79 protein-coding genes (1 of these 79 only partly in view) are annotated in these 83,441 nt (G+C 70.1%); 37 read left to right on the forward strand and 42 right to left on the reverse strand.

Annotation, left to right across the window (positions count from 1 at the left end):
• The 4 genes in view from G398_RS0102370 to G398_RS0102385 are tightly spaced (at most 16 nt apart) and all read left to right on the forward strand, a layout consistent with a single transcriptional unit that may run on beyond the window.
• Positions 1-141: the end of a rubrerythrin family protein gene (locus tag G398_RS0102370; protein WP_026852404.1), read on the forward strand. Its footprint begins 279 nt before the window's first position; only the last 141 of its 420 coding nucleotides appear in the window; the start codon falls outside the window, past its left edge; it ends in the stop codon at positions 139-141.
• 16 nt (positions 142-157) lie between these two features.
• The gene (locus G398_RS0102375) at positions 158-1,555 is read left to right on the forward strand and encodes a heterodisulfide reductase-related iron-sulfur binding cluster (protein ID WP_052571203.1); all 1,398 of its coding nucleotides are present in this window, start codon (positions 158-160) and stop codon (positions 1,553-1,555) included.
• Positions 1,555-2,124: a DUF3501 family protein gene (locus G398_RS0102380; protein WP_026852406.1), complete on the forward strand. Its 570-nt coding sequence runs from the start codon at positions 1,555-1,557 to the stop codon at positions 2,122-2,124. The genes G398_RS0102375 and G398_RS0102380 overlap by 1 nt, the downstream gene beginning before the upstream one ends.
• Before the next feature lie 7 nt (positions 2,125-2,131).
• Complete coding sequence (locus G398_RS0102385) at positions 2,132-2,764, forward strand: YceH family protein (protein WP_026852407.1); 633 nt, start codon at positions 2,132-2,134, stop codon at positions 2,762-2,764.
• A gap of 11 nt (positions 2,765-2,775) precedes the next feature.
• Here the strand turns inward: G398_RS0102385 and G398_RS15640 are convergent, their stop codons facing one another.
• The 3 genes from G398_RS15640 to G398_RS0102400 are packed head-to-tail and all read right to left on the reverse strand — an operon-like array spanning position 2,776 to position 4,983.
• Positions 2,776-3,231 carry a barstar family protein gene (locus tag G398_RS15640; protein WP_043483143.1) on the reverse strand — a complete coding sequence of 152 codons (456 nt, stop codon included), beginning with the start codon at positions 3,229-3,231 and terminating at the stop codon, positions 2,776-2,778.
• Positions 3,231-3,653, reverse strand: coding sequence for a guanyl-specific ribonuclease (locus tag G398_RS0102395; RefSeq protein WP_026852408.1), 423 nt, complete (start codon positions 3,651-3,653; stop codon positions 3,231-3,233). The genes G398_RS15640 and G398_RS0102395 overlap by 1 nt, the downstream gene beginning before the upstream one ends.
• Before the next feature lie 34 nt (positions 3,654-3,687).
• Complete coding sequence (locus G398_RS0102400) at positions 3,688-4,983, reverse strand: MFS transporter (RefSeq protein ID WP_026852409.1); 1,296 nt, start codon at positions 4,981-4,983, stop codon at positions 3,688-3,690.
• A gap of 189 nt (positions 4,984-5,172) precedes the next feature.
• Between G398_RS0102400 and G398_RS15645 the strand changes: the two genes are divergently transcribed.
• Together G398_RS15645 and G398_RS0102410 are read left to right on the forward strand one after the other, a co-directional pair.
• The gene (locus tag G398_RS15645; protein ID WP_052571204.1) at positions 5,173-6,837 is read left to right on the forward strand and encodes a M4 family metallopeptidase; all 1,665 of its coding nucleotides are present in this window, start codon (positions 5,173-5,175) and stop codon (positions 6,835-6,837) included.
• Positions 6,838-6,947: 110 nt separating this feature from the next.
• A complete protein-coding gene (locus G398_RS0102410) occupies positions 6,948-7,667 on the forward strand; it encodes a hypothetical protein (protein ID WP_157492253.1) in 720 nt (239 codons plus the stop codon).
• A 3-nt stretch (positions 7,668-7,670) separates the two neighbouring features.
• Here the strand turns inward: G398_RS0102410 and G398_RS0102415 are convergent, their stop codons facing one another.
• Genes G398_RS0102415 through G398_RS0102425 form a run of 3 tightly spaced genes read right to left on the reverse strand, consistent with a single transcriptional unit; the run spans position 7,671 to position 11,940 of the window.
• Entirely contained in the window at positions 7,671-9,602 is a 1,932-nt protein-coding gene (locus tag G398_RS0102415) for an APC family permease (RefSeq protein ID WP_026852411.1), read from the reverse strand.
• A gap of 21 nt (positions 9,603-9,623) precedes the next feature.
• A complete protein-coding gene (locus G398_RS0102420; RefSeq protein WP_026852412.1) occupies positions 9,624-11,513 on the reverse strand; it encodes an APC family permease in 1,890 nt (629 codons plus the stop codon).
• Between the two features lie 16 nt (positions 11,514-11,529).
• Positions 11,530-11,940, reverse strand: a complete 411-nt coding sequence (locus G398_RS0102425; RefSeq protein ID WP_026852413.1) for an EamA family transporter — start codon at positions 11,938-11,940, stop codon at positions 11,530-11,532.
• Between the two features lie 181 nt (positions 11,941-12,121).
• Here G398_RS0102425 and lipA point away from each other — a divergent pair, with 181 nt between their 5' ends.
• The gene (gene lipA, locus G398_RS0102430; RefSeq protein ID WP_084511864.1) at positions 12,122-13,048 is read left to right on the forward strand and encodes a lipoyl synthase; all 927 of its coding nucleotides are present in this window, start codon (positions 12,122-12,124) and stop codon (positions 13,046-13,048) included.
• On the opposite strand, the gene G398_RS15650 is transcribed toward lipA, so the two are convergent.
• Genes G398_RS15650 through purB form a run of 3 tightly spaced genes read right to left on the reverse strand, consistent with a single transcriptional unit; the run spans position 13,049 to position 16,011 of the window.
• Positions 13,049-13,699 (reverse strand): 4Fe-4S dicluster domain-containing protein, encoded by a 651-nt coding sequence (locus tag G398_RS15650; protein WP_052571209.1) that lies wholly within the window; start codon positions 13,697-13,699, stop codon positions 13,049-13,051.
• 7 nt (positions 13,700-13,706) lie between these two features.
• Positions 13,707-14,537 (reverse strand): hypothetical protein, encoded by an 831-nt coding sequence (locus tag G398_RS0102440; protein WP_026852415.1) that lies wholly within the window; start codon positions 14,535-14,537, stop codon positions 13,707-13,709.
• 22 nt (positions 14,538-14,559) lie between these two features.
• Positions 14,560-16,011, reverse strand: a complete 1,452-nt coding sequence (gene purB / locus G398_RS0102445; RefSeq protein WP_052571211.1) for an adenylosuccinate lyase — start codon at positions 16,009-16,011, stop codon at positions 14,560-14,562.
• 117 nt (positions 16,012-16,128) lie between these two features.
• On the opposite strand from purB, the gene G398_RS0102450 reads away from it, so the two are divergent.
• Together G398_RS0102450 and G398_RS0102455 are read left to right on the forward strand one after the other, a co-directional pair.
• Positions 16,129-17,367, forward strand: coding sequence for a serine hydroxymethyltransferase (locus G398_RS0102450; protein WP_026852417.1), 1,239 nt, complete (start codon positions 16,129-16,131; stop codon positions 17,365-17,367).
• 67 nt (positions 17,368-17,434) lie between these two features.
• Complete coding sequence (locus G398_RS0102455; RefSeq protein WP_026852418.1) at positions 17,435-17,866, forward strand: gamma-glutamylcyclotransferase family protein; 432 nt, start codon at positions 17,435-17,437, stop codon at positions 17,864-17,866.
• Between the two features lie 48 nt (positions 17,867-17,914).
• On the opposite strand, the gene gyrA is transcribed toward G398_RS0102455, so the two are convergent.
• The 4 genes from gyrA to dnaA form a co-directional block, all read right to left on the reverse strand.
• A complete protein-coding gene (gyrA, locus tag G398_RS0102460) occupies positions 17,915-20,521 on the reverse strand; it encodes a DNA gyrase subunit A (protein ID WP_026852419.1) in 2,607 nt (868 codons plus the stop codon).
• Positions 20,522-20,671: 150 nt separating this feature from the next.
• Positions 20,672-23,227: a DNA topoisomerase (ATP-hydrolyzing) subunit B gene (gyrB, locus tag G398_RS0102465; RefSeq protein WP_026852420.1), complete on the reverse strand. Its 2,556-nt coding sequence runs from the start codon at positions 23,225-23,227 to the stop codon at positions 20,672-20,674.
• 50 nt (positions 23,228-23,277) lie between these two features.
• The gene (gene dnaN / locus G398_RS0102470) at positions 23,278-24,411 is read right to left on the reverse strand and encodes a DNA polymerase III subunit beta (protein WP_084511867.1); all 1,134 of its coding nucleotides are present in this window, start codon (positions 24,409-24,411) and stop codon (positions 23,278-23,280) included.
• Between the two features lie 214 nt (positions 24,412-24,625).
• A complete protein-coding gene (dnaA, locus tag G398_RS15655) occupies positions 24,626-26,002 on the reverse strand; it encodes a chromosomal replication initiator protein DnaA (RefSeq protein ID WP_052571213.1) in 1,377 nt (458 codons plus the stop codon).
• 229 nt (positions 26,003-26,231) lie between these two features.
• Between dnaA and rpmH the strand changes: the two genes are divergently transcribed.
• From rpmH to thiS, 9 genes are all read left to right on the forward strand, one after another.
• Positions 26,232-26,366 carry a 50S ribosomal protein L34 gene (gene rpmH, locus G398_RS0102480; RefSeq protein WP_026852422.1) on the forward strand — a complete coding sequence of 45 codons (135 nt, stop codon included), beginning with the start codon at positions 26,232-26,234 and terminating at the stop codon, positions 26,364-26,366.
• A 10-nt stretch (positions 26,367-26,376) separates the two neighbouring features.
• A complete protein-coding gene (locus tag G398_RS0102485) occupies positions 26,377-26,757 on the forward strand; it encodes a ribonuclease P protein component (protein ID WP_026852423.1) in 381 nt (126 codons plus the stop codon).
• Positions 26,754-28,316 carry a membrane protein insertase YidC gene (gene yidC, locus G398_RS19160; protein WP_052571215.1) on the forward strand — a complete coding sequence of 521 codons (1,563 nt, stop codon included), beginning with the start codon at positions 26,754-26,756 and terminating at the stop codon, positions 28,314-28,316. Before G398_RS0102485 ends, yidC begins: the two co-directional genes overlap by 4 nt.
• 10 nt (positions 28,317-28,326) lie before the next feature.
• Complete coding sequence (locus tag G398_RS0102495) at positions 28,327-28,791, forward strand: R3H domain-containing nucleic acid-binding protein (protein ID WP_026852424.1); 465 nt, start codon at positions 28,327-28,329, stop codon at positions 28,789-28,791.
• A 46-nt stretch (positions 28,792-28,837) separates the two neighbouring features.
• Positions 28,838-30,145, forward strand: a complete 1,308-nt coding sequence (locus G398_RS15665) for a tRNA modification GTPase (protein ID WP_084511868.1) — start codon at positions 28,838-28,840, stop codon at positions 30,143-30,145.
• Positions 30,146-30,177: 32 nt separating this feature from the next.
• Entirely contained in the window at positions 30,178-31,638 is a 1,461-nt protein-coding gene (gatB, locus tag G398_RS0102505) for an Asp-tRNA(Asn)/Glu-tRNA(Gln) amidotransferase subunit GatB (protein ID WP_026852425.1), read from the forward strand.
• Positions 31,639-31,658: 20 nt separating this feature from the next.
• Entirely contained in the window at positions 31,659-31,946 is a 288-nt protein-coding gene (locus G398_RS0102510) for a hypothetical protein (RefSeq protein WP_026852426.1), read from the forward strand.
• A 64-nt stretch (positions 31,947-32,010) separates the two neighbouring features.
• A complete protein-coding gene (locus G398_RS15670) occupies positions 32,011-33,210 on the forward strand; it encodes a trans-sulfuration enzyme family protein (protein ID WP_043483149.1) in 1,200 nt (399 codons plus the stop codon).
• On the forward strand, positions 33,207-33,407 hold the full coding sequence (gene thiS, locus G398_RS0102520) for a sulfur carrier protein ThiS (RefSeq protein ID WP_026852427.1): 201 nt from the start codon (positions 33,207-33,209) through the stop codon (positions 33,405-33,407). Before G398_RS15670 ends, thiS begins: the two co-directional genes overlap by 4 nt.
• Positions 33,408-33,419: 12 nt before the next feature.
• Here the strand turns inward: thiS and G398_RS0102525 are convergent, their stop codons facing one another.
• The 8 genes from G398_RS0102525 to G398_RS21840 all read right to left on the reverse strand — a co-directional run bounded on the left by G398_RS0102525 (position 33,420) and on the right by G398_RS21840 (position 42,167).
• Entirely contained in the window at positions 33,420-35,105 is a 1,686-nt protein-coding gene (locus G398_RS0102525) for a hypothetical protein (protein WP_026852428.1), read from the reverse strand.
• A gap of 68 nt (positions 35,106-35,173) precedes the next feature.
• A complete protein-coding gene (gene ribD, locus G398_RS15675) occupies positions 35,174-36,301 on the reverse strand; it encodes a bifunctional diaminohydroxyphosphoribosylaminopyrimidine deaminase/5-amino-6-(5-phosphoribosylamino)uracil reductase RibD (RefSeq protein ID WP_052571218.1) in 1,128 nt (375 codons plus the stop codon).
• Positions 36,294-37,217, reverse strand: coding sequence for a signal recognition particle-docking protein FtsY (ftsY, locus tag G398_RS0102535; protein ID WP_026852429.1), 924 nt, complete (start codon positions 37,215-37,217; stop codon positions 36,294-36,296). The genes ribD and ftsY overlap by 8 nt, the downstream gene beginning before the upstream one ends.
• A 79-nt stretch (positions 37,218-37,296) precedes the next feature.
• Positions 37,297-37,677, reverse strand: a complete 381-nt coding sequence (locus tag G398_RS21835) for a hypothetical protein (protein WP_026852430.1) — start codon at positions 37,675-37,677, stop codon at positions 37,297-37,299.
• A gap of 54 nt (positions 37,678-37,731) precedes the next feature.
• Positions 37,732-38,589: a tetratricopeptide repeat protein gene (locus G398_RS0102545; protein ID WP_026852431.1), complete on the reverse strand. Its 858-nt coding sequence runs from the start codon at positions 38,587-38,589 to the stop codon at positions 37,732-37,734.
• 7 nt (positions 38,590-38,596) lie between these two features.
• Positions 38,597-41,056 carry an endopeptidase La gene (gene lon / locus G398_RS0102550; RefSeq protein WP_084511871.1) on the reverse strand — a complete coding sequence of 820 codons (2,460 nt, stop codon included), beginning with the start codon at positions 41,054-41,056 and terminating at the stop codon, positions 38,597-38,599.
• Positions 41,057-41,097: 41 nt separating this feature from the next.
• The gene (nrdR, locus tag G398_RS15680; RefSeq protein ID WP_084511873.1) at positions 41,098-41,700 is read right to left on the reverse strand and encodes a transcriptional regulator NrdR; all 603 of its coding nucleotides are present in this window, start codon (positions 41,698-41,700) and stop codon (positions 41,098-41,100) included.
• 20 nt (positions 41,701-41,720) lie between these two features.
• Complete coding sequence (locus tag G398_RS21840) at positions 41,721-42,167, reverse strand: OsmC family protein (RefSeq protein WP_026852433.1); 447 nt, start codon at positions 42,165-42,167, stop codon at positions 41,721-41,723.
• A gap of 76 nt (positions 42,168-42,243) precedes the next feature.
• Between G398_RS21840 and G398_RS20970 the strand changes: the two genes are divergently transcribed.
• Positions 42,244-43,419 (forward strand): CsgG/HfaB family protein, encoded by a 1,176-nt coding sequence (locus tag G398_RS20970; RefSeq protein WP_026852434.1) that lies wholly within the window; start codon positions 42,244-42,246, stop codon positions 43,417-43,419.
• Here the strand turns inward: G398_RS20970 and G398_RS0102570 are convergent.
• Entirely contained in the window at positions 43,416-44,204 is a 789-nt protein-coding gene (locus G398_RS0102570; protein WP_026852435.1) for an alpha/beta fold hydrolase, read from the reverse strand. The genes G398_RS20970 and G398_RS0102570 overlap by 4 nt on opposite strands.
• Positions 44,205-44,359: 155 nt before the next feature.
• On the opposite strand from G398_RS0102570, the gene G398_RS15685 reads away from it, so the two are divergent.
• Complete coding sequence (locus G398_RS15685; RefSeq protein WP_052571220.1) at positions 44,360-45,667, forward strand: transcription antitermination factor NusB; 1,308 nt, start codon at positions 44,360-44,362, stop codon at positions 45,665-45,667.
• Positions 45,668-45,673: 6 nt separating this feature from the next.
• Here G398_RS15685 and G398_RS0102580 read toward each other — a convergent pair whose 3' ends face one another.
• The 6 genes from G398_RS0102580 to G398_RS15690 all read right to left on the reverse strand — a co-directional run bounded on the left by G398_RS0102580 (position 45,674) and on the right by G398_RS15690 (position 50,880).
• Entirely contained in the window at positions 45,674-45,901 is a 228-nt protein-coding gene (locus tag G398_RS0102580; RefSeq protein WP_026852436.1) for a hypothetical protein, read from the reverse strand.
• A 51-nt stretch (positions 45,902-45,952) separates the two neighbouring features.
• Complete coding sequence (locus G398_RS0102585; RefSeq protein WP_026852437.1) at positions 45,953-47,014, reverse strand: medium chain dehydrogenase/reductase family protein; 1,062 nt, start codon at positions 47,012-47,014, stop codon at positions 45,953-45,955.
• A gap of 222 nt (positions 47,015-47,236) precedes the next feature.
• The gene (locus tag G398_RS0102590; protein ID WP_026852438.1) at positions 47,237-47,482 is read right to left on the reverse strand and encodes a hypothetical protein; all 246 of its coding nucleotides are present in this window, start codon (positions 47,480-47,482) and stop codon (positions 47,237-47,239) included.
• Positions 47,483-47,966: 484 nt separating this feature from the next.
• On the reverse strand, positions 47,967-48,341 hold the full coding sequence (locus tag G398_RS0102595; protein WP_026852439.1) for a hypothetical protein: 375 nt from the start codon (positions 48,339-48,341) through the stop codon (positions 47,967-47,969).
• A 159-nt stretch (positions 48,342-48,500) separates the two neighbouring features.
• Entirely contained in the window at positions 48,501-50,090 is a 1,590-nt protein-coding gene (locus G398_RS0102600) for a M28 family peptidase (RefSeq protein ID WP_026852440.1), read from the reverse strand.
• A gap of 25 nt (positions 50,091-50,115) precedes the next feature.
• The gene (locus G398_RS15690; protein WP_052571223.1) at positions 50,116-50,880 is read right to left on the reverse strand and encodes an RsmE family RNA methyltransferase; all 765 of its coding nucleotides are present in this window, start codon (positions 50,878-50,880) and stop codon (positions 50,116-50,118) included.
• Positions 50,881-50,963: 83 nt separating this feature from the next.
• Here G398_RS15690 and G398_RS0102610 point away from each other — a divergent pair, with 83 nt between their 5' ends.
• Together G398_RS0102610 and G398_RS0102615 are read left to right on the forward strand one after the other, a co-directional pair.
• Positions 50,964-51,908 (forward strand): TerC family protein, encoded by a 945-nt coding sequence (locus G398_RS0102610; protein ID WP_084511882.1) that lies wholly within the window; start codon positions 50,964-50,966, stop codon positions 51,906-51,908.
• Positions 51,908-52,855: a bifunctional riboflavin kinase/FAD synthetase gene (locus tag G398_RS0102615; RefSeq protein ID WP_043483154.1), complete on the forward strand. Its 948-nt coding sequence runs from the start codon at positions 51,908-51,910 to the stop codon at positions 52,853-52,855. Before G398_RS0102610 ends, G398_RS0102615 begins: the two co-directional genes overlap by 1 nt.
• A 9-nt stretch (positions 52,856-52,864) precedes the next feature.
• On the opposite strand, the gene G398_RS0102620 is transcribed toward G398_RS0102615, so the two are convergent.
• The 3 genes from G398_RS0102620 to G398_RS0102630 form a co-directional block, all read right to left on the reverse strand.
• The gene (locus tag G398_RS0102620; RefSeq protein WP_026852443.1) at positions 52,865-53,065 is read right to left on the reverse strand and encodes a hypothetical protein; all 201 of its coding nucleotides are present in this window, start codon (positions 53,063-53,065) and stop codon (positions 52,865-52,867) included.
• A gap of 144 nt (positions 53,066-53,209) precedes the next feature.
• Positions 53,210-53,563, reverse strand: coding sequence for a hypothetical protein (locus G398_RS0102625; RefSeq protein WP_026852444.1), 354 nt, complete (start codon positions 53,561-53,563; stop codon positions 53,210-53,212).
• Positions 53,564-53,729: 166 nt separating this feature from the next.
• Entirely contained in the window at positions 53,730-54,344 is a 615-nt protein-coding gene (locus G398_RS0102630) for an acyltransferase (protein ID WP_026852445.1), read from the reverse strand.
• 28 nt (positions 54,345-54,372) lie between these two features.
• On the opposite strand from G398_RS0102630, the gene G398_RS0102635 reads away from it, so the two are divergent.
• On the forward strand, positions 54,373-55,059 hold the full coding sequence (locus G398_RS0102635) for a MarC family protein (protein ID WP_026852446.1): 687 nt from the start codon (positions 54,373-54,375) through the stop codon (positions 55,057-55,059).
• Between the two features lie 101 nt (positions 55,060-55,160).
• Here G398_RS0102635 and G398_RS0102640 read toward each other — a convergent pair whose 3' ends face one another.
• A complete protein-coding gene (locus G398_RS0102640; RefSeq protein WP_211229031.1) occupies positions 55,161-55,691 on the reverse strand; it encodes a glutathione peroxidase in 531 nt (176 codons plus the stop codon).
• Between the two features lie 125 nt (positions 55,692-55,816).
• Between G398_RS0102640 and G398_RS15695 the strand changes: the two genes are divergently transcribed.
• Positions 55,817-57,250, forward strand: a complete 1,434-nt coding sequence (locus tag G398_RS15695) for a two-component system sensor histidine kinase NtrB (protein ID WP_052571225.1) — start codon at positions 55,817-55,819, stop codon at positions 57,248-57,250.
• Here the strand turns inward: G398_RS15695 and G398_RS0102650 are convergent.
• The 5 genes from G398_RS0102650 to uppS all read right to left on the reverse strand — a co-directional run bounded on the left by G398_RS0102650 (position 57,204) and on the right by uppS (position 61,559).
• Complete coding sequence (locus G398_RS0102650) at positions 57,204-58,340, reverse strand: M50 family metallopeptidase (RefSeq protein ID WP_169720603.1); 1,137 nt, start codon at positions 58,338-58,340, stop codon at positions 57,204-57,206. The two genes, G398_RS15695 and G398_RS0102650, sit on opposite strands and share 47 nt — an antisense overlap.
• A gap of 14 nt (positions 58,341-58,354) precedes the next feature.
• Positions 58,355-59,509, reverse strand: coding sequence for a 1-deoxy-D-xylulose-5-phosphate reductoisomerase (dxr, locus tag G398_RS0102655; protein WP_026852449.1), 1,155 nt, complete (start codon positions 59,507-59,509; stop codon positions 58,355-58,357).
• 68 nt (positions 59,510-59,577) lie between these two features.
• On the reverse strand, positions 59,578-59,961 hold the full coding sequence (locus G398_RS0102660) for a GxxExxY protein (RefSeq protein WP_026852450.1): 384 nt from the start codon (positions 59,959-59,961) through the stop codon (positions 59,578-59,580).
• A gap of 27 nt (positions 59,962-59,988) precedes the next feature.
• Positions 59,989-60,873, reverse strand: coding sequence for a phosphatidate cytidylyltransferase (locus tag G398_RS15700; RefSeq protein ID WP_052571227.1), 885 nt, complete (start codon positions 60,871-60,873; stop codon positions 59,989-59,991).
• Positions 60,873-61,559 carry a polyprenyl diphosphate synthase gene (uppS, locus tag G398_RS0102670; protein ID WP_043483156.1) on the reverse strand — a complete coding sequence of 229 codons (687 nt, stop codon included), beginning with the start codon at positions 61,557-61,559 and terminating at the stop codon, positions 60,873-60,875. Before uppS ends, G398_RS15700 begins: the two co-directional genes overlap by 1 nt.
• Before the next feature lie 234 nt (positions 61,560-61,793).
• Between uppS and G398_RS20120 the strand changes: the two genes are divergently transcribed.
• Together G398_RS20120 and G398_RS21145 are read left to right on the forward strand one after the other, a co-directional pair.
• Positions 61,794-64,202, forward strand: coding sequence for a response regulator (locus tag G398_RS20120; RefSeq protein WP_084511884.1), 2,409 nt, complete (start codon positions 61,794-61,796; stop codon positions 64,200-64,202).
• A gap of 57 nt (positions 64,203-64,259) precedes the next feature.
• Positions 64,260-65,429 (forward strand): hypothetical protein, encoded by a 1,170-nt coding sequence (locus tag G398_RS21145; RefSeq protein ID WP_043483158.1) that lies wholly within the window; start codon positions 64,260-64,262, stop codon positions 65,427-65,429.
• Between the two features lie 49 nt (positions 65,430-65,478).
• Here G398_RS21145 and G398_RS0102685 read toward each other — a convergent pair whose 3' ends face one another.
• Positions 65,479-66,198: a response regulator transcription factor gene (locus tag G398_RS0102685; protein WP_026852452.1), complete on the reverse strand. Its 720-nt coding sequence runs from the start codon at positions 66,196-66,198 to the stop codon at positions 65,479-65,481.
• A gap of 51 nt (positions 66,199-66,249) precedes the next feature.
• Between G398_RS0102685 and G398_RS0102690 the strand changes: the two genes are divergently transcribed.
• Positions 66,250-67,200, forward strand: a complete 951-nt coding sequence (locus G398_RS0102690) for a glycosyltransferase (protein ID WP_026852453.1) — start codon at positions 66,250-66,252, stop codon at positions 67,198-67,200.
• A gap of 4 nt (positions 67,201-67,204) precedes the next feature.
• Here the strand turns inward: G398_RS0102690 and G398_RS0102695 are convergent, their stop codons facing one another.
• From G398_RS0102695 to G398_RS0102705, 3 genes are read right to left on the reverse strand one after another with little or no spacing between them, the layout of a single operon-like run.
• Complete coding sequence (locus G398_RS0102695; protein WP_043483160.1) at positions 67,205-68,608, reverse strand: sensor histidine kinase; 1,404 nt, start codon at positions 68,606-68,608, stop codon at positions 67,205-67,207.
• Complete coding sequence (locus tag G398_RS0102700) at positions 68,598-69,272, reverse strand: response regulator (RefSeq protein WP_026852455.1); 675 nt, start codon at positions 69,270-69,272, stop codon at positions 68,598-68,600. The genes G398_RS0102695 and G398_RS0102700 overlap by 11 nt, the downstream gene beginning before the upstream one ends.
• A gap of 19 nt (positions 69,273-69,291) precedes the next feature.
• Entirely contained in the window at positions 69,292-70,290 is a 999-nt protein-coding gene (locus G398_RS0102705) for an ABC transporter substrate-binding protein (RefSeq protein ID WP_026852456.1), read from the reverse strand.
• A 221-nt stretch (positions 70,291-70,511) separates the two neighbouring features.
• On the opposite strand from G398_RS0102705, the gene G398_RS15715 reads away from it, so the two are divergent.
• The 4 genes from G398_RS15715 (at position 70,512) to G398_RS0102725 (ending at position 74,852) form a co-directional block, all read left to right on the forward strand.
• Positions 70,512-71,768: a porin gene (locus G398_RS15715; RefSeq protein ID WP_052571229.1), complete on the forward strand. Its 1,257-nt coding sequence runs from the start codon at positions 70,512-70,514 to the stop codon at positions 71,766-71,768.
• A gap of 399 nt (positions 71,769-72,167) precedes the next feature.
• Positions 72,168-73,619, forward strand: coding sequence for an anion permease (locus tag G398_RS0102715; RefSeq protein ID WP_052571242.1), 1,452 nt, complete (start codon positions 72,168-72,170; stop codon positions 73,617-73,619).
• Between the two features lie 67 nt (positions 73,620-73,686).
• Positions 73,687-74,268 carry a chromate transporter gene (locus tag G398_RS0102720; protein ID WP_026852458.1) on the forward strand — a complete coding sequence of 194 codons (582 nt, stop codon included), beginning with the start codon at positions 73,687-73,689 and terminating at the stop codon, positions 74,266-74,268.
• Positions 74,268-74,852 (forward strand): chromate transporter, encoded by a 585-nt coding sequence (locus G398_RS0102725; RefSeq protein ID WP_043483164.1) that lies wholly within the window; start codon positions 74,268-74,270, stop codon positions 74,850-74,852. Before G398_RS0102720 ends, G398_RS0102725 begins: the two co-directional genes overlap by 1 nt.
• Here G398_RS0102725 and G398_RS0102730 read toward each other — a convergent pair.
• Positions 74,849-75,034, reverse strand: coding sequence for a DNA gyrase inhibitor YacG (locus tag G398_RS0102730; protein ID WP_026852460.1), 186 nt, complete (start codon positions 75,032-75,034; stop codon positions 74,849-74,851). The genes G398_RS0102725 and G398_RS0102730 overlap by 4 nt on opposite strands.
• Positions 75,035-75,199: 165 nt before the next feature.
• On the opposite strand from G398_RS0102730, the gene dnaK reads away from it, so the two are divergent.
• From dnaK to G398_RS21845, 6 genes are all read left to right on the forward strand, one after another.
• Positions 75,200-77,095 carry a molecular chaperone DnaK gene (gene dnaK / locus G398_RS0102735; RefSeq protein ID WP_026852461.1) on the forward strand — a complete coding sequence of 632 codons (1,896 nt, stop codon included), beginning with the start codon at positions 75,200-75,202 and terminating at the stop codon, positions 77,093-77,095.
• A 78-nt stretch (positions 77,096-77,173) separates the two neighbouring features.
• The gene (dnaJ, locus tag G398_RS0102740; RefSeq protein ID WP_026852462.1) at positions 77,174-78,253 is read left to right on the forward strand and encodes a molecular chaperone DnaJ; all 1,080 of its coding nucleotides are present in this window, start codon (positions 77,174-77,176) and stop codon (positions 78,251-78,253) included.
• Between the two features lie 261 nt (positions 78,254-78,514).
• On the forward strand, positions 78,515-78,892 hold the full coding sequence (locus tag G398_RS15720; RefSeq protein ID WP_084511888.1) for a MerR family transcriptional regulator: 378 nt from the start codon (positions 78,515-78,517) through the stop codon (positions 78,890-78,892).
• Between the two features lie 66 nt (positions 78,893-78,958).
• Positions 78,959-79,825 (forward strand): sigma-70 family RNA polymerase sigma factor, encoded by an 867-nt coding sequence (locus G398_RS0102750; RefSeq protein WP_026852463.1) that lies wholly within the window; start codon positions 78,959-78,961, stop codon positions 79,823-79,825.
• A gap of 13 nt (positions 79,826-79,838) precedes the next feature.
• Positions 79,839-80,729 (forward strand): P-loop NTPase family protein, encoded by an 891-nt coding sequence (locus tag G398_RS0102755; RefSeq protein ID WP_026852464.1) that lies wholly within the window; start codon positions 79,839-79,841, stop codon positions 80,727-80,729.
• 3 nt (positions 80,730-80,732) lie between these two features.
• A complete protein-coding gene (locus tag G398_RS21845) occupies positions 80,733-83,294 on the forward strand; it encodes an MMPL family transporter (RefSeq protein ID WP_026852465.1) in 2,562 nt (853 codons plus the stop codon).
• The last annotated feature ends 147 nt before the right edge of the window (positions 83,295-83,441 follow it).

Genomic DNA, 83,441 nt, shown 5'->3' on the forward strand with positions numbered 1-83,441 from the left:
TACACCGACATGTACCCGGGCATGGCCAAGACCGCCCGCGAGGAGGGCTTCGCGGAGATCGCCGACTGGTTCGAGACCCTCGCCAAGGCCGAGAAGAGCCACGCCGGCCGCTTCCAGAAGATGCTCGAGTCCATCAGCTGAACCCCGGGGGCGCGCCATGGCCGAGCACTACCAGGTGGGCGACCATGCGCGCCCCCACACCACGCCGGGCGAGCGCATCAGCTATCTGGCGGGTCCTGGCACCGTCTACGACCCAGCGGATTCCCGCTATTGGGACGAGGCCCTGCTGAAGGAGGAGGTGGAGCGGGCCTTCGAGATCTGCCACGGCTGCCGCATGTGCTTCAAGTACTGCGATACCTTCCCGGGCCTCTTCGACCTGCTGGACCAGAAGTACCAGGGCGATGTCCGCGCCCTCACGAAGGCAGAGCGCGACGGCGTCATGGAGGACTGCTTCCAGTGCAAGCTCTGCGAGGTGCAGTGCCCCTACACGCCCAGGGAGGGCCACGCCTTCGCCCTGGACTTCCCCAGGCTCGTGCACCGCTACCAGGCCCAGCGCCGGAGGCGGGAGGGCGGCACGCTGCGGGACAAGCTCCTGGGCGACCCGGATCTCTCCGCCAAGCTGGCCCGGGCCTCCTTCGGCCTGGCCAACACCATGAACCGGGTGACGATCCACCGCTGGTTCATGGAGAAGGCCCTGGGCATCCACCGGGAGGCCCAACTGCCGGACTTCGCCTCCGCGACATTCGAAGCCTGGGCCGAGAAGAGCGGCCGCATCCAGGAGAAGCCCGGCGCCGAGGCCGTGCTCTTCCAGACCTGCATCGTGCAGAACAACGAGCCCCAGCTCGGCAAGGACACGCTGGAGGTGCTGGAGAAGAACGGCTGCCGGGCCGGCTGCGTGAAGGGGCTCCAGTGCTGCGGCATGCCCGCCTGGGAGCACGGCGATTTGGAGAGCCTCCGGAGGCAGGCCCACGCCAACCTCGACGCGCTCCTGCCCCACGTGGAGGCGGGATCGCTGGTGCTGGCCATCAACCCCACCTGCGCCATGATGCTGCGCCAGGAGTACCCGGAGCTGCTGGAGGGGGAGGACCGGGAGCGGGCGAAGAAGCTCGCCGCCGCCGTGCGCGACCCGGCGGAGTTCCTCTGGTCCATCCGGAACGAGCCTCGAGCCAACTGGACCTTCGAGTCCAGCCCCGGCCCCATCGCGTACCACGCGCCCTGCCACCTCCGGGCCCAGCGCATCGGCTTCAAGGGCCGCGACCTGCTCAAGAAGATCCCCGGCGTCTCCATCGTCTCGGTCATGGAGTGCTGCGGCCACGACGGCACCTACGCCATGCGCGCCGAGACCTACGAGGCCAGCCGGCGCGTGGGCCAGAAGGCCTTCACGGGCATGCAGGGCACCGAAGCGGCAGAGGTCTGGGCCACGGAGTGCCCCCTGGCGGGCATGCAGTTCGAGCACCACGCGGGCCGGCGGGCCCTGCATCCCATGACCATCCTGGCCCGCGCCTACCGGAAGGACGGGTTCCCGAAGGCCGTGGAGCCAAAGGCGGAGGGATGATGGTGCGGGTCGAACGGTCCGAGATCCTGGACTTCCTCACCTACGCCGACCGCCGCGACGCCATCCGGGCCTCCGCCATGGCCGCCAAGGACCTGCGGCGCGTCCACCTGGGCGAGCACCTCACCCTGCTCTTCGAGAACCGGGAGACGATCCGCTACCAGATCCAGGAGATGGTGCGCGCCGAGCAGATGGTGCGGGAGTCCGACATCCAGCACGAGCTGGACACCTACAACGCCGTGCTAGGCGGAGACGGGGAGCTGGGCTGCACCCTGCTCATCGAGATCACCGACGCCGCGCTCCGGCCCGTGCTCCTGCGTCGCTGGCGGGGCCTGCCGGGCCACCTGCGCCTGACCTTCACGGACGGCAGCCGGGCGACGGCCCGGTTCGACGACACCCAGATGGACGGGGAGCGCCTCTCCTCCGTGCAGTTCCTCCGCTTCCCCGTGGGCGACCGCGTCCCCGCGGGCCTGGTGGTGGACCTGCCGGAGCTCGCCGCCAGCACCCCGCTCAGCCCCGCCACCCGGCGAGCCCTGCTGGAGGACCTGGGCCGGCCCCCGGCGGAGGCATAATGCCCCCATGCCCGACCTCGACCTCGCCCCCCTGGAGTGCCGCGTCCTCGGCTGCCTGCTGGAGAAGCAGCTCAGCACGCCGGACGTCTATCCCCTCTCGCTGAACGCCCTGGTGAACGCCTGCAACCAGTCCAGCAACCGGGAGCCCGTGCTGGCGGTGACGGAGGCGGAGGCCCAGGCGGCCGTGAACGCGCTCATCGCCCGGGGCCTGGCGGAGACCTGGCCGGGCCGCGTGCTGAAGATCGCCCACACGGCCAAGCCCACCTGGAACCTCTCGGTGCAGGAGGGGGCCCTGCTGGCGGAGCTGCTGCTGCGCGGTCCCCAGACGCCCGGTGAGCTGCGCACGAACACGAAGCGCATGTACGCCTTCCCCGACCTGGCGGAGCTCGAGGCCTGCCTGGCGGCCCTGATGGACGCAGAGCCCCCCCTGGCTGTGCGCCTGGCGCGGGCCCCGGGCGCCCGGGAGGCGCGCGTGGCGCACCTGCTGGCGGGCCCCGTGGCAGCCGAGGCGGCGCCTGTCCGCACCAGCCCGTCTGCGGCCCCGGGCCGGGTGGAGCAGTTGGAGGCCGAGGTCGCTTCGCTGCGCGAGGAGCTTGGGGCCCTGCGCCAGGCCTTCGAGGCCTTCAGGGCCCAGTTCTAGAGGTCACCGTCCTAAAGGTCGCCGTAGGCCACGTTCAGGGCCCGGAGGCCGGCCACCAGATCGCCCCGGCGGGCGGGGTCCACCTGGAGCACCAGGTGGAAGGGCTGGGGGGCCAGGTCCTCGGCCGCATCCGCCAGCACCGCCATGAGCGTGGTCCCGTCCTCCGGCGGCGCGTCCTGCAGCAGCTGGTCCGCCTCCAGGATCAGGAAGGTGCCCCCCTCGGGCAGGTCCGAGAGACAGTCCCGCAGGCTGTCCCAGGTGCCGCCGAAGTGGGGCGGGAACTGGGCCGCGGCGGCCCACTCATCCAGGAGCCCCGCCCGGGTGCGCATGCGGTCGCCCCGCAGCCAGCGGAGCAGGCGGCCCGGCGCCACAGGCGCGGCGTCCACCAGGGCCGAGGCCGAGCCGGACCACACGTGCACCCGTGGCCGCCGGGTCGAGGCCAGGAAGGACCAGTCCACGCTGCCCATCACTTCACCTCGGCGAAGGTACGGTAGTGGTCCGCGGTGTACCAGGCGCGTCCGTCGCTGCCCGTCACCAGCCGCTCAGCGCCGCGGTTGCGGCCCTCAGCCTTGGGATACACATCCCACTCTCGGTACTCGATGCGCTTGCGGCGGGCGTCGTAGCGCGGCAGTTCGCCTTCGTAGTTGCCGAAGACGCGGCCGCCCACGTAGCCCGGAGGGGCATAGCCGTGCTGGCGGATGTAGGCGAGGGTCTCGCGGGCCGCCGGAGGCACCGGATCGCTGGGCGCGGCCCGCCGCACCTGGGCCGCCGGAGTCTGGGCCTGGGGCGGGGGCGGCGCCTCGGGACCGCAGGCCGTCGGCATCAGCAGGGCGGCCAGGGCCACCAGGCCACAGGCCAGGTGCGCGAGGATCCTCCGCCAGCGGGTCATGGGGTCTCCTGGGAAGCGGGGAACCAGTGTACTGCTACCCGGGCTGGTTCGCCGTGGTGATGGTCTCCAGGCCGTGGGCCTTGGGCCCAGTCTCCGCGCGGCGCAGCAGGTAGGCGAAGAGGAAGCCGAAGAAGCCCAGGCTGCTGAAGATCCACATGCCCAGCCGGTAGCCCGCGGGGTTGGCGGCGCCGGCGGCGGCGTGGTCGTTGGCCCAGCCGATGAGGAAGTTGAAGCCCGCCAGGCCCACGTTCTGGATCAGCGTCATGAGGCCGTAGGCCGTGCCCAGCTTCTCCTCGGGCACCAGGTAGGCCACGGAGGGCCACATCACTGCCGGGATGAGGCTGAAGGCGATGCCCATCATAGCCATGGGCACGAAGAGGCTCACGCGGGTGTAGGCCATGAGCAGGTAGACAGGGATGAGCAGCAGGCTCCCCACCATCATGAACAGGGCCCGCTTGCCCACGCGGTCCACCATCAGGCCGAAGAGGGGCGTGCCGATCATGGCGAAGAGGGTGAGCATGGAGGAGAGGAAGCCGCCGGTCTCGCGGCTCACGCCGTGGGCGTCCTGGAAGAACTTCACGGCGAAGGTCTGGAAGGGGAAGATGCCGCTGTAGAAGGTGATGCACAGGGCCACCACGAACCAGTAGGTGGGGCTGAACTTCAGGAGGTCGCCCCAGACCACCTTGTCCGTGCCGCCCTGGCCACCCAGGGCGTACTTCCGGGCCGCGCCGTTCTCCATGAGCCAGTAGATGCCCGCGGCGATCACGCACACGGCGCCGAAGACCGCGGCGATGAGCAGTGGCGTGCGCCAGGAGCCAAAGGCCCAGCGGGCCCAGGTGGGACTGTTGAGGGCCGCGAAGGAGCCCAGCCGCGCGATGAGCAGGTTGATGCCGAAGGCGAAGCTCAGCTCCTTGCCCCGGAACCACTGGGCGATGGCCGCGGTGACGGCCACGATGAGGCTCTCCGCCCCGAGGCCGAAGACCAGGCGGCCCGAGGCCATGACCCACAGCTTCGGGCTGAGGGCCGTGAGCAGGGCCCCCAGGAAGCAGAGGATCCCGAAGAGGAAGGTGGCCTTCTTCACCCCGATTCGGTCGATGAGGATGCCGCCGATGAGGACCATCACGATGTTGGGCACGCTGTAGATGCCCTGGAGCAGGCCGATGTTTGCGTCGGAGAAGCCCAGCTGCTTCTGGAGCACGTCCGCCAGGGGGCTGATGGCGTCGTAGACGTAGTAGTTGCCGAACATGGCCAAGCTGATCACCACCAGCACCAGCCAGCGGAAGGCTGCGGGCGGGGGCGGAAGGGTGCGGAGGGTGGATTCGGAGGTCATGCGGCTCCCGGGGCGTTTCCCCGATGGTGACAGGGGCCCGTGGGAACCTGTAAATAGAACTGATTCTCAAAAAAATTCATATCTCTTAACAGGCTGACTTTGCCTTCTGCCGCCTAGGATTCATCCACGCACCTCAGTCCTTGTCATCCCCATCCACCCATCTGGAGCTCAGGCTCCCTGGAGGTCACCATGCCGTCCCGCCTCTCCCTTCGCCTCGCCGCCGCCGCGCTCCTGGTGGTGCCGGCCTTCGCCGCCCGCCCCGCGGACTCCCCCCTCGCCGACGAGGCCCGCCGCCATCTGGACGCCCGCGTCTTCCAGCTGGGCCTGGACCGGAACGCCGGCTTCGCCACCAAGAACGTCTTCGAGGAGGCCACCGGCGAGGCCCATGTCCGCATGAACCAGTTCTACAAGGGTGTGCGCGTGTTCGAAGGCGAGGCCATCGTGCACATGAAGGGCAGCGCCGTCACCGGCCGCACGGACGCGCTGGTCCGCGGCCTCAACCTGAACGTGACCCCCACCCTGGGCGGCGCCGAGGCCCTGGCCGTGGCCCACCAGTCCCTGGCCCCCAAGGGCGCCTACGCCCACACCCCCACCTCCGAGCTCGTCGTGGTGAACGTGGGCCACCCCACCCTGGCCTACCACATCCACACGGAGCTGGAGAACGGCGCCGATGAGACCCGCCACACCGACTTCCTCGTGGACGCCCACAGCGGCGCCATCCTGGAGCAGTGGAGCACCCTCCACACCGTGAGCGGCACCGGCAACTCCCAGTATTCCGGCACCGTCACCATCAACACCACGGCCAACGGCGCCACCTACGACCTGCGCGACACGGTCCGCGGCATGAACTTCGCGACCTACAACCTCAACCACGCCACCACCGGCACCGGCACCCTCTACAACGACGCCGACAACACCTGGGGCGACGGCGCCAACTACATCGCCGGCGGCAGCACCATCAACGCCAACGGCCAGACCGCGGCCGTGGACGCCCACTATGGCGTGGGCCTCACCTACGACTTCTACAAGAACATCTTCGGTCGCAACGGCATCGACGGGATCGGCACCGCCACCTACAGCCGCGTGCACTACAGCAGCGCCTACGACAACGCCTTCTGGTCCGACAGCTGCTTCTGCATGACCTACGGTGACGGCTCCTCCTTCAAGTCCCTCGAGTCCATCGACGTGGCCGGCCACGAGATGAGCCACGGCGTCTGCGCCCGCACCGCCAACCTGACCTACCGCGGCGAGTCCGGCGGCCTGAACGAGGCCAACTCGGACATCTTCGGCACCATGGTCGAGTTCATGGCCCACGGCGGCGGCACCACCACCGTCCCCAACTACACCAACATCGCCTCCACCATCAACGTCTACTGGACGGGCACCACCACCCCCACGCCCTCCACGAACAAGTCCATCCCCGCCGCCAACTACTACATCGGCGAGCAGCTGGCCACCGCCAGCTACTACCGGCCCCTGCGCTTCATGCACAAGCCCAGCCTGGACGGCAAGAGCCCCGATGCCTGGTCCAAGACTCTCGGCCGCCTCGACGTCCACTACAGCTCCGGCGTGGCCAACCACTTCTTCTTCCTCCTCTCCCACGGCAGCCAGATCGACAGCTTCTCCGACGGCATCCAGTCCCCCATGGCCAACGGCGTCACCAGCATCGCCGGCCTGGGTAACGACAAGGCCGCCCGCATCTGGTATCGCGCGCTGACGGTCTACATGACCAGCAGCACCAACTACGCCGCCGCCCGCACCGCCACCCTGAGCGCCGCCGCGGACCTCTACGGCGCCGGCTCCGTGGAGTACAACACCGTCAACACCGCCTGGAAGGCCGTGAACGTCCTCTAGGACCTTCTCCCCGCCCACAGCGCCCCGGCCCCGCCGGGGCGCTGTCCGTTCAGGGGACTTCCCCTCAGGCCGCTTCCCCGGGGAAGCCCCCTGCCCGATAGTGGTGCATGATGACCGCCTCCACCCGGCGCACCTGCCCCAGCTGCCAGACCCGCCTCTCCCCCCTCGCGGCGGAGTGCCCGGAGTGCGGCCTGGCCCTGGCCCCGCCGCGGCAGGGGCGGCCCATGCTCTTCCAGGCCTCGGCCCTGGCCCATGTCGCCATGGAAGCGCCTCCCCGGGCCCTGACGGCCCCGGCCCTGGGGCGGGTGGCGGCGGTGGCCGTGGACGTGGCCCCGGAGGAGCTGGCGCGCCCCGGCGCCCTCCCCCCACCTCCGCCTGAACCCGCCCCTTCCCCCGTCGCCCTCGGGTTCCAGGGACCGGTCTCCAGCTTCTGGCCCCTGGTGAAGGTGGAGGCCTCGGAAGCCCTCCTCCTCGTGCTTGTGCAGACCCTGGCGCTGTCCCTGCCCGCCTGGGCCCTGGGCGTGTCTCCCGTCCGCCTCCTGACGGGCGCCTGGCTCCTGGTGGTGCCCTACCTCCTGGCCGTGTCCTGGGTCCTCTTCATGGCCCCCATGGTGCTCACGGGCCAGTCCCCCCTCATGGCCTCCTTCGGCGTGACCCTGCCGGAGAACAGCCCGGAGCGCCGGATCACCTTCTCCCTCGTCCACATGCTGTCCGTGCTCTGCTTCCCCCTCAGCTTCCTCTGCATGGTGCTGGACCCCCGGCACCGGACCCTGGGGGAGCTGCTCAGCGGGCTGGAGCTGCTGGCCCGGCCCACGGGCCGGATGCGCTGAGCCCTATTCGGGCAGGTGCATGGGCACGGAGGTGACGATCACGTCCTCCTTCAGCAGCAGGGCCGCCTTGATGCGCAGGGCGCTCTGGTTGTGCAGGAACTGCTGCCACCACTTGTGGGTGATGAACTCCGGCAGGATGACCGTGATGGCCAGCTCCGGCTCGGCGCGGTGGAGCCGTTCCACCTCCTCGATGATGGGTTCCACGATCTTGCGGTAGGGACTGGGCAGGCAGCGCAGGGGGATGCCCATGCCGTAGATGGTCCAGTCGGCGCGCAGCTTCTCGATGGCGGGGCTCTCCCGGGCGCCGTCGGAGCCCAGGTCCACGGTCAAGGCCTCCACCCGGTCCCCCGCGATGAGACGCCCATAGAGCAGGGCCTGCACCACCCCCCGGTGGATCCCGTTCACCAGCACCAGGGCGTGGTGCTTCGTGGGGAGGAAGGCGTCCGTGCGGCTCGCCGCCAGCTTGCCCTTCACACCCACGTAGTGGCGCCGGATGCTGAAGTGGACCACCACCAGCAGGGGCACCAGCAGGATCACGATCCAGGCCCCGTGGATGAATTTGGTGATGGCGATGTCCAGCAGCACCACGCAGGCGGTGACGGCCCCCAGGCCGTTGATCGCCGCCTTCAAGTGCCAGTGCGGCCCCCGGACCTTCCGCCAGTGCATCACCATGCCCGTCTGGCTGATGGTGAAGCCCATGAACACGCCAGCGGCGTAGAGGGGCAGCAGCACGTCCGTGTTGGCGTGGAAGGTCCAGACCAGGAGCCCCGAGAAGAAGAAGAGGATGAGGATGCCGTTGGAGAACACCAGGCGGTCCCCCTGGCTGGCGAACTGGCGGGGGAGGAAGCCGTCCCGGGCCTGGAGGGCCGCCAGCCGGGGGAAGTCCGCGAAGGCGGTGTTCGCCGCCACCACCAGGATGGCGAAGGTGAAGCCCTGGGCCACGTAGTAGATCAGCTTGGGCAGGCCATGGCTGACGTCGCCGAGGATGGCCTTGTTCAGCTTGGAGAGCAGCGTCTCCGCCACCACGGAGGGATCCGCGCTGTGCTGGTAGGTCACGCCGAGGCGGTGGGCCAGGAGGGTGATGCCCAGGAACATGACCGCCAGGAGCCCCACCATCCAGAGCATGGTCTTGGCGGCGTTGGGTCCGGCGGGATCGCGGAAGGCCGTGGTGCCGTTGCTGATGGCCTCCACGCCCGTCAGGGCCGTGCAGCCGGCGCTGTAGGCCCGCATGAACACCCACACCATGGTGAGGCCCGCCAGGTGCGAACCCTGCTGGGCGGCCTGCTGCACCTGTGCCGGCGAGGGCCCGCCCTGGAGGAGGAGCCGCAGCGTCCCATAGGCCAGCAGCAGGAGGATGCTGAGGACGAACCCGTAGGTGGGGATGGCGAACAGCGCGCCGCTCTCCTTGACGCCCCGCAGGTTCATGAGGGCGATGAAGCCGATGGCCAGCAGGGTCAGGAGGACGTTGTGGCCCTGGAGGGCCGGCAGGGCCGCCGTAATGGCCGCCACGCCCGACGAGACGGACACCGCCACCGTCAGGATGTAGTCGAGCAGCAGGGAGGCCCCCGCGGTCAGGGCGGCGAGATCTCCGAGGTTCTCCATGGCCACGATGTAGGCGCCCCCGCCGCCCGGGTAGGCGAGGATGGTCTGCCGGTAGCTCACGGCCAGGATGGCCAGCAGGGCCACGATGCCCAGGGCCACGGGGATGGACCAGCCGAACATGGCGTAGCCCGCCACGCCGGCCAGGGCCCCGGCGCCGAGGGCCTGGCCCATGGTACTGGACAGAGAGGCCATGATCTCCTGGGTGGCGTAGGCCACGGAGGAGAGCGCGTCGGAGCTGAAGACAGCCAGGGCGACGGGGTTGCTGATCTTGGTGTGCTGGGTCTCTTCGCTGGACAGCCGGCGCCCCAGCAGGATCCGCCTCAAGCTCTGCATCCGTGTCTCCCGGACAGCACGCTACTCCAGTATGGGCTCCAGGTGGTAGGGGATCGAGATCACCACGGTCTTGGGCTTCATGAGCAGCGTGCCCTTGATGCGCCAGGCGGTCTGGTTGTGCAGCAGGTTGGCCCACCAGTGGCCCGTCACGAACTCCGGCAGGATCACCGTGATGGTGTACTCCGGTTCCACGCGGCGCATGCGGTCCAGCTCCTCCACGATCGGCTCGACGATCTTGCGGTAGGGGCTGCGGATGGAGCGCAGGGGGATGCCCTCGCAGTAGCGCGGCCAGTCGGAGCGGAGCTTCTCCAGGGCCGCGCTGTCCCGCCCGTGCTCGTCGGGGAAGTCCACGGTGAGGGCCTCCACCTCGCCGTGGTCCGCGATCACCTTGGCGTAGTTCAGCGACTGCACCACGCCGGAGTGGATGCCGGAGACCAGCACCACCACGCGGTTCTTGCGGGGGGTGATGAAGTCGGCGCGGCTGCCGGCCAGGATGGACTTCACGCGGATGTAGTGCCGGTGGATGTTGTAGAAGGTCATCACCATCAGCGGCAGGACCAGCACCACCACCCAGGCCCCGTGGGTGAACTTCGTCATCGTGATCACCGCCATCACCACCAGGGTGGTGATGGCGCCCGCGCCGTTGATGAGCGACTTGAAGGCCCAGCGGCGGCCCCGGAGCTTCAGCCAGTGCCGCACCATGCCCATCTGGGAGAGGGTGAAGCCCAGGAACACGCCCACGGCGTAGAGCGGCAGCAGGTGGTGCTCACGGGCGTTGAAGATCCACAGGAGGACGCCCGACAGGAAGGACAGGATGAAGATGCCGTTGGAGAACACCAGGCGGTCGCCCTGGCTGGCGAACTGGCGGGGCAGGAAGCCGTCCCGGGCCATCATGGCCGCCAGGCGCGGGAAGTCCGCATAGGCCGTGTTGGCCGCCAGGCAGAGGATCAGCATGGTGAAGGCCTGCATGATGAGGTAGATCGCGTGCGGGAAGCCGGCGCCGTCGCCCAGGATCCGCCGCTCCAGCATGGAGAGGAGCGACTCCCCGTCCCCCAGGTAGACGATTCCGAAGTGGTTCGCCAGCCAGGTGATGCCCAGGAACATGGCGCCCAGCATGAGCACCATGGCGATCATGGTCTTGCCCGCGTTGCGGGAGGTGGGCTCCCGGAAGGCGGACACGCCGTTGGAGATGGCCTCCACGCCTGTGAGCGCCGTGCACCCGGCGGCGTAGGCCTTCATGAACACCCAGATGGCGATCCAGCCCGGCAGGGGGGGGGCCACCGCGGCGTGGTGCTCGCCGACCGCCACGCCCCCGGCGAAATAGCGCCAGAAGCCGAGGCCGATGATGGCGAACATGGAGATGACGAACCCGTAGGTGGGCACGGCGAACACGGCGCCGCTCTCCTTGACCCCGCGCAGGTTCATGAGCCCGATGAAGGCCACCACCGCGAGGGCGAGGGCCACCCGGTGGGCGTCCGCCCCCGGGAAGGCGCTGGTGATGGCGGTGACGCCCGCGGAGACGCTCACGGCCACCGTCAGGACGTAGTCCACCAGGAGGGAGGCGCCCGCCACCTGGGCCGGCAGCTCGCCCAGGTTCTCCTTGGCCACGATGTAGGCCCCGCCGCCGCTGGGGTAGGCGAAGATCGTCTGGCGGTAGCTGATGGTCAGGATGGTGAGAAGCAGCACGATGCCCACGGCCACGGGCCAGGACCAGGACAGCACCGCCGGACCGAAGGCGGCCATGGCCATGTAGGGGCCCAGGACGGCCATGATCTCGCCCGTGGCGTAGGCCACGGAGGAGAGCGCGTCGGAGCTGAACACCGCCAGGGCGACGGGGTTGCTGATGCGGGCTTCGTGGGTCTCCTCGCTGGCGAGGCGGCGACCCAGCAGGAGGCGTCGGACATTGGCCATCTCGGAGGCTCCAGGATCAGCGGGCCATCAGCCAGAGGCCGGACAGCGTGGCGGCGAGCCCCACCAGCTTGGAGGGCTGGAGCTGCTCGCGGAAGAGGAGGAAGGCCACCAGGGCCACGAGGACGAAGTTCGCATTCATGATGCCCACAGCCACCGCAGCCTTGGCGCCGCGGAAAAAGCTTTCATTCACGGCGACCAGGGCCGCGGCCGTGGCGATCCCCGCCACCAGCGCCCAGACCATTCCGCCGGCGGAACCCCCGGGGCGTCCGCGCCACAGCCAGTAGGCCAGCGCCAGGGGCGCCTCGCCCACCACCACCCAGAGCAGGACCGCAGCGGGCTGGAGCCCGTGCTGGACCGCCGCCTTCATCCCCAGGTTGCCCAGGCCCATGAGGACCATCGCCGCCAGCGCCCAACCGAACCACGCCATACCCTGTCTGCTCCGAAGGAAGGACCCATGATGACCCGGGGGAACCCATTATGGCGGCAGGCGCCGCCTGTGGGGACAAGGGTTGACGGACGCCACAGGGCCCCGGCAGCCGGGAAGCCGCCAGGGAGCGGTTGGCGAACCGGCCCGCCTACGGGAAACTGGAGCTTCGCAAGGAGGGCGGATGCCCCGATTCTCGAAGCGCGCGGGCCGCGAAGTGCTGGAAGGGCATCCCCGCCTCCCGGACTGGATCACCAAGGAGCGGGTGAAGCTGGGCGACCTCCACGGCATGAAGGCCGGCCTCCGGGACTCGCGCCTGCACACGGTCTGCGAGGAGGCCCGCTGCCCCAACCGTACCCACTGCTTCACGCACGGGACCGCCACCTTCCTCCTCATGGGCGAGGTCTGCACCCGCGCCTGCGGCTTCTGCAGCATCCAGAGCGGCAGGCCCCGCCTCCTGGACCCCCACGAGCCCGCGGAGACCGCCGCGCGGGTGGCGGCCCTGGGCCTGCGCTTCGCGGTGCTCACCTCGGTGAACCGGGACGACCTTCCGGACGGGGGAGCCGCCCACTTCGCGGAGACCGTGCTGGCCATCAAGCGCCGCAACCCGGGCGTGGGCGTGGAGGTGCTGGTACCCGACTTCCTGGGCGACCTCGACGCCGTGGCCCGCGTGGTGGCCGCCGGCCCCGCCGTCTTCAACCACAACACCGAGACCGTACCCAGCCTCTACCCCGAGGTCCGGCCCGCCGGGAGGTTCGAGCGATCGCTTCGCGTGCTGGCGCACGCGAAGGAAATGGGAAAAGCGCTGTATGGGGAGGCCTTCCGCACCAAGAGCGGCCTCATGCTCGGGCTCGGTGAAGCCGAGACCGAGCTTTTGACGACCTTCGAGGCCCTCGCAGCCCACGGCGTGGACATCCTCACCCTGGGCCAGTACCTGCGCCCCACGCGCCACCAGCTGCCCGTGAAGCGCTATGTCCATCCCGACGAGTTCGCCGAGCTGGGCCGCAAGGCCAAGGCCTTCGGCTTCCAGGCCGTCTACGCCGGGCCCCTCGTGCGCTCCAGCTTCAACGCCCACGAAGTGGCGGAGATGGAAGGCATCAGCATCGCCTGATCAGTCCCGCCGCGGCTCCACCACGATGGCCGCGGGCTCCGCGGGGCAGGCGAACACGCAGAGGCCGCAGCCCGTGCAGACCTCGGCCTCCACCACGGGATGGCCCACGGCTTCGCCCTCGCCGGGCGGGGCGATGCGGATGGCCTCCTCGGGGTAGGGGCAGCGGTCCACGCAGACGCGGCAGGCGCGGGGCTCCCGCTCCAGGTCGCCCCAGGTGACGCAGAGGGCCGGCTTCACGCGGGCCGTGCCCATGCGCACGGCCTTCGGCCCCTCGATCACCGTGCCGTCCCGGAGGGTCCGCGTGGGCCAGACCAGGGCCTCGTCGTCGCACTCGGCCACACAGGGCAGCGTGGTGCAGAGGAAGCAGGGGATGCTCCGGGGGTCCAGGTAGGGGGTCTTCAGGCCCAGGCCGGCGCTGGGCCCGGCCTTGAGGATGGCGTTCTCGGGGCAGGCCCGCACGCACTTGTCGCAGCGGGTGCACTTGGTGAGGAACTCCAGCTCGTCCAGGGCGCCGGGGGGGCGCAGGAGCTTGGGCCCCAGGTTGGTCACCGCCTCCTCGACCCGGTTGGCCACGAAGCCCGCGAAGAGGGTCCCCAGGGACTTGAAGAAGTCGCCGCGTTCCTGGGGTTCATCGAGCTTCTTGTTGGCCACGGGATCCTCAGTCCATGAGTCCCAGCACCCTCAGGGTGGGCCGCAGGGTGCCCCAGAGCACGGGGTCGAAGCCCAGGGTGAGCACCCCGGCCTTCCCGTCGGAGGCCAGATCCAGGTGGGCCAGCAGGTCGTGGCTGATGGCCACGTCCCGGGAGCTGGGGGCGGCCTCCACCCAGGCCACGCCGGCCGGGGCCGCCTTCCTGGCCAGGGCGCGCCCTTCCGAAGCCCGGATCTGGAGGATGAGCAGGTCACCGTGGAAGGAGGGCACCCGGATTTCCATGAGGCGGCCCTTGCCGGCGGCGGGCGTCACGGGCACCACCTCGAAGGCCTGCCGGTAGCCCAGCTTCTCCAGGTCTGGATCCTCACCGTTGAGGATGGCCAGCGTCTGCTCCACGAGGCCATCCAGGCCCCGATCCCCCAGCCAGGCCACGGAGCGCAGGTGGGTGCCCCCCACCTCGCCCAGCCCATCCATGAGGGAGGGCAGGAGGGCCAGCACCTGCTCCAGGGCCGGACGGCCCCGGAGGGCCTTCACGCCCTTGGGCCAGGTCCCCGCCAGGGGCAGGGGATCCACCCGGGGCTCGGGCTCCGCCCGCAGGTCCAGGATGCGGCCAGGGAAGGCCGCCAGCAGCTCGGGGTCGGGCGAGTCCGCGAGGATCACCGCCTCGAGGCCCTCCAGCAGGGCCGGGGTGGGCGCGAAGACCACCAGGTCGCCCTCCTCCTCCTCGAGGGTGAGGGGGCCCGTGGACAGGGGCACCACCGAGGCCTCCCGGGCCTCCAGGGCATTCACGAGTTCACGTCCCAGGAGCGTCTGGGCGCCGATGACGGCGAGCTTCAGCATGTCGAACCTTTCGGGGTCAGTGTCAGACGCGGACGGCGGCTTCATCCGCCGGGGCGTGGTCCTTCAGGGCGGCGGCCACGGGCCCCGCCAGGAACCGGCGCACCTGGTCACCGGCCCGGCCCGTGAAGCGGCCGGCATCCAGCAGGGCGGCCAGCTCCGCCTCGCCCATGGCCCAGGCGGGATCCGCCGCCAGGAGCTTCAGCAACTCGTTGGGACGGCCCTCGGCCTTGATGCGGCGACCGGCCTCCAGGGCGGCCACGCGGAAGCGCTCGTGCAGGTCCTGGCGGTCGCCCCCCCGCTTCACGGCCTCCATGAGCAGCACCTCGGCGGCCATGAAGGGCAGCTCCTGGGCCAGGCGGGCCTGGATCATCTTCGGGTAGACCACCAGGCCCGAGGCCACGTTGCGGAGGAGCACCAGGATGGCGTCCGCGGCCAGCAGACCCTGGCTGATGGTGAGGCGACGATGGGCGCTGTCATCCAGGGTGCGCTCCATCCATTGGGTGGCGCTGGTCTGGTAGCTGGAGGGCATGAGGCCCAGCACGAAGCGGGCGAGGCTGTTGATGCGCTCGCTTCTCATTGGGTTGCGCTTGTAGGGCATGGCGCTCGAACCGATCTGCTTGGACTCGAAGGGCTCCTCGACTTCCTTCAGGTGCTGGAGCAACCGCAGGTCGCAGGCGAACTTCGAGCTCGAGGCCGCGATGCCACAGAGCACCTGGCCGATGCGGTCCTCCAGCTTGCGGGTGGCCGTCTGGCCGCTGACGGGGATGGCGGGAAAGCCCACCTTGGCGCAGAAGCGCGCCTCCAGGGCCTCCACCTGGTCGCCGTCGCCTTCGAAGAGCTCCAGGAAGCTGGCCTGGGTGCCCGTGGTGCCCTTCACGCCGCGGACGGGTGTGGTGCGGATGAGGTGGTCCAGGTCCTCCAGGTCCAGGAGCAGGTCCTGGATCCACAGGCTGGCACGCTTGCCCACGGTGGTGGGCTGGGCGGGCTGGAAGTGCGTGAAGCCCAGTGTCGGCTGGTCCTTCCACTGGTCCGCGAAGGCCGCCAGGGCCGCGATCACGTCCTGGAGGCGGCGGCGCAGCAGGGCCAAGGCCTCCTGCACGATGAGCAGGTCCCCGTTGTCCGTGACGAAGCAGCTGGTGGCGCCCAGATGGATGATGGGCCGGGCCCCCGGAGCCTGCTCGCCCCAGGCGTGGATGGCCGCCATGACATCGTGGCGCAGGGCGGATTCGTGCTTCGCGATGGCATCCAGGTCCACCTGGTCCTGGGTGGCCTTCAGTTCGGCGATCTGGGCCTTCGTCACGGGCAGGCCCAGCTCTGATTCCGCCTCCGCCAGGGCGATCCAGAGGCGGCGCCACACGCGCTGGCGGTAGAGGGGCGAGAGCAGACGCACCATGGCCCGGCTGGCATAGCGGCTGGCCAGGGGATGCTCGAATCGCTCCAGCTCGGAGCCGTCGTGGGGCGGGAGGAAGGACATGGGAACTCCGGCCCTCCAGTGTCTCACAGCCTCCGACCTGTGATTCCGCTCACGAACAGGCTTCCATGCTCGCCGCGAAGCGCGGCTAGGATAGGGCATCACCCTGGAGCCTCCGCCATGTACGAAGTGATCCGAACCTCCGATCCCGCTGTGTTCCAGGCCCTGGATCTGGAGGTCCAGCGCCAGCGGCAGCACCTGGAGCTCATCGCGTCGGAGAACTACGCCTCCCGCGCCGTCATGCAGGCCATGGGCTCGCACTTCACCAACAAGTATGCGGAGGGCTACCCCGGCAAGCGCTACTACGGCGGCTGCAGCCAGGTGGACATCGTGGAGAACCTGGCCCGGGACCGCGCCAAGCAGATCTTCGGGGCCGAGCACGCCAACGTGCAGCCCCACAGCGGCGCCCAGGCCAACATGGCGGTCTACCTCGCCGCCCTCAAGCCCGGTGATACGGTCATGGGCCTGGACCTGGCCCACGGCGGCCATCTCACCCACGGCCACCCCCTGAACAGCTCTGGCATCCTCTACAAGTTCGTGCCCTACCACGTGCGCAAGGAGGACGAGCGCGTGGACATGGACGAGGTGCGCGACCTGGCCCGCCAGCACCGTCCGAAGATGATCGTCGTCGGCGCCTCCGCCTACAGCCGCACCTGGGACTTCAAGCGCTTCCGGGAGATCTGCGACGAGGTGGACGCCCTGCTCATGGTGGACATGGCTCACATCGCGGGACTGGTGGCCACGGGCCACCACCCGAGCCCCGTGCCCCACGCGGATTATGTCACCACCACCACCCACAAGACCCTGCGGGGCCCCCGGGGCGGCCTGATCCTCTGCAAGTCCCACTACGCCAAGGATCTGGATCGAGCGGTCTTCCCGGGCGTCCAGGGCGGCCCCCTCATGCACGTCATCGCCGCCAAGGCCGTGGCCCTCCACGAGATCATGCAGCCCGAGTTCAAGGCCTACAGCGGCCAGGTGATCCGCAACGCCCACGCCCTGGCCAAGGGCCTCCAGGAGCGCGGCTGGCGCATCGTCAGCGGCGGCACGGACAACCACCTCTTCCTGGTGGACCTGCGCGACCACGACCTCCTGGGCCACGAGGCCGAGACCTGCCTCCACCGGGCGGGCATGACCACCAACAAGAACGGCATCCCCTTCGACCCCAACCCGCCCCTCAAGCCCTCCGGCGTGCGCCTGGGCAGCCCCGCCCTCACGACCCGCGGCATGAAGGAGGAGGAGATGGATCAGATCGCCCGTTTCTTCGATGTCACCCTCCGCCACCGGGCCGATGAGTGCACCTTCGCCCGGGTCCGGCAGGAGGTCTTCCACCTGACGGATCAGTTCCCCATCCCCGAGTAATCCACTCCGCTCTGGCTACCCCCAAAACGCCCTGCGTTTTGGGGGTATGTTTTTGCAGGGGGGCGGCGTGATCGGGGTGGATGGGCTGTTCGTGTACGGGTCGCTGCGGGAGGGCGGGTCGAACCACGCCTGGCTGTTGAGGACCCACCCGGAGGGGATCACCAGGGCCTGGGTGGCGGGGCGCCTGTTCCACCTGCCCTTCGGGGAGCCGGCCCTGGTCCCCCGCCCCGAGCCCCAGGATCCCCCGCCGGGACCCGGCTGGACCCTGGGGGAGTTCGTGGGCTACGAGGACGATGCGGACCTGGAGGCGGCCCTGGCGGACCTGGACGGCCTGCTGGGTGTGGAGGAGGATCGCTGCGCCCGCGAGCTCCTGCCCGTGGTGCTCGAAGGCGGCCACCGGTACCACGCCTGGGTCCACGTGTTCCATGTGGAACGCCTGCCCCGCCTGGAGAAGGAGGCCGTGGAGCTGCTGGACGGTGACTGGGGGCCCTACCTCTAACACAGAACGGCGCGGGCAAGCCCGCGCCGTTCTGTGCATGGGAAAGAACTACAAACCGAGCTTCGGCTGCTCGCCGGTCTCGTCGGGCCCGGGATGGCCGGCCTCGCTCTCGAGGAGGTCCTCCTCCTCGTCCAGGGCCATGGCGCTGGCGTCGATCTTGGCCAGGCCCACCACGCGGTCCTCGGCGCTGGCCAGCTTGAGGAGGCTGACGCCCTGGGCGTTGCGGCCAGTCTTGCGGACCTCGTCGATGAGGAAGCGGATGACCATGCCCTCCTGGCTGATGAGGAGGCACCCTTCCCCGGGCTTGACCAGCTTGAAGCCCACCACCTGGCCATTGCGGACCCCGGCGCGGATATTGATGACGCCCGTGCCGCCCCGGCCCTGGAGCCGGTAGTCCTGGAGGAGGCTGCGCTTGCCGTAGCCCTTTTCGCAGACGGTGAGCAGCATGCCGTGGTCCTCGGTGCTCTCGTCGGGCTCCACGCCTTCCGGCAGATCCGGCAGGGGGTCCGCCACCTCCATGTCCACGATGTGGTCCTTGGCCGCCAGCTTCATGCCACGGACACCCGTGGTGGCGCGGCCCGTGGCCCGGACATCCTCCTCGGGGAAGCGGATGGCCTTGCCCTGGGCGGTGGCCAGGACGATCTGCTGGCCCCCCGTGGACCGCCGCACGGCCACCAGGCTGTTGCCGTTCTCGATGTTGAGGGCGATGAGGCCGTTGGCGCGGATGTTGGCGTAGGCCGCCAGGCTGGACTTCTTGATGGTGCCGTCCGCGGTGGCGAAGACCAGGTTCTCGCCCTCGGGGAAGTCCCGCAGGGCCATGAGGGTCACCACGTTCTCCCCGTCCTTCAGGGAGATGAGGTTCTTGATGTGCTTGCCCCGAGTGGAGGCGGCGGCCTCTGGCAGATCGTAGACCTTCAGGGCATAGACGATGCCCTTGTCTGTGAAGGCCATGAGGGTGTCATGGGCCTTGGTCATGAAGAGCTGCTCGACGAAATCCTCGTCCTTGGTCTTCATGCCCACCTTGCCCTTCCCGCCCCGGCGCTGGCGGCGGTAGGCGGTGAGGTCCGTGCGCTTGATGTAGCCGGCCTTGGACATGGTGACGACCATGGGGTCGTCGGGCACCACATCCTCCATGCGGATCTCGCCGGAGTAGCCCACGATCTCCGTGCAGCGGGCATTGCCGAACTGCTCGGCCACCTGCTGCAGCTCCTCCTTGATGACCTTCAGGAGCAGCTTCTCGTCGGCCAGGATGGCCTTGAGCTTGGCAATGACCTTCTCGAGCTCGGCCAGCTCATCGAGGATCTTCTCCCGCTCCAGGCCCGTGAGGCGCTGGAGGCGCATGTCCAGGATGGCCTGGGCCTGCACGGCGGAGAGCCGGAGGCTGGGATCCTTCTTGACGGCGGCGGCGCTGGCGAAGGCGCCCGCCATGAGGCCGGCCTTGGCCTCCTCGGGGGTCTTGGCGCCGCGGATGAGCTTGATGACGGCATCCAGGTGGTCCAGGGCGATCTTGAGCCCCATCAGGACGTGGTGGCGCTCCTCGGCCTTCCGCAGCTGGAACAGGGTCCGGCGGGTGACCACCTCCCGGCGGAAGCCGATAAACTCCTGGAGCACCTCGCGGAGGGTGCAGACCCGGGGCTGGCCGTTCACGATGGCCAGCATGGTGATGGGGAAGCTGTTCTGGAGCTGGGTGAGCTGGTAGAGCTGGTTCAGCACGATGTCGCTGGGCTCGTTCTTCTTCAGCTCCACCACCAGGCGGATGCCCTCGCGGTCAGACTCGTCCCGCAGGTCGCTGATGCTGTCGATCTTCTTCTCGCGCACCAGCTCGGCGATCTTCTCGATGAGGGTGGCCTTGTTCACCTGGTAAGGCAGCTCGGTGAAGACGATCTGCTCGCGGTCGCCCGCCCGGCGGATCTGCTCCACGTGGGACTTGGCGCGGACCACGCAGCGGCCCCGGCCCGTGCGGTAGGCGTCCACCACCCCCTCGGTGCCCAGCATGAGGCCGCCGCCCGGGAAGTCGGGACCCTTGATGTGGGCCATGAGCCCTTCCAGGCTGAGCCCGGGGTTGTCGATGAGGTCCACCAGGGCGCGGCAGCACTCCCGCAGGTTGTGGGGAGGGATGCTGGTGGCCATGCCCACGGCGATGCCCTGGGAGCCGTTCACCAGCAGGTTGGGGAAGCGGGTCGGCAGGACGAAGGGCTCCTCCAGGCTGCCGTCGTAGTTGGGACCGAAATCCACCGTGTCCTGGTCGATGTCGCCCATCATCTCGTTGGCGAGCCGCGACAGCCGGGCCTCGGTGTAGCGCATGGCCGCAGCGGAATCACCGTCGATGGAGCCGAAGTTGCCCTGGCCGTCCACCAGCACGTGGCGCATGGAGAAGGGCTGGGCCAGGCGCACCAGGGTGTCGTAGATGGCCGAGTCGCCGTGGGGATGGTACTTACCCATCACGTCGCCCACGGTGCGGGCGGACTTCTTGTAGGCCCGGTTCCAGTCGTTCCCGGCCTCCTTCATGGCGTAGAGCACCCGCCGGTGCACGGGCTTGAGGCCGTCGCGGACGTCGGGCAGGGCCCGGCCCACGATGACGCTCATGGCGTAGTCCAGGTAGGACTTGCGCATTTCCCGTTCGATTTCCAGTGGCTCGATGCGATTCGGATTCATGGGGTCCTACGGCTCGGGAACCGGCCGCTGGCCGTTTCCCAAGTAATGGAAAGATGTGGAAAAGAGGTGGGTCATCAGGAGGGTTCCACGTGGAACAGGTGTTTCTTCCCCCCACTCCAAATTCGGCCTGTGGCCGAATTTGGAGTGGGTCTAAACATCAATGTTTTCAGCCAACAACGCGTTGGTCTCGATGAAGCGGCGCCGGGGTTCCACGGCATCTCCCATGAGGACCGTGAAGATCTCGTCGGCCTCCACCGCGTCGTCGACGCGGACTTGCAGCAGGGTGCGGCGCTCGGGGTCCATGGTGGTCTCCCAGAGCTGCTCGGGGTTCATCTCTCCCAGCCCCTTGTAGCGCTGGATGCCGAGGCCCCGCTTGCCCTCCTCGAGCACCACGGCGAGCATCTCCTCGGGGTCCGTGAAGACCTGCTCCTTGCCCAGCTTCGTCGCGCCCTCGTCGCCGTCCTCGTCCTTGTCCTTGGCCGCCTCCTTGACGTCCTTCAGGCGGCGGAGCCGGAGCTCGCCCCCGCGGAAGCCCGCCAGCTCCACCTGGAGGGTGGCCAGGCGACGGAACTCGCCCCAGTGGGCCACCTGGGTGTCGATCCAGAGGGTGATGGGGCGGCTCATGTGCATGCGCACCAGCCGGAGGCGGTGGCTGGCGGGGATGACGACGGCGGGCTCGTCACCCTCGGCGGGCCGCTCCACGGCCTCGACGGTCTCGATCTCGCAGGTGCCCAGCTTCTGCTTCTCGATGGCGGCGGCCAGGGCCTCCAGGGCCTCCCGGCTCTGGAAGCGGTCCGGGTCCAGCAGGCCCTCGGCCAGGAGGGCCCGCACCAGGGGACGTGCGTAACCCCGGCGGTCCAGCCGGCTGAAGATGTGCTGCACCTCGCCCCACTTCTTCATCTCGCGCACCAGGGTGGGGCCCTTGTGCTCGGTGCCATCCGGCAGGCTCAGGCTCCAGCCGTCCAGGGCCTTCTGGAAGAGGAACTCCTCCAGGGCCCGCTCGTCCTTGATGTAGCGCTCGGTCTTGCCCTTCTTCACCTTGTAGAGGGGGGGTTGGGCGATGTACAGATGCCCCCGGGCCACCAGCTCCGGCATCTGCCGGTAGAAGAAGGTGAGCAGCAGGGTCCGGATGTGGGACCCGTCCACGTCGGCGTCGGTCATGAGCACGATCTTGTGGTAGCGGAGGTTCTCGGCCTTGAACTCCTCCTGGCCGATGCCCGTGCCCAGGGCCTGGATGAGGACCCGCAGCTCGTTGTGGCCCAGGATCTTGTCGAAGCGGGCCTTCTCCACGTTCAGGACCTTGCCCTTGAGGGGCAGGATGGCCTGGGTGGCCCGGTGGCGGCCCTGCTTGGCGCTGCCGCCGGCGGAATCGCCCTCCACCAGGAAGATCTCGCTGAGGGCCGGGTCCTTCTCCTGGCAGTCCGCCAGCTTGCCCGGCAGGCCGCCCCCATCCAGGGCGCCCTTGCGCCGGGTCAGCTCGCGGGCCTTGCGGGCGGCCTCCCGGGCGCGGGCGGCCTCGATGGCCTTCTCCAGGATGGCCTTGGCCTCCCGGGGGTTCTCCTCGAAGAAGCTGGTGAGCTTGTCGTAGACGATGGTCTGGACGATGCCCTTGACCTCGCTGGACACCAGCTTGTCCTTGGTTTGGCTGGAAAACTTGGGATCAGGGACCTTGGCGCTGATGACCGCCGTGAGGCCCTCGCGGACGTCCTCGCCGGAGAGGCTCACCTTGGCGCTCTTGAGCAGGTTGTTCTTCTCGGCGTAGGTGTTGATGACCCGCGTCATGGCGGCCCGGAAGCCCTCCAGGTGCGCGCCGCCGTCCCGGTTGCGGATGTTGTTCGTGAAGCAGTAGAGCGTCTCCTGGTAGGAGTCGTTCCACTGGAGGGCCACCTCCACGGTGGTGTCCTGCTTCTCGTCCTTGATGAGGATCGGGGGCTTGTGGAGCACGGCCTTGTTGCGGTTCAGGTGCTCCACGAAGGCGCTGATGCCGCCGGCGTTCATGAAGTCGTGGACGTCGCCGGTGCGCTCGTCCGTGATGCGGATGTGGACGCCCTGGTTCAGGTAGCTCAGCTCGCGCAGGCGCTGGCTGAGGGTCTCGAAGCTGAAGTCCAGGATGTTGTTGAAGACTTCCGGATCGGGCTGGAAGCGCACCCGCGTGCCGCGCCGGGCCGTGGGGCCCACCACCTTCAGGGGGGCATCCGCCTTGCCCTGGGAGAAGGTCATGGCGTGCTCCTGGCCCTCCTTCCAGACGGTGAGCCAGAGCTTGGAGGACAGGGCGTTCACGCAGGACACGCCGACGCCGTGGAGGCCGCCGGAGACCTTGTAGGCGTTCTTGCCCTCGGTGCTGGTGTTGTCGAACTTCCCGCCGGCGTGGAGCACCGTCATGATCACTTCCGCGGCGCTGCGGCCCTCCTCCTTGTGGATGTCCACGGGGATGCCGCGGCCGTTGTCCTCCACGCTGCAGCTGCCGTCGTTGTGGAGGATGACGTCCACGCGGGTGCAGAAGCCCGCCAGGGCCTCGTCGATGGCGTTGTCCACCACCTCGTAGACCATGTGGTGCAGGCCACTGCCGTCATCGGTGTCGCCGATGTACATCCCGGGCCGCTTGCGGACGGCCTCGAGGTCTCTCAGGACCGTGATGTTGTCGGCGGTGTAGCTGTCGGATTCCTGGGGAGTGTGGACACGGGCGCGGGAGACTTCTTCAGACATCAAGACTCACTTGGTTGGGTACGGTGGAATGCGGTGGTGCGGGCGCCAGATCAGGCGGTGGCGCTGGTGGCGAAGCGGACGGGCATGAGGACGTAGCGGAAGCTGAAGTCCTCGAGGCTGGGGCTCATGAAGACGCCCTGGCCCACCTCGTCCTTGAACTGGTAGACCACCTCCTCGCCGGGGAGCCGCTCCAGCAGCTCTGTGAGGTAGTCGATATTGAAGGCCAGCTCGAAGGACTGCTCCTCCCCCGTGAAGGGCAGCGTGGCCTGGTTCACGCCCTCGTCCGGGTGCTGGAAGACGGTGCGGAGGTTGGGGAACTCGTAGAACAGGCGCACGTTCTTGTTGTAGTCGTCCTTCTTGAGGCCCACGAAGCGCAGGGTGCGGAGGAAGACCTCGCGGTCCATGATCACGCGCTTGGGCAGCTCGGCGGGCAGCACCTTCTCGTAGGCCGGGTAGTTGCCCGTGACGAGGCGGGTGCTGAACTTCAGGCCGGGCTGGTCCAGGAAGAGCGTGGTGCCGTCCCAGCAGAGCTCCACCTCGCCCTCGTCGCCCAGCAGGGTGGGAATGAGGTCCAGGGCCCGCTTGGGCACGATGAGGCGCACCTCGTCCTTGAGCTTGGTGTCGCAGGGCACCTCGGCCACCGCCAGGCGGAAGCCGTCCGTGGAGACCACGCGCACATGGTGCTTGGAGAGGTGCACCAGCACAGCCGAGAGCGTGGGCTTGGTGGCGTCCTTGCTCACGGCGATGGAGCCCAGCTGAATGGCCCGCTTGAAGCGCAGCACGGGGATCTTCACCACGGGCAGCTGGTTGCCGGGGCCCGGAAGCTCCGGAAAGCCCTCGCCGGGCTGGATGTTGTGCTCGGAGTTCATCCCTTTGGCCCGCAGCCAGAGACGGCCGCCCGCATCCGGGCACTCCAGGCTCAGGATGCCCTCGGGGAACACCCGCACGGTCTCGATGAACTTCTTGCCGGGTACGGCCATGGTCCACTCACCCTGGCCTTCGCCGGGCACCGTGGCCTCGAAGGCCAGCTCCATGTCCGTGGCCTTCAGCACCACCTCCTTGGGGCGCACGTCCACGAGGATGTGCTGGAGGATGGGCAACGTGACCCGGCGGTCCAAGGCGTGCTTCAGGATCCCCAGGGTGCGATCCAGACGATCCTTGGAAACCTGTAACTGAAGACTCATGAATCACCCTTGATGATGCTGAAGCCCAGGACAACCTGTGGAAAGACGTCTCAAAGCCCTATTCTACCGGAGTTTCCCTGCCCGGGACAGGCTGTGGAGAGGTCCTCCAGACCTGCGGAACCGGCCCCTTCGGGAGGTTTCCGGAGCGGTTCGGGAGGGGGCTGTGGATTCCCGGGGCCACCGCGTTGTGGATTTCAAGGTAACACCAGTTCAATCAATGAATGCTATTCAGGAGGGCCTGGACCATCCTGTGGAATTCGGAATCCCGCTTCATGCGCTCCCGCACGGAATCAATGGCGTTCATGACCGTGGAATGGTGCATGGAGAACGAGCGCCCGATGTCGGTGAAGGGCGCGGAGGCGATCTCCCGGGCCAAGTACATGGCCACCTGGCGGGGCACCAGGATGGCCTGCTGGCGTGAGCGCTTCTTCATCAGGTCCGTGAAGGGGACATTGAAGGTCTCCGCCGTCATCCGGTAGATGCGCTCCGGGGGGATGGCCGCTGTGGGCTCCTCCCCGCTCTGGCCCTGGAAGGCCGCGTGGGCCACCTCCAGGCTGGGCGGCACACCGATGAGGCTGGCCTGGAAGATGACGCGGGTGAGGAAGCCCTCCAGGTCGCGCACGCTGCCCTTGGCCTTGTGGGCGATGAAGGTCAGCACGTCCTCGGGGATGGGCGGCACGCCCTTGAAATCGGCGTCCTCCAGCTTCTTCTTCAGGATGGCGATGCGGGTCTCGAAGTCCGGGGGCTGGATGTCGGCGGTGAGGCCCCACTTGAAGCGCGTGATGAGCCGCTCGTGGCAGCCCTCCAGGCGCTGGGGCGGCTTGTCCGAGGTGAGGACGATCTGCTTTCCGTGCTGGAGCAGGTATTCCAGGATGTAGAAGATCTCCTCCTGGGTGCGCTCCATCTTCCCCAGCGTCTGCACGTCGTCCAGCAGCAGCACGTCGTTCTGCTGGTACTTCTTGCGCATGGGCTCGGTGTTCTTGACCTTGATGGCCGCCGTGAGCTCGTTGAAGAAGTGGTCCACCTTGAGGTAGGCCACCCGGAGCCCGGGATTGCGCGCCAGCAGGCCCTTCCCGATGCCCACCATGAGGTGCGTCTTCCCCAGGCCCGCCCCGCCGTAGATGAACAGGGGGTTCATGCTGAGGGGCGTGGCGGCCTTGCCGTAGCTGTCCACCACGGCCTTGGCCGCGGCGAAGGCCAGCTGGCTGCCGGGGCCCACCACGAAGCGGTCGAGGGTGTAGCGGTTGAACAGGTAGGGGAAGGAGACGGAGGCCTCCGCGGCGGGATGGCCCCCGGATTCGCGCTTGTGGGGCGCGGGCCGGGGCTCCGCCGCGGGGGTGCCGTCCACCTGGAACACCAGGTGGAGGTCGCCGAGGCCGCCCTGGGCCAGGGCATCGCTGAACTCCTCCGGCAGCTGCTGCTCGATCCAGAGCTTGGCGGCGGCGCTGGGGACCTGGATCCACAGGGTCCCGTCCTCCACCTTCAGGGGCGCGCAGGGCGCGATCCACTCCTTGAAGCTGGCTTCAGGAAGCTGTTTGGACAGGCCCAGTCGGATGGTGTCCCAGAGGGCTAGGGGATCGGCGGAGCGCATGATTCACCGGGGCGGTGGTGGAGCGGCGGACGTGGCGGGGGGCGCGGGCACGCGACTTCGGGGGCGGGCTTCGCGCGCCATCGACCACGGGGGACTCGCGGGGAGGACCCCAAATCTAGCACCCCCGGGAGCGGTTGGGACGACGGAAATGGCCTTGAGCGCGGCAGGTCCCGCTGATACCCTCGAAGGTTCGTCCTCCTCCCCGGGAGGGGACCCCCGAGGTGGAATCATGAAGCGCACGTTTCAGCCCAACAACCGCCGCCGCGCGAAGACCCACGGCTTCCTCAGCCGCATGAAGACCAAGAACGGCCGCCTGGTGCTCAAGCGCCGCCGCGCGAAGGGCCGCCACGTCCTGGCGGTCTGACGCCGGTCCCGTGATCTTCAAGGGCCGCTTCCGCACGGTCCGCCAGCGGGACCACGCGGTGCCCACGCCCCTGCCCCGGCCCCTGCTGGGGCATGAGTCGTATCTGGACATCCGCGCCTGGCGCCGCGCCGGCGGGGCCCAGGCCGATTCCGGGCCCCTGCTGCTCGTGACCTCCCCCCGGAAGACCGGCCCGGCCGTGCGCCGCAACCGCTTCCGGCGCCAGGTCCGCATGGCCTTCCTGTCGCTTTCCGGGCGCCTCGCCGGCCAGCCCTGGGTCGTCTGGGTGCGCCCCGCACGCAGCGCCCCGCCCCTCGACCGGCTCACCTTCCGGGACATCGAGGACCAGCTCGGGCTGGCCCTGCGCCGTCTCCCCCCCACGGACACGCCATGAAAAACCGCAATGTCCTCTACTTCGTCATCGGCAGCGTGATCCTGCTGGCCGCCCAGTTCTGGCTCAGCTCCCGCTACGCCAAGCCGGTGCCGGCCCAGGCCTCGATGCCGGCCCAGGCCGCCCCCGCCGAGGCCCCCAAGCCCGCGGCGCCCGCGCCAGCCGCGCCGGCGGCCGCCCAGGCCCCCGCCCAGGCCTCGGCTCAGGGGGGCGTGAAGGCCGCGGATCCCGCCGCCACCCATACCCTGATGACGGCGGACTTCCGGCTGACCTGGCAGGTGGCCACGGGCGCCCTGAAGCAGGCCGTCTGGCGCCAGGACGACACCGCCTTCTTCCCCGAGGCCTTCGCCGGCCTCGGCGCCCTCCAGGGCCCGGGCTTCGAGACCGTGCGCGAGGAGAAGGATCCCGCGGGCACCGCCGTCATCTTCGAGAATGCCGCCGGGGATCGCCTCCGCTACCTGGTGCCCCAGAAGGGCCTGGAGCTCCGGGTGGAGGGCCTCTCCCCCCGGAACGCCGCCCTCCAGCTGGTGGCCAACCCCACCAGCGACAAGCCCGTGGAGCACCTGGGCCGCGTGTTCACCCTGTCCGAGAAGTCCATCGACGCCGTGACCTGGGCCGAGATGCTGCACGACCCGTTCTTCAGCTTCCTGGGCGCCAAGCGCAAGGAGCTGCCGCCCTCCGCCGCCCGCCTGGGCCTGGACGCCGGTCTGGAGAAGGACGCCAAGAGCCAGCGCAACCACTACTTCGCCGCCTTGTGGAAGCTGCCCCGCCCCGCGGGCCGGGACGCCTCCGGCTACCAGCTGCTGCCCGAGGCCGGGCGCGTCGAGGCCTCCCTCTACCTGGGCCCCAAGCAGGCCGAGCCGCTGCTGGCCTTCGAGAAGCCCTTCACCAAGGTGATCGACTACGGCTTCTTCGGCGCCGTGGCCCACCTGCTCTTCTGGATCCTGAAGAAGGTCCACGCCCTGGTGGGCAACTGGGGCTGGGCCATCGTGCTCTTCACGCTGATCATCCGCCTGGCCACCTGGCACCTGAACACCAAGCAGACCATCTCCATGCTCCGCATGAAGGACTTCGAGCCGCACCAGAAGGCCATCCAGGCCAAGTACGAGAAGTTCGGCAGCGACATGACCAAGAAGGCCGAGATGCAGAAGGAGCTCATGGAGCTCTACAAGAAGAACGGCCACAACCCCATGGGCGGCTGCCTGCCCATGCTGCTCCAGATGCCCATCTTCCTGGCCCTCTGGTCCATGCTGAACGCCGTCTTCGAGCTGCGCCACGCGCCCTTCTTCGGCTGGATCACGGACCTCTCGGCCAAGGACCCCTACTACATCTTCCCCGTGCTCATGGGCGCCTCCATGTTCGCCCAGCAGGCCATGACGCCCGCCGTGGGCGATCCCGCCCAGCGCAAGATGATGCTGGTCCTCATGCCCGCCATGATGACCTTCTTCTTCGCGCAGAGCCCCGCCGGGCTTACGATCTACTACTTCGTGTTCAACATGATCGGCCTCGCCCAGACCTGGTGGATCATGCGGTCCTACCAGCCCCAGCCCATCAAGGTGTAGGAGTCCCGCCATGCGGAAGAGCGGCGCCAGCCTGGAATCCGTGCCCGAGCTCATCGCCCGCTGGACGGCCCACCTGGGCCTGTCCGTGGAGGCCAAGCCCGCGCCCTCGGGCGACGAGGAGGCCTTCCCCAACCGCCTGGCCCTGGCCGGCCCCGATGCGGGCTGGCTGGCGGCCCACCGCGGGGCCGCCCTGGATGCCCTCCAGTTCCTGGTCCACGAGGCCCAGGGCGAGCGCGACGACCACAAGCTGGCCTACCTGGACGTGAAGGGGGCCCGCCTCTTTCGCATGCAGGAGGTCATGGCCATGGGCCAGTACGCCGCGGAGAAGGCCCGGGAGCTGGGCAGCCACACCCTGGGCGCCCTCAGCCCCCGGGAGCGCCGCTGGGTGCACCTGGTGGTGAGCCGCGAGGAGGGCCTGGGCACCGAGAGTGAGGGCACCGGCACCTTCAAGCCTGTGAAGGTGTTCCGGAAGTAGGCCCTCCGCGGGCCTCCGGGCTGCGCCCGGAGGTAGAAAGGAGAGCATGCCTTTGCCCCAGCCCCCCATCTGCGCGCCAGGCACGCCGCTCTTGCCCTCGGCCCTGGCGGTGGTGCGCGTTTCGGGGCCAGACCTCTCCGCCGTCCTGGCGCCCCTGCTGGCCCTGCCGGAGCCCCGCGTGGCCTCGCTGCGCACGCTGCGGTGGGACGGCTTCGCGGAGCGGGCGCTGGTGCTGTTCTTCCCGGCCCCGGCCAGCTACACCGGGGAGGACCTGGTGGAGCTGCAGGTGCACGGCAACCCGCTGCTGGTGCGGCGCCTGGTGGACCACCTGGGGACCCTGGGCGTCCGGTTGGCGGAACCCGGCGAGTTCACCCGGCGGGCCCTCCTGAACGGCAAGCAGGGGCTCCTGGAGGCTGAGGCCCTGCGCGACCTGGTGGCGGCGGAAACCGACACCCAGCTCCGGCTGGCCCAGGCCCGGGCCGGGGCCCTGCCCCCCTGGATCCTGGAGGCCCGGGAGGCCCTGGTGCCCTGGATGGCCCGGGCGGAGGCGGCCCTGGACTACGGGGAGGAGGAAGGCATCTCGCTGGATCTGCTCGGGTTGGGCCTGGCCCTGGCGCCGCTCCGGGCGCGGTTCCACGTGGAACAGACCCGGGCCCGGGCCGCCCAGCACCTCCAGGCGGGGATCCGGATCGCCCTGGTGGGCCGGCCGAACGCCGGCAAGAGCACCCTCTTCAATGCCCTGGCCGGCGAGGACCGGGCCATCGTCACCGAGATCCCCGGCACCACCCGGGACGTGCTGGAGGTGCGCTGCGAGTGGCGGGGCCTCCCCTTGCGTCTGTACGACACGGCCGGCGTGCGCGACACGGAGGATCCCGTGGAGCGCCTGGGCGTGGCCCGGGTGCGGCCGGTCCTGGAAGGGGCGGACCTGATCCTCCACCTCTGGCCCGCCCCGGATCCCGCGCCCGATGACCTGCTCCAGCGGGTCCTGGCCCCCTTCGCCGGCAAGGTCCTGGAGGTCCGGACCTTCGCGGATCTGACCGGGGTCCCGGGCGTGGCCGTGGCCGCCCTCCGGAACGACCTGGACGCCCTGGAGGCCGCCCTCCGGGAGCGCGTTCTGGGGGGCCTGGCCCCGGAGGCCTGCCTGGGGGCCCTGGCCACGGCCCGTCAGGGCGAGCTGCTGGACGACCTGGCCCGGCAGCTGGACCTCCTGGCGGAGCTGACCCCGGGCTGCCCGCCGGAGCTGCCGGCCTCCCTGCTCCAGGGCGCCTGGGGCCTCCTGGCGCGGCTCACGGGGGAGGACCGGGCCGAGTCGGCCCTGGACGAACTCTTCCGCGGCTTCTGCCTCGGGAAGTAGGGCCGCCGAAGTAGACTGGCCCGGGAGGGCGCGTGAAGCCTGGGTTGGAAGCCATCATCGGTCTCGAGGTCCACGTCCAGCTGCGGACCCGGTCCAAGCTCTTCTGCGCCTGCCGCAACGCCTACGGCGCCGCCCCCAACACCCAGACCTGCCCCGTCTGCCTGGGCCTGCCCGGGGCCCTGCCCGTCCTCAACGCCGAGGCCGTGCGCCTGGGCCTCCGCCTGGGCCTGGCCCTGGGAGCCCGCATCCAGGCGCGCAGCACCTTCTACCGGAAGCAGTACTTCTACCCGGACCTCCCCAAGGGCTACCAGATCACCCAGGGGCCCGTGGCCCTGGTGGAGGAGGGCCGTCTGGAGATCCCCGGCGATCCGGCCGTGCGCGGCTCCGAAGGGCCCGTCCAGATCCGCATCGAGCGGGCCCACCTGGAGGAGGATGCGGGCAAGAGCCTGCACGACCAGCGGCCCGACGCCACCCTGGTGGATCTCAACCGGGCCGGGGTCCCGTTGTTGGAAATCGTGGGATCACCAGACTTGAGAAGCCCGCAGGAGGCTTCGGACTACCTCAAGGCCCTGCACCGCCTGGTGGTCTTCCTGGGGGTGGGCGAAGGCAACCTGGAGGAGGGGGGCTTCCGCTGCGACGCCAACGTGAGCCTGCGGCCCCGGGACCAGGAGGCCTTCGGCACCCGGGTGGAGGTGAAGAACCTCAACTCCTTCCGCTTCGTGAAGCAGGCCCTGGCCTTCGAGATCGGGCGCCAGGCGGCCCTCCTGGAGGCGGGGGGTGCCGTGGCCCAGGAGACCCGCGGCTGGGACGCGGAGGTCGGCGAGACCCGGTCCCAGCGCACCAAGGAGGCGGCCATGGACTACCGCTATTTCCCGGAGCCGGACCTCCCGGCCCTGGTGGTGGCGGAGGCCGAGATCGCCGCCGCGCGGGCCGACCTCCCAGAGCTGCCCGAGGCCCGGGCCCGCCGCTGGCGCGCCGCCTACGGGCTGGGCGAGGACGAGGCCGCCACCCTCCTTCAGGATCCGGCCTTCGCCGCCTACTTCGAGGCCCTGGCCGCCGCCTGTGGAAGCGGCAAGGCCGCGGCCACCTGGATGCTGGGCGAGGTGAGCCGCACCCTGAATGAACGGGGGACAGGCATCGACGCCTATCCCCTGGCGCCGGAGGCCCTGGCGGAGCTGATCCGCCTGGTGGAGGCCCGCCACCTCAGCTTCGGGACGGCCAAGGACCGGGTCTATCCCGCCCTCCTGGCCGGCGAGGGGCGGGCGGAGGCGCTCGTGGCGGCGAAGGGGCTGGCCCAGGTCAGCGACCGGGGCGCCATCGAGGCCCTGGTGGCCCAGGTGCTGGCGGCGAACCCCGGGCCCGTGGCCCAGTTCCGGGCCGGGAAGACCAGCCTCCAGGGCTTCCTGGTGGGCCAGGTGCTGAAAGCTGGCGGGGGGCGCCTGGATCCCAAGGTGGTGAACGAAGTGCTGGAGGAGGGGCTGGCCCGGGGCTGAATCCCACCGCATGCTGGGCCATGAGCAACGAGATCCCCCCCTCCCTCTCCGCCTACCTCCCCGGTGTGGGGCATGTGTGCCAGGGCTGCGGGCGTGTGATCGTGGATGCCGTGGAGATTCCCGGTGAGCCCTTCCGCTGCCCGGACTGCCGGCCCACGGAGCCGGCCCCGGAAGACGAGCTGACCCGCACGGCCCTGGCGGATCAGGAGCCCACGGCGCCGCCCAAGGGCCAGCCCACGGTGTGGCGGCTGGTGGCGGTCCTCGCCTTCACCGTGGTGGCCCTGGCCCTCGTCTTCTGGAAGTGGTAGGCGCCAGCGGGCGCGCCCGCCTATGCTGGGAGGCAGGGGCCACGGGGCTCCTGCAGAGGCGCCCATGCCCACGTCCTGGGGACCCACCACCACCGCCATCCACGCCGGCCGGCGCCATAATCCCACCCGGGCGGTGACGACGCCCATCTTCCAGACCTCGGTGTTCCAGCTCATGGAGAACCGCGAGGGCGCGGAGTTCGCCGCGGCCGTGGAGCCCCCAGCCTTCTACACCCGCTGGGGCAACCCCAATGCCAGCGAGGTGGAGGCCGTGCTGGCGGAGCTGGAGGGCGCCGAGCGGGCCCTGGTGGCGGCTTCGGGCATGGCGGCCTTCGCCCTCGTCTTCGAAGCCTTCCTGAAAAACGGCGACCACCTGGTGGCCCCGGCGGCCATCTACCTGGGCACGGAGCAGCTCATCCGCCGCTGGGAGTCCGAGCGCGGCCTCCAGGTCACCTGGGTGCAGAACACCCTGGACCTCACCGAGTGGGAGGCGGCCCTCCGGCCCGAGACCCGCATGATCTGGGTGGAGACCCCCTCCAACCCCACCCTGGCCCTCACGGACCTGGCGGGCGTGGCGGCCCTGGGGAAGAAGCACGGCATCCGCACCGTGGCGGACAACACCTTCCCCAGCCCCATCCACACCAAGCCCCTGCGCCTGGGCATCGACCTCAGCGTGGCCTCGGCCACCAAGTACCTGGCTGGCCACTCGGACGTGGTGGCGGGCGTCATCGCCGGGCGGGACGCCGACGTGGTGGCCTGCTGGCACCTCACCAAGGTCATGGGCCCCACCCTGGATCCCATGGCCGCCTGGCTGCTGCACCGGGGTCTCAAGACCCTCGCCCTGAGGGTCAAGCGCGCCTCGGACAATGCCCAGGCCCTGGCCCAGTGGCTGCTCTGGCAGCCCCACGTGGCGCGGGTGGACTTCCCGGGCCTGCCCACCCATCCGGGCCACGAGATCGCCCTGCGGCAGATGGAGACGGGCTTCGGCGCCATGATCAGCTTCGAGCTGAGGGCGGGCCTGGAGGCGGGCCGCCGCTTCTGCGAGGCCCTGGAGATCATCACCCGGGGCGTGAGCCTCGGCGGCGTGGAGAGCCTCATCCAGCACCCCGCCAGCATGAGCCACCTGAAGACCGCGCCGGAGGTGAAGGCCCGCCTGGGCATCACGGACGGCCTGCTGCGCTTCTCCGTGGGCATTGAGGATCAGGCCGACCTGGTGGCGGACCTGGAGCAGGGCTTCCAGGCCGCCGCCAAGGGGGCCGCCCGGTGAAGCTCCGGATCAACGGCGAGAGCCGCGATACGCCCCCCTTGGGCACCGTGGCGGACCTGGCCGCCTGGCTGGACCTGCCCGCCTTCGGCAGCGCCGTGGAACTCAACGGCGAAGTCATCCGCCGCGCCGACCACCCGGCCACCCCCCTGAAGGAGGGCGACCGGCTGGAGGTGGTGCGGCTGGTGGGCGGGGGCTGAGTAGGCTAAGCCTCAGTTGATGCTGAGGGTGTAGCCGTAGGTCCCCGTGGCTGTGGTGGCGCCGGCGCGGACCCGGGCCACGTAGGTGCCCACAGGCAGGCTGGTGAGGTTCAGGGTCCGGATGGAGCCGGGGTTGCTGTAGCTGCCCGCCACCCAGCCGCCGGGACCGATGAGCTCCAGGTAGAAGTCCTGACCACCGGTGGGCGTCATGGTGAGGGTGCGGGCGCCGCCCGGGTGGACGAAACGCCAGGCCTGGCTCTGGTTCCGGTCGTAGTAGAGGTTGGTGCCGGGGTCATAGGTCTGGAGGGAGCCGCTGGCGTTCAGCAGCGGAAGGGAGACGGTCTGCCAGAGGGCCGGGCCCGCAAAGTAGGAGGCGTCGGGGTTCGGGACGGACTCCAGGGCCAGCTCGGCGAGGGCGGCGTTCCAGGTGGTGGCGGTCACCCGCGAGGCCACGCCCTGGAGGTAGGTCGGGTAGCAGCCCAGGGTGGCCTGCTCGTACTCCCCCGTGCCGTTCGCGTAGGGTGTGGTCGAGCGCACGGCGGCCCAGAGGGTGTTCAGGCCCGAGGGGCTGCCCCCCAGCACGTTCTTCCAGAGGCCCCAGAGGCTCACGGCGATGGAGCCCCGGGCGAACTCGCCCTTGGCGGCGGCGGGCACGTAGGTGTGGTCCGCGAGGTCGAAGGCGTCCACCCGGGTCAGGCCCCCCCCGTCCACGTAGCTGTCGAGGAGCTGGCTGTTGTTCCGGACCGCGGCGGAGAGGAAGTCCGAGAAGCCGGCCACGAACGCAGCGGTGGATTCGCTCTGCACGGCCCGGTCCACCCAGACATTGTCGTTGTCGCGGCGCAGCAGGGAGAGGCTGGTGCTGCCGTCGGGCTTGAAGCTGTAGTCCGCGAAGAGCAGGCGGGCGAAGGTCTCCTGGAGCACGCCGTCATCCCACTCGTCCGTCTCCGTGTTGGCGGCGCCGCTGCCCTGGCCGTAGACCTGGTGGCCGAAGAGGGCCCGGCCGCTGTCGGAGACGAGGATGGAGGAGCTGGACCCGGAGAGCACCGCCGGATAGGTGCGCTGCTGGTCCGCCGCGCTGAGGCTGGTGGTCCAGAAGGTGTGGAGGTTGGGCAGGCGCAGGGTGGCGGAGCCGTCCATGTCGCGCACGGCGGCCCCGAAGGCCACGGCCTGGTCGGCGATGTTGAAAGCCCCGGCGATGCGGTTGGAGGCCAGGGCCGTCACGGAGAGCGTGCCGTCCCGGTCCGCCAGGAAGGTGTTGCTGGTGACGCTCCAGGTGGGGATGGCCGTGAAGGCGCTGAGGCTCATGGCCCCGCCGGGCTCGGGCGCGTTCTTCACGCTGCCCCGCATGAAGAAGCTCGCGGGATCGGCGCTGGGCACCTGGTACTGGGCGAAGACCTGCACGTAGACCTGGAGGCCCCGGGGCACGGTGGTCGTCCCCGTGCCATCGCTGCCCAGGTAACCCGAGGACAGCAGGGCGCCGGAGCCCGCGTCCCGCACCTCGGCCCAGCAGTAGCGGGCGGGACGCAGGGTGGTGGCGCCGAAGCCCGCGGCGGTGAGGGGCCGCTTCTCGAACTGGGCCTGGAGGGTGATCCGGGCGTCGGAGCTGTAGAAGCCGCCGGAATCGCTTCCACCCCCGCAGGCGGCGAAGGACAGCAGGAGCAGGAGGCCGAGGAGGAGGCGCCAGGATCGGGGGGACATGGGAGCTCCTGAGGTGGGGGATCGAACCGGCTTTTCAAGGGTCGTGCCAGGGGACCCGGGGCACCAGTCTAGCGCCAGACCTCCCAGCGGCCACCGGGCCAGCGCCCCCCGGCCCGGGGGGCCCAGGCGGCGGGAAGGGGCAGGTCCACGGCCGTTCCGCCCGCGGGAGCCTCGCTCTGGAAGCGGTGGAACTCGTCCACCAGGTCCTGCTCGAGGAAGGCCCGGGCCAGGGTCCCCCCGCCCTCCACCAGCACCCGGCCCACACCCCGGGCGGCGAGTTCGTGCAACAGGTGGCGCAAACTGCATCCCCGGGGGCCCGGCGGCAGGCGCAGGTCCTCCACGCCCCGCAGGGGCTCGGGATCGCCGGTGACGGCCCTCAGGGCCGGCTGGCCCGCCGCGGGCAGCCAGACCCGGGCCCCGGCGGGCACCTGGCCCCCGTTGTCCATGACCACCCGGTGGAAGACCCGGTGGGGGGCCGTGGGGGCGGGCCAGCGGTCCGTGAGCTGGGGGTCGTCCACCTCGGCGGTGTGGCGCCCCACCACGATGGCCTCCGCCGCCCGGCGCAGCGCATGGCCCAGGCGCTGGACCTCCGGCGGGGTGATGGGGGTCGTGCGTCCCGCGGGGCCCATGGCGCCGTCCGAGCCCAGGGCCAGCTTGAGGCTCACCCAGGGCAGGCCCGTGCGGATGAGCTTGAAGAAGGGGGCGTGGAAGCGGGCGCAGGCCTCGCCCAGTACGCCCTCCTCCACGGCCACACCCTGGGCCCGCAGGATGGCCAGGCCGCCCCCGTCCACCCGGGGGTTGGGATCACGCACGCCCACCACCACCCGGGCCACCCCGGCCTGGATCAGGGCCAGGGTGCAGGGGCCCGTGCGCCCCTGGTGGCAGCAGGGCTCCAGGGTGACGTAGGCCGTGGCGCCATGGACATCCTCGTCCCGGGCCTCCGCGTCCCGCAGGGCCATGATCTCCCCGTGGGGATCCCCGGCCCGGGTGTGGACCCCGGCGCCGATGACCCGGTCCTCCCTCACCAGCACGCAGCCCACCGGCGGGTTGGGGCTGGAGAGCCCCACGCCCTTCAACCCCTCCCGCAGGGCCAGGGCCATGAACCGGGCGTCGCCGGACAGGGCCTCCGGATCCGGCCAGGGGCCGCCGGTGGCCAGGGCCCAGGCCAGCTCGGGGGTAAGGAGGGGCTCAGGCATCCAGCAGCCCGTCCACGAAGGCCTCGGCGTCGAAAGGGATGAGGTCGTCCACGCCCTCGCCCACGCCCACGAAGGCGATGGGGAGCCTCAGGCGGTCCAGGATGGGCACCACCACGCCCCCCTTGGCGCTGCCGTCCAGCTTGGTGAGCACCAGGTCCGTGACCCCGGCGGTGCGGGCGAAGACCTCGGCCTGCTGGAGCCCGTTCTGGCCCGTGGTGGCGTCCAGCACCAGGAGCACCCGATGGGGCGCCGCGGGGATCACCTTCTGGAGGCTGCGGCGGATCTTGTCCAGCTCCTTCATGAGGTGGTCCTTGGTGTGGAGGCGGCCCGCCGTGTCGATGAGCACCCAGGGCGTGCCCTTGGCCAGGGCGCTGGTGGCCCCGTCGAAGGCGATGGCGGCCGGGTCGCCCCCCATCTGGTTGCGGATCACCGGCACGCCGGCCCGTTCACCCCAGCGCTCCAGCTGGTCGATGGCCGCGGCCCGGAAGGTGTCCCCCGCCACCACGAGCACCCCCTCGCCCCGGGCCTTGAGGTGGGCCGCCAGCTTGCCCAGGGTGGTGGTCTTGCCCACGCCGTTGACGCCCACCAGGAGCACCACCTGGGTGGCCGGCCCCGAGGAAGGGGCGACGAAAGGGGCCGCCGGACGCTGGCGCAGCAGCTTCAGCAGTTCGTCCTTGAGGATGGCCTTGGGATCCACCTCGGCGCCCCCCTTCAGCTCGGCCCGCAGCCGGAGCATGAGCTGGTCCACGGCCTTCACGCCCAGGTCCGCCTGGAGCAGCAGGTCCTCCAGCTCCTGGAGCTCGGCCTCGTCCAGGCGCCGCAGGCCCAGGAGGCGACCCATGGGCGCCAGCACCAGGTCCTGGGTGCGCTTCAGCCCCTGCTTGAACTTGTCGAACAGACCACCCAGAAGACCCACGCCCACCTCGCCGGTCCAGTCTACCGAAGGGGGCGGGTTTCCCCATGCCCGGAAGCCGGTTCCACGTGGAACAACCGGTCTAGAGTCCAGCCTTTGGCCAGGTTCCGGGGGGCGCGTAGGGCGGCGCAAGGGGGGCCGCCAGGACCGGGCTCCACCCCGCGGGAGGGCGGAAGTCCACGGTCCCGCCGGTGCTGGAGGCCCAGCCGGCCAGGGCGAGCAGGAGGAGGGCGTCCGCGAGGGGGTTCAGCAGGTGGTCGGGCCTGCCCGGGCGCAGGCTGCGGGGATCCACGGCCAGCCGGGCGGTCCACAGGGGACGGGGCGCCGGCGGGGACCAGGGGCGCCCCAGCTCACCCACCGGGCAGGTCAGCTCCCGGGGCGGCTGGTAGGCACGGGGCGGGGCCTCCGCGCTGAAGGCCAGGGGCGGAAGCTGGAGGACGAGGGTGAACGCTTCGGCGAGCATGGGACCCCCCCGAAAAGATCCGCCCCGGCGCCGGTGGGCACAAGGGCGGAGGCTTCAGGGCTGGTCCGGGTAGGCCGCGGCCATCTTCTCCGCCTGGCGCAGGTTCTCCTGGAGCACCGGGTCGCCGGGCCGCAGAGCCAGGGCGGCCTTGAAGTCGTCCCGGCTGGCGGCGTAGCGCTTCAGGTTGAACTGGGCGATGCCGCGGTTGAAGAGGGCCTCCATCTGGCCGGGCTCCAGCTTCAGGGCCCGATCGAAGGCCTCCTTGGCGTCGGCCCAGGCCTTCCGCTGCAGGGCCGCGCGGCCCAGGTTGTTCCAGGCCTGGGCGTCCTTCGGATTGGCCTGGACCACGGTCTGGAGCGTGGCGGCCGAGGCCTCGAAGCGGCCCAGGCGGGCCTGGGCCTCGCCCTTCCAGCCCAGGGCCTCGGCATCCTTCGGCTTGCGGGCCAGGATGGCCTCGGAGTAGGCCAGCAGGGCCTTCCAGTCCCCGGCCAGGCGGGCCTCGGCACAGGCGTTGGCATAGCCCTCGGCTTGACCCAGGCGGCCGTTCTCGGCGTGGGCGGCCATGGCCTCCCGGTGGCGTCCCAGCTGGCTGAGGGCCTGGGCCCGGTAGAGCCGGAACGTGCCCAGGCGGGGCTTGCCCCTCCCCTCGAGCTGCGGCGTGAGGGCCTTGCAGGCGTCCGCCAGGCGGGCCCAGCGCTGGCTGCGGTTCAGGGCCTGGAGCCAGTACTCGTAGTGCTGGCGGCGCAGCTGGGGGGAGGCCTTCTCGAACCAGTCCGCCAGTCCCGGCCAGTCGTCGGCCTGGAGGAGGGCCTCCGCCGCGGGAGGCAGCGACTGGGCGGCGCCCACGTCGACGACGCGGGCCCGGGCAGCCGGGGGCTTGGGCGGGACGACCGCGGGGAACGGCATCAGCATGGAAACCTCAGCGCCTGGATCTGGTCGTGGGGTTGGTCTTGGGCTTGGGCTTGCCCTTGGATTTGGCCCCGGATTTGGTTTTGGAGACCGCGGCATCGGGGCAGCTCCAGCCCACCAGGGCCCGCTCGAAGACCTCCTCCACGTGCCGCACCGGGTGGAAGCGCAGCTGCTGGCGCAGCTCGGGGTCGATCTCCTCCAGGTCCTTCTGGTTGGCATGGGGGATGACGATGTCCTTGATGCCCAGACGCAGGGCGGCCAGGGACTTCTCCTTGAGGCCGCCGATGGCCAGGGCCTCGCCCCGCAGGTCGATCTCGCCGGTCATGGCCAGGGTGTTCCGCACGGGGATGTCCTTCAGGACGGAGAGCAGCACGGTGGCGATGGCCAGGCCCGCGCTGGGGCCGTCCTTGGGGATGGCGCCCTCGGGGAAGTGCACGTGGATGTCCTGCTTCTGGAAGGCCTCGGGATCGATGTGGAAGGCCTCGCTGCGGCTGCGGATGTAGCTCAGGGCGGCCTGGGCGCTCTCCTTCATGACGTCGCCCAGCTGGCCCGTGAGGACCAGGAGGCCCTTGCCCGGCATCTTCAGGGCCTCCACGAAGAGCACGTCGCCCCCCACGGAGGTCCAGGCCAGGCCCGTCACCACGCCCACGCGCGGCGCCTTGAGCCGCTCGTCCTGGAGGAGCTTCACGGGGCCCAGCAGCTCGTGGATGGTCCCGTCCGTGAGCACGAGCTTCTTCTTCAGCGCGCCCTCGGCCACGCGGCGGGCCACCTTACGGCAGACGGCGCCGATCTCCCGCTCCAGCTGGCGCAGGCCCGCCTCGCGGGTGTAGCCCTGGATGAGGGTCCTCAGGGCCTTCTTGGGGATGGACAGCTGCTGCCGCGTGACGCCGTGCTTCTCCAGCTGCTTGGGAACGAGGTGCTGCTCCGCGATGCCCAGCTTCTCCTCCAGCGTGTAGCTGTTGAGGGTGATGATCTCCATGCGGTCGCGGAAGGCCGGGTGGATGGGCTCCAGCTCGTTGGCGTTGGCCAGGAAGAGCACCTGGCTCAGGTCCAGGGGCACGTTCAGGTAGTGGTCCCGGAAGGTGTGGTTCTGCTCCGGGTCCAGCACCTCCAGCAGGGCGGCGCTGGGGTCGCCGCGCATGTCGCGGCCGATCTTGTCCACCTCGTCCAGCATGATCACGGGGTTCATGCTCTTCACCTGGTGGAGGGCCTGCACGATGCGGCCGGGCATGGCGCCCACGTAGGTGCGGCGGTGGCCCCGGATCTCGCTCTCGTCGTGCACGCCGCCCAGGGAGATGCGGGCGTACTTGCGGCCCAGGGCCCGGGCGATGGACTTGCCCAGGCTCGTCTTGCCCACGCCCGGAGGGCCCACGAAGCAGAGGATGGTGCCGCGCAGGTCCGGCTTGAGCTTGCGCACGGCCAGGAACTCCAGGAGGCGGTCCTTGATCTTGGCGAGGCCGTAGTGGTCCTCGTCCAGCACGGTCTTGGCCTGGGCCAGGTCCAGGTTGTCCTCGGTGAAGGTGCCCCAGGGCAGCTCGGTCATCCACTCCAGGTAGGTCCGCGTGACGGCGGTCTCGCTGGAGTCCGGGTGCATGCGCTCCAGCTTCTTGAGGTTGCGCTCGATCTCCACCAGCGGATCCTCGGGCACCGTGAGCTTGGCCAGCTTGTCGCGGAAGCCCTGGATCTCCTCGGCCAGCTCGGAGCCTTCGCCCAGCTCCTGCTGGATGGCCTTGAGCTGCTGGCGGAGGTAGTACTCCCGCTGGCTCTTGTCCATCTCGCCGCGGGCCTCCATGGTGATCTTCTGCTGGACCTCCAGCAGCTGGATCTCCCGCTGGAGCAGCTCGTTCACGCGCTTGAGGCGCAGGCCGGGGTCCGCGATCTCGAGGACCTCCTGGGTCTGCTGGAGCTTGAGGTCCAGGTTGGAGGCCACCAGGTCCGCCAGGCGGCCGGGGTTGTCCAGGTTGCCCGCGATGACCAGCACCTCCTGGGGCAGCGTCTTGCCCAGGGCCACGGCCTTCTCCAGCGTCTGCTTCACGCTGCGCAGCAGGGCGTCCTGCTCCAGGTCCGGGGACTTGGCCTCGGGCTCGGCCAGGGGCTCCACCCGGGCCTTGAAGAGGTTGTCCGTCTCGGTGAAGTACTCCACGCGCACCCGCTGCAGACCCTGCACCAGGGCCCGGATGCGGCCGTCCGGCAGCTTGAGCACGCGCATGATGAGGGCCGCCGTGCCCACCTGGTAGAGGTCCTCGGGCCGCGGATTGTCCATCTCCACCTGCTTCTGGGAGAGCAGGAGGATCATGCGGTTCTCCACCAGGGCCGTATCCACGGCGCGGATGGACTTCTCCCGGCTGACGCTGAGGGGCAGGATCACGTAGGGGTAGACCACCACGTCCCGCAGGGGCAGGACCGGGAGCTCTTCCGGCAGCTTGGGCTGCTCGTCGGTGGGGGTGGGCAGGAGGACGTCATCGGCCACGGAAAACCTCGGTCGTCCAGGATACCCCTAGTCCGGCGCGCTCACTTCTTGCGCGTCCTCAGGACCGGCGCCTCCGCCTCGGCGGGGAAGAGGGCCTGGGGCTGGGGCTTGGCGAGGGCGGCCCGGCCCTGCCCTGATTCCGGGCCCGATCCCGGGCCTGATCCCGATCCCTGGGGCGCCTCCTTCTGGGCCTCCTTGTGCATGAGACCCTCCAGGGCCTTCACGAAGTCCGGCAGGTCCTTGAAGTCGCGGTACACGCTGGCGAAGCGCACGTAGGCCACCTGGTCCAGGGCCTTCAGCTCGTCCATGATCAGCTCGCCCAGCTCGCGGCTGCGGATCTCCCGGTCCGGCCGCTCCATGAGCCGCGCCTGCACGTCCGCCACCAGCTCCTCGATGCGGGCCAGAGACACAGGCCGCTTCTGGCAGGCCAGCAGCAGGCCCTTCATGAGCTTCTGGCGGTCGAAGGGCTCGCGCCGCCCGTCCTTCTTGAGGATCACCAGCGGCACCTCCTCCACCCGCTCGTAGCTGGTGAAGCGCCGGGCGCAGGAGAGGCACTCCCGCCGCCGGCGGATGGAGTCCCCCTCGCGGGACTCGCGCGAGTCCACCACCTTGTCCTCGAGGTGCCCGCAGAAGGGACAGCGCATGGTTGCTCCCGGATTGGCCCCTAGACCTCCACCACGCGGGGCTCCATGACCACCTCGCAGGTGACGGAGTTGGCCACGAAGCAGTACTTGTGGGCCTTCTCGAAGAGCTCCACCACCTTGGCCATGCTGGTGCCACGGGGCACTCGGATGGCCGGGCGCAGGTGCACCTGGGTGATGCGCGTGACTTTGTCCACCGTGTCCAGCACGGCCTCGGCGTGGTCCTCGTAGCCCACCACCTCCACCTTGGCCTTGGCGCAGAGGGCCAGGAAAGTGAGCATGTGGCAGGTGGCCAGGGCCGAGCCCAGCAGGTCCTCGGGGTTCCAGCGGCCGCCGTCCCCGGCGTACTCCGCCGCGCTGCTGACGGCCAGGGGGTGCTTGCCGGTCGCGGTGACCGTGGCGTTGCGGGAGTAGCCGGCGTCGTGGGTGCTGCCCGTCCAGGAGAGGGTGAGGGGATAGCGGTGGGCCATGGGGTCCTCCTCGGAAAGCCTGCGCCCAGGATGCCACACCCCCCCTGCTAACCTGGACCGACGTTCCGGAGCCCCCATGCGCCTGCTGATCCCCGCGACCCTGGCCGCGCTGTCGCTGCCCGTCCAGGCCCAGTTCTGGAGCGAGCTGGCCAATCCCAAGGTGGAGGTCACCCTCATCCATCCGCCGGGCCTGGGCCTCAAGGTGGAGCGCCTGGCCTTCGCCCCCTCCCGCGACCTCAACTCCCGGGAGCTGGCGGACGCCCTCACCGCCGACCTGGTGCAGAGCCGCCAGGTGGAGGTGGTGGACCGCGCCCACCTCGACGCCGTGCTGAAGGAGCAGGAGCTGGGTGCCAGCGGCTACGTGGAGCCCGCCACCATCGCCAAGCTGGGCAAGCTGCTGGGGCCCAGCGTGCTGGTGATCGTGAACGTGAACCGCTCGGACCTCAGCCGCACCCAGGCCGCCAAGGAGGAGCGCAGCACGGACTACAAGACGAAGCAGGAGATCGTCCGCCTCAAGCGCACCGCCACCACCAGCCTGGACTTCAGCGCCACCGTGCAGGTGGTGGACCTCAGCACAGGCCGGGTCTTCGGCGCCCAGCGGCTGGAGGACGCGCCGAGCCTGAGCAACAGCTCCTACGATGGCTTCCCGGCTCACCCCAGGGATTCGGACGTGCGCCGCCTGGCCTTCGAGACCGCCAAGGTGAAGGTGCTGCGCCTGCTGCTGGCCTGGAGCGAGGTGCGCAAGCTCACCTTCTTCGACGATGAGGTCTTCGGCATGGGCCGGGCCCACGAGCGCCTCAGGGCCCGCGACACCCGCGGCGCCCTGGACCTCGCTCTCGACGGCCTGGACCAGTCCCGCCGCGACCGGGGCCAGAAGCCCAAGTACTACCCCCGCGCCGAGTACAACGTGGGGATCATCCGCTTCATCCAGGGCCAGTACGAGGAGGCCCTGCCCCACCTCCGCGCGGCCCTGGACCTGCAGCCCGACGCCAGCATCTTCCAGACCGCCCTGCGGGAATGCCAGGAGGCCATCCAGCTCCAGGAGGCCCTGCGCCAGGCGGAGCGCCGCGGCGAGCCGGCCGCGCGCCCGGAGCCCGGGCCCCCGGTCCGCCCCGAGCCCGCGGAACCCGCCGAGCGCGTCAAGGCCGGCCCGGAGGCGCGCCTCCAGAAGCTCCAGGACCTCTACAAGAAGGGCCTCCTGGACAAGCGGGAGTACGAGGCCAAGAAGGCGGAGATCCTCAAGGAGCTTTAATCCGCCGGCAGTCGGCGGAGCCAGGCCGCCAGGCGGTCGTTGAAGGCCTCGGCCTGCTCGAAGGCCACCAGGTGGCCTGCGCGGGGGATGACCTCCAGGTCCGCTCCAGGGATGGACCGGGCGAGCACCTCGGATTCGCTGGGGGGGATGACGGTGTCCTCGGCGCCGGTGATCACGAGGGTGGGCACCCCGATCCGGCCCAGGCGGGGCGTGGCGTCCGGGCGCTCCGCCATGCCCAGGAGGGCGCCCGCGACTCCCGCGGGGCTCGCGGACTGCATCATGGCCCGCACCTGGCCGAGCTGGTCCTGGCCGCCGGCCGTGAGCATCTTGGGGGCCATGTCGTCAACGACGGAGGAGGTCCCTTCGCGCCGCACCCGCTCCGCCGTGGCCCGGCGCTTCGCCGCGGCTTCGGGGGCATCGGCTCCGGCGCGGGTGCCCACGAGGACCAGGCCGCGGAGCAGCCCGGGATGGCGGTCCTGGAAGGCCAGGGCCACGTAGCCGCCCATGGAATGGCCCACGAGCACCACGGGGCCCGTGCCCAGCTGCCGGAGGAGGCGTTCCAGGTCGTCGGCGAACCGGGCCATGGACGTGGGGCCTTCGGAGGCCTCGCTCTCCCCCAGCCCCCGCGGGTCCGGGGCCACCACCCGGTGGGTGGAGCCGAAGGCCTCGATCTGGCGCTGCCAGGCGCCCCGCGAGAGGGGGAAGCCATGGACGAAGAGCAGGGGCGGAAGACCGTGTCCCTGGTCCGTGTAGGCGATCCTGAGGCCGTCGATGGGCGCATGCATGGAGGCTCCCGGGGTTGGGTCCGTCATGGCACCCCGTCACTATGGGGCCTCCGGGGTCCGGGTGCCGGAAAGACTGACCGGCGGGACGGTGGGCCTTCCCCCGGCAGGGGGCCGCGCCCATGGGCCATAATCGAGGTTCCGCCTTCCGGAGCCCCATGCCCACGCCCGCCCGCCTCCACGTCGCCCACGCCCTGCACGAGGTCTTCGGGGAGAGGGCCCGGGTGCCGGACATCTGGGATCGCGATCTGGGCGAGGACGCCCACCTGGCCCAGGCCCTCCTGGGCCTCTGCCTGCGCCGCTGGGGCCGCCTCCAGGCCTGGGTGAAGCCCCGCCTGAAGGACCCCGACCGGGGCGTGCCCCTGGGCACCCAGGTGGCCCTGGCCATGGGCCTGGCCCAGCTGGCCTGGCTGCCGGGCGTCGGCGACCACGCCGCCGTCCACGAGGCCGTGGAGCTGGCCGCCACCCGCGACCTGGGCTTCGCCCCCCACAAGGGCCTGGTGAATGCGATCCTGCGGCGGGCCGCCAAGGACCGTCCGGCCCTGGCTGCCGAGCTGGAGGCCCTGCCCGCAGCCCTGGACCGCCCCCCCGCCGCCCGGCGGGCCCTGGAGGCCGCCCTGGCGCCCCACGGGGCCGGCCACGGGGCCAGCCTCGGGGTTGGCGACGAGCTGGAGGCCCTCTGGACCCGGCTCCAGCAGCCCCCCCGCCCCGCCTTCCGCAGCCTGCGGGGGGAGGCGCCCGATGGCCTGGCACCGGATCCGGACCTGCCGGGCTGCCTGCGCTTGGAGGAGGGGGCCCCCTTCCCCCGCCCCTGGCTGGAGTCCGGGGCCGGCATGGTGCAGGATCGCAGCTCCCAGGCGCTCCTGGCCTACGCCTGGGACCGCCCCGTGGCGCGCATCCTCGATGCCTGTGCCGCCCCCGGCGGCAAGACCACCACCCTGGCCCTGCGCCATCCCGGAGCCGCCCTCACGGCCCTGGAGGTGCACCCCCGGCGTGCGGCCCGGCTGCGGCAGACCCTCCAGCAGCGGGGCGTGGCCGCCGAGGTGATCCAGGCCGATGCGGCGGAGTGGCTCGAGACCACGGAGGCGGCCTTCGACCTCATCCTGCTGGATGCCCCCTGCTCCGGCAGCGGCACCCTCCAGAAGCATCCCGAGTGGCCCTGGCTGGCCCATGACGACCTGCCCCGCCTCACGGGCCTCCAGCGCCGGCTCCTGGCCGCCGCGGCGGAGCGCCTGGCCCCTGGTGGGCTGCTCATCTACGCCGTCTGCTCCTGGCTGCCCGAGGAGGGCTCGGCCCACCGCGAGTGGCTGGCCGAGGCCCGCCCCGACCTGCGCCCCGCCGAGGTCTGGCCCGCCTCCCTGGACGCGCCCGCCCCCGGCGGCGCCCTCAGGGCCGGGTTCCGCCCCCACCCCCTGCGCTGGGAGGGTGAGGGCTTCCAGGGCTTCGCCGTGGCGAGGCCCCGCTAGGGCCGCTCATTCAGGGGGCCGCCCGGCGAAGGTGGCCCGCAGTGTCCGCAGGACCCAGCCCAGGTAGGCCAGCAGCCCTCCCCGGCGCCGGTCCCGCACCCGCTGGTCCAGGGCCTGGATGGGGAACTCCTGCCGCCGCCGGTTGTCCCTGCGGCGCTCCTCCCGGCGGATGGCGGTGAGGGCGACCGCGAAGAAGAGGACCACGATGAGCGCGGTGAGGAGCAGGGCCTTCACGACGGCCTCCGGGGGCGATGGCGCGGGAATCGGCGTGCGGGGGAACGAGGTTCATTTAACCACCCCCGGGGAGGGCCCGCACACGAGCACGATCTTCCCCACCACGCCCCCCTGCTCCAGCAGCTCCTGCGCCCGGCGGGCCTCGGCGAGGGGCAGCCGGTGGGCGATGAGGGGCCTGATCCGCCCCTGGGCGAGGAGGTTCAGGAGGGCCGCCAGGTCCTCCCGGAACCAGTCGGGCTTCAGCCGCTTGAGCGTCTGGATGCTGTAGGGGACCACCCGCCGCCGGCCCGGGAGCAGCCAGCCGCCGAGGATGTAGAGCCCGAACGCGGCGGTGCCGCGGAAGCGCTGGCGGCGGCCGGGGCGGCTCGACGTCAGCCCCTCCCCCCGCAGGGAGGTGGCCAGGCCGTACCCCACGACCTTCCCGCCGGGACGGAGGGCCCCGCGGGAGGCCCAGAGGTGGGATCCTCCGATGGGATCGAAGACGGCGTCCACGCCCCCGCCCGACAGCCGGAGGACTTCGGCCACGGCATCCTGGCGCCGGTAGTCGATGGGCGTGGCGCCCAGCCCGGAGACCGCCGGGGCCCCCCGCTCGGAGCAGGTGCCGTACAGCTCCAGCCCCGCGAGCCGGCCGAGCTGCAGGAGGGCCGTCCCCACCCCGCCCGCCGCGCCGTGGACCAGGGCCCGCTGGCCCGGCTGGACCTTCGCGGACCGGTGCAGCATCTGGTAGGCCGTGATGTAGTTGAGCACCAGGCTCACGGCTTCGGCGGCGTCCAGGCCCGGCGGAACTGGCACCAGCTCCCCCTGCGGCAGGCAGACGAACTCCGCGTAGGCGCCGCTGATGGGCATCGCCGCCACCACCTGGCCGCGCTCGAATCCGGAGACGCCGGGCCCGAGCCGGTCCACCTCCCCCACCAGGTCCCAACCGGGCGTGAAGGGCGGCACGGGCGTCTCGGGGTGGATGCCCTGGCGCGCCAGCACGTCCGGCAGGGAGACCCCCGCGGCGTGCACCTTGACCCGCACCTGCCCCAGGCCCGGCTCGGGGCAGGCTTCTTCGAGCACCCTGAGCACCTCCGGCCCGCCGTACCGGGTGACGACGATCCGCGTGTGTCTCATCGGCCACCTCCTCCCGGGATCGAGGCCCGCAGCCCGACGGAAGAGTCCTGAGGCCCACCACCAGGTTCAGGCCGACGATGGCGCCTTATCGGACAACCCGACCCGGAGGTTGAGGGGGCCGAGGGCCTGAGCCCGCGCCACCGGCCCCAGACGGGGAGCCGAGCGGATCAGGTCCGGGCGGAGCGCCGGGCTGGGCGCCAGGTCGGGTTGAGACCCCCTGCCTCAGCCCCTGAGCAGCCCTCGGCCCAGAAACAGCAGAAGAAGCGCAGCAAGAGCGCCCATCACGGCGTAGGCGATCATTCGGCCCCAATGACGGTTCTGGGGCGGCAGCGAGGCCTGGACCTCCGGTGAAGACTGGAGGGTCGAAGCCCCGAGCCCATAATCGACCCGCTGCCACGACTCGCCGATGTGGCCCGGGATGAAGGCCGGTTCTTCGCCGCGCGTTTCAAACAGCTCTGGTTTGCTCACGAATCACCTCGGAGGCATTCGAAGCCTGACGAAGGATGCCATCCGGCCCCGCCTGCGCTGAGTGGTTGAGCGAAGTCGAGGAAGCAGGAAGTTGAGAGAGCGGGAGGCCATGCAGGCGGGGTCCGAGTTGAGCGCGAGGTTAGGCCGAGCCGTGGAGCAGTTCTGAAACGAGGAAGATTAAGCTTACTGCGCCAATAATCAGTGAGATGAGAGCGTGAAGAGTAAGGAATTCAGTGTAGCTGTTTCCATTGATCGGGTTGGTGACAGCCCAAATAAGTTTGTCTTTACGAAAAAAGCAGAGGTAGGAGTAGCCCAAGCAAATGACTGATACGAGAAAAAAGACCAGCAATTTGGACATGTGGTGAGGCCTAACGAATGAAGCTAACCGGCCCCGCCTGCACCGAGGCGTTGAGCGGAGCCGAGGAAGCGAGAGGTTGAGAGAGAGCAGAAAGCAATGCAGGCGGGGTCCGAGTTGAGCTAAGGGTTAGGTGGCGCCGGCACACAAGGAGAGGATGCCAATGAGAAGAAAAATGGGCCAAGCAAGATGCTTCGCCCTTGAGCCAATAAGAACGATAACCCCAGTTGCTAGGAAGGTAATGCCAATGGCCTTGGCTACAACCAGGCGCGAAGACGAACCATGGCTAAGGTGAATCAGGATGGCAGCGAAGCCCCACCATGCAATGGATGTAATGTGCCAGGCGAAACGGAGGGTTCTGGTCGTGAACTGAGTGCTACCGAAGAGTTTCGGTAAGTCCTCTCGACGAAAAAGCCGGATAAGGATGTAACGCTCGCCGAGGTAGGAGTGGGCCACTCCCACAACGAGAAGCAGAATCGCAGCGATTAAGAGGGCGATGGACATAGCCACCTAACTAGGATTAGACGACAGGAGTCGAGAAGAAACCTGTCGGCTAAGAGGATGATCGGATAGATACAGTCACCCTTATAGCACGAGATTTATTCGACTATGCTGTTTAACCAAACCTGAATTCTGGCGGACGGGTACTGGGACCCAGCCGTGTCAGCGGGCGGATTTGAAGGTGGGTTTGGCGGGGGCGTTGGCGACAGCCTGGCCGAGGTCGAAGGTGAACTGGGCCTGCTGGAGCATGCCGCGGAGGTCCCAGGCGGGGTCGTACTCGTCGGTGACCTGGTGGTAGCGGCGGCCGTAGGCGGCGGCCTTGGCCTTCAGGGCGACGGGGTCGTCGCCCAGGTAGTCCCGGCCCCCGCCCACGGACAGGGCGGGCACGCCGGCCTGCACGAAGCTGTAGTGGTCCGAGCGGAAGTAGCCCCCGCCGGTGTCGGCGCGGGTGGGGGCCACGCGCAGGCCCGAGGCCTGGGCCACGGCGGCACCCAGCGCGCCGAGGGTGCTGCGGTCCCCGAAGGGCAGGCCGATGTCGCGGGCGGGGGCCACGAAGTTGAGGCTGTCCAGGTTGAGGTCGGCGGCGGTGCGGGCCAGGGGCCAGAGGGGGGCCGCGGCGTAGGCCCGGGAACCCAGGAGCCCCTGCTCCTCGCCGCAGACGAAGAGGAACATCTGGCTGCGCTTGGCGGGGGTGTGGACCGCGGTCTGGGCCATGGCCAGCAGGGCCGCGCAGCCCGAGGCGTTGTCCACAGCGCCGTTGTAGATGTCGTCACCATGGGCATCCGGGGCCGGGGCGGCGCCCTTCCCCAGGTGGTCCCAGTGGGCGGAGTAGACCACCACCTCGGCCTTCAGGGCCGGGTCTGTGCCCGGCACCACGCCGGCCACGTTGAACTGTTCGAGGGTGCGGACGGCGCTGGCGAGGGTGCCCTTCAGGGTGAGGTCCAGGGGCACGGGCCGGAAGTCCCGGTCCTGGGCCCGAGCGCGGAGCGCATCGAGATCCTGGCCGCCCCGCTTCACCAGGGCCCGGGCCGTCTCCTCGGTCACCCAGCCCTGGAGGGCCGTTTCCGCGGGGCCCTGGGCCAGCTGGAAGCGCTCGGCGTCCCAGCCGTTGCGCACCACGGGCCAGCCGTAGCTGGCGGAAGGCGTGGTGTGGACGAGCAGGATGCCGGCGGCGCCCTGGCGGGCGGCCTCCTCGAACTTGTAGGTCCAGCGGCCGAAGTAGCTGAGGTCAGGCCCCTCGAAGAGGCCCGGCTCGACGGCCGTGGGGGCGGGCTCGTTCACGAGGACCAGGAGCACCTTGCCTTTGAGGTCCATGCCCTTGAAGTCGTCCCAGCGGTCGATGGGCGAGTGGATGCCGAAGCCCGCGAAGACCACGGGGGCGTCGAAGGTCTGCTCCGCCCGGGCCAGGCCGGCGCCGTAGACGATCTCCGTGCCGAAGGCGGGCGTGACGCAGGCGCCGCCCCCCATGAAGCTGAGGGTGCTGCGCGCCGTGAGCGTGCGCAGGCCCAGGAGGGCCACGGGCTGGCGGTAGGAGGCGCCGCGGGCGGGCGCCAGGCCCAGGCTCTGGAGCTGGGTCTCCAGGTAGCGCACCGTGAGCTCCGCCCCGCGCTGGCCCGTGCCCCGTCCCTCCAGGAGGTCGTCCGCCAGGAAGGCCAGGTGGGCCCGCAGGGGGGCCTCCTGCACGGCCATCCGGGGAGGCGGCGCCTGGGCGAGGAGGGGGATCGCGGCCAGGAGGGTCGGCAGGACACGCATGGAGGCTCCGGGGGAGGCCCCCAGTCTACCTCGCAAGACGGGGTGTGTCCCGGGTGGACGTCTTCCCCAGTTCGTACTGCACGGCGCCCAGCAGGGCCACGGGGGCGGTGACGGCCCGGAGGATGCTGCGGCCCAGGCTCACGGGCCGCCAGCCCGCGGCGGCCAGAGCGGCGTACTCGGCGTCCGCGATGCCGCCCTCGGGGCCGCAGGTGAAGGCCAGGGCCTCCCGGCGCAGGCCGGGGTTGGCCTCCCCCGTGGCCAGCTCGTAGGCCACCCACTTCTGGGGGGCCTCCCAGGCGGGCAGGGCGGCGAAGGGGATGGGGGCGCGCAGCTCCGGGCGGCGGCTGCGGTGGCTCTGCTCGCAGGCGGACTGGATGATCCGCGTCCAGCGCTCCATGCGGGCGGCGGTCTTGGCGGGATCGAACTCGCTGCGGGCGTAGGCCACGGGCTGGATGAGGGTGGCGCCCAGCTCCACCAGGGGCGGCAGCCACTCGTCGAAGAGGCTGAGCTGGGCCGGTAGCGGAAGGCAGGCCTGCAGGGGGATGGGCGGCTCCCGGTCCTCCCGGAGGGGCGCCACCAGGCGGGCCAGGGCCCGGTCCCGGCCCAGCTCCGCCAGATCCGCGGTCCAGGTCTGGTCCCCCAGCACCAGCTCCAGGGCGTCGCCGGGCCGCAGGCGCAGGGCGCGCAGGTGCCGGGCGGCCTCGGCGCCCAGGGGCAGGGCCAGGTTCTCGGCGGGGCCGGTCGGGAGATCGAAGGGGGCGGCGTCGAGGAAGAGGCGGGGGAGGCTCACGGAGGGATCATCCCATGGGGCGGACCGCGGGCCCAGAATCGGGGGCTTCCGGCTTTCGCTAAGCTGGATGTCTGGAGGATCCTTTGGTCGATGCCCTGCTGCAAGCCGCTCCCTGGTGGGCCTGGGGGGGCTTCCACGCCTTCGTGTTCCTGATGCTCACCCTCGACCTGGGCGTGTTCAACCGGAAGATCCATGCGCCGAGCATGCGGGAGGCCGGCCTCTGGAGCGCCGTCTGGATCACGCTGGCGCTCATCTTCAACGCGCTGATCTTCCAGGCGGAGGGCTCCCAGAAGGGGCTGGAGTGGTTCACGGGCTACGTGCTGGAGAAGTCCCTCAGCGTGGACAACCTCTTCGTGTTCGTGCTGGTGTTCCAGAGCTTCCAGGTGGACCTGCGGCACCAGCACCGGGTGCTGTTCTGGGGCGTGTTCGGGGCCCTGATCATGCGCGCCGTGATGATCCTCGCCGGCACGGCCCTGCTCAACCGCTTCGAGTGGATGATGTACGTTTTCGGCGGCTTCCTCATCTACACCGGCCTGAAGATGCTGGTGGTGAAGGGCGAGGATCCGGACCCCACACAGAATCCCCTGGTGCGGGCCTTCCGGCGCTTCGTGCCCTATGACGAGAAGGGCGGCCACGAGCACTTCTGGTCCCATAAGGACGGCCGTCGCTTCGCCACCCCCATGCTGCTGGTGCTCATCACCATCGAGGTGACGGACCTGGTCTTCGCCGTGGATTCCATCCCGGCCGTGCTGGCTGTGAGCCGGGATCCCTTCGTGGTCTACACCTCGAACATCTTCGCCATCCTGGGCCTGCGGAGCCTCTACTTCCTGCTGGCCAAGATGATGGACCGCTTCCACCACCTGAAGACCGGCCTGGCCGTGGTGCTGGCCTTCGTGGGCGTGAAGATGTGCATCGCGGACTGGGTGCACATCCCCGTGCAGTACAGCCTCCTGGTCATCGCCGCCGTGCTGGGCGGGAGCGTGGTGGCCAGCCTGGCCTGGCCCACGGAGCAGGACGGGGCCGAGTGATGGAGGTGTGGCGCCACACCCTGGAGACGGCCCCGGCGGCGGGGCCCGCCTCGGCCCCCTTCATCGTCACCCTGGGCAACTTCGATGGCGTCCACGCCGGCCACCGGGAGCTGCTGCGCCTCGCCGCGGGGCGCGCCCGGGCCGCGGGCCTGCGCGCGGCGGTGGTCACCTTCGATCCGCACCCCACGGTGGTGGTGGCGCCCCAGCGCAAGCCCAAGCTGCTGATGACCCTGGAGCAGCGCCTGGAGGCCTTCGGGGCCGAAGGCATGGACCTGGCCTGGGTGATCCCCTTCAGCCGCGCCTTCTCGGAGCTGAGCCCCGCGGCGTTCCTCGAGGGGGTCCGGCGGGCGCTCTCGCCCGTGGAGCTGCACGTGGGCCGCGCCTTCGCCTTCGGCCGCGACCGGACGGGCACCGTGGAGACCCTGGAGGCCTGGGGCGCGGCCCACGGATGCGCCGTGCACACGCTTGCCCTGCGCGCCCCGGATGGGGGCCGCCTCTCCAGCACCCGCATCCGGGAGGCCCTGGATCACGGCGAGGTGGCGGCGGCGGCGGAGCTGCTGGGCCACCCCTACACCCTCACGGGCGTGGTGGTGGAGGGCGACCGCCGGGGCCGCCACCTGGGCTTCCCCACGGCGAACCTGGCTTGGGAGCAGGAGCAGCTGCCGGCCTATGGCGTCTACGTCACCGAGGCCTTCCTCCCCCACCACGGCGGGGTCCGCCTCGGGCTCACGAACGTGGGCGAGAAGCCGACCTTCGAGGGCCGGCGCCTCACGGTGGAGACCCACCTGCCAGACTTCGAGGGGGACCTCTACGGCGCCCGCCTGCACCTGCGCTTCCTCCACCGGATCCGCGGCGAGGTGCGCTTCGCCTCCGTGGACGAACTCCGGGTGCAGATCGCGCGGGACGTGGCCGAGGGCAAGGCCTGGTGGGCGGCCCACCGGGGCTGAGGGGAGCTTCTAGCTGGCCGCGGCCACCCGCCAGCGGGTGAGGGGCCGCTCGGCCAGGTCCCAGACCTGGAGGCCCAGGGGGAGGCGGGTCACGCCCAGACGCTGGCGGATCTGGGCCTTGGCGGCCTCCAGGCTCTCGGCCTCCAGGGGGCCGTACTCCATGAAGTAGCCGCTGAACTTGTAGCCGAAACTGCGAAAAGGGGTCCGCATGGGGGCTCCGTCTGTCCCGTTCATACGATATTCGTCTTTTTTTCGTTCAAGTCAAGGGCGAGGCGAAAAAAAGTCTGAACCAATTTCGAGGGAGCCCCTTCAGCTTCGTGCAAGGGATCGGACGCCGGCTGTCCAATCCGGAGCTCAGCGGAGCCAGAGCTCCACCCGGGCCTGGAAGGGCGGGGTCAGAGGCCGGGGCAAGGGCCGGGGCAAGAGTTGGGGCAAGAGTTGGGGCAGCGGCCGGAGGACCACGCGACCCTCGGCGCAGTCGTCGTCGCGGTAGGACCGGACGTAGCCGGGGTAGGTGCCATAGCCGCGACGCTCCCACCGGTCGTCATCGTCCCAGCGGCGGTAGGAGTCGCGGTAGACGTCGCGGTAGACGTCGCCGCAGGCATCGCGCTCCACCACCACGACGCGGCGGGGACGGCGCCAGGGGCTATGGGCGGAGAGGGGGAAGGCGGCAAGGGCCACGAGGGAGAGCAGGAGCAGACGGCGCATGGGACCTCCTTGCGGGAGCGGGGCGGTCACCCCGCGGCCAAGGCGTCTCACGACCCATGCCAGATCGGGAAGTGGCGGCATCAGGGCAGTTGGCCCAAGGGCCCCACCGGGGCCCAGGCACGAAATGCAACATGGGGACGCCCGGGCGTGGCAGGGGGCGACGCGGTCAGCGCTCCCGGCGATCCCCCACGACTACGGCGGGCACGCCGGCCACGATGGCCCAGTCGGGCACGTCCTTCGTCACCACGGCGCCCATGGCCACCACGGCGTGGTCGCCCACGGTGACGCCGTCGGTGATGCCGGCGTTGGCGCCGATCCACACGTCCCTGCCGAGGCGGATGCCCCGGGAGCGCACGGGCTGGTCCTTGATGTCGCGGTCGGGCTTCATCCCATGGTCGAAGGCGTAGATCGCCGCGCCGCTGGCGATGCGCGTGCCGCTGCCGATGGCGAGGCCCTTCCGTCCCCCGTCCAGCCGGGCGCCTGCGTTCACGCTGACATCGTCCCCGAGGGTGAGGGGCCCGTGCAGAAAGGCCTGGGCGGCGATGGCGCAGCGGTTGCCGAGCACCACGCCCCGGCCCGGCTCCCCGAAGATGGCGGCGTCCGGCGCGATGAAGCAGCCGGCTCCGAGGGTGACGGTCTCCTGGGCCACCAGCCGGGCCTGCACCTCCGCCTGCCAGGCCTCGGCCCAGGCGCGGTGCCGGGGCTTGAGGGCGAAGTAGAGCCAGGGCATCCAGGCCAGGCGGCGCTGGTGCTGCTCGCGGAGGGCCTCGAGGTCGCGCATGGCTTCATCCTAGCGGCTACAGTAGGCCATGCCCCACCTCGGCCCCCTGCCCACCTGGTCCTTCGCCCTCGGCGTGGCGACATCGCTGTTCTCGGTGCTGAACCCCATCAGCGCGGCGGCCATCTTCGCCAGCGCCACCACGGGCATGGAGCAGCCGGCCCTGCGCCGCAGCGCGAAGAAGGCCGCCCTCACGGCGGGAGCGGCCATGCTGGCCTTCGCGCTGGTGGGCCAGTTCATCTTCAGCCTCTTCGGCTTCACGGCGCTGGCCATGCGCTTCGTGGGCGGCGTGCTGGTGCTCTACCGCGCCATCTCCATGCTCTACGGCGAGGATCCCCGCGAGCGCACCACCGAGGACGAGAAGGCCGAGGCCAGCCGGAAGCTGCCGGAGGACTTCGCCATCATCCCCTTCGGCATCCCGCTGGTGGCGGGACCCGGCACGCTCTCCACCGTGATGGGCATGATCGCCGGCATCGGCTGGCTGGAGTACGGCGTCGTGCTGCTGGCCATCCTCCTGAACACCTGGATCGTCTACCTGTTCCTGCGCAAGGCCCCGGCTGTGTTCGCCCGCCTGGGCGCCATCGGCACCAAGGTGGTGAACAAGCTCATGGGCCTCATCCTCGCCGCCGTGGCCATGCAGTTCCTCATCAACGGCGTGAAGGCCCTCTACCTGGAGATGCGCGAGACCCCGCCGGCGGCCGTGGTGGCGACGAAGTAACCCCAGACGTCAAAGAGCTGGAACACAGAGGACACAGAAGAAAGCTTTCTCTGTGCCTTCAGTGAGTCTCTGCGGCCTCTGTGTTCCGCCCTCGGCTTTTCCTACTTCAGCGCCGCTTCGATGGCCGCGCGCAGCTCGGCGCTCTCGGGCGCCACCTTGCTGGGGAAGGCCTGGAGCACCTGGCCGTCCTTGCCCACGAGGTACTTGTGGAAGTTCCAGGCGGGCTCGCCGTGCTTGGCGGTGAGGAACCGGTACACAGGCGCCTGGTGGGCGCCCTTGACGTCCAGCTTCTCGAAGAGGGGGAAGGTCACGCCGTAGTTCTTCTGGCAGAAGCTCTCGATCTGGGCGGCGGTGCCGGGCTCCTGGGCCCCGAACTGGTTGCAGGGGAAGCCCAGGATCACCAGGCCGCGGTCCCTGTAGTCCGTGTAGAGCTTCTGCAGCCCCGCGTACTGGGGCGTGAAGCCGCACTCGCTGGCCACGTTCACGGCCAGCACGACCTTGCCCTTGTAGGCGGCCAGGGACTGGGACTTCCCGTCCAGGGTGCGGAGGGTGATCTCGTGCAGGGACATGGGGACCTTCCTTTCGGCGGCGGGCAGGGACAGGGCGAGGAAGAGGGCGAGGGCGGCGCGCAAAGAACCTCCGGGGACCTGGGTTGGATGCCTCCCCCCGGGGCGCCGTGCCCGGCGTGGAAAAAAACACCCGGAAGCCGCGATCTCCTGGCGCATCTGCGTTAGCCTTTGGATCGACTGGACCCCCCATGCCCGAATCCAGCCCGTACCGCCCGACGCCACCGGAGACCGCCGTCACGGGGGCGGCCCGGATCGCGCTGACCTATGCGGTCCTCTCAGCTATCTGGATCCTGTTCTCGGACCGCCTGGTGCAGGCCCTCACGGCGGATCCGGGCTGGATGACGACCCTGAGCATCCTCAAGGGCTGGGCCTTCGTGGCCGTCACCGCCACGATGCTGTTCCTCATGGTGCGGCGCCTCGTGGCCCGCGTGGCCCAGCGGGAGGCCCAGTTCCGCACCCTGATCCACACCATCCCCGACATGGTGTGGCTGAAGGATCCGCAGGGTGTCTACCTGGCCTGCAACCCCGCCTTCGAGCGGTTCTTCGGGGCCCCGGAGGCCGCCATCCAGGGGAAGACCGACCATGACTTCCTCCCGAAGGAGGAGGCGGACTTCTTCCGGCAGAAGGACCGGGAGGCCATGGCCGCAGGGGGGCCCCGGGCCAACGAGGAATGGGTCACCCTGGCGGACGGCGGCGGCCGGATCCTGCTCGAGACCTTGAAGACGCCCATGCTGGACCCGTCCGGCACCCTGATCGGCGTCCTGGGGATCGGACGCGACATCACGGAACAGGACAGCCACTCGCGCGAGCGGGCGAAGCTCCAGGCCCAGCTCTTCGAGGCCCAGAAACTGGAAGCCCTCGGCCGTTTCGCCGGCGGCGTGGCCCACGACTACAACAACATGCTGAGCGTGATCGTCGCCAACGCGGACCTCGCCCTCTTCCGGCTGGGCGAGGGGCGCCCCGAGCAGAAGTACCTCGAGGAGATCGTCAGGGCGGCCCGGCACTCGGCGGACCTCACCTCCCGGATCCTGGGCTTCGCCCGCCGGCAGCCGCTGGATCCAAGGGAAGTGGGCCTCAATCAGGCCGTGGCGGACCTGCTCCCCCTGCTGGAGCGGCTGGCGGGCGAGCACATCCAGCTGGTCTGGACCCCTGGTGCGGACCTCTGGACCGCGTGGGTGGACCCCACCCAGCTGGAGCAACTGCTGACGAACCTGGTGGTCAACGCCCGGGATGCGATTCAGGGCCCCGGCCGGATCACGCTTGCCACGGCGAACCGGACCCTCAGCGAGAGGGATTGCGCGGCCTGGATGGAAGCCGGGCCGGGCGAGTACGTGGAACTCCAGGTGTCGGACAACGGGAAAGGCATGCCCCCCGAGATCCTGCCTTACATCTTCGAACCGTTCTTCACGACCAAGCCCAAGGGGCGCGGCACGGGACTCGGGCTCGCCATGGTCCACGGCATCGTCCGCCAGCACCGGGGAACCCTGCGGGTGGACACTGCCCCAGACCAGGGCACCACGTTCCGGATCCTGCTGCCCCGGGCGGGGGCGGACGTGCCACCGCTTGAAAGGGCCGCTACTTCCGCAGCTTCATCAGGTCCAGGAAGATCACCAGGGCCATGAGGGAGGCCAGGAGGACGAAGCCGCCCGTGAGGATCTTCTCCTTCAGCTCGATGGTGAGGTCCTTGCGCCGCGCCCGCTCGAAGGCCAGCAGGGCCATGTGGCCGCCGTCCAGGGCGGGGATGGGCAGGGCGTTGAGGATGGCCAGCTGCAGGCTGATGGCCCCGCACATGAAGAGGAAGGTCTCCCAGCCGTGCTGGGCGGCGCGGCTGCCCTGCTTGATGATGCCGATGGGGCCGGCCACCTCGGCGCTGCGGGCCTGGAAGGTGACGAGGCGCTTGAGGAAGCCGAAGACCTGGCCCGTGAGGCGCCAGGAGGTCTCCACGGCATAGCGGCCGCCGGTCAGGAGGTCGCCGGCCTGGAGGGGCCGGAACTCCAGGGGCGTGGCCACGGGCAGGGGCATGAAGCCCAGGCGGCCCTTGCCGCCCTCGTTCCGGGGGGTGAGCGGGAAGGCCAGGGGGCGGCCCTCCCGGGTGAGGCGGAAGGGCACGGGCTGGTCCGGGTGGCTCTGGATGTAGGCCACTGCGGCCTCCCACTGGGCCCCGGGGAAGCTCAGGTCGCCGATGCTCTGCAGCTCGTCGCCGACCTTGAGGCCGCCCTGCTCGGCGGCACTGCCGGGCACCACCTCCACCACGGTCCAGGTCTCCTGCACCTTGGTGACGCGGGCCTGGTGGACCCCCACGAAGCCGAAGAGCACCAGCGTCGTGGCCAGGTTGGCCAGGATGCCGCCGCTGTAGAAGAGCATGCGCTTGCCGAAGGGCTGCTGGAGGAAGCCGTAGGGATCCTCGGCGCCGGGCTCCTCGGGGTTGAAGCCCGCCAGCTTGACGTAGCCGCCCAGGGGCAGGAGGGAGAGGCGCACGTCCGTCTCGCGCCACTTGAAGCCGAGGAGGCGGGGGCCGAAGCCCAGGGAGAAGACCTCCACGGGCATGCCCATCCACTTGGCGGCCAGGAAGTGGCCCCCCTCGTGGAGGAAGATGAGGCCCCCCAGCATGAGCACGGGGCCCCAGAACCCGGCACCTGGCAGCTTGAATGCGGCGATGGAGACGGCGGCGAAGGCGAAGCAGAACGACAGGGACAGGCGGAAGCGGTTCATGGACATCCGAAAGGTCAGGCCCGGGCTCGGACCCATCCTTCAGCATGACGCCTCGCGGCCCGATCCGCATCCAGCACCTGCCCGAGGGAACCCAGGGGCTCGGCGGGGATCCGGGCCAGGGTGTCCCGGTTGCAGGCCTGGATATCCCAGAAGCCCAGGCGGCCCTGGAGAAAAGCGGCCACGGCCACCTCGTTGGCGGCGTTCAGCAGGGCCGGGGCCGTGCCCCCCTCCCGCAGGGCGGCGAAGGCCAGGCCCAGGCAGGGGAAGCGCTCCAGGTCCGGGGCCTCGAAAGTCCAGGCCCGGCTCTCTTCCCAAGGGTAGGGCGCCACGGGGCCGGGCTGCTTGTCCGGGTAGAGCAGGCAGTACTGGATGGGCAGCTTCATGTCATTGGCGCAGACCTGGAGTTGGTAGCTGCCGTCGTGGAAGCCCACCATGGCGTGCACCTGGCTCTGGGGATGGACGGTGACGGCCACCTGATCGGCGGTCAGGCCGAAGAGCACCGAGGCCTCGATGACCTCCAGGCCCTTGTTCATGAGGGTGGCGCTGTCGATGGTGATCTTGGGGCCCATCTTCCAGGTGGGGTGGTTCAGCGCCTCTTCGACGGTGGCGGCCTGGATGCGGGCCAGGGGCCAGTCCCGGAAGGGGCCGCCGCTGGCGGTGATGCGCACCTCGCGGATGGAGGCCGGATCTCGGCCGTCCAGCAGCTGGTGCAGGGCCGCATGCTCGCTGTCCACGGGCAGCAGCTCCCCGCCGCCGGCCCGGGCCGCCTCGTGCATGAGGGCCCCGCCGACCACGAGCGATTCCTTGTTGGCCACGCAGACCCGGCGCCCGGCGCGCAGGGCGGCCTCCGTGCTGGCGAGCCCCGCGCTGCCCACGATGGCGGCCACCACCGTGTCGGCCTCACCGTGGAGGGCGCAGGCCAGCAGGCCCTCGTCACCCCAGTGCACCTCTGGCCGGTAGGCCAGGGCCGAGCGCAGCCACTCCGCGTCCTCCCTGGAGCCCACGGACACGCAGCGGGGCCGGAATTCATCGCACTGGGCCCGCAGCAGCTCCCGGTTCCGTCCCCCCGCCAGTGCCGCCACCGACAGCCGGTCCGGGTGCGCCCGCACCACGTCCAGGGTGGAGGTGCCGATGCTCCCGGTGGAGCCGAGGAGGGCGAGGTGGCGCATGTGAAAAAGGATCTCCACGAAGGACACGAAGAAAAGAATAAGGGCACGAAGAAAGGCTCTTCAGGTGATCAGTTCACCATTCGGACCCATTCAAGCTTGGGGTGATGGCCGAAATTCAGGAGTACGCCGACGGGATGCCCCGTGGCTTTGAGGTAATTCAGGATCTGGGCGCGATCGGCTTCGCCGAGGCCATCGGCGGCCTTGAGCTCCCCAAGGATGGCTCCGAAGGCCACGAAGTCAGCCCGGTAGGTCTTCTTCAGCGGCTCGCCTTTGTAGTGGATCTGAAGGAGCACCTCCTGCTCGAAGGGAATTCCCGCAAGGGCCATCTCCTTGGCGAAGGCCTCCGCGTAGACGGCTTCGAGAAAACCCGGACCCAAGGCTCGGTGGACCTCGATGGCTGTGCCGACGATGGCAAACACCTCGTCCTTGAAGCGCAGTTCCTTCGTGTCCATTCGGTTCCTTCGTGTCCTTCGTGGAGATCAGTTAAACCCGTGTACAAAGTGTACATAGGCGAACAGTGCCGGCGCCGCGAACACCAGGCTGTCCACGCGGTCCAGCACGCCGCCGTGGCCGGGGATGCTCACGCCCACGCAGGAGTCCTTCACGCCGGCGCTGCGCTTCCAGGTGCTCTCCACCAGGTCGCCCAGCTGGCCCGCGACGCCCAACAGCAGGCCCAGGGCGGCGACATCGACCAGGGTCCACTCGGGGCAGACCGTGGCCTGCATGAGGAGGGCTCCCAGGAGGTTGCCGGCCAGATTGCCCACGGCGCCCTCCCAGCTCTTCTTGGGGCTGACCCGGGGGGCCAGCTTGTGCTTGCCGAAGAAGGTGCCCACGAAGTAGGCGGCGCTGTCCCCGAACCACGTGATGATGAAGAGGGCCAGGATGAGGCGGCTGCCGGTCTTCGGCAGGGTGCCCTGGAGCATGAAGAGCTTCTGCTGGAAGCCCAGGCCGAAGCCCATGTAGAGGGCGCCGAGCCAGGTGATGGCCTGGCTGGGCAGGGCCTCCTCCAGCTTCCGGTCGAAGAAGAGGGCCCCGAAGTGGATGGCCATGGCCCCGCCGGCGAAGACCAGCCAGAGCGGCAGGGGATCCTGCCCCCCCGTGGCCAGGAAGAAGTGGCCGAGGACGCCCCAGGCCACGAGGGTCCCGGCGGCCAGCGAGGGGTTGAAGCCCCGCGCGCGGGCCATGAGGGTCATCTCCCGCACGCCGCCGAGGGTGGCCAGGGCCATGAGGGCCAGGTAGGTCCAGGGGGCCCAGGGCCGGTCGCCGAACCACAGGAGGCTGAAGAAGAAGACGCCGAAGACCAGGGCCGTGGTGATGCGCACGGTCATGTTCCGGGTGTCGACCTTGGGCGTGGTCCGTTCCATCAGATCCCCCCGAAGCGCCGCTCGCGCTGGGCGTAGTCCTCGAGCGCTTCCCTCAGCTCCGCGGGCCCGAAGTCCGGCCACAGGAGGTCCGTCATGTAGAGCTCGGCATAGGCCGACTGCCAGAGCAGGAAGTTGGAGATGCGGTGCTCGCCGCTGGTGCGGATGAGCAGGTCCACGTCCGGCACCCCCGCGGTCCAGAGCCGGGCCCCCAGGGCCGCCTCGTCCACCTGGTCCGGGCGGAGGCCGTCGGCCACGCAGCGCCGGGCGGCCTGGGCCAGCTCCAGGCGGGAGCCGTAGTTCACGGCCAGGTGGAAGGCCATGCCCGTGTTCCCCGCCGTGGCCTCTTCCAGGGCCTTCATGTCCGCCTGGATGCCCGCGGGCATGCCCTCCAGGGCGCCCAGGTGGTGGAAGCGGATGCCCTTCCGGGCCAGCTGGTGGACGAACATGCGCAGGTACATGCGCAGGAGGGCCATGAGGGCGGCCACCTCCTGGGGGGGGCGCTTCCAGTTCTCCGTGGAGAAGGCGTAGAGGCTCAGGTGCCGGATGCCGGCATCGGAGGCCGCCTCCAGGATGCGCTCCACCGCCTGCACACCCGCCTTGTGGCCCTTGATGCGGGGCCAGCTCCGCTGCGCTGCCCAGCGGCCGTTGCCGTCCATGATGATGGCCACATGGGTCGGAATAGTCATCGTGGGCCTAGACGCCAATCCAGAGCGGCAGGTTCCTCGTGGGCGGCCTCGCGTATCCCCGCAGGGGATACCGAGATGATGATGGCGACGTGAGTCGGGACGGTCATCGCGCCGGAAACCTCGGAAAGGTGAAAAAGGTCATGCTATCACGCGGGTTGCCGTAGAGCTGGGGAGCGGCCGGTTCCCCAAAGGCCCCGTGATAGGCTTGACTCCACATTTTTCCCTGGCGAACCCATGGTTCAGTTCAACACCCGAGCCAATGAGATCCTGCTCAAGCTGGTCTATTACGGGCCGGGCCTCTCGGGCAAGACGACCAACCTGCAGTCGCTGCACGCCATGTGTTCGGACCGGCAGCGGGGCGAGCTGTTCTCCGTCAACACCCAGGAGGACCGCACCCTCTTCTTCGATCTGCTGCCCATCAACCTGGGCTATGTCTACGGCAACTCCATCCACTTGCAGATCTATACGGTGCCGGGCCAGGTCCAGTACGACGCCAGCCGGCGCGTGGTGCTGGGCGGGGCGGACGGCGTGGTCTTCGTGGCGGATTCCAGCGAAGCCAAGATGCAGGACAACGTGGACTCGCTCTCGAACCTTTACCACAACCTCAACGCCAACCGGCTGAACATCAAGCAGATCCCCTTCGTCCTCCAGTACAACAAGCGGGACCTCCCCGATGCCATGGCCGTGGGCGTCATGAACCGCCGCCTGAACTTCCGCAGCGTCCCCTACTTCGAGTCCGTGGCCAACCGGGGCACGGGCGTGCTGGACACCTTCCTGGCCATCACCCGGGAGACGGTGGGCTACACCTTCAAGAAGTACCACCTGGACAAGAAGATCAAGGACTTCGACGAGATGCTGGCCCTCATCGAGTCCAATGTGCGCTCGACCCTGCGGGAGCTGCCGCCGCCGCCGGAGCCCCCCCCCGGGGCCACGGCGGACCTGGCCCCCGCCACGGACGCCACGGTGCTGAGGCACGGCAACGTGAGCGTGGACGACCTCCAGCCGGGCCGGGCGGCGGACCCCCAGGAGCTGCTGGAGAACGCCCTCAAGTCCAACATGGAGACCGCCCGCCTCTATTCGGAGCTGAAGCAGGCCAAGGAGGCCCTGGAGAAGAAGAACGAGGAGCTGGGCCAGCTCTACGCCCAGCTGGAGCGGGTGAACCAGGACAACCAGAAGACCCGGAAGTACCTGGAGGGCCTCGTCCAGAACATGGGCGAGGCCGTGGTGTCCTTCGCGCCCGACGGCAAGATCCTCACCTGGAACACCGCGGCCGAGCGGATCTTCGGATATGCCCGGGCCGAGATCATGGGCCGCGGCATCACCCAGCTGGCGCCCGCCCACCTGGTGGGCGAGCTGGACCAGATCACCCTCCAGGTGGGCCGCGGGCAGGTGGTCCGTGACCCGGAGACGGTGCGCGTCCGGAAGAATGGCCAGGCCTTCCCGGCCAGCATCACCTACGCGCCCGTGCGGGGGGCCGATGACCGTGTCATCGCCCTGTCCGCCCTGATCCGCGATATCAGCGAGACCCAGGCCCTGGAGGACCTGCTGGTCCACTCCCAGAAGCACGAGGCCCTGGGGCGCCTGGTGCCGGCCCTCTTCCACGAGGCCGCCAACCGGCTCACACCCGTCCTGCTGGAGGCCCGGCTCATCTCCGAATCCGCCCTGGATCCCCACCAGGCCGACCAGGCGGCCCGCTTGGTGAAGGCCGTGGACTCGGTGCAGGGCCTGCTGGGCCCCCTCCAGACGGTGCTGAACCCCCCGGCCCCCGCCCGCGTCCAGGGCCAGCTCAACCAGGTGATCCAGGAGGTCGCCGCCCTGGTGGAGTTGAAGGCCCGGCGGGTGGGCGCCACCCTGGACCTCAACCTGGACCCCGCCCTGCCCGAGGCGGCCTTCGACCCGGACCTCATGCGCCAGGCCCTGGCCAACCTGCTGCTGAACGGGATCCAGTCCGTGGCCACCAGCGCCACGAAGCGCATGCGGGTCGCCTCCCGCACGGTGGATGGCCAGATCCAGGTGGTGGTCCAGGATTCGGGCGCCCCCCTGCCCGAGGCCAGCCTCGCGGATCTCTTCGACCCGGCCTCCGCCGCCACGCCGGAGGCCCTCGGCCTGCCCGTGGCCCAGATCATCACCCGGCAGCACGGGGGCCGCATCACGGTGCGGAGCCAGGAGGGCCTGGGGAACGCCTTCCTCCTGGAGCTGCCCCTGCAGGCCGGGGAGGGGCCGGGGGATGCGCCCCCAGCCGCCGCGTCCCGGGCCGGGCTCCAGGGGCGCCGGGCCCTGGTGGTGGACGATGAGTCCTTCCTGCTGGAGTGCCTGGTGGACGCCCTGCAGGTCTGGGGCCTGGAAGTGGCGTCGGCGGGCAGGGGCGAGGAGGCCATCCAGCGCCTGGAGACCGGAGCCTTCGACCTGATCGTCTCCGACATCCGCATGCCCGGCCTGTCGGGCATGGACCTCTACGAGTGGCTGCAGGCCCGGCGGCCCGCGATGACCCGGCGCATCCTCTACACCACGGGGGATTCCTTCGACGCGAAGACCCGGGCCTTCCTGGAGGCGAACCAGGTGCCCTTCCTGGGTAAGCCTTTCGATCTAAAGCAGCTCAAACAAAGCCTTGAGCACCTGGTAGAGATTCCGATCGAGGCGTGAGCTCCCCCCGTTGCGTCATAATGGGGCCTCTCATCGCACCCTCAACGAGGAGCTACCATGCAGCGCCGCTGGGTCTTGGCAGTCATCGTGGGATCGGGCCTCCTGGCCCAGACGCCCCCTCCCGCTCCTCCGCCCGCGCCGGCGCCCGCTCCGGCCCCTGCTCCAGCGGAGGCCCAGCCCCAGGTTCCCGAGCCCAAGGCTGAACCCAAGCCCGAGCCCCAGCCCGCGGAGATGAAGGCGGAGGTGCCGCCCCTCCCGAAGCCCGAGCCCAAGACCCCTGAGGCCAAGCCCTTCGACCAGCTGCGCCCCAGCCAGCGGAAGCTGGCCTACACCCTGCAGCGGGCCGCCCTCTCCGCCCATGAGCTGGGCTACTACCGCAGCCACCCGAAGGTCGTCGAGGTCCGGGACGCCCTCGGTGCCCTCGTGGCCGTGAAGTCCATCCTCCCGGAGAAGGCCTCTGCCGCCATTCCCGCCGTCGAGACGTACCTGGCCAAGGTGCGCGCCCAGCATGGGCTGTATGACGCCGACGGGAAGAAGATTCTTCTCGAGGCCACCTGGAAGGACCTCCAGGCCGCCGCGCGTGCCGCCGCGAAGGCCGACGCCAAGGGGCTGGAGCCGCGTCTCGCCAAGCTGCGGGGCCTCCTGCTCGATCCCAAGGTCGACGCCGCCGCCCCCACCTGGACTGCGCCCGAGCCGCCGGCCAAGGGCAAGAAGGCCAAGGCCGCCAAGGGGCCCAAGGCGCCCGAGGGCTTCGCCAACCAGAAGGCCATCACGGCCCTGTGGGTGAAGCGGGCCCAGACCTGGATCGACAACACGCGCCAGGAGGTGGACGTCAAGGGCGAGAAGAAGCTGCGCAGCGTGCCCGACCCCGTCCAGACCAAGGCCCTGAACGCCCTGCTCATCTGGCTGGAGAACGAGGACCTCGACCTGCTCCGCGATCCCGGCTTCGGCTGGCTGGACCTGCGCCGCCTGGGCGCGACGCCGGGCGCGGCCCTGCTGGTCCACGCCAATGACATCGCCACCTCCAAGGCCCCCGAGGGCCCCGCCGGCGAGCTGGCCCTGCTGCCCACCCTCGAGCCCGTGATGGCCGAGAGCAAGTTCAGCAAGGGCGATGAGAAGCGCCAGGTGCTGTCGGACGTCAAGCAGGGGGCCCCCGCCGCGGACCTCGCGGCGCAGATGGCGGCCTTCGAGAAGCTGGCCCGCAGCCGCGAGCTGGACGTCAAATAGGCCGGCGTTTTCTACTGAAAAGGGGGCGCCGCGGCGCCCCCTTTTCAGATCATTCCTCGCCCTTCCGCTGCTTCCCCTCCGGGTCGAACTGGTAGCCCACGCTGCGGATGGTGTGGACCCAGCGGGGGTGGTGGGGATCCAGCTCCATCACCCGGCGGATGCGCACGATGAAGTTGTCCACGGTGCGGCTGGTGGGATAGGCGTCCTCGCCCCACACCTTGTCCAGGATGTCCGTGCGGCTCACCACCTGGCCGGGCCGCTCCATGAGCAGACGGAGGATCATGCACTCCTTCATGCCCAGCTGGAAGGGACCGTTGGGGCCTTCGCCGCAGTAGTTGTCGAAGTCCACCCAGTGGGCGCCGAAGGCCTGACGGCTGCTCATCTCCCGGCTCTTGTACCAGGCCTCGCGCCGCAGGATGGCCCGCACCCGCAGGAGCAGCTCCTTCACCTGGAAGGGCTTGCCCAGGTAGTCGTCGGCCCCGGTCTCGAAGCCGTGCACCCGGTCGTCGTCCGTGTTCTTGGCCGTGAGGAAGAGGACGGGCGTGAAGTTCTTGGCCTCGCGCACCTTCTCGCAGATGGTGAAGCCGTCCATGCCCGGCAGCATGACGTCGAGGATGACCAGGTCGAAGGTTTCCGCCAGGATCTGCTTCAGGGCCTGGTCACCCCGGGGGATCCAGGTGCAGGCCAGGCCCTCCAGCTCGAGGTTGAGCTTGATGCCCTCGGCGAGGCTGAGTTCGTCTTCCACCAGCAGGATCTTGGGCTCGGCCATGGCGCACTCCGGCAACTCGTTGATCCTACTAGAATAGGGAGCGGAGCGCCCATGGACCCCTACCTGAGCATCGTCATCCCCATCTACAACGAGGAGGAGAACATCCCCTCGCTCTGGGAGCGCCTGTCCAAGGTGATGGCCGAGTCCTTCACGGACCCGTCAAAGCCCTGGGAGGTCATCTTCACGGACGACGGGAGCCGGGACCGCAGTCTGGCCATGCTCATCGACATCGCCAAGGCCGAGCCCCGGGTGAAGGTGGTGGAGTTCAACCGCAACTACGGCCAGCACAGCGCCATCTTCGCCGCCCTCGCCGAGGTGGGGGGCCGCGTCGTCGTCACCCTGGACGCGGACCTCCAGAACCCCCCGGAGGAGATCCCCAAGCTCGTGGCCAAGGTGGAGGAGGGCTTCGACGTGGTGGGCGGCTGGCGCCAGGGGCGCCAGGAGAACGACAGCTTCTTCCGCACCATGCCCAGCAAGATCGTCAACGCCGTCACCCGCAAGACCACGGGCGTGAAGCTCCACGACTATGGCTGCATGCTGCGGGCCTACAGCCGCGAGGTGGTGGACGCTATGCTGCTCTGCAAGGAGCGCTCGAGCTTCATCCCCGCCCTGGCCAACAGCTTCGCCAAGCGCATCACCGAGGTGCCCGTGGCCCACGCCGAGCGGGCCGCCGGCGAGAGCAAGTACGGCCTCTGGAAGCTCGTCAACCTCCAGTTCGACCTGCTCACCAGCTTCAGCCTCCTGCCCCTCCAGGCCCTCAGCGTGTTCGGCGTCATCACCGCCGGCTTCGGGTTCCTGCTGTTCCTGGGCCTGGTGGTCTACCGCTTCCTGCACCCCGAAGGCACGGCCCAGGGCGTGTTCACGCTGTTCGCCATCCTCTTCTTCTTCGTGGGCTGCCAGTTCATCGCCTTCGGCCTGCTGGGCGAGTACATCGGCCGCATCTACCAGGAGGTGCGCGACCGGCCCCGCTACATGGTGAAGAAGGTCCACCAGGGCCAGTAGCCGCCTAGCCCTGGCGGCCCGCCGCCGGGAAGGTCACCGTGGCGACCAGGCCGGTGCCCGAGTCCGGGTCCGAGAGCCGCACCTCGGCGCCCAGGGCCTGGGCCACCTCCTGGACGATGGACAGGCCCAGGCCGCAGCCGGGGGTGTCGTCCTGGTTCAGCCGGCAGAACCGCTCGAAGACCCGGGCCCGGTCTCCCGGCGGGATGCCCGGGCCGTTGTCCTGGACCCGCAGGGTGATGCCATCTCCGGTCCGGCCCAGGGCGAGGGTCACCTTCCCCCCGGGCGGCGTGTAGCGCAGGGCGTTGTCCACCAGGTTGGCCACCAGCTCGTGGAGCATGGCCGCGGGGGCCCGCAGGTCCACGGGCTCCCCGGCGTGGTCGAAGCCCAGGTCGATGTTCCGCGCATGGGCCAGGGGCGCCTGCTCCTCCAGCACCCGCTGGGTGAGGGTGGCCAGGTCCACGGGATCCCGGGGCCGGGAGAGCTGGGCCCCGGCCTCGGCCTGCGAGAGGGTGAGCAGCTGGTTCACCAGGCGCGTGCCCTGGCGGACACTCTCGGACATGGCCCCCAGGACCTCGTCCTTGAGGGCGGGATCGGCGCTGCGCAGGCCGTGGCTGGCCTGGGTCTGGAGCACGGCGAAGGGGGTGCGGAGCTGGTGGGAGGCGTTGGCGATGAAGCGGCTCCGCACGGCCATCTGGGCGTCCAGCCGCTGGATGTAGCTGTTGAGGGCCTCCACCAGGGGGCGGAGCTCCTGCGGCAGGGGGCGGGCCCGGAGGGGCTCCAGGGAGCCGGGCTTGCGCCGGCCCACCTCGTCCCGGAGGCGGAGGATGTCCTTCAGGCCCCGCCTCAGGGCGAACCAGATCAGCAGCCCCGCCAGGGCCAGGGTCCACATGTCCTGGCGCAGGGTGGTGGTCCAGAGCTTCCTGACCAGCTGGTCGTGGTCCTGGAGGGTCTGGGCCACCTCGATGATCACGGGACCCTCCGCCGGAGCCGCGAAGACCGGCTGGGCGTAGGCCACCACGCGCACCGCCTCGCCCCGGACCTCCGCGGGGAACCGCACGGACTCCTCCGGGCGGAGCCCCATCGGCGGGGGCGGGAGCTCCGCATAGCCCGAGAGCAGGACGCCCTGGGGAGACGCGATGCGGTAGTACACGCGGTCCTCGGCCCCGGACTGGAAGAGCTCCAGGGCGGCGGGCGGGATGGCCACGTCCAGCAGGCCATCCTCGAAGCGGATCTGCTGGGCGATGGTGCGGGCCGAGCCCAGCAGCAGGCGGTCCTGCACCATGTCGGCCGTGCGCCGCGCCTCCTGCCGGGCCAGGGCGAGGTTCACGAGGGCGAGGGCGCCCAGGGGCACCAGCAGCCAGAGCAGCAGGCGGGCCCGGAGGCTGAGGGTCGTGGTCTCAGGCCTCATGGCGGGGCTTCAGGAGGTAGCCGAGGCCGCGGAGCGTGACGATCACCGCATCGCCCGGCTCGAGCTTCCGGCGGAGGCGGTGCACGTAGATCTCAATGGCCTCCGGATTCACGGCCTCGTCGATGGAGAACAGGCTCTCGGCCAGGGCCCGCTTGGCCACGGTCTTGCCAGCCTTCATCATCAGCAACTCCAGCACGGCATGCTCCCGCGGCGTCAGGGCCAGCGGGGCGCCCGCGAGGGTGAACTCCCGGCTGTTGCTGTCGTAGACGAGGGAGGCGCAGGACAGGATCGGATTCTTCTGCTGGTTGGAGCGGCGGAGCAGGGCGCGGATGCGGGCCTCCAGCTCGTGGACCTCGAAGGGCTTGACCATGTAGTCGTCGGCCCCGAAGTCCAGGCCCTCGATCCGGTCGCGGGTGGCGTCGAAGGCCGTGAGGATGAGTACCGGCACGGGATTGCGCCGGCTCCGCGCGCGCTTGAGCACCTCCCGCCCGTCCAGCCCGGGCAGGGCCAGGTCCAGGATCACCAGGTCGTAGGCCTCCGTGCGGAGGAGCCCGTCCGCCTCCAGGCCGTCGTGGGCGCACTCCACCGTGTACTTGTCGGCGCGGAGGGTGCGGGCCAGCCATTCGGAGAGGGGGCGGTTGTCCTCGACCAGCAGGAGTTTCATGGCGAAGTCCCGGGCGAGGTCACTTGACGGCGTTCACGAATTCCAGCGTGTAGGTGCTGGCGAGGTCCACGGCCTTCCCTTGGAGGGAGCGCTCCGTGGAGGCCAGCACGCGCAGGACGTTGGCGGGCCCCTGGGCGGGCATCCGGCCGTCGGGGATGAAGATGGGCTTGCTGCGGGCCAGGGCCTTGACGTAGACGGCCCGGTCCCCCCCGTAGAACTCGGCGGGGAGCTGGTCGGCGATCTCCGCGGCCGTGTGGCCCTGGATGTAGCGCAGGGCCCTCACCAGCGCGTTGACCAGCTTCTGGACCTCGGGCTTGTGCCGGTTCACCCAGGCCGTCTGCATGTAGAGGCAGGAGGCCGGGTAGGGCCCGCCCAGGGCCCGGGCCGTGTCCTCGGGCGTGCGCAGGTCCACCAGCACCCGAGCCCTCCCTGTGGCGAGCAGGCGCGAGGCCGTGGGCTCCGTGGTCATGCCCGCCCCGATGGCGCCGCTGGTCATGGCTTCGATGAAGGAGTCGCCGGTGCCCACGGGCCGGAAGGACACCTGGTTCAGCCGGAGCCCCGCGGACATCGCGAGGTAGCGGGAGAGGAACTGCGTGGAGGAGCCCAGTCCCGTCACGCCCAGGGTCTGGCCTCCGAGGTCCGCCATGGTGCGCACCCGGGGCAACCGGGAGGACACCAGCTCCACCTCGCCGGGAGCCTGGGCGAACTGGATGACCGAGGTGACGGCCTTCCCCTGGGCCTGCATGTAGATGGCGTGGTCGTAGAAGCCCACCACGCCCTGGGCGCCGCCCACCAGAAGGACATCCACGCCCCGCACGCCCGCCCACTCGCTGCGCACCTCCACCTCCAGCCCCTCCTGCTGGAAGTAGCCCAGCTGCTGGGCGAGCTTCACCGGCAGGTAGATGATCTTCTCGATGCCGCCGGCCATCAGCACGATGCGCTCGGCGGCCGCGGCCGGGCGGGCGATTCCCGCCAGCAGGGCCAGGGCGAGGAGCGGCAGCTGGATCGCACGCTTCATGGGGCCTCCTGGGATGGGTCTGCGCGACTCCAGGATGCGCGAACCGGGCGATCTGGACAGGGGTCGCGTGACAGAACGCACATTCGGCGCGGCTGAAAGCTGGCTGAAAGGTTGGGCTCCTAGATTCCCCCCTGTCCTCTGCTCTCTCCCCCAACCCTCCCACGGGCGGCGCCCCCGGCCGAGCGCCTCCGCCGCTTCGTGCGCTTCCAGGAAGGAACCCCATGAAGATCCATCCGATGCTCTGCCTCGCTGCCGCGGCCTGCCTCCAGGCCCAGGATCCGGACGTCCAGGCCGAGCTGGCCCGCCAGAGCGCGCGCATCGCCGAGCTCGAGAAGAAGGCCGCGGCGAAGCCCGAGGCCAAGCCTGATGCAGGCGCCTTCAAATTCCCCGCGGAGCTGACCCCCTACGTCCTCATCGACGCCACCCTGGGCTCCAGGACCAACGCCACGGCGGACGGCCGCACCAAGGTCGACTTCATGGAGTCCTGGTTCAGCGGCAGCCGCTGGGGCCTGAAGGGCGCCATCAAGACCAACGTCGACGGCCTCAGCGTGATCTACAAGCTCGAGAGCGAGTACTTCCTCTACGACGGCGAGCAGGGCAAGGCCAACACCCTGTTCAACCGCGACGCCTGGCTGGGCATCAAGAGCAAGGAGCTGGGCCAGATCACCTTCGGCCGCCAGAACAGCCTGGCCCGCGATTTCGCGGTGATCTACGGGGATCCCTTCGCCCATGCCGACGTGAACTACGACGAGGGCGGCTGGACCAACAACAACAACTTCAAGTCCCTGGTCTACTACGCCGGCGCGGTGAGCGTGGGCTCTCCGACCGGCGGGCCCGCCCAGACCCGCATCGACAAGGGTGCGGTGTGGAAGAAGGTCACCGACGGCGGCTTCGCCATGGGCGCCGCCTACAACCTGAACTACGAATCCAACACCACCACCAAGAACTCCACGGCCTCCGTGGCCCTGGGCTACAACGCCAAGGCCTTCCACCTGGCGGGCTTCTACACCCAGGCCAACAACAACGGCCACACGCAGAAGTCCGCCTCCGCCGGCGGGAACGTGAAGCCCGTGGAATGGCTGCGGATCAACGCAGGCTACTTCCACTACACGGCCGAGCAGGGCCTGAACCACCCGGACCGCAAGGACTCGGCCTTCACCGTGTCCGCCTCCGTCCAGACCGATCCGAAGTGGAGCTACTACCTGGGCTTCCAGTCCATGAAGGCCGACGACGCCGGCATGGGCGCGGCCACCGGCGCCTGGGTGAACCCCTTCGCCGACACGGCCAACAAGGCCTACTTCGTGTCCGGCCGCCGGGACACCACCTATGGCGGCGTGCGGCGCCACCTCGGCAAGAAGATGGAGGCCTACGTGGTTTGCGACTACCTGAAGCTCCACGACGCCTTCCGGCTCTCGGCCACGAACCCCCACGACTCCCAGACCGAGTTCGCCCTCGGCCTGCGCATCCGCGCCCTCTAGCCGTCCCTCCCGCCGGGCCCGGCGGTCCCACGAAACTCCCCACCCGGCGCCAGCCGCCGGGCCCCACCTTCAGGTGTCGACATGTCCAATCCCGAACCCCGAGGCGGGGGATGGCTGGGCGCCAAGCCCCTTCCCCTTCTGGCCACCCTCGCGGTGGGCTGCCTCCTCTACTTCGCCCTGCCCCGCGTCGCGCCGGTGCCCGACGCCAAGCTCTTCGCGGGCAGCGCCGCCTCCAAGGCCAAGAACGGCGCGAAGCCCGCCGAGAAGGCCGCCAAACCTGGCGATGCGAAACCCGCCGACAAGCCCAAATCCGCCGAGGCCAAGATGGAGGCCAAAACAGGGCCCAAGCCGGACGCCCCAGTCAGGAAGCTGGGCCCGAAAGAGCTCGAGGTCCAGCGCATCGAGGCGGAAGCCAGGGCGAAGTTCGAGGCCGCCGCCAAAGCCAAGGCTGAGGCCGAAGCCAAGGTGAAGGCGGAGGCGGACGCCAAGGCCAAGGTCGAGGCCGAGAAGGTCCGCCAGGCGGACTGGGTGCGCGGCCTGCACCTCTTCGCCATCTTCGTGGCCACCATCCTCGGCATCATCCTGCGGCCCCTGCCCATGGGCGCTGTGGCCATGGTGGGCGTGGGCCTCACGGCCATCACGGGGACGCTGCCCATCGGCGACAGCCTCAGCGGCTTCGCGGAGAAGACCCTCTGGCTCATCATCGTGGCCTTCATGTTCGCCCGGGGCTTCATCAAGACCGGCCTGGGCACGCGCATCGCCTACTTCTTCATGCGCCTGCTGGGCAAGCGCACCTTGGGCCTGGCCTACGGCTTCGCCGCCACGGAGTTCGTGCTGGCCCCCGTGGTTCCCAGCAACACCGCCCGGACGGCGGGCGTGATCATGCCCATCATGCGATCCCTCGCGAGGGCCTACGGCAGCAACCCCGAGGACGGCACCGCGCGCAAGATCGGCGCCTACCTCACCGTGACCTGCTTCAACCTGGACCTCATCGTCAGCGCCATGTTCCTCACGGCCATGGCGGCCAACCCCATGACCCAGAAGTTCGCCGCGGACTTCGGCATCACCATCACCTGGAACAGCTGGTTCGTGGCGGCCATCGTGCCGGGCCTCGTGGGCCTGCTGGTGATCCCCTACTTCTTCTACAAGCTCTACAAGCCCGAGATCACCGAGACGCCCGAGGCCGTCGAGATGGCCAAGGCCAAGCTCGCGGAGATGGGGAAGTTCTCCATGCCCGAGTGGCTCATGACCGCCGTGTTCAGCTTCGTGCTGGTGCTGTGGGTCATCGGCGAGAAGACCTTCGGCATCGACGGCACCACCGCCGCGCTCCTGGGGCTGGCTCTGCTGCTGCTGACGGGCGTGCTGACCTGGAAGGATGTCCTGGAAGAACACAACGCCTGGGACGTGCTCATCTGGACCGGCGGCCTGATCATGATGGCGGGCTTCCTGAACAAGCTGGGCATGATTCCCTGGTTCAGCAAGGTGGTGGGCGCCTCCATGGCGGGCCACGGCTGGCACTTCGCCTTCATCGTGCTGAGCCTCACCTACTTCTACGCCCACTACTTCTTCGCCAGCATGACGGCCCACGCCGGCGCCATGTATGCGGCCTTCCTGGGCGTGGCCCTCACCCTGGGCGCTCCGCCCATGCTGGCGGCCCTGGTGCTCTGCTTCTTCTCCAACCTGCACGCCAGCATGACCCACTACGGGACGGGCCCCGCCCCGGCCATGTTCGGCCTGGGCTACGTGCCCATCGGCACCTGGTGGCGCCTGGGCTTCATCGCCAGCGTCGTGAACATCTTCATCTGGGTGGTGGTCGGCGGTGCCTGGTGGAAGGTGCTGCACCTCTGGTAGGTTCGCAGTCACCGCGGGGGGCCTGTCTGGCGCGGGCCCCCCGTTCTTCCTGTCTGCCCGGGTGACCATGAGCGAAGGCAAGCCCCTACCGGAGAACCCAGCGGGTCCCAGGTCCCTGGCGGACCTCTTCCTGTCCTTCAGCTGGCTGGCCCTGCAGGGCTTCGGCGGCGTGATGGCGGTGGCCCAGCGGGAGCTGGTGGAGCGCAAGCGCTGGCTCAGCCGGGCCGCCTTCCTCGAAGAGTGGGCCGTGGCCCAGATCATGCCCGGGCCCAACGTCATGAACCTCTCCCTGGTGATCGGCGGGCGGAGCTTCGGCTGGCGGGGCGCCTTGGCGGCCATGGCCGGCATGCTCACGCTGCCGCTGCTGCTGGTCCTGCTGCTGGCGGTGGCCTACGGCCGGTTCGGCACGCATCCGGCCGTGGCCCGGGCCCTGCGCGGCATGGGAGCCGTGGCCGCGGGCCTGATCATGGCCGCGGCCCTCCGCCTCTCCGGGGGCCTGAAGGGCCATCCCCTCGGTGGGCCCGCCTCTGCGGCCTTGGCCGTGGGCGCCTTCGGGGGGGTGGCGCTGCTGCACTGGCCCATGCCCTTCGTCCTGCTGGGGCTGGGCAGTGTGGCCTGCCTGGCCACCTACGTGAGACTGGATCCGTGATGGCCGCCCCGGGAACCTTCGCCCTGCACGGATGGGACTGGCTGCAGCTCTTCGGCCAGTTCCTCCTGCTCTCGCTGCTCTCCGTGGGCGGCGCCCTCACCACGGCCCCGGAGATGCACCGCTACCTGGTGCTCCAGCAGCGCTGGCTCAGCGAGGCCCAGTTCAGCAACTCCATCACGCTCGCCCAGGCCGCGCCGGGGCCGAACATCCTCTTCGTGGCCCTCCTGGGCTGGAATCTGGGCATGAACTCCGGCGGGCCCCTGCTGGCGCTGGCGGGGGTGGTCCTCTCCCTGACGGGCATCCTGCTCCCCAGCACCATCGTCACGCACCTGGCCTCGCAGTGGGGCCACCGGAACCGGCACCTCCGCCCGGTGCGCGCCTTCAAGCAGGGCATGGCCCCCGTGGTCATCGGGCTCATGCTGGCCACGGGCTGGATCCTCGCCCGCGCCTCCCAGGCCGGCGGCAAAGCTTGGCCCCTGGGCCTGCTCACCGCCGCCACGGCCCTGCTGATCTGGCGCACCCGGCTCCACGTGCTCTGGCTCCTGGGGGCCGGGGCGCTCCTGGGCGTCCTCGGCCTGGTCTAGGAACCGTCCTCGCCGCTCCAGCCCTCGCCGTCCTCCTCCTGGGGCTTCTCCGGGAGGCGGTAGCTCTCGCTGGACCAGGCGCCCAGGTCCCGGACCTGGCAGCGCTCGGAGCAGAAGGGCTTGAAGGGGTTGCCCTCCCAGGCGGTGGGCGTGCGACAGATGGGGCAGGGACGAAGCGTCATGGAATCAGCATATCCTTCAGTGATCACCTATCAATAACGAAGAAAATATGAGTTAATATTAGAAGATTTTATTGACAACGCCCGTTTCCCCTTTATCCTCTTAGGGACAGGGTGGGTGCAATCCGGCCTGTCCCCCCATCAGCACCCTTCAGGAGGAGCGACACCATGGGCAAGATCATCGGCATTGACCTCGGCACCACCAACAGCTGCGTGGCCGTCATGGAGGGCGGGCAGCCCAAGGTGATCCCGAACCCCGAGGGCGCCGACACCACGCCGTCCGTGGTGGGCTTCAACCCCAAGACCAGCGAGCGGCTCGTGGGCGCTCCGGCCAAGCGCCAGGCCGTGGCCCAGCCCAAGAGCACCATCTACTCCATCAAGCGCTTCATGGGCCTGCCCTACGCCGACTCCGACAAGGAACAGAAGCTCGTCCCCTACACCGTGGAGCGGGCCGACAAGGGCGGCTGCGCCGTGGTGGTGAACGGCAAGCACCTCAGCCCCGAGGAGATCAGCGCCGCGGTGCTGACCAAGATGAAGGAAGCCGCCGAGGCCTACCTGGGCGAGAAGGTCAGCGAGGCCGTCATCACCGTGCCCGCCTACTTCAACGACGCCCAGCGCCAGGCCACCAAGGACGCCGGCGCCATCGCGGGCCTGGACGTGAAGCGCATCGTCAACGAACCGACCGCCGCGGCCCTCGCGTATGGCCTCGACAAGAAGAAGGACGGCACCATCGCCGTCTTCGACTTCGGCGGCGGCACCTTCGACATCAGCATCCTCGAAGTCTCCGAGGGCGTGGTCGAGGTGAAGTCCACCAACGGCGACACCCACCTGGGCGGCGACAACATCGATCAGGCCATCATCGACTGGCTGGCGGACGAGTTCCAGAAGGCCGAGGGCATCGACCTCCGCAAGCAGGCCGACGCCATGCAGCGCCTGAAGGAGGCCGCCGAGAAGGCCAAGATCGAGCTCTCCAGCACCACCCAGACCGACATCAGCCTGCCCTACATCACGGCAGATGCCAGCGGCCCCAAGCACGTGAACCAGACGCTCTCCCGCGCCAAGTTCGAGCTGATGATCGAGCCCATCCTCCAGAAGCTCAAGGGCCCCTGCGAGAACGCGGTGAAGGACGCCAAGCTCTCCCACCACGAGATCGACGAAGTGGTGATGGTGGGCGGCTCCACCCGCATCCCCAAGGTGCTGGAGATGGTGAAGTCCATCTTCGGCAAGGAGCCCAACCACAGCGTGAACCCCGACGAGGTCGTGGCCCTGGGCGCTGCCGTGCAGGCCGGCGTGCTGGCGGGCGACGTGAAGGGCGTGCTGCTCCTGGACGTGACGCCGCTCAGCCTCGGCATCAACGCCAACGGCGGCCAGATGAGCGTCATCATCCCGCGCAACACCACCATTCCCACCAAGCGCAGCGAGATCTACACCACCGCCGTGGACAACCAGCCCGGTGTGGACATCGAGGTGTTCCAGGGTGAGCGGCCCGTGGTCGAGGGCAACAAGCTGCTGGGCCAGTTCCACCTCGGCAACATCGCGCCCGCGCCGCGCGGCATGCCCCAGATCGAGGTGACCTTCGACATCGACGCCAACGGCATTGTGCACGTCACCGCCAAAGACAAGGGCACCGGCAAGGACGCCAGCATCACGCTGACGGGCAGCACGGGCCTCTCCAAGGAGGAGATCGACGCCAAGGTGAAGGATGCGGAGGCCCACAAGGCCGATGACGAGGCCCGCAAGGCCCTGCTGGAGGAGAAGAACCACCTCGACCAGATGGTCTACCAGGTGGAGAAGCTCCTGAAGGACAGCGGCGACAAGCTGCCCGAGGGCGACAAGAAGGAGGCCGAGGAGGCCATCACCGAAGCCAAGGCCGCCCTGGCCAGCCTGGACCAGGACCGCATCAAGAAGGCCCTGGAGACCCTCACCGCCAAGAGCCACAAGCTGGCGGAGACCCTCTACAAGTCGGAGCCCCCGGCGGGTGACGGCCCGGCTCCAGGCGCTGGCGCGCCTGGAGAAAAGAAGGGTGGGGATGACAATGTCATCGATGCCGAAGTTGTGAGTTAGTCTGTCCTACAAAAAGGGGGAGCCGACGGCTCCCCCTTTTTGTAGCTAGAAAAAATCTTAGTGCCCTAGACTAAAGCCATGTCCCACCCCGACTACTACCAGATCCTGGGCGTGCCCCGGACAGCCTCGGACGAGGAGATCAAGAAGGCGTACCGCAAGCTGGCGCGGAAGCACCACCCGGACCTGAACCCCGGCGACGCCAAGGCGGAAGCGGAGTTCAAGAAGCTGTCCGAGGCCAACGAGGTGCTGTCGGATCCCGAGAAGCGGAAGAACTACGACACCTACGGCGATCCCGCCGGCCCCGGGGCCCAGGTGCCGCCAGGCTTCGAGCAGGGCGGGGGCTTCTCCTTCGAGGACATCTTCGGAGGGTTCGCCGGCGGCGGCTTCGGCGGGCGCCCCATGCGCCACGGCCCCGAGCGGGGCGAGGACCTCATCCACACCGTGCGCCTGGGCTTCCGCGAAGCCTTCGAGGGCACGCGGCTGAGCCTGCGGGTGAACCGCTCCGAGCCCTGCCTGGCCTGCCGGGGCACGGGCGAGGCCTCCAAGAAGCAGGAGGTCTGCCGCACCTGCAACGGCAAGGGCAAGCTGGGCGGCGGCGGGGGTTTCCTCTCCTTCGGCCGCACCTGCCCCGACTGCCAGGGCCGCGGCACGCGAGCCCCGGCCTGCCCCGAGTGCGGGGGCGCGGGCCGGCATCCCCGTCAGGAGACGGTCACCATCGCCATCCCCCCGGGGGTGGAGGACGGCGCCAAGCTCCGCGTGGCCGGCAAGGGCGAGGCGGGACGCCGTGGCGGCGGACCCGGCGACCTCTACCTGCAGATCAGCATGGAGCCCGATGCCCGCTTCGAGCGCAAGGGTCCGAACCTCTACGTGAAACTGCCCGTCAGCTTCTCCGAGGCGGCCCTGGGGGCCAAGGTGGAGGTGCCCACGCCGGAGGGGCACCAGACCATCAAAGTTCCCCCGGGCACCCAGACCGGCGCCCGGCTGCGGCTAAAGGGCCAGGGCATGCCCATCCCCCGGGGCAGCCAGCGGGGCGACCTCATCGCGGAGGTGGCCGTGGTGACGCCCCAGATCCAGGACGAGCGCAGCAAGGAGCTGCTGCGCGAGCTGGCGGAGCTGAACGACGCGGACGTGCGCAAGCAGCGAGGACACCATGGCTAGGAGCTCATATCGCCTCCCCACGACGCCGCGCGAGGGGTGCCGGGCGAGTGAGGCGAGGAACGCGAGTCGATGCGTAGCGGGTACTACGCGCGACGAGCGTGACGCGGCATCGCGACGCCCGCCATCCCTCGCCCGGAGGGATGAAGCCAGCCGGGCACCCCGCGGCGTCTGGGCCCTTGAACAACGAACCACGTTGCCCTGCGGGCCCTTCCTCGCGGTGCATCCCGGCTGGCTGTCATCGCGGCATTGCGGGGAGGCGATATGAGCTCCAGAGATCCGAGGATGGGCGCCTACATGATCGGCGTGGTGTCCATGCGCTACGGCGTGCACCCCCAGACCCTGCGCCTCTACGAGCGGGAGGGCCTGCTCACCCCCAGCCGCACCGAGGGCAAGACGCGCCTCTACAGCGACGAGGACCTGGAGCGCCTGGAGTTCATCCTCAACCTCACCCGGGACCTGGGCGTGAACCTGGCCGGCGTGGAGGTGGTGCTCACCCTGCGGGACCGCCTGAACCACATGCAGGAGGACCTGGAACGCCTGGCCCAGGCCCTGGAGGCCGCCGGCGTGAAGGACGTGCCCCGGCCCGCTTCGGGAACCGGGCTGGTCAAGCTCACGTCGCACGGATTGCGCAAGCGCTGAAGCCGACCGGAGTTGCCCAGGGGGCGGGGATCGCTTGCTATGCTGGACCCTCCCCCAAGGTGTTCCGTGCCCCTCCGGCATCTCGAAGAGCGCTCCCTCGACAAGTACTTCGACTCCATCCGCCATCTGCCTCTGCTGACGGCGGAGGAGGAGCGGATCAACGGGCGGCTGTGGCAGAACGACCGCAACCCCGAGGGCCTCCGCAAGCTCGTCGAGGGCAACCTGCGCTTCGTGGTGAAGGAGGCGCGGAAGTTCGAGGGCATGGGCCTGGACCTGCTGGACCTCATCAGCGAGGGCAACCTGGGCCTCATCGAGGCCGCCAAGCGCTTCGATCCCGAGCGCCAGAACAAGTTCCTCACCTACGCCTCCTGGTGGGTGCGTCAGGCCATCTTCCACGCGCTGGCCGAGCACGGAAACAAGATCCGCCTGCCCCAGAAGGTGGCGGGCCACCTGGTGCAGCTCAACCGCGTCACCCAGAGGCTCAGCCAGTCCCTGGGCCGCGTGCCCATGCTCCAGGAGATCGCGGAAGCGGCGAACCTCAGTGTGGAGGAGGTGGAGCGCCTCCAGCTGCTCCAGCAGACCACGTCCACGGTCTCCACCGAGCAGGGCCTGGGCGATTCCGACCTCACCGTGGGCGACAGCCTGGAGCAGGAGGTGGAGCCCTCCGCCATGCACACCCTGGACCAGGAAGCCTTCCTGGAGCAGATCGAGGCGAGCCTCCAGACCCTGAGCGAGAAGGAGCGGAAGATCATCGCCCTGCACTTCGGCCTGGGGGGCCAGGAGCCCCTCACCCTCGAGCAGATCGGCAAGCAGTTCGACCCGCCCATCTCCCGGGAGCGCGTGCGCCAGCTGGAGGAGCGGGCCTTCTCCCGCATCCGCGAGCGGCGCCGCGAGGTGCTGGGCGGCTTCCTGCGCGGCGGGGACGCGCCATGAGCGGGACGGCCCCATGCTGAAGGGCCGCCCGGACTGCCCCCGCTGCCAGGGCCAGGGCCTCATCTTCGATCCGGATCCGCAGAAGCCGGTGCGGGTCTGCGGCTGCACGGCCGATGTGGCGCCCGACGCCGAGGCCCTGGGCCTGCCCGCCCGCTACCGGGAGGCCGAGTTCACGCGCTTCTGGAAGTGGTGGAACAACGCCCAGGCCAGCGGCACGCGGGCCCTCCTGGACCGTGTCCCGGACCTGGACGAGTGGCTGGTCCGGCCCGAGGAGGAGGTGGGCCCCATTCCCGCCCGGGAGGACCTGGCCCGCCTGCTCCAGGCCCTGCGCAAGCGGCCCGAGCACGGCATCCGCCCTGCGGGGTCCGAGGCGCTCTTCCAGTGGGCCCAGAACGGCAAGCACAAGTTCCGGCACGGCTGGGAGCTGTGGTGGATCCACGGCCCGGCCCAGAGCGGCCGCAGCACCCTGGCCGCCGCGGCCCTGCGGGCCTGGACCGAGCGCACGGGCCGGGGCGGGCGCTTCGTGTCCGTTCGGACCCTCAGCCAGGGCATCAAGGATGCCTACTACGACATCCGCAGCTTCCAGAACCAGGCCTTCCAGAGCGTGCGCGACCTCATCGAGCCCCTCCAGGATCCGCCCCTGCTGGTGCTGGACGACTGGGACCGCATGGACACGGACATCCGCGTGGCCGCGGCCCTGGCCCAGCTCCTGGACCACCGCTACGGCGAGGAGCTGCCCACCATCCTCACCGCCGCCTGGCCCCCGGAGGCCCTGGACCGCCGGGAGAACCACCCCCTGGCGCGCCTGGAGGACGGCAGCCTCCTGGAGCGGCTCCGCGGCGCCGAGCGCGTGGAGATGGTGCCGGCGCTGAAGCCCTGGATCGACCGCATGGAGCGCGGGTAGGTGATGCGGACGCTGCTCCGCGGCCTCCTCCGCCTGCACCTCTCCCGGTCCTCCGGACTCTGGCTCCTCACGGCGGGCCTCACCTTCCTGCTGGGCTGGGGCACCCTGCGCGTGGAGCGGGCCCTGGACCTCATGAGCCTGCTGCCCGCCGAGCACCCGGCCGTCCGGGCCAACCTGGAGGCCGGCGTGGGCCAGCAGGAGCTGCTCTGGCTGGTGGCCGAGGGAGACGAGGCCAACCTGGGGGCCCGCCGCGACTGGGCCGAGGGCCTGGTGGACCGCCTGCTCACGGACGGCGGCCTCCCCCTCAACGGCCTGGCCGCCGAGGGTCGCCTCTCGGATCCCATCCCCGTGCCGGGTCCCGGCGGCGTGAGCCCCTGGCCCGCCCTCCTGGCCGTGGGCGCCATCACCGAGGGCGATGCCGCCGTGAGCCGCCTCACCACGGAGACCCTCTACGCCCTGGCCCCCGCCTGGCTGGGGGACCGCCTGGCGCCCCTGAAGGATCCGGCGGAACTCCAGCGGCGCCTGCAGGCCACGGCGCGGACCCTGGGCTCCCCCGAACCCCTGCCCGCGGCCCTGGCCCGCCTGGATCCCCTGGGCCTCCGGGACCTGGCACCCCAGACCGGCGAGGGCATGGCCAAGGCCCAGGCCCTGGGCCGGGCCTTCTCCCTGCGCATGCGGACCGGCTACCTGGAGACCAAGGACGGCCGCTTCGTCCTCCTGCCCCTGGTGGCGGGCTTCCCTGCCACGGACGTGAAGGCCACCACCAGGGCCCTGGCCTGGCTGGGCCGCGGAGCCCAGGGGCCCCTGCCCCCGGCGGCCTCCCTGAAGGCGGCCGAGGCCGCGCTGGGCCCCCAGTCAGATCGGCCCTTCGCCCTTCAGGCCACGGGTGCCCACGCCATCACGGCCTGGGAATCCCACCGGCTGAGCTTCGAGGTGGCCCTCAGCCTGGCCCTCAGTTTCGTCCTCATCGGCCTGGTGTACTGGCTGGGCTTCCGCACCCTGGCGGGCTACGGCTTCGTCATGGGGCCCCTGCTCATCGGCATGGTGTGGGCTCTGGGCCTCACGGGCTGGATCCTGGGGCGGGTGAACCTCATGGCCGCGGGCTTCGGCGCCGTGCTGCTGGGCGTGGGCGACGACGTGGGGATCATGCTCTTCAGCCGCTACCGCGAGGAGCGCCGGGCCGGCCGGACCAAGGCCTGGGCCCTGCGGGCGGCGCTGCTGGGCACGGGGCCCGGCGTGGTGGCGGGCGCCCTGGCCACGGCCCTGGCCTTCCTGGCCCTGGCCTTCGCCCCCTTCCCCGGCATCCGGGACCTGGGCCTCACCACGGGCCTGGGCCTCCTCGCCTGCCTCGCCGCCACCTTCCTGGTGATGCCGCCCCTGCTGCTCTGGCTGGACCGGGGGAAGGGAACCTTCGCTCCGGGGCCGCCCCCGCCCCTGCCCCGGCGCCGGGCCTGGGCCCCCTGGGCGGCCCTGGGCCTGCTGGCCCTGGCCATCCTCGGCGCCCCGCGCACCCGCTGGGAGGAGGACCTCCGCCGCTTCCGGGCCCAGGGCAATCCGGCCCTCACCCTCCAGACCCGCCTGACCAAGACCCTCGGAGCCAGCCTCCAGCCCCTGGCCCTCCAGATTCCCCTCGAGGATCCGGACCGCCTGCCGGCCCGCTGGAACCGGCTGAGCCCCATCCTCCGCGAGGCGGGTCTGCCCGTTCCCGACTGGCAGGCCATGGATCCCGAGCTGAGGCACGCCCTGGGCTCCGAGACCTGGCGCCGCCAGGTGCTGGAGGCCGCGGCCCGGGCGGGGCTGGATCCCGCGGGTCTGGAGGGGCCCCTGGCGGCCCTGGCCTCCGCGGTCTCGGACCCCGGGGAGCCGGTGCGGGCCCTCCAGGCCCTGCTGCCCCGGGCAACCCAGGCCGAGGAGGAGGCGCGGCGCTGGACCCTCTGGGACCGCCTGCACCGCGGGCGGACCCCGGCCCCCCTGGCGCCGGCCCTGACCGTGCCCCTGCGCCTGGACGAGGCGGCCCTCACCCGCCTCACGCCCGAGGTCGAGGCGGCGGGCGGGCGCTTCGTGGGCACCCAGCCCCTCTTCCGGGTGGTGAAGGGCATCGCCCGGGACGCCGTCCGCGAGGCTGTGCTCCTGGCCCTGGCGGGTATCTTCGCCGTCATCGCCTTCTTCGGCCGCAGCCTGCGCTTCGCGCTCCTGGCCCTCATCCCCCTGGTGGCCAGCCAGGCCGGGGCCATGGGCGTCCTGGGCTGGGCCGGCGAGCCCCTGACCTTCCTCTCCCTCATGGCCATCCCCATCGCCCTGGGCGTGAGCGTGGACACGGCCTTCAACCTGCTGCACCGGGCCCGGGGGGAGGCCGACGCCTCCCAGCGCGTGGCCCGGGTGAACGCCGTCTGTGCCGGCACCACCCTCGCGGGCTTCGGTGGCATGGTCTTCAGCGGCTACCGCGGCCTGCGCGGCCTGGGCCTCGCCTGCCTGGGCGGCGTGGCCCTGGCCCTGGTCCTCACCCAGTGGCTCCTGCCGGTGCTGCTGGAGCGGTGGCCTTTACAAGCCAAAGAGAAAAAATGAAATCCGGGGATGGACAGAGATGAGCGGAGAAAGAAGTTCGGCTTTATCTCTGTCCATCTCCGTTCATCTCCGGCTTTTATCTTTTTGAGGTAATCCATGGCTGACCTGGATGCCATCACGGAGCGGATCCTCGGCTGCGCCTTCAAG

The sequence above is a fragment of the Geothrix fermentans DSM 14018 genome, assembly GCF_000428885.1.
In the GTDB taxonomy this organism is placed as follows: domain Bacteria; phylum Acidobacteriota; class Holophagae; order Holophagales; family Holophagaceae; genus Geothrix; species Geothrix fermentans.

Bases quoted from the DNA above. Each gene is read 5' to 3' on its own strand.
- G398_RS0102585 (WP_026852437.1), bottom strand. From the start codon at position 47,014: ATGAGACACACGCGGATCGTCGTCACCCGGTACGGCGGGCCGGAGGTG.
- G398_RS15670 (WP_043483149.1), top strand. From the start codon at position 32,011: ATGCCCACGTCCTGGGGACCCACCACCACCGCCATCCACGCCGGCCGG.
- G398_RS0102410 (WP_157492253.1), top strand. From the start codon at position 6,948: ATGACCGCCTCCACCCGGCGCACCTGCCCCAGCTGCCAGACCCGCCTC.
- ribD (WP_052571218.1), bottom strand. From the start codon at position 36,301: ATGCCTGAGCCCCTCCTTACCCCCGAGCTGGCCTGGGCCCTGGCCACC.
- G398_RS0102705 (WP_026852456.1), bottom strand. From the start codon at position 70,290: ATGAAGCGTGCGATCCAGCTGCCGCTCCTCGCCCTGGCCCTGCTGGCG.
- G398_RS0102650 (WP_169720603.1), bottom strand. From the start codon at position 58,340: ATGAACCGCTTCCGCCTGTCCCTGTCGTTCTGCTTCGCCTTCGCCGCC.
- gyrA (WP_026852419.1), bottom strand. From the start codon at position 20,521: ATGAATCCGAATCGCATCGAGCCACTGGAAATCGAACGGGAAATGCGC.
- yidC (WP_052571215.1), top strand. From the start codon at position 26,754: ATGAAAAACCGCAATGTCCTCTACTTCGTCATCGGCAGCGTGATCCTG.
- G398_RS0102495 (WP_026852424.1), top strand. From the start codon at position 28,327: ATGCGGAAGAGCGGCGCCAGCCTGGAATCCGTGCCCGAGCTCATCGCC.
- G398_RS0102525 (WP_026852428.1), bottom strand. From the start codon at position 35,105: ATGTCCCCCCGATCCTGGCGCCTCCTCCTCGGCCTCCTGCTCCTGCTG.
- G398_RS0102615 (WP_043483154.1), top strand. From the start codon at position 51,908: ATGGAGGTGTGGCGCCACACCCTGGAGACGGCCCCGGCGGCGGGGCCC.
- G398_RS0102375 (WP_052571203.1), top strand. From the start codon at position 158: ATGGCCGAGCACTACCAGGTGGGCGACCATGCGCGCCCCCACACCACG.
- dnaJ (WP_026852462.1), top strand. From the start codon at position 77,174: ATGTCCCACCCCGACTACTACCAGATCCTGGGCGTGCCCCGGACAGCC.
- G398_RS15715 (WP_052571229.1), top strand. From the start codon at position 70,512: ATGAAGATCCATCCGATGCTCTGCCTCGCTGCCGCGGCCTGCCTCCAG.
- G398_RS0102630 (WP_026852445.1), bottom strand. From the start codon at position 54,344: ATGCGCGACCTCGAGGCCCTCCGCGAGCAGCACCAGCGCCGCCTGGCC.
- G398_RS0102720 (WP_026852458.1), top strand. From the start codon at position 73,687: ATGAGCGAAGGCAAGCCCCTACCGGAGAACCCAGCGGGTCCCAGGTCC.
- G398_RS21835 (WP_026852430.1), bottom strand. From the start codon at position 37,677: ATGCTCGCCGAAGCGTTCACCCTCGTCCTCCAGCTTCCGCCCCTGGCC.
- G398_RS21845 (WP_026852465.1), top strand. From the start codon at position 80,733: ATGCGGACGCTGCTCCGCGGCCTCCTCCGCCTGCACCTCTCCCGGTCC.
- purB (WP_052571211.1), bottom strand. From the start codon at position 16,011: ATGTCCTTCCTCCCGCCCCACGACGGCTCCGAGCTGGAGCGATTCGAG.
- G398_RS0102755 (WP_026852464.1), top strand. From the start codon at position 79,839: ATGCTGAAGGGCCGCCCGGACTGCCCCCGCTGCCAGGGCCAGGGCCTC.
- G398_RS20120 (WP_084511884.1), top strand. From the start codon at position 61,794: ATGGTTCAGTTCAACACCCGAGCCAATGAGATCCTGCTCAAGCTGGTC.
- dnaK (WP_026852461.1), top strand. From the start codon at position 75,200: ATGGGCAAGATCATCGGCATTGACCTCGGCACCACCAACAGCTGCGTG.
- uppS (WP_043483156.1), bottom strand. From the start codon at position 61,559: ATGACTATTCCGACCCATGTGGCCATCATCATGGACGGCAACGGCCGC.
- G398_RS0102595 (WP_026852439.1), bottom strand. From the start codon at position 48,341: ATGTCCATCGCCCTCTTAATCGCTGCGATTCTGCTTCTCGTTGTGGGA.
- G398_RS15700 (WP_052571227.1), bottom strand. From the start codon at position 60,873: ATGGAACGGACCACGCCCAAGGTCGACACCCGGAACATGACCGTGCGC.
- gyrB (WP_026852420.1), bottom strand. From the start codon at position 23,227: ATGTCTGAAGAAGTCTCCCGCGCCCGTGTCCACACTCCCCAGGAATCC.
- G398_RS15685 (WP_052571220.1), top strand. From the start codon at position 44,360: ATGCCCACGCCCGCCCGCCTCCACGTCGCCCACGCCCTGCACGAGGTC.
- G398_RS15695 (WP_052571225.1), top strand. From the start codon at position 55,817: ATGCCCGAATCCAGCCCGTACCGCCCGACGCCACCGGAGACCGCCGTC.
- G398_RS0102385 (WP_026852407.1), top strand. From the start codon at position 2,132: ATGCCCGACCTCGACCTCGCCCCCCTGGAGTGCCGCGTCCTCGGCTGC.
- G398_RS15720 (WP_084511888.1), top strand. From the start codon at position 78,515: ATGAGCTCCAGAGATCCGAGGATGGGCGCCTACATGATCGGCGTGGTG.
- G398_RS0102600 (WP_026852440.1), bottom strand. From the start codon at position 50,090: ATGCGTGTCCTGCCGACCCTCCTGGCCGCGATCCCCCTCCTCGCCCAG.
- G398_RS0102450 (WP_026852417.1), top strand. From the start codon at position 16,129: ATGTACGAAGTGATCCGAACCTCCGATCCCGCTGTGTTCCAGGCCCTG.
- G398_RS21145 (WP_043483158.1), top strand. From the start codon at position 64,260: ATGCAGCGCCGCTGGGTCTTGGCAGTCATCGTGGGATCGGGCCTCCTG.
- dnaA (WP_052571213.1), bottom strand. From the start codon at position 26,002: ATGCGCTCCGCCGATCCCCTAGCCCTCTGGGACACCATCCGACTGGGC.
- G398_RS15665 (WP_084511868.1), top strand. From the start codon at position 28,838: ATGCCTTTGCCCCAGCCCCCCATCTGCGCGCCAGGCACGCCGCTCTTG.
- G398_RS0102440 (WP_026852415.1), bottom strand. From the start codon at position 14,537: ATGCTGAAGCTCGCCGTCATCGGCGCCCAGACGCTCCTGGGACGTGAA.
- G398_RS0102425 (WP_026852413.1), bottom strand. From the start codon at position 11,940: ATGGCGTGGTTCGGTTGGGCGCTGGCGGCGATGGTCCTCATGGGCCTG.
- G398_RS0102725 (WP_043483164.1), top strand. From the start codon at position 74,268: ATGGCCGCCCCGGGAACCTTCGCCCTGCACGGATGGGACTGGCTGCAG.
- G398_RS0102690 (WP_026852453.1), top strand. From the start codon at position 66,250: ATGGACCCCTACCTGAGCATCGTCATCCCCATCTACAACGAGGAGGAG.
- G398_RS0102700 (WP_026852455.1), bottom strand. From the start codon at position 69,272: ATGAAACTCCTGCTGGTCGAGGACAACCGCCCCCTCTCCGAATGGCTG.
- G398_RS0102395 (WP_026852408.1), bottom strand. From the start codon at position 3,653: ATGACCCGCTGGCGGAGGATCCTCGCGCACCTGGCCTGTGGCCTGGTG.
- G398_RS0102380 (WP_026852406.1), top strand. From the start codon at position 1,555: ATGGTGCGGGTCGAACGGTCCGAGATCCTGGACTTCCTCACCTACGCC.
- G398_RS0102420 (WP_026852412.1), bottom strand. From the start codon at position 11,513: ATGGCCAATGTCCGACGCCTCCTGCTGGGTCGCCGCCTCGCCAGCGAG.
- nrdR (WP_084511873.1), bottom strand. From the start codon at position 41,700: ATGCGCTGTCCCTTCTGCGGGCACCTCGAGGACAAGGTGGTGGACTCG.
- lipA (WP_084511864.1), top strand. From the start codon at position 12,122: ATGCCCCGATTCTCGAAGCGCGCGGGCCGCGAAGTGCTGGAAGGGCAT.
- G398_RS0102510 (WP_026852426.1), top strand. From the start codon at position 31,659: ATGAGCAACGAGATCCCCCCCTCCCTCTCCGCCTACCTCCCCGGTGTG.
- G398_RS0102635 (WP_026852446.1), top strand. From the start codon at position 54,373: ATGCCCCACCTCGGCCCCCTGCCCACCTGGTCCTTCGCCCTCGGCGTG.
- G398_RS21840 (WP_026852433.1), bottom strand. From the start codon at position 42,167: ATGGCCCACCGCTATCCCCTCACCCTCTCCTGGACGGGCAGCACCCAC.
- dnaN (WP_084511867.1), bottom strand. From the start codon at position 24,411: ATGAGTCTTCAGTTACAGGTTTCCAAGGATCGTCTGGATCGCACCCTG.
- G398_RS20970 (WP_026852434.1), top strand. From the start codon at position 42,244: ATGCGCCTGCTGATCCCCGCGACCCTGGCCGCGCTGTCGCTGCCCGTC.
- G398_RS0102570 (WP_026852435.1), bottom strand. From the start codon at position 44,204: ATGCATGCGCCCATCGACGGCCTCAGGATCGCCTACACGGACCAGGGA.
- G398_RS0102415 (WP_026852411.1), bottom strand. From the start codon at position 9,602: ATGCAGAGCTTGAGGCGGATCCTGCTGGGGCGCCGGCTGTCCAGCGAA.
- G398_RS0102620 (WP_026852443.1), bottom strand. From the start codon at position 53,065: ATGCGGACCCCTTTTCGCAGTTTCGGCTACAAGTTCAGCGGCTACTTC.
- G398_RS0102660 (WP_026852450.1), bottom strand. From the start codon at position 59,961: ATGGACACGAAGGAACTGCGCTTCAAGGACGAGGTGTTTGCCATCGTC.
- dxr (WP_026852449.1), bottom strand. From the start codon at position 59,509: ATGCGCCACCTCGCCCTCCTCGGCTCCACCGGGAGCATCGGCACCTCC.
- G398_RS0102730 (WP_026852460.1), bottom strand. From the start codon at position 75,034: ATGACGCTTCGTCCCTGCCCCATCTGTCGCACGCCCACCGCCTGGGAG.
- G398_RS15645 (WP_052571204.1), top strand. From the start codon at position 5,173: ATGCCGTCCCGCCTCTCCCTTCGCCTCGCCGCCGCCGCGCTCCTGGTG.
- G398_RS0102625 (WP_026852444.1), bottom strand. From the start codon at position 53,563: ATGCGCCGTCTGCTCCTGCTCTCCCTCGTGGCCCTTGCCGCCTTCCCC.
- G398_RS0102685 (WP_026852452.1), bottom strand. From the start codon at position 66,198: ATGGCCGAGCCCAAGATCCTGCTGGTGGAAGACGAACTCAGCCTCGCC.
- G398_RS0102695 (WP_043483160.1), bottom strand. From the start codon at position 68,608: ATGAGGCCTGAGACCACGACCCTCAGCCTCCGGGCCCGCCTGCTGCTC.
- G398_RS0102400 (WP_026852409.1), bottom strand. From the start codon at position 4,983: ATGACCTCCGAATCCACCCTCCGCACCCTTCCGCCCCCGCCCGCAGCC.
- rpmH (WP_026852422.1), top strand. From the start codon at position 26,232: ATGAAGCGCACGTTTCAGCCCAACAACCGCCGCCGCGCGAAGACCCAC.
- G398_RS0102545 (WP_026852431.1), bottom strand. From the start codon at position 38,589: ATGCTGATGCCGTTCCCCGCGGTCGTCCCGCCCAAGCCCCCGGCTGCC.
- G398_RS15640 (WP_043483143.1), bottom strand. From the start codon at position 3,231: ATGGGCAGCGTGGACTGGTCCTTCCTGGCCTCGACCCGGCGGCCACGG.